Genomic DNA, 115,343 nt, shown 5'->3' with positions numbered 1-115,343 from the left:
GCCTCCCCGCCCGCCTTCCCGGCCGCCGTCCGATGACCCACTCCCCCCCGGCGACTCACGCCCTTGCAGCGGCTGCCGCCCCTGCAGTGGCTCACGTCCCTCCCAGGACCGCCTGGCCCGGTCGCTGGCCTCGGCCGAAGGGTCGCCCACCTTGACGCCGTCCGGCAGCAGCACCGAGGTGGGACGCCCGGTGGCAGCGGACAGCGAGTGGGCATAGCGCTCGATCACCGCTCGGCTCGGGGCGCCGCTGCGCAGGAAGACGGCCACGCTGTCGGCCTGATCGATGGTCGCCTGCTCAGCACGCTGGAGCACCGCGGAGCGGATCAGCACACCGCTGGGGATCGCGAAGGCGAGCACCACCAGGGTGGTCATCCCCATCACCAGGGCCAGGATCCGCCGTCTCATCCGGCGCCGGCCTCGACCGGCTCGGCCGCCTCGACCGCTCCGACTGCTTCGACTGGCCGGGGCGCACCGACCGCACCGACCGTCTCGACTGGCCGGGCCGCCCCGACCGCACCGACCGGCTGGGGCGCCGCCGGCGCCAATCGCACGCCGACTCCTCGAAGGCTGTGCAGGTAGCGGGGCTGAGCCGCCGACTCGCCGAGCTTGCGCCGCAGCCAGGACAGGTGGACGTCGACCGTGCGGTCCGAGCCACCCCAGGCCAGCTGCCAGACCTCGGCGAGCAACTCACGCTTGCTCACGACCTCCCCGGCCCGCCGGGCCAGCGCGAGCAGCAGCTCATACTCCTTGCGCGCCAGCTCGATGGGACGCCCGTCCAGGCTGACCTCGTAGCCGCGGGTGTCGATGCGCAGGCCGCCCACGGTGATCAACGGGTCCTCCTCGACCCGTCCGGCGCGGCGCAGCACCGCGCGGATCCGGGCGTTGACCTGAGCTCCGGTGAACGGCTTGATGATGTAGTCGTCAGCGCCGAGGTCCAGCAACCGAACCATCTCCGACTCGTCATCGCGGGCGGTGGCGACGATGACCGGCACCTCGCTCACCGCCCGCAGCATCGACAGCACGTCCGAACCGTCGACGTCGGGCAGGCCCAGGTCGAGCAGGACGACGTCCGGCTTCTGCTCCACGGCCGAGGACAGCGCCGGCATTCCCGAACCGACCGCCAGCACCGCGTGACCCTGCTCGCGCAGGGCACGGGTCAGCGCGGTGCGGATCGCGGCGTCGTCCTCGACCAGGAGCACCTGCGCCATCGCCGGTCCCCTTCCAGCCCCGCAACGCTTGTCCTGCTCAGTGAGCATCGCGAAGCTGTACTGCCCCCGTGACTGCGCTGTGCGGCCGCTGTGCCTGTCGTGCGGCCGCTGTGCCTGTCGTCCGGCCGCGTTACTCGTCGGAGTCCGGATCGCCCTTGCCCATGCCGTCCTCGACCTCGATCACCGCGAGTTTCTCATCGAACTTCACGGTGACCTCGGAGCCGTCTGCCTTGGTCATGTGGGCCTCGAAAGCGGCGTCACCGGCGTCGGTCTCGACCCGGTAGACCGTTCCTCCTGGCACCGCCTTCAACGCCGCGGCCTTCAGTGCCGCGCTTTGGGCTTCGGTGACCGCCTTCTCGTCTCCGCGGACCGGCGCGGAGCCGTGCCCGCGACCGCCCCGGTGGCCATCACCGTCGGCCGAGCTGTCAGGCGCCTGGCTACCGGGCGCCGTCGCAGAAGCCGACGCCGACGGCGCCGCCGAGGCGCCGGGCTCGGCGCCGGCCGTGATCGCAGTCGCTCCGATCGCGCCGACGGCGAGTCCGGCCGCGACCAGGCCGAGCTTCAGGCCCAGCGCGCCTCTGCCAACCGGCCTCTGCGCCTGGCCGGGATTGTTGTGGTCCATACGTCCTCCTCGAGATGCTCGCCTCACGGCGTGAGCAGCCGATTGGCTGCTCCATTCGAGGTTGCCCGGACGCGGGTCATGCCCACCGCAGGCCTGGATCAAGGACGAGTCAAGTTCCGCTGTGAAAACCCAGGGTGCGCCAGGCCCGGATCTGGGCTGGGGGTTTGCCTACCTCGCGGCCAGCTCATCGTCGAACGAGCAGTTCACGAGATGGCATTCAGGGCCTAGGAGGATGCCGAACCGCGCATGCACACCGGCGCGGATGTGCGCGGCGAACCGCATCACTTCCAGCGTCGTCGCGCCGCCGCGATTGCAGAGTGCGAGCGCGTGCTTGCTCGACAACGTGACCGCGCCGGAGCCGAACTCAGCGCCATACCCAGGCGGAAAGCCGGCGTGCTGGATCAGCCACCCAGCAGGAAGCTTGGTGCCCAGCGGGTCCGGGTACCGCGGGCTGGCTTCGGCCGCCTTTGGAACGTTGGCCACCACCGGGTTGATGAAGAACGACCCGACCCCCCACGTGTCGGTGTCGGCCGGGTCGACGATCGATCCGCGTTCCCGGCGCAGCTCCAGCACCGCCCTGCGCACGTCCGCCACGTCGGCGGTCTCGCCCGCCCGGATGCCCAGCCGGCTGAGGAGTGACTCGAAGGTCATCGGCACCGAGCGGTCCGAGCGCCGAAGCTCGTAGGTCACCCGCAACACGACGTAGCGGTCGGTGTGCTTGAAAGCCGACTGGCGGTGGCTGCCGAATCCGCAGCGCTCGCGCGGCCACTCCTGTGTCGCGCCGGTGCGCCGGTCATAGACGGTGACCGAGGCGAGGACGTCGGAGGTGACCGTGCCGAACGCCCCGACGTTCTGCACCGGCGTGCCCCCCACCGTGCCCGGAACGCCCGACAGCGGTTCGAGGCCGGCGAGGCCGTGCTCGACGGTGACGGCGACCAGGCGGTCCCAGTCCACGCCCGCGTCGGCCCGGACGGTGGCGCCGTCGATGTCGATGCCGTTCGAGCGGACCTGCACGGTGACGCCGTCCCACCCGCCATCGCCGACGACCAGGTTCGAGCCGCCACCCATGACGAGTAGCCGAACGCCACGCGCGTCCGCGGCGCGGACGGCCTCCACCAGCTCCTCGGTGGTCGGGGCCTCGACGAACTCGCGGGTCGGGCCACCGACGCGCATCGTCGTCAGTTCGCTGAAGTGCCGGGCCACAACATCACAGGGTACGAGACAGCGTCAGTCAGGCCGCGAGCGCCTGCGCCGGGTCGACCAGCGGCCCGCACTCGGCCGGGGAACGCCCTGCCCGGTTGTCAGACGAGGGTGGCGGTGTCGATGACGAACCGGTAGCGGACATCGGAAGCCAGGACACGCTCGTAGGCCTCGTTGATCTGGTCGGCGGAGATCACCTCGACATCGGCGCCGAGGTGATGCTCGGCGCAGAAGTCGAGCATCACCTGGGTCTCGGAGATCCCGCCGATCATCGACCCGGCGTAGGACCGTCGAGCGCTGATGAGCGAGAACACGTTGAGGCTCAACGGCTCGGGAGGAGCGCCGACGTTGACCAGGGTCCCGTCGACGGCGAGCAGGCCGAGGTAGGCGTCGACGTCGATGGGGGCGCTGACGGTGTTGACGATGAGGTCGAAGGCGCCGGCGAGCTGCTCGAAGGTGTCGGTGTCCGACGTGGCGTAGTAGTGGTCCGCGCCGAGCCGAAGGCCGTCCTCCTGCTTCTTCAGCGACTGCGAGAGCACCGTGACCTCGGCGCCGAGAGCGTGGGCGAGCTTGACCCCCATGTGGCCCAGGCCGCCGAGGCCCACGATGGCGACCTTCTTGCCCGGTCCGGCGCCCCAACGGCGCAGCGGGGAGTACGTCGTGATGCCGGCGCACAGCAGCGGCGCGGCGGCCACGGGGTCGATGCCGTCGGGGATGGAGAGGACGAAGTGGGCGTCGACCACGACGTGGGTGGAGTAGCCGCCCTGGGTGGTGGCGCCGTCGCGGTCCTCGCTTGCGTAGGTGCCGACCATGCCCTTGAGGCAGTACTGCTCGTCGCCGTTGCGGCAGTTGGCGCAGGCGCCGCACGAGTTGACCATGCAGCCGACGCCGACCCGGTCACCGGCCTGGTGGCCGGTGACCTCGGAGCCCACCTCGGTGACGACGCCGACGATCTCGTGGCCGGGCACGACCGGGAAGGGCTGCGGTCCCCAGTCGCCGTTGACGGTGTGGATGTCGGAGTGGCAGATCCCGGCGTACTGGATCTCGATGAGGACGTCGTTCGGTCCGACGTCGCGCCGCTGGATCGTGGTGGGAGCCAGCGGCTGACCGGCGGCTGGGGCTGCGTAGGCGTTGACGCGCATGTGCGATGTGCTCCTGTGTCGTGTGGTCGTTTTTCGTGTGGTCGTGTGGTCGTGTGGTCGGGTGGTCGTGTGGTCGTTTTTCGTGTGGTCGTGTGGTCGTGTGGTCGTCATGCGGGCCCGAGGTCGGGCGCTGGCGGCTTGGTCAGGCGCAGCTCAGCGCCTCGGCCCGGTTGTCCATGTCTCCAACGCTACGTGCGCTCGCGGCCCCTCGCAGTCGGCCTGGGGCGCCCTGTCAGTACACCTCTCAACCGGGACTCCTTCGGCATGCACCACGGCTACTTCCAGTCCGAGCCGTTCGGGCCGACCCTGCCTCGCCCATACCGCCAGTCGAACCGGCATGCTCCACGATTGCCGATCCAGGGGTCCCACAACGGCAATCTCGCGCCCTGTACAGCGCCCGAGAGTCTGCATCGGCGCGTGCGATGGGTGCGTCTGCGGTGGTCTGTTCCGTTCGTCACGTTCGGTCCATGCTGGCTATATGATGGCGCGGTGGCACCTCGAGACCGCCGGCACCTGACTGACCGGATGCCGGGCCGCGTCCTCACCGCTGTGGCCGGCGTACTCGTGCTGGGGGCTGTCGCGTGCGGCGGTGACAGTGCCAGGCCGCCGGCTGCGAAGACGACCGCCGCGCTGCCGGCAGGCGAGGCGTGCCGGTCGGGCGACGATGGCGGAGCGCCACGTACGTTCGACGCCGCGGTGACAGTCCTCGGCGACGGAACTCACCTCGGCCGGTACGTCGATGTCACCGTGTGCCTGGTCCCCTCGCCCCGTGGGGCGCGAGCTGTCGCGACGCTGACGGCGACGGGCGGGGCGACGCTCGACCGGTCGAGCGTCGAGTGGCCCACGGTCGCACCGGGCCGGCGGCAGGTGGCGACGATCCGGGTCGAGGTACCGCCCGGCGTTCGCTCCCGGGTGTCCGGCGCCATCCAGCTGTACGACGCGGCCGGCGAGGGGAGCGGCCGGTTCGTCGGTGCGGTAGAGCTGCTGGGCGGTCCGGACGCGGTCTTCGCCGCATCTGGACCGGGCGAGCGGCAGCTGCGGGAGCTCGCGCTGCGGCGCGAGCTGGCGGCCGGCCGGCTGACCGAGGAGGACTACCGCGACCAGCTCGCGGAGCTGACCGACGGGGACGCGGATACGCCGTTGACGCCGGTCGACTGACGAGCGGGGCTGTTCGTGCGTCCGATTTGGCCGAATCGGTTGACCGGGGTTCCCCGGATATGGTGCAATTCGGGCGCCCAAGGGTTCGGGCGTTTCTAACGGGGGTTTTATGAAGTCCACTGCTTGGCTTTCGCGCTTTGCCCTGTTCGTCGTCGTGATGGCGACCGTCGTCGAGCTGGCGCCCGCGTCGGGCGCCCAGGCGGTACCGTCCGCGGCGCCGTCGGTGGCGCCGGTCGCGGCCACCTCCACGGCGCCGAGCGGGTTGGCCGAGGATGCCGAGCCGGGTGACGAGCTCTCCGTCGCCCTCGCGCCAGCTGCCGGGGTCCGGGCGGTCGGTGACACGGTCGACGCCACGCTGACTATCACGCAGCACATCGGCGCAGCCTCCTACGAGGTGACCTCGCGTGCCTCCGGATCGGTTGCCGCCGGGACCGTCCGGCGCACCGTCGCCGCGGCCGCCGACGGAGTGGTCCAGACGCTGGCGGTGCCGTACCGCGTGCGGCGCAACGCGCGCGGCCGGCTCGACGTGCTGGTACGCGCCAAGGACGCCGACGGCCGGACGATCGCCAGCCGTCGGGAGGCGCTGTACCTCGGCGGCGACCGCGGCCGAGTGCTGCAGAGCACGAAGAGCAGCAGACACGTCCAGCTCCTCGCGCTCGAGGCGGCCGTGCAGGAGGGCCGGCTGTCCATGGCGGCCGCCGGCGCGCAGGCGCAGGAGCTGATCGTGGGCCAGCGGGAGGCGGTCCGCGTGACTGGGCTCGCCGCGGCGGCGGACGACATCACGGTGGGCGGCACGGTCTTCTACCGGGATGCCGACGGCGGCCCGCTGCACCCGATCCGCGACGCACGCGTGGAGATCCGCGACCGTGAGCCGGTCGGCTCGGTCCTCGTCGACGCGGTGCAGAGCGCCGATGACGGCTCGTTCAGCGTGAGCATCGACAACGACGACGGTGCGCTCGAGAACGGCCGCGACATCTTCATCCGCGTCCTCGCGCAGAACTCCGGCACGACGGTCGAGGACCAGGGGTTCTTCGGCGACACGACGTTCCAGATGGAGTCGACCGTCCACACCGACGCCGACGACGGCGCCGTCCTGCACGCGGCCTTCCGCGCCGACGACCCGGACTCCGACACGCACACCGCGTTCGCTGTGCACGACGCGCTCGTCACTGCGACGCGCTACGCCGCGGACCTCAACGGCGAGCGGCTGGACCACATCGAGGTCGAGTACCCGTACGGCGGCGGCTCCAACAACTACAGCGGCGGCGACCTGCACATCCGCCGCGCCTCGCCGTTCGACTGGGACGTCATCGGCCACGAGTTCGGGCACTACGTCTCGGACAAGATCAACATCGAGGACAACCCGGGCGGCTCCCACTTCATCGACGGCAACCTGTCCGAGACCGATGGCGACCTGGACAAGGACCGCGGCACGCGATTCGCCTGGGGCGAGGGCTGGCCGACGTTCTTCGGCACCGCGATGCAGGTCGAGCTTCCCGTCCCGGCCTCGCCGACCGTCGGCGACCTGCGCTACACCGCCAGCAACGGTGTCGACTACGGCATCGAGTCCGAGGCCGGCATGGCGAGCAACGGCGAGGACAACGAGGCGACGGCGACCCGCGTCCTCTGGGATCTCTACGACAGCAGCGTCAAGGGTGGCGTCTTCGAGTCGTTCGACGACGTGAGCCTGTCCGACCACGCGATCTGGGACCGGCTCGACGCGGGCGACGTCGAGACGCTCTCGGCGGCGTACCGGGCGCTCGTCGCCGGCCGGACGCCGCGCGAGCAGGCCGACTTCGGGTGCGTCGCTGCCGAGCACTCGGTCGGCCCCGCCCTCACCACCCCGTCGGAGGGCAGCTCGTTCCGCACGGACACGGCGCCGCGTGTCTCGTGGATCCCGGGCGGTGGCGGTCCGGCGTTCCGCAACAACCGGTTCGTCGTCGAGGCCTACGACGAGTCGTTCACCAACCGGCTGTTCGCCTCCGCCGAAACCGACCAGACGAGCTACCAGCTGAGCGACACCGACTGGCAGCTGGTCACCGGCGGCCTGGACCGCAGCGTCCACCTCGTCGTCCGCGGCCGGCAGATCAACGACCCGGTCACCGGGCCGTACGCGTCATGTGCCGTGCGCGTCAGCGTCGTGCGCACCGTCGACGTCAGCGCCGAGTGCCGGGCCACCGCGCTGCCGCCCAACGACGACAGCTCGACCGGCACCGTCGCGCTGCCCTTCCCGGTCAACTACTTTGGCACGACGTATACGCACACCTACGTCAACAACAACGGCAACATCACGTTCAACAGCCCGATGGGCACGTTCACGCCGTTCAGCATCAACGCGAGCACGCCGCCGATGATCGCGCCGTTCTTCGCCGACGTGGACACCCGGGCGGCCGGCTCGTCGCTGGTCACCTACTCAGTCGGCACGACGACGTTCCAGGGCCGTCGGGCGTTCTGCGTCAACTGGGTCAACGTCGGCTACTACTCCGGTCACACCGACAAGCTCAACAGCTTTCAGCTGCTGCTCGTCGACCGGGCCGACGTCGGCGTCGGCGACTTCGACATCGTGATGAACTACGACCGGATCCTGTGGGAGACCGGAGACTTCAGCGGTGGGTCGAACGGCTTCGGCGGCGTCTCCGCCGGCGCGGGCTACTCGGCCGGCACGGGCGAGGCGAGCAAGTTCTACGAGTTCCCCGGCTCGCGTGTCAACGGCGCCTTCCTCAGCCGTAACACCGTCACCGGGCTGACCAACGGGCGGCGCAACTCGATCGTCGACGGGCGCTACGTCTTCGACGTCCGCAACGGCGCGGCGCCGGCCGGCGGCCGGATCTCCGGCCGTGTCATCGACACCGCGACGCCACCCACCGCTCAGCCGGGCGCTCCGGTGCAGGTGTGCCCGGCGGCCGGCGGCCAGTGCGTCTACGTGACGCTGTCCGGCTCGGACGGCTCCTACGTCGCGTCCGGCATCCCGGCCGGGACCTACACCGTCACCGCGTTCCCGCCCGCGGGCTCGCAGCTTCGCAAGCGGTCGGTCACGGTGGAGCTCGGCGCGGGCGGCGCCAAGACCGTCGATCTGCTGCTCGAGGGCCCGGTCGGCCCGCCTGCCGGCAGCGGCATCTCGCCGTCGCGCGCCGGCGGTGACGGGATTCCGATCGTCTACTGGAACACCGCTCTGACTGTGTCGACGACCGGCTGCGCCGGTGGCTCGGCCCGCTGGTCGGTGACCGCCGGTGACGGCAGCGCCATCAGCAGCGGCGGGATGACCGAGGGCGCGGCCGGCAGCTACACGGGCACCGTCCCGCCGCTGTCACCCCGGTCCGGCCACGCCAAGGTGACGATGACCATCGACTGCCCGGGCGACCAGCCCGATCAGACGGTGTCATTCGACATCTACATCGACCCGAGCGGTTGGGTGCGCTCGCTGTCCGGCCGGCCCATCGCCGGCGCGACCGTGACGCTCTACCGAGCCGACTCGCCCAACGGCCCGTTCCAGGTCGTTTCCGACGGCAGCTTCGTGATGTCGCCCACCAACCGCGCCAACCCGTCGCTGACGGACGCCGCCGGGCACTTCGGCTGGGACGTCATGGCGGGCTACTACCAGGTGCGGGCCGAGAAGGCCGGCTGTCTGGCCGCCGACGGGTCGGCCTACGTCGAGAGCCGGGTCATGACGATCCCGCCCGCGGTGTTCGACCTCGACCTGCGGCTGGACTGCAACGAGGCGCCGACGATCACCGCCGAGAACGTGACGCTTGAGGGCAACACCATCGGCGGGTACGCCGGAGCACTCCCTGGTGTCACGGCGACCGACCCGGACGGCGACCAGCCGGTCGTGACCAACGACGCGCCTGGCGTCCTGCCGCTGGGGACCACCACGGTGCGGTGGACCGCTACCGACGCGGACGGCGAGTCGGCGGAGACGACGCAGCAGGTGACCGTAGTGGACACGACTGCGCCGGCCCTCACCTGCCCGGCCGACGTGATCGGCCTGGTCGGTCAGGCCGTCGTCGTCCCGGCGGCGCGGGCCACCGACGCGGTGGACGACGTGCCCGTGGTCAGCCACGACGTGCCCGTGGTCAGCCACGACGCGCCGTCGGCATTCGGTCCCGGGATCACGACGGTGACGCACACCGCGCGTGACGAGTCCGGCAACGTCAGCACCTGCGAGCATTCGGTCTGGCTGAAGTACACGTTCACCGGGTTCCTCAACGGGACTGTGCACCACGTCGACGACGCCATCGCCGGCCAAGCGCTGCCGTTCAAGTGGCGGCTGCAGGACTCGTCCGGCGCGTACGTGCAGAGCACCGCGACGGTGGTCAAGTACGGCTTCGATCTCACCGACGGCGTCTACCAGCTGCCGACGTACGACGCGGCGGGCGAGCACTTCGTCCTTGTCGCGAAGACTCCGCGCACGTGGGCGGGAACGTCCAAGACCTTCCGCATCGTCCTCGACGACGGCACCGAGCACACGATCCGGATCACCTTCCGGCCCTAGCCTGTGCGGCGAAGGAAGGCGGACGACTAGCCCTGTGTCAAGCCGCCTCGAGTTCGATCATGCTCGCACCGGGCCGAGCGGCCAACTACGGCGCCGACCTCCTCAGGCGTCGTCGAGGCGATGTCGTGCAGCGTGGTGTAGCTCCTGGACCTGGTGTGCCGTGGGGAAGCGGACGCAGGCGTGACGGATCGCGCCGAGCACGGGCTGAGTTCCTCTCAGGTGCCGTCCGGACAGCACTGCGGCGCCGAAGAAGGCGCCGAGCCAACAGCGGGCCCGCGCACGACGCCGTATACGGTGCCGAGCAAGTACGCCGACAGCGCCGTGGCTTTCCCCGCCACGAAACCACCGGCTCAGCGGAAGGCGCAGGAAATGACGAGCGAGACCGCAGGTCGCTTGGCCAACCCGCTGGAGCAGCTGAGCCTGCCACAGCTACGCCGGCGCTCCAGCATGAAATGGCAGACCCACCCCGAAGACGTGCTGCCGCTGTGGGTGGCCGAGATGGACGTCGTGCTGGCCGAGCCAATCGCCGACGTGCTCCGCGAGGTCATCGACCGCGGGGACACCGGCTACCCGGCCGGGACGGCGTACGCCGAGGCGCTAGCCGAGTTCGCGCAGCGGCGCTGGGGTTGGTCAGGCGTGGAGATTGCTCGCACCGCGATCGTGCCAGACGTGATGCTGGGCATCGTCGAGGTGCTCCGCCTCGTCACCGACCCCGGGGACACGGTCGTGGTGAGTGCCCCGGTGTACCCGCCGTTCTACGCCTTCGTCAGCCACGACGGCCGCCACGTCCTCGAGGCGCGCTTGGGCGTGGGCGGACGGGTCGACCTCGACACACTCGAGGAGACGTTCGCCCGGGCGCGGGCTCAGAGCCCTGGAGTCGCCTACCTGATGAGCAACCCGCACAACCCGACCGGCGTCGTGCACTCGCTCGCCGAGCTCGAAGGCATCGCCGCTTTGGCGCGGCGCCACGGGGTCCGGGTCATCTCCGACGAGATCCACGCCCCGCTGGTGCTGCCAGGCGCCACGTTCACCCCCTACCTCAGCGTCGACGGCGCCGAGAACGCCTTCGCCGTCACCTCCGCCTCGAAGGCGTGGAACCTCGCCGGCCTCAAGGCCGCCCTGGTCATCGCGGGACCGGAGTCGGCCTCTGACCTGGCTCGGATGCCCGAGGAGGTGAGCCACGGGCCCAGCCACGTGGGAATCCTCGCCCACACCGCGGCGCTGCGGCACGGGGAGCCGTGGCTGGACGCCCTGCTCGCCGGGCTGGACACCAACCGCGCGCTTCTGGGTTCCCTGCTCGCCGAGCATCTGCCGGCCGTGCGGTGGACGCCGCCGCAAGGCAGCTACCTGGCGTGGCTGGACTGCCGCGATCTCGGCGTGCAGCACCGCGACGGCGCCGGCAACGGTGGCAGCGATGCCGATGCCGACGGAGACAGCGGGAGGCCTGGGATCATCACCGAACTCGCCGGCCCGGCGCGCTTCTTCCTTGACGAGGCCCGAGTCGCGCTCAGCTCCGGGCACGTCTTCGGCGCCGGAGGCGCCGGTCACGTCCGCCTGAACTTCGCGACCTCAGGCGCCATTTTGACCGAAGCGGTGACCCGGATGGGCAGCGCGACGCCTCGGGGCTGACCACGTCGACTCCCGGCCGATGCGGCTACTTCAGGATGTTGCGGGCGATGACCATCCGGTTGATCTGGTTGGTGCCCTCATAGATCTGGGTGATCTTGGCATCGCGCATCATCCGCTCGACCGGGAAGTCCTCGGTGTAGCCGTAGCCGCCGAAGATCTGCACCGCGTCGGTGGTGACCTTCATCGCCACGTCTGAGGCGAAGGCCTTGGCTGAGGCCGAGTACCAGGTCAGCCCCGGCTCGCCCCGCTCTGCCTTCGCGGCCGCGGCGTAGATGAGCTGGCGGGCCGCCTCGGTCTGCATGACCATGTCGGCGAGCATGAACTGCAGCCCCTGGAAGTCGGCGATCGGCTTGCCGAACTGCTGCCGCTGCTTCATGTAGGCGATCGACGCGTCGATGGCGCCCTGGGCGATACCCAGCGCCTGGGCGCCGATGGTGAGCCGGGTGTGGTCCAGGGTGGCCAGCGCGGTCTTGAACCCGGTGCCCGGCTCGCCGATGATCCGGTCGGCCGGGATCGCGCAGTTGTCGAAGTGGATCTCACACGTCGGCGAGCCCTTGATGCCCATCTTGCGCTCGTGCATGCCGACCGAGAAGCCGGGGTCGTCCTTGTGCACCACGAACGCCGAGATGCCGCGGGCGCCCTGGGACGGGTCGGTCACCGCCATCACCGTGTAATAGGTGGAGACGCCGGCGTTGCTGATCCAGCACTTGGTGCCGTTGAGCACCCAGTGGTCGCCGTCCAGGAGGGCCCGGGTGCGCATCGCCGCGGCGTCGGAGCCGGCCTCGCGCTCGGACAGGGCGTAGGAGAACATCGCCTCGCCGGAGGCGACCGGCGGCAGCACCTGCTTCTTCAGGTCCTCCGACGCCGACAGCAGCAGCGGCACGGTGCCGAGCTTGTTCACCGCCGGGATCAGCGAGGACGACGCGCAGACCCGGGCGACCTCTTCGATCACGATGACCGTCGCCAGCGAGTCCGCGCCGACGCCGCCGTACTCCTCAGGGATGTGGGTGGCGTGAAAACCGGCCCGCACCAGGGCGGTCAGCACGTCGTGGGGGAACTCCGCCGTCCGGTCCACCTCGGCCGCTCGGGGCGCGATCTTGTCCTCGGCCAGCGAGCGCACCGCCTCGCGCAGCATGTTGTGCTCGTCGGTGAGCCGGTAACTGTCGAAATTCGGGTTGGACGCCATGGCGGTAAGCGTTCCCCATCGCCTAGTGGCTGCGCAACGATCTGCGCCCATTGTCACTGCCCTTTGTCGGGGACTTGTCACTGCCGTTTGTCGGGACCGCAGTCCGGGCGGGAGGGACGTTGACCGGCCTCAGCGCCGCGCGGGCCGGCCGGCGTCCGACAGCGGCAGCGGCCCAGGGCAATCAGCGGCTGTCCGGCGAGCGAAAACGGTGCTAGATCGCCGACGCGATAGCCTCGCACCCATGACTCAGCGTCCTCGCCTCTCGGTGATCGGAACCGGCTACCTCGGAGCCACCCATGCGGTGTGCATGGTCGAACTCGGCTACGACGTCATCGGCCTGGACGTAGACATCGCCAAGATCGAGGCCCTGCGGGGCGGCAAGATCCCGTTCTTCGAGCCCGGACTGCCCGAGCTGCTGGCCAAGCACATCGACTCCGGCCGGCTGCGGTTCACCACCGACTACGCTGAGGTGGCCGCATTCGCCGACGTGCACTTCATCTGCGTCGGCACACCGCAGAAGAAGGGCCAGTACGCCGCGGACCTGAGCTACGTCTCGGCCGCGTTCCGCTCGCTGGCGCCGCACCTGGACCGGCGGGTGCTGGTGGTCGGCAAGTCGACGGTGCCGGCCGGCACCGCGGTGCGGATGGCCAAGGTGCTGGCCGAGCTGGCGCCGAACAAAGAGGTAGAGCTGGCCTGGAACCCCGAGTTCCTGCGGGAGGGCTTCGCCGTCGAGGACACCCTGCGCCCGGACCGCCTCGTCTTCGGCGTGCACAGCGAGTGGGCCGAGCAGACGCTGCGCGCGGCGTTCGCGCCGGTCATCGAGGCGGGCACGCCGGTGATCGTCACCGACTTCGCCACCGCCGAGCTGGTGAAGGTGGCGGCGAACTCGTTCCTGGCCACCAAGATCAGCTTCATCAACGCGATGGCCGAGGTCTGCGAGGCCACCGGCGCCGACGTCACCCAGCTGGCTGACGCGATCGGCCACGACGCCCGGATCGGTCGGCGGTTCCTCAACGCCGGCCTGGGCTTCGGCGGCGGTTGCCTGCCCAAGGACATCCGGGCCTTCATCGCCCGGGCCGGTGAGCTCGGCGTCGACCAGGCGGTGTCGTTCCTGCGCGACGTCGACGAGATCAACCTGCGCAGGCGGGCCCGCACCGTCGAGTTGGGCCTGGACCTGCTGGACGGCTCGTACCGGGGCACCCGGGTGGCGGTGCTGGGCGCGGCGTTCAAGCCGAACTCCGACGACGTGCGCGACTCCCCCGCGCTGGACGTGGCGGCCGCGGTGGGCCGGCGGGGCGCCACCGTGCTGGTCTATGACCCCGAGGCCAACGGCAGTGCGCAGCGGCTGCACCCGGAACTCTCCTACGCGGCCTCGCTGGAGGACGCCGTCGAGCAGGCGGACCTGGTGATGCTGCTGACCGAGTGGTCGATCTTCCGGTCGATGGACCCGGACGTCATCGGCGCCCGGGTCGCGCAGCGCAACCTGGTCGACGGGCGCAACGTGCTCGATCCGAAGCAGTGGCGGGCCGCCGGCTGGGCCTACCGGGCGTTGGGCCGTCCTTAGCTTTCGACCGAGTTCACCGGCCCCAGGTCACAGGAGTTCAGTGGCGTGGCCTCAGCTGCCGCGCAGCGCCGAACGGGGCCACAGCACGCCTGGGGCAGGCAATTCGATCAACTCAGATAGCCGCCCAATCACTGAAATGCCTTTGGACGTCGCCATTCGCGCAACCGTTGTGAAGCCCAACCGAGCCAGTTATCCTGCGGATTATAAATCCGTTCAAGAGATTGCCCACATGATGCGGAGTGACCAGTGAACGCGAATAAGGCTCTATGGGAAAAAGGTGATTTCACCCGTCTCGCCGAAAGCATGAGGACCAGCGGCGAGGCCATCGTCGCCGGCCTTAAAATCACACCCGATCTCAAGGTCTTGGATCTCGGGTGCGGTGACGGGACCACTGCGATCCCGGCGGCGAGGCACGCCGCGCAGGTGGTGGGTGTCGATATCGCAGAGAACCTGGTCGCGGCCGGAGCGCGCCGAGCCGAAGAGCACGGGCTCACGAATGTGACCTTTCAGCAAGGTGACGCCTGCGACCTCAGCGGACTCGCCGATGACACATTCGACCTGGTCGTAAGCATTTTCGGCGCCATGTTCGCGCCGCGCCCGTTTGACGTCGCGAAAGAAATGGTGCGCGTGACCCGGCCTGGAGGCCGGATAGTGATGGGCAACTGGATTCCGGGTGACCCGACCCTGGTGGCGCAGATTCTCAAGATCAGCTCTGCGTACTCTCCGCCTCCGCCGGAAGGCTTTATCAGCCCGATGACGTGGGGGGTCGAGAAGAACGTCATAGAGCGATTCGGCGCCGCGGGAGTCGCTGAGAGCGACATCTCGTTCGCCAAGGACATCTACACCTTCGAGGCCGAGGGAAGCCCGTCAGATTTTCTGGCCACGTTCAGGACTTACTACGGCCCCACCATGAACGCCTACGAGGCCGCCGAAGCCAGCGGCCGGGTGGCGCAACTGCAGGACGAGCTCGAAGCGCTGTTCATCAGCCAGAACACCAGCACCACGGACACGGACACACGCATTCCCGCGACTTTCCTCCGCGTCACGGTGAACCTCTGAAGATCGCCGGCGTGAGCCCTGCCGCCTAGGCAGTGCCCCTGAACTCCTGGCTCGATGCTCGCCGCCTGTCTGTGGATAACTGAGCCGCAGAGTCAGAGAACTGTCGGACCGCTCGTCTACTGTCTGATGTATGACGGCAATGGCGACAGCAGCGGTGGGCTCGGCCGCTGTGCTGTGCGCCGACGTCACCGAGTTGATGGCGATTCCGCTGTCACCGTTGAGCGAAACCGAGTTGCTCGATCTACTGCGGTTGGCCGAGCAGGCGCGCCGTCAGCTTGAGCATCTCGATCAGCTGCTGATCGCCGAGGTCGAAGCACGCAACGTGCCGGCTCGTCACGTGCTGCGCGGCACGAGCTACTTTCTGGCCGGACTGCTCAACCTCTCGCCAGCAGAGAGCTCGCTGCGGACCAGGCGGGCCCGTGCGCTGGCGCCGCGGCTGTCCCTCACCGGCGACCTGCTGGAGCCGCTGCTGCCGGCCACGGCCGACGCCCGCGCCGCCGGAGCGATCACCGCCCAGCACGCCGACGTCATAGCGAACGCGATCGACAAGGTTCGCGGCAGCCTCAGCGCCGCCGAGGTGTCTGACGCCGAGTCCTTTCTGGTGGAGCAGGCTCAGATCTTCGACGCCAGAGTGCTGTCGGGCATCGCGCGGCGGCTGATCGACACCCTCTGCCCGGACGGCAGGCTTGCCGACGAGCGTGAGCAGCAGAGACGGCGGCGGCTGACCTGCCTGCCGAGCGGGGACGGCATGTACCGGATCAACGGTGATCTCGACAGCGAGACCGCCGCGCTCGCGCTGACGGTCCTGCACTCGCTCGCCGCGCCGAAGCCGACGGACGCGGGCGGGCCTGATGAGCGCAGCTCCGGCCAGCGGCTGCACGACGCGTTCCGGTCGGTGCTCAAGCTCGCGCTGCGAGCAGGCGAGTTGCCGACCAGCGGCGGGGTTCCGGCGACCGTGCTGATCACCATGACCGCCGAGCAGTTCGAGTCAGGCACCGGCCTGGTGACCAGCAGCTTCGACCAGTCGCTGCGTGTCGATCAAGCGCTGCGGCTCGCCGGCGAAGCCAGCATCGCCTGGGTGGTGCACAACAGCAGGGGCGGCATCCTCAACTACGGCACCACCCGACGGGTCGCCAGCGACAAGCAAACCCTCGCCCTGATCGCCCGTGACCAGGGCTGCGCCTTTCCCGGCTGCACCGACCCACCCGAGTGGACCGAGAAGCACCACATCACGCCCTGGGCGCAAGGCGGCTCGACCGACCTGGACAACCTGTGCCTGCTCTGCGACTTCCACCATGACCGGTTCGACAGGCAGGGCTGGCAGATCACCATGCTCGACGGCGTGCCCTGGTTCGTGCCACCAGCCTGGCTCGACGCCGAGCAGACGCCCCGACGCAACCACCGGTCGACAGGCGGCAGCGGGCGTCCTTGACCTCGGCCGTGTGAAAAGTGACCGCACATGCCGATGAGCGAGCCTGGGCTCGGATCTTGTCTCACGCACGCGAGCTGATGTTCCGCACGCCCCACAACGCTCCCAAGGGCGGGTAGTACGCCCTGTTCATCATCGACCGCGCGCTGGGCAAGCCCGTGCCTGCGGTCTTCGCGACCGGTCCGGTCGGCACGAACGTGGCACAAGGCTGGGACGGCAGGTACAACGAGGTCGCGGCCAAGTACCGGCGCAGCAGCTGACTGTCGCACTCGTCTTCATCGGCGCCAACGATCACCTCCACTGGGCGACCAAGCTCGCTGGATGAACGAGAGCCGGCTCGACGTGGGCCCCTTGTGGTCCTGGCGAAGCCGTCCCTAGCCTCATCGTGTGAAGGGCGACCTCGCGCACCTGGGCTCGCCGACCGGGCCGATGACCCGCGTCGAGGGCGGCTTCGGGAACCGGACGTACAGGCTGGACACCGACCAGGGGTCGTTCGCGGTGAAGGAGCTCAACCTCCTCGACCGCCGCTCGCCCTACCGCCTCGACGACGTGTTCCGGTTCGAGCAGGCAGCCTTCGCCGCCGGCATCCCGATGCCGGAGCCGGTCTTGGCCAGCCACGACACGCTCGTCCACCGCTGGGTCGAGGGCGAGAAGGTGCCGGAGGCAGCGGTGTCGACGGCCTACGCGTTCGAGCTCGGCGAGGTCCTCGCTCGCCTGCACGCGCTCGACGTGGAGTGGACCCACGTAGCCAGCCAAGACCCGACGCCGCGGGACTGGCCCGAGCTCGCCCGGAGAGCTGCCCTGACCGGACAGCCGTGGGCCGACGAGCTGGCGCGCAACGTCGAGAAGCTGCTTGCGATCGCTGGCTTCGTGGATGACTGCCCGCGACCGGGCCCGCTCGTGCTCACACACAGGGACATCCACCCGTGGAACCTGCTCGCGCGTGAGGGACGACCAGTCGTGCTCGACTGGGAGCTCTCCGGGACGCTCGATCTCGGCAGCGAGCTCGGCTCGACCGCGCTGAGCGTCTCCAAGGACCGCGGTTTCGACGCGATCGAGCCCGACACGTTCAGCGCGGTCCTCGACGGCTACGTCGCAGGGGGCGGGACGCTGCCGCCGTCGGGTCCCCACTGGTTCGTGTTCATGATCGGGGGGTGGCTGGGGCACACGCGGCGGAACGCCCTGCGCTGCCTTGCCGGTGTCGACGTCGTCGCCGGTCCCGACCTCGCGATGTCGCACGAGGTGGTGCACGACGGCGTACGGGGTCTGCCCGAGTTCTACGCCCGACTACCCCAGCTGGAGTCGCTGCTGCCGTAGGTCAAGGCGGTGCGGTGCCGTGCGGTGCGCTGCGTGGGGCAGGAGCGGAGGCGTCGCTCCGGCCTCGATGCCGGGCTGTGGCACCGTTACCGAGGCAGGGCACAGATGTGAGCGCGCGACGGGCGCGTCACGGAGAGGGGAACGGCACATGGAGCAGCACGTCATCGCCGCCGAACTGTCCGCGGCCGGCGCGCAGGAATTGCTGGCCGCGACGTCATCGGCCCATCTCGCCTACAACGCCGAGGACGGAACACCGCGTGTGATTCCCGTCGGCTTCTTCTGGACCGGTACGCAGTTCGTGATCTCGACTGCCACGACCTCGCCGAAGGTCGCCGCACTCAAGGCCCGTCCTGACGCTGCGCTGGCGATTGATGGAGGTGATACGCCCGAGCAGGCACGGGCGCTGTCAGTGCGCGGGCGGGCGAGCATCGAGATCGTCGACGGCCTGGTGCCCGAGTACCTCGCCGCGGCGCGCAAGTCGATGGGCGCCGAGGCGGCAGCCGAGTTCGAGAAAGCCTGCCGTGCGATGTACGACCAGATGGCCCGCATCGCGATCACGCCGAGCTGGGTGCGCTTCTACGACTTCGGCGCGGGTCGCATGCCTAAGTTCCTGAAGGAGCTCGCCGAACGCAACCCGACGTGACTCGGTGTACCGAACGGAGGGGAAGTGATCTGGTGTGCGGGTCACCCTGGAGTCGGTATCCGAGGATGTCAGGTGCCCCACCGAGGTATGGAACCTCACCAGGCGTGGATACCACCTCTTGAAGCGAAAGCCATTGCTCATGTCGAGTGGGGAAGATTAATACGTTTAATGAAGTAGCTTATTGTCATGTTCGTCGCCGGGAGAAGGCTGGTCAGCCGGAGCCCTCACAGCCAGTACCCGAGGAGATCTACCTCGGACTCAGGAACCAGATCCTGACGTTAGATCCGGCATCCGCAGGATTCGCCGATAAGCCGCTGTGGGGCTGCGTCATGGAGACGGGATATCCCAACGGCATCGCCACCCTCGTGTGCCTATCCGACGGGACGACAAGTCTGTACACCAGTACGGGCGGCGGCATCATCGGCGGGGGAACGCACGAACGAGTGGCACAAGAGAATGCCAAGCTTCTTACAACCTTGAGTGCCCACCTGAGCGCCATGTCGCCAAGCACTGACGACAAACTCCCCCGGGACGGCCAGACGTCCATCCGTGCCCTGACGAGTGAGGGCCAACGGCTGTTCGAGGCTTGCGAGAATGACCTCGGCGAGGGGCGAAGCGAGATGTCTCCCGTCTTCCACGCGGCTCACTCGGTCATCGGTGAGCTGCGAATGATCGACGAGGCCCGTCGCTAGTTCGACCGGACATGCCGCGTTGGGCGCGCGGGTTTGGCTGCACCGGGGTGCGTGCGGATGACCAACCGGTTGCCGTCGCGGTCTGAACGCCTGGCAGCACGGCGGTGCAACGACCTCGGAACCTGGCTAGTTGCTGATCCATCCTTCTTCAACTTGCTGAGGCAGTTCAGTGGGATTCTGAGGCCGTGGCCAAACACAGTCGTAGCTTGAAACGGCAGAGCTCAAAGCAGCGGCTTGACGCTGAACTCCGGCGCACCTGAACGGCATCACGACGAGGGGCTTCATGGCGGATGAGTGCTATCGTTACATGTAACGAATCGGAGGTGCCCTATGGCCAGCACGTCGACTCGCGCCCGGGTAAGGGCCTATCGTGCTCGATTGCGCTCCCAGGGCCTGCGTCCGGTGCAGATCTGGGTTCCTGACGTCAATGCCCCCGGTTTCGCCGAGGAGGCGCGCCGCCAGTCTCGCGCTGTCGCGAGGAGTCACGAGGCAGAAAGGGATCAAGCCTTCGTCGACTCGGTATCGGAATGGCCTGAGGATTGAGGCGGGGCGAGATCTGGACCGTGGCGGGTGGCGGTGATTACGCCAGCAAACCGCGGCCGGCCCTCATCCTCCAGGACGATCACTTCGACACCGATTCAGCGACCGTATGCCTGTTCACCTCCGACGCCACCGAGGCTCCGCTGTTCCGGTTGGAGATCGCGCCGTCGACCGCCAACGGCCTGGACGTTGCGAGCCGCCTCATGGTCGACAAGATCACCACAGTTCATCGGCGCAGACTGGGCAGCAAGATTGGTGTTCTGGACGACGCTGACCTGGTGCGAGTCAATCGCGCCATCGTCGTGTTCCTCGGAATCGCCGGCGCGTCGTAGAACGTTGGCGCAGGCGCACCCACCCCGACAACCTCACGTTGCGGTGCGACTTCACCTACGTCACCACGCGCGGCCCCAGTCGGCTCGAACGAGCGAGTGCTCAGCTGGTGATGTCCTTGCGGGCGAAGCGGGTCCAGGCGAGGGTGAAGAACACGGCGCTGTAGATGACTGCCAGCGCGCAGCCGCGGATCATGTCGTCCCAGCTGATCGCCGGGGTGAGCGCGTCCAGCCACGAGTACTGGAAGTGGGTCGGCAGCACCACCCGGTACGGGTCCAGCGCGGTGATCGAGTCCAGGATGTTGGACACCACCACCAGGAACGTCGCGCCGCCGACCGCGGCCAGCGGCGCGTCGGTCAGCACGCTCAGCAGGAAGGCCAGGCCTGCCACCACCAGCGCCTGACCGGCGGCGTACAGCGCGACGATCAGCATTCGCTGCAGGGTCTCGGCATGGGTGAAGCTGCCTCCGAACGGCGAGCGCGCCGGGTCCCAGCCGAAGAACACCCCGCCCACCACGTAAGCCCAGGCCGGCAGCAACAGGTTGACCCCGAACGAGAATGTCAGCGCCACCACCAGTTTCTGGCGCAGCAGCCGGGCCCGCGGGATCGGCATCGCCAGCAGGTAACGCAGCGAGGACCAGCTCGCCTCGCTGGCGACGGTGTCGCCGCAGAACATGGCCACGATGACCACGAGCAGAAAGCCGACCGAGGCGAACTCGGTGAAGAACGCGAAGTTGCCCGCTCCGGCGGTGGCCAGGTCGACCAGGGCCGGGCGGTCACGGTCGGGACTGCTGGGCCCGCCGATCTGAAAGGCCAGCGCCATGATGATCGGCAGCACCAGCAGCAGCAGCCCGACCAGCTGGGTGCGCCGGCGGGTGAGCTGACGGGCGAATTCGATCCGCAGCGGCATGGTGCGCCCGGTGTCGAACGGGGGCTGGCTCCGGCCCTGCTCAGCCGACAGCGGGGGCAGGTGCGCGAGCCGGAAGTGCGCGCCGCGCCTGGTCGCCGGCGTTCCGGCGGGTGTGTCGGCAGGGCTCGCGGCAGAGCTCGCGCCAACGGGTGGGGCAGCGCCGGCAGCCGCGCCGGCTCCGGTCGGATCGCTAGTCAACACGCTCACCTATCAAGTCCAGGAAGACGTCTTCCAGGGCGCGCCGGGCCGGCACCACCCGGGCCGGGACCCCGGCCGCTGTCAGCACCTCACGAGCGCGGTCGACGTCATCGACAGCCAACTGGGTAGACCCGGACCCCGCCACCTCGGCGACCGAGCCGGCCGCCACCAGCCGGCCCCGGTGCATCACCACCACATGGGTGCAGGTCTGCTCCACCTCGGCCAGCAGGTGCGAGGAGACGATGACGGTGCGCCCGGTCGCCGCGTACCGGCCCAGCACCACCCGCATCTCGGCGATCTGCGGCGGGTCCAGGCCGTTGGTCGGCTCGTCCAGCACCAGCACCTCAGGCAGGCCCAGCATCGCCTGGGCGATCGCCAGCCGCTGCTGCATGCCGTGGCTGTAGGTCTTCACCCTGCGCTCCAGCGAATCCCCGAGCCCGGCGATCTCGAGCACGGTCTCGAACTGCGCCTGCTTGACCGTCCGGCCGGACGCGGCCCAGAACAACCGCAGGTTCTCCCGGCCGCTCAGGTGGGGCAGGAAACCCGGGCCCTCGACGAAGGCGCCCAGCCTGGACAGCACCCGCGCTCCGGGCACCACCTCGTGGCCGAACACCCGGATAGAGCCCGCGGTGGGCAGGATCAGGCCCATCAGCACCCGCAGCGTGGTGGTCTTGCCGGCGCCGTTGGGGCCCAGCAAGCCCAGCACCTGACCACGCTCGACCCGGAAGCTGACCCCGTCCACCGCGCGGTAACCGTCGGCGTAGACCTTCGCCAGGTCAGACACCACGATCGGCACCTGCGCCAGAGCCGGATCGGCGTCGTGCGGCCGGCGCGAGCGCAGCCGCCACCAGCCGTAGGCCAGGCACAGCAGCACGACCAGCGCCGCGGCGATCACCCAGGCGCGGGCTCCGCCGGTGCGCACTTCGATGACCGGCAGCGACGCGACGCTGAGCGTGGCGCCCGGGGCGGCCAGGGTCTCGCCGAGCGCGACCGTGTAGGTCGCGGGCTCGGTGGGCAACTGATAAGCGAAGTCGGTGGTCGACACCTCGACCGCGAGCCGATGCCCGGCCGGCACCTCGGCGACGATCCACGGCAGCCGGACGGTGACCAGCTGCACCTGTCCCGGCCTGCCGGTCAACCGGACCGGTGACACCAACCGGGCCGGCAGGGTGTCCGAGCCGTCCGGGCCGAGGTCGTGCAACGACACGAACAGGGTGGCCTCACCGGTCCTGCCGGCCGTCACCCTCAGCCTGACCTCGGACGAGCCGATCACCAGCGCCGGCTCGACAAGCGGGTCTGAGCTGAACACCGCGCTCTGGCCGGGCAGCCGGGACAGTCCGGCGGCGCCACCGAGCCCCAGGCCGGCCGCGCCGCCGATCAGGTCGCCCAGGCCCGGAACGGTCGACACCGCCGCCGGTGAGCCACCGGCCGGCGCGCTGATCTGGCGCGGCTGGCCATTCAGCGTGACCTGGCGGCTGGTGAACCCGGGACGCCCGGGCAGTCCCGGGTAACCGGAGGCACGCAGGGTGGCAGCGACCGTCCGGCCGCTGCTGGCCGAGATGCCCGCGCCTGGTTGGGAAAGCAGGAACTCCGCGCTGGAACCGGCCCTGCCGCGCAACTTCTGATCGAAGAACCGCCGCTGGATGCCGCTGACGTCGTCGTTTGCGCCTGATGCGTCATGGCCGCCGGCTCGCCACCGGACCTGCACCTGGGCGCCGGCCGCCGCGATCTGCCGAGCGTTGGCATCGGCCTCGCTGAGCGGGAACAGCGAGTCCTGGTCGCCCTGGGTCAGCAAGGTCGGCGCCCGCATCCCGTCGAGCACTCCCGCGGGACTGGACTCGGCGAGCAGGCTGGCCAACCGCACGTCCGGCGGGCCGCCGGCGACCGCCCGCTGGTAGCTGGCGCAGAGCTCGGCGGCGAACCTGCCGCAACTGACGGAGCCGCCGCCGGGCGCAACCCCGCCGGACGCAGTCCCACCGGGCGCGGCCCCGCCGGGCGCGGCGCCACCGGGCGGGGCCCCACCGGGCGCGGCGCCGTTCGAGCCGGAGCCGCCGGCCGAGGCAGCGTTGAAGCCGCTGGAGAACAGGTAGCCGGCCCAGAGCCTCTTGAACACCCCCACCCGCTGGTCGGCGCCGGTGGCCGCCGCATTGGGAAACAGCGCCCGGGCCAGGTTGTTCCAGGTGATGTCAGCCGCCACCGCTGCGATCCGCTGATCGGTCGCCCCGAGCATCAGGGCCAGCGCGCCGCCATAGGACGAGCCTGCCACCCCCAGCACCGGCCGCTCACCTGCTCGCGCGACCTCGGGACGGGCCTGCAGGAAGTCGAGCAGCCGGGAGCCGTCGGCCACCTCGTACCGCCGCGAGTCCAGGTGGATCAAGCCACCGGAGGCGCCGAACCCCCGTGCGGTGTAGGTCAGGACCACATAACCGGCCCGCGCCAGCGTGCGCGCCTGGCCGTCCAACCCTGCCTTCGACCCGCCGAAGCCGTGCGCCAGCAGGATCGCCGGAGCCGGCGTCCGCTCGGGCAGGTAGAGCGAGCTGTCCAGCAGCACGGCGCCGCCGCCGGGCTCGGGGGTGCCGGGGATCGACTGCTCGGACACCCGCAGGGCCGGCTCGCGGTTGAGCACCGTCAGCGCCGCGATCGCCAGCAGCGCCGCGAGCACCGCGGCGGCGACCTGCTTGGCGCGCCGGGGCGCCAGCCATCGCCGGACCTGCCACCACCGGATGGAGGACCGCCGTCGACGATGCATCGCCGTCGCGGCCCGCGCAGTGCTCACCAACCGAGCGTACGTACCTGCTCGGCCAGTGCTCGGTCCTTATTGACGGCGGTCTCGGCCAGCTCCGCTTGAAAAGCCTCGATCCGGACCCGTAACCGCTCGTCGGAAGCCCCCAGCATCCGGACGGCCAGCAGGCCGGCGTTGCGAGCGCCTCCGATCGACACAGTGGCCACCGGCACCCCGGCCGGCATCTGGACGATCGACAGCAGCGAGTCCAGGCCGTCCAGGTACTTCAGCGGCACCGGCACCCCGATCACCGGCAACGGCGTCAGCGAGGCCACCATGCCGGGCAGGTGCGCGGCGCCGCCGGCCCCGGCGATGATGACCCGCAGGCCGCGGCCGGCCGCTGACCGGGCGTAGTCGAGCATCGCCTCAGGCGTCCGGTGCGCCGACACCACCCGGACCTCGAACGGCACCCCGAACTCGGTGAGCGCCTCACCGGCCGCCGCCATCACCGCGAAGTCCGAGTCGCTGCCCATGATCACCCCGACCTCGGCCGGCCGGCCGGCCGCTGACTGGTCAGGCTGGTCAGGCTGCTGAGGCTGGTCAGGCTGCTGAGGCTGGCTAGTCATGGGCATCCACCTTCGCTCGCTCCCCCAGGGACAGGTAGTCCGCCGCCGCCCGGGCCCGCTCGCGGACCAGCCGCAGGTCATCGCCCAGCGCAGTGACGTGGCCGACCTTGCGGCCAGGACGAAACCCTTTTCCATACAGGTGGATCTTGACGTCGGGCCACTTGGCCATCAGGTGGTGCACCCGCTCGTCCAGCGCCGGCTCGGTGTCGTCCGGGCCGCCGAGCACGTTGGCCATCACGACCACCGGCGCGGTCTGGGCAGTCGCCCCCAGCGGGTAGTCGAGCACCGCGCGCAGGTGCTGCTCGAACTGCGAGGTACGCGAGCCCTCGATCGTCCAGTGCCCTGAGTTGTGCGGCCGCATCGCCAGCTCGTTGACCAGCAGCGCGCCGCCGCGCTCGATGAACATCTCCACCGCCAGCACCCCGACGACGTCGAGCTCAGCGGCGATCCGCAGCGCCAGCTGCTGGGCCGTCTCGGCCTGCTCGTCGCTCAGCCGGGGCGCGGGGGCGATCACCTCGGTGCAGATCCCGTCCTGCTGGACCGTCTCCACAGGAGTCCAGGCCGCGCCCTGGCCGAACGGCGAGCGGGCCACCACCGCCGCGATCTCGAAGTCCAGGTCCACCTTGGCCTCCGCCAGCAGCGCGGTGCCCGCCGCCAGCAGCGGCTCGGCGTCGGCTATCGAGTCCAGGATCCAGACGCCCTTGCCGTCATATCCGCCCGAGATCGCCTTGACCACCACCGGCCAGCCGACCCGGTCGGTGAAGTCCACCAGCGCCTGCCGTGGATCGGCCTCGGTCGACAGGTCCCGCCAGGCCGGCCCGGCCACTCCCAGCTCCGCCATCTTGCGGCGCATCTCAGCCTTGTTCTGGGCGAATCTCAACGCCGGCGCCGAGGGCAGCACCAGCACCCCTTCGGCGGCCAACGCCTCTAGGTGCTCGCCCGGCACGTGCTCGTGGTCAAAGGTCAGCACGTCGCAGCCGGCGGCGAAGCGGCGCAGGTCCGCCAGCGACCGGTAGTCCCCGACCTGCACGTCACCGGCCACCATGGCCGCGCCGTCGTCGGCGGAGTCGGCCAGCAGCCGCAGCGACTGCCCCAGGGCGATGGCGGCCTGGTGGGTCATCCTGGCCAGCTGACCCGCGCCCACCATGCCCACGACCGGCAGTCCGGTTCGGCTATCCACAGTCGTGGAATCTAGCGCCTGTGCCGGCGGCCGCTGACCAGCGCGGCGCCCTGGGTCGCAGGCTGCGTCGGGCGCCGCCTGGGTACGGTGGCAGCCATGATCACCGCCACCCCGCGCCTGTCGGTGGAGACCGGCCGGCGTCGCAGCGAGGCTGTGGTGCTGGTGCTGCACGGCGGGCGGGAGTTGAGCACCGACCCGGTGCGGGCTCACCAGGTGGCGGTGCTGCGGATGGTCCCGTTCGCCCGCCGGATCGCCCGCCGCGGCGCCGGGCGGGTGGCGGTCGCCCGGCTGCGCTACGCCAGCCGTGGCTGGAACGCCGCCACGGGCAGCCCGGCGCCGGTCAACGACGCCGAATGGGCGCTGCGGCAGCTGACCGAGCGCTTTGCCGGCCTGCCGATCAGCGTGGTGGGGCACTCGATGGGCGGCCGGACCGCCCTGCGGATCGGCGGTCACCCACAGGTGCGGGGGGTGGTCGCCTTGGCGCCCTGGCTGCCGGCCCACGAGCCGGTCAGCCAACTCGCCGGCCGCCGGGTGCTGCTGATGCACGGCAGCGCCGACCGGATGACCTCACCCGCCGGCACGGAGGTCTACGCCGGCCGGATCGAGGCCGCCGGCGCCGCGGTGAGCCTGGTGACGGTGTACGGAGAGGGGCACGCGATGCTGCGCCGGGCCCAGGTGTGGCACGAGCTGAGCGCGCAGTTCGCGCTGAGCACCGTCCTGGAGGATTTCCAGCCGTCCGGCTGGCAGGGCAGCCCTCAGCTTGTCCGTCAGGTGGTGCAAGGCGCCGTCCGGCTCAGCTGCTGACTCCGGCCTGAGAGGAGTGACACGCCGCGGCCTGGCGCCGGCGTGAGATTCGTTGCCCCGTGCCGCCCGGCCGTACAATCGGCAGCGATGCCTTCCTCACTTATCGACCACGTCCGCGGATCGTGGCGCATCCTGGTCAAAGAGATCGCGGCTTTCGGCATGGTCGGCGCGGTGGGTTTCATCATCGATCTGCTCTTGTTCAACCTGCTCTTCGACCACGGCCAGATCACCGCCAAGTCGGTCTCGACCATCGTCGCCACCGGGGTGACCTACGTCGGCAACCGCAACCTCTCGTTCTCCCACCGGGCCCGCAGCAAGCTCGGCCGCGAAGCCGGGTTCTTCTTCCTGATCAACCTGATCGCCTTGCTGGTGGCGCTGGTCATCATCGCGATCTTCTCCTACCCGCTGCACTTCAAGCATCACGTGCTGGTGATGAACGTGGTCAACCTGTTCACCATCGGCCTCGGCACGATCTTCCGGTTCTGGGCCTACAAGCGCTTCGTGTTCCTGCACCCGGACCGGGTGGCGGCCGGCCTGCCGGACCGGGACCCCGATGACCCCCGTGACCGCGTCGACCCTGATGAGGACCCCGAGACGGTGCTGCGCGCAGGCTGAGGTGGCTAGAGCCGGCGTTCGGCTCAGGTGGGGCCGAGATAGGTCCAGCGCCCGCGCAGACGCGTGAACCGGCTGGTCTCGGTCAACCTGCCCGGCACGCCTGCCCGGAGGTAGCGCGCGGTGAAGCGCACCGTGGCGGTGGCGTCGAGCAGCCCGCCGCCGGTCTGAGCCGTGACGTGCAGGCCCACCCAGCTGAGCGAGGGATCGACGAGCGGGCCGCGGGGCAGGGTGGAGGGATGCCAGGTCGAGGCGAGGAACTCCTCCTCGCCTCGGGCGAAGGCGGTGTACCTGGCGCGCATCAGGGTGACCGCGGTCGGCGGCTGCGCCTCACCTAGGTGATACCTGCCACAGCAGGACTCGTAAGGCTCGCCGGAACCGCACGGGCAGGTGGTCACAGCTCATTGTGCCCGGCGGTGGGTCGCGCGTTGCGGCGGAACTCAGGCCGCGCCGGCGGTCGAGCCTCCAGCGCGACACTGCCCTGGTGACTGCCGCGTCGGCGGCCGTGACTGCATGATCTACATTGACATAATCGAACAATTGTTCGAGCATAGGAACGTGACCGCCGCCGGCTTCCAGGACCTTCCGGAAGCGGAGTTCGCCTCCGATCACGACCTCTGTCCCGACCCCGACCACGACCTCGAAGCCGCTCGCTTCGACGACAGCGACGGCGCCTACGCGGTAGCCGAGCCAGATCCGTTCAGCCACCCGGCAGCGCTCCCGCTGCGGCGCCCGGTGCTGCGCGCCGAGCAGCGAGCCGAGCTGCGGGCGGAGTTGGCTTCGCAGCAGGCCGGCGCCCTCAACCCCCTCACCACTCCGACGCTGCCGCCGCTTCCGGTGCCACCCGGGCTGAGGCAGTTGCTGCCGGACGGGCTGCGCCGGGGCAGCACCGTGGCGGTCACCTCGTCGGTGTCCTTGCTGCTCGCCCTGCTGGGCCCGGCCTCGGCCGCCGGCGCCTGGACGGCGATGGTGGGCATGCCGGCGATCAGCGCGGAGGCCGCCGACGAGGCCGGCATGGAGCTGGAACGGCTGGCGATCATCAGCCCCCCGATGAGGGAGGATCGCAGCGACGCAGGAGCGAGGACCGGACCGAATGGCAATTGGGAGCCGGGCTGGACCGGGTCGTCCTGGACCACCGCGGTCGGCGCCCTGCTCGACGCCGTGGACGTGGTGGTCGCCCGGCCGGGCGGCGCCGGCGGTGTCCCCGCCGACCGGGACGGTGGTGATCCCGGGGCGTTCGGACGCAACGGCGGGATCACCGATGGCGAGGCGCGCCGGCTGACCGCACGGGCTCGCAGCAAGGGCGCCATCCTGGTGCTGTTCGGCCAGCAGGCCGCGTCCTGGCCTGCCGTGGAGATCGAGCTGTCGGCCACCCACGGTCGCTGGGTCGGAATCGACCGGGGGTACGGCCGGCTCCGGCAGCGCCAGCTGCGGGTGGCGGCGATCGGCCGCGGGCGCTCGGCCCGGCCCCGCGGCGCCGACTTGTGGCTATGAGCCGGCAGGGCTGCCCGTCATGACCGCCCCACCCCGGATGGCCGCGGTCTGGTGCCCGGACTGGCCGGTCACCGTCGCCCGGGCCGGGGCCGGCCTGTCCGAGGCCGAACCGGTCGCGGTGCTCACCGCCAACCGGGTCATCGCCTGCTCCCAGGCCGCGCGCGAGCACGGCGTCAAGCGCGGCCTGCGCCGGCGGGAGGCCCAGGCGCGCTGCCCCGAACTGGTGATCCTGCCGCGCAACCTGGCCGCGGAGGCCCGTGCCTTTGAGCCCGTGCTGACCGCGATCGAGTCGGTGGCGCTCGGGGTGGAGCTCGGACGCCCGGGGCTGGCCATGATCGGGGTCCGCGGCCCCACCCGGTACTTCGGCGGTGAGGCGGGCGTCCTGCACGCCCTGGCGCGCGCCATCGCCGAGCACACCGAGAACGTGCTGATCGGAGTCGCGGACGGGGCCTTCGCCGCCGAGCAGGCCGCCCGCCGCGGCGTTCTCATCCCACCGGGCGGCTCAGCCCGGTTCCTGGCCGAGCTGCCGATCAGCACCCTGGAGGAGCCGGGCCTGGTCGACCTGCTGACCCGGCTGGGCATCCGCACCCTGGGCGCCTTCGCCGCGCTGCCCGCCGCCGACGCCCAGGCCCGGTTCGGCCCGGCGGGAGCGTGGGCGCACCGGCAGGCAGCCGGTCTGGACAGCCGGCCGATCGCCGGCCGGCTGCCGCCCACGGAGTTCGAGGTCAGCATCGACCTCGAACCGCCGCTGGACCGGGTCGACACCATCGCCTTCAGCGCCCGCGGCGCGATCGAGCGGTTCGTCTCGGAGCTGTCCGAGCACGGCCTGGCCTGCACCTGCTTCGAGCTGGTGGCCCAGACCGACCGGGGCGAGGAGACGGTGCGTCGCTGGCGCCATGCCGGGGTGCTCACCGCCGTCGACGTGACCGACCGGGTCCGCTGGCAGCTGGAGGGCTGGCTGAACCGGGCCGCCGGCGAGCTCAACGCGCCGTCCGGGCCGGTGAGCCTGCTGCGGCTGACCCCGGTCGAGACGGTTCCCACCGGCGCCAACCAGCATGCCCTCTGGGGTGGTGACGGGGCGGCGGACGAGCGCGTCCACCGGGCGCTGGCCAGGGTGCAGACCCTGCTGGGCCACGGCTCGGTGCTGACCCCGGTGCTCGGCGGTGGCCGTGGGCCGGCGCAGCGCACTCGGCTGGTGCCGTGGGGTGATGATCGCGAGCAGGCCTCGTCCGGGCCGTGGCCGGGCCGGCTGCCGTCTCCGGCGCCGTCGGTGATCATCGACCCTCCGCAGCCGGTCCGGGTGCTCGACGAGGCCGGCCGGACGGTGCTGGTCACCGACCGCGGGGCCGTCCCGGCCGCGCCGGCTCTCTACGTCGGGACCGCCGAGTGCGCCGATCCCGCAGACCGCACAGCGCCGGGCGCGCCGATCACCGCCTGGGCCGGGCCGTGGCCGGTGGACGAGCGCTGGTGGGACCCCGAGTCGGCCCGGCAGCTGGCCCGGATGCAACTGGTCGACGTCAGCGGGCGCGCCTACCTGGTGTGCTTTGACCTCGCCGCCCAGCAGTGGCTGCTGGAGGCGCTCTATGACTAGCCCGCTGGCCCAGACAGAAGGGGCCCGCTACTTCTTGGAGGTCAAGGACCGCAGGAAGAACGTCAGGTTCGCCGGCCGCTCGGCCAGCCGTCGCATGAAGTAGCCGTACCACTCGTCGCCGTAGGGAACGTAGACGCGCACCCGGTGACCGGCCGCGGCGAGCACGCGTTGCTCCTCGGGCCGGATCCCGTACAGCATCTGGAACTCGTAGCTGTCTGGCGTCCGCTTGTTCTGGACGATCAGCGAGCGGGCGGCGGCGATCATCGCCGGGTCGTGGCTGGCCACCATCGGATAACCCTTGCCGCCGAACAGCACGCCCAGGCACCGGCGGTAGGAGTCCTCGACCTCCTCGCCCTGAAAGGCCACCGACTCGGGCTCGGCGTAGGCGCCCTTGCACAGCCTGATCCGCGAGCCGGCCGTGGCCAGCTCGCGGCAGTCGGCCTCGGTCCGGCGCAGGTAGGCCTGCAACACAGCCCCGACCCACGGAAAGTCCTGCCGCAGCTTGACGACGATGTCCAGCGTCGAGTCGGTGGTGGTGTGGTCCTCCATGTCGATGGTCACCGTGGTGCCCACGTTCGCCGCCGCCTGGCAGATCCTGCGGGCGCCTTCCAGCGCGATCCGCTCACCGTCCCCAGGCAGCGCCTGGCCGATGGCCGACAGCTTCACCGACACCTCGGCGCGGGCGGCGTGGCCGGCCTCCGCCAGGCCGGCCAGCACCGACTCGTACGCCTGGACGGTGTGCTCGGCCTGCTCGGCGGAGGTGGTGTCCTCGCCGAGGAAGTCCAGGGTGGTCGACAGCCCTGCCGCCGCCAGCTCGGCGGTCGCCCGCAGCGCGTCGGCCTCGGTGGCGCCGGCCACGAACCGGTTCACCACCGGGCGGGTCAGCCTGGACTTCTCGGCCACCGACCGCAGCCGCGGCGAGCGGGCGGCGGCCAGCAACGGCTGGCGAAGCAGCGCCATCGCGGCTACTCCCCCGCCGGTTCCGGCGCCTGGGCCGGGTACTCGACGGAGGTGGGCGCGAGGAACGTCTCCTTGATGGCGCGGGGTGAGACCCAGCGCTGCAGGTTCAGGATGGAGCCGGCCTTGTCGTTGGTGCCCGAGGCCCGCGCCCCGCCGAAAGGCTGCTGGCCGACGACGGCGCCGGTGGGCTTGTCGTTGACGTAGAAGTTGCCGGCAGCGAAGCGCAGCCGTTGCTGGGCCTTGGCGATCGCCTGCCGGTCGGTGGAGATCACCGCGCCGGTCAGGGCGTACGGGGCGCTGGAGTCGACCACGTCCAGGATCGCCTCGAACGCGGCGTCGGCGTCGGCGCTGTCGTCATAGACGTAGATCGACAGGATCGGCCCGAAGTACTCGGTCGAGAACACCTCGTGGGTGGGGTCCTCTGACACCAGCAACGTCGGCCGGATGAAGAAGCCCTCGCTGTCGTCAGCCGTTCCGCCGGCGATGATCTCCAGCTTCGGGTCGTTCTTGGCGCGGTCCAGCACGCCGGCCAGCCGGTCGAAGGACCGCCGGTCGATCACCGCGCCCATGAAGTTGGCGAAGTCGGTGACATCGCCCATGGGCAGCGCGTCGACCTGGGTGGCCAGCTCGTCCTTGAGCCGCGACCACACCGAGGCCGGCAGGTAGGCCCGCGAGGCCGCCGAGCATTTCTGCCCCTGGTACTCGAACGCGCCCCTGATCAGAGCGGTGCGCAGGACGTCCAGGTCAGCGCTCGGGTGCGCCAGCACGAAGTCCTTGCCGCCGGTCTCGCCGACCAGCCGCGGGTAGGACCGGTAGCCGGCGAGGTTGTTCGCGACCTCTTTCCACAGGTGCTGGAAGGTAGGCGTAGAGCCGGTGAAGTGGATTCCGGCCAGGTCGGGATGGGGCAGCGCCACCTCTGACACCGCCAGCCCGTCACCGGTGAGCAGGTTGATGACCCCGGCGGGCAGGCCGGCCGCCTCGAGCAGCCGCATGGTGAAATGCGCCGCGAACAGCTGGGTCTCCGAGGGCTTCCAGATCACCACGTTGCCCATCAGGGCCGGCGCCGTCGGCAGGTTGCCGCCGATCGCGGTGAAGTTGAACGGCGTGATCGCGTAGACGAATCCTTCCAGCGGCCGGTGGTCCAGCCGATTCCAGACCCCGGTCGAGGAGATCGGCTGCTCGTGCTGCAACTGGGCGCCGAAGGCCACGTTGAACCGCCAGAAGTCGATCAGCTCGCAGGCGGCGTCGATCTCGGCCTGGACCGCGGTCTTGGACTGCCCGAGCATGGTGGCGGCGTTCAGGGTGGCTCGCCACGGGCCGGCCAGCAGATCCGCGGCCCGCAGGAAGATCGCGGCCCGGTCGTCATAGGACAGCGCCTGCCAGGCCGGAGCAACCGCCTTGGCCGCGGCGATCGCGTCCAGCGCGTCCTGCTCGCCGGCGTGGTTGTAGACGCCGAGCACGTGGGCGTGCTTGTGCGGCTGGACGACCTGGCCCGGACGGCCGCTGCCCATCCGGTGCTCGCCTGCGATCACGCAGCTGATCTCGATGGGTTCGGCTGCCAGCTCAGCGAGCTTGCTGGTCAGGGCGGCGCGCTCGGCGGAGCCGGGCCGGTACTGCAGCACCGGCTCGTTGCGTGGTTCGGGAATCTGAGTGACGGCATCCATGACGTTCACGGTAGGCCTTTAGAAGTCCGCGTGGCTGCTCGAAATGGATAACATCCTGGATATGAGTTCCGCTTATTCGAGCAAAGACGCCGCCGCTGCCGCGGTCGCCCTTCTGGAGCGCCACCCCACGGCGACCTCGGTCGCGATCGCCGACCCGCAGGACCCGGGCGCCGCGCTGGCAGCCGGAGACCTGGTGCTGGGCGTGGGCGTCGGCCCGGCCGGCGCCCCCGAGCTGCTGGCCAGCGCCCGCAGCGGCGCGGCGGCGGCAGTGCTGTTGCGCCGGCCGGCCACCGCCGGCGAGCAGGCCGCGCTGGAGCGGCTGGCGGCCGCCGAGCAGGTCAGCCTGAGCTGGCTGGACGCTGAGCACGGCTGGAACGAGCTGCACCGGCAGCTGCTGAGGCGGCTGGCGCCGGCCTCCATCAGGGCCGATGACGAGCTGGCCGAGCTGGCGCAGACGATCGCCACCCTGACCGGCGGCTTGGTCACCATCGAGGACACCTCGGCGCGGGTGCTGGCCTACTCACGCTCCAGCGACGAGGTCGATGAGCTGCGACGGCTGTCGATCCTGGGACGCAGCGGCCCGTCGCAGTATCTGGCGCTGCTGCGCGAGTGGGGCGTCTATGACCGGCTCGCCTCGTCGGAGGAAGTGGTCGAGATCGCCGAGCACCCCGAGTTCGGGGTGCGCCGCCGGCTGGCTGTCGGGGTGTTCGCCGGTGACCGGCAGCTGGGCGTCATCTGGCTGCAGCAGGGCAGCGGCGACTTCGAGCCGCACGCCGAGCAGGCGCTGCTGGGCGCGGCCCGGATCACCGCGGCCCAGCTGGTCTCCAGGGGCAGGCGGCCGGTGAGCTCAGGCACGGAGCTGGCCGACCTGCTGGGCGCCGGCTTAGGCGAGGGTCCTGCCGGCGGCGCCGTGCCGCCCGGCCTGCCGGCCCGGCTCGGGCGGGTAGCCCGGCAGCCGTGCGCGGTCGCGGTGGTCGAGCTCGGCGCGCAGGCCCGCGACGCCGCCACCGCCGGATCGCAGCTGGAGGACCTGGTTGCCATCCTCACCGTGCACGCCGCCGCCTACCGGCGCGCCGCGCTGGTGGAGCAGTTCCAGGGCCGGGTCTACCTGCTGCTGCCGGCGCTGGACAGCGTGACTCCCGCCACGGCGATGCTGCGTCGGGCGATGACCGCGGTGCGCCGGCACCTGGACCCGGCCGCTCGAGCGGCGATCGGCCCGAGAGTGGACTCGGCTCTGGCGGCGGCGCACTCGCGCCGGGGCGCGGAGCTGGCGCTCGGCGTCGCCGGAACCGACGCAGTGGTCGGTTTCGACACCGCCCGGCCCCAGTTGCTGATCACCGCGGTCGAGAATTGCCTTGCCGAGCAAGGGCATCTGCTCGATCCTCGAATCAGCGCCCTGATCGCCGACGATCCCGACGGCGCCTGGACGCTGCTGAACTACCTGGAAGCCGGCTCGGACGTCGGGCAGGTCGCGACCCAGATGCACCTGCATCCCACCACCATCCGGTACCGGTTGCGCCGGGCCACGCAGGCAGCCGGAATTGACCAATCAGGGGGACGGGATAGATTTGCTATGCATGTCCAACTGCGTTGCGGCTTGCGTCCGGAGTCATCCGCGGGATGATCTATGGGGCTGACGGGGGCCAGAACCACCAGTGTTGTAGCAACGGGGAGAAAGGCTCACCGCCATGACGAACGAGCCGACGCCCGAGAGACGACTTCCGGTCGCGCTCATCGCCGAGGACGACCGCGACATCCGCGAGTTGGTGAAAGCCAAGTTGAGCGCGGCCGGCTACCAGGTGCTGGCCTACAGCAACGGCCCCGAGGCGCTGGCCGCGACGCACAAGCACCGGCCCGACGTCGCCCTGCTCGATGTGATGATGCCCGGCATCTCCGGCATCGAGATCCTCACCCGGTTGCAGAAAGACCCGGGCACCCGCGCCATCCCGGTCATCCTGCTGACGGCCAAGAGCCAGGAGTTCGACATCACCTCCGGCTTCGCCGTGGGCGCGGCTGACTACATCGTCAAGCCGTTCAGCCCCAGAGACCTGGTGTCGCGCGTCAACGCAGTGCTCGGGTTGACGCCCGCGTGACCAACAGCGCCGTCCCCGCCGACTCGCATGACGCGGTCGGCACTCGACTGCGCCGGCTCGTCCTGCTCCTGCTCCTGCTGCTGATCGGGGTCGGCACGGCCGGCGTGCTCGCCGTCCAAACCGCCACCGGGCACGTCTCCGACCTTGCCAAGGGATACGGTCCGGCCGCTGATCAGCACGCCGCGGCGCTGACCCTGATGCTCGACGCCGAGACGAGCGTCCGCAGTTACCTGATCACCGGCAACAGCAGCTTCCTGCAGCCCTACCTGAGCGCCCGCAGCCGTATCCTGCCCGCCCTGGACGCCACCGCCGTCAACCTGCACAAGGTCGACGAGCACCGCCTCGACGCCGCCATCGCCGCCGAGCGGGCACTGGCCGAGCAGTGGCTGCGCACCTACGCCAACCCGATCGCCAGCAAGCCCCGCCCGTCGAACGGGTTCGAGATCTACCAGCAGCAGGGCGCCAAGCAGCTCTTCGACCGCTTCCGCAGGGCAGACACGGTGGTCAGCACGACCCTCGACGAGACCCGTCGCCGGCTGCGGGGGGAATCCCAACGACTGAGCGCCCTGGCTGTCCCCTTCCTGATCGTCACGACCGCGCTGGCCGTGCTGATCGCGGCGTTCCTGGCCTTCCGCATCGCCGCCGGGCTGACCCGCCCGCTCCGGGCGCTGCGGACGGTGGTCGGGCGGCTGGACCGCGGCGACCTCGGCGCCCGCGCCAACGAGCAGGACGGGCCGGCGGAGGTGCGGGCGCTGGCCAGGGCGGTCAACGCGGTCGGCCGCCGGGCCAGGGCCGAGGCCATCGTCGACCGGGACGCCGAGGTGTTCCGTCAACGCACCCGGCTGATCGCCTCCACCATCCGTCGCACCGGCAACGGCGCCCAGATGGCCGACCTGCTGGTGCGCGGCCTCGGCGACGCGATGGAGGCCGACCGGGTCTGGCTGCAGATCTTCGCCGACGAGCGCGTGCCCCAGCTGGCCGCGCAGTGGCAACGGCAGCCGTTGCAGCCGTTGCCCGAGGCCACGCCCGAGCAGCTGGAGACGCTCAAGGGGCTGACCGACCGGCTGTGGGAGACCGCGCACGTCATCAGCATCGACGACCACCGGACGTATGAGCCGACCATCGCCGGGCGCGGTGCGTTCGCTCTTGCCCAGTCCATCGGCGCGAGCGCTTCGCTGCTCGTGCCGGTCGGTGACAGCGCCAGCGCCTTCGGCCTGCTGTGGGTGTCCATGGCCGGGCACTCCAGGCACTGGACGCTCACCGAGACCAGCATCACCCAGCACCTGGCCGCCGACCTGGCGCACAGCCTGGTGCAGTCGCACGTGATCGAGCGGCAGAACCAGGCGGTGCAGCTGCTGCGCGAACTCGACCAGGCCAAGGCCGACTTCATCGCCACCGTCTCGCACGAGCTGCGCACGCCGCTGACCTCGATCAGCGGTTACCTGGAGATGCTGCAGGACGGCGACGCCGGGGAGCTGCCGGGCAATGCCGCCGCGATGCTGCACATCATCGACCGCAACGCGACCCGGCTGCGCAACCTCATCGAGGACCTGCTCACCCAGTCCCGCATCGACGCCGGCCGGCTGCGGCTGGAGCTGGCCACGGTGCAGCTGCGGCCGCTGCTGCAGGCGGTGCTGAGCGCGATGGCGCCGCTAGCCTCGGCCAGCGACGTCAAGCTCGAGCTCGGCGCCGTCGAAGAGGACCTCAGCGTGCAGGCCGATCCGCAACAGCTGGAACAGGTCTTCACCAACCTGATCTCCAACGCCCTGAAGTTCACCCCGGCCGGCGGCAGCGTGCTGGTCACCCTGACGCCGGCCGAAGAGGACGGCGTGGTCATCGAGGTCCGCGACACCGGCATGGGCATCCCGCCGGATGACCACCCCAACCTGTTCACCCGGTTCTTCCGGGCCTCCAATGCCGCCGAGGCCGCGCTGCCGGGCACCGGTCTCGGCCTGGCCATCGTCCAGGAGATCGTGCACCGGCACGGTGGCGCCGTCGACATCGAGTCCGAGCTGGGCGTGGGCACCACCCTCACCGTCTGGCTGCCGACGGCTCAGAGCGTTGAGCCCCACATCCCCATGATGTGAGTGTCCGGCGTTGGGCAGGTCATCGGACAGCACGCTGACCAGCCGCGCTGCCACTGCGCTGCCCATCCCCTCCTGTGAGCAGATCGCGGGAGTTTGTGCGCATAATGCGCCCTGGCAGCGGCAGGTCTAGGCATACCCTGACGAGTATGAGCACTGTCACGACCGAGAGCCCCGTCCCCCACGACGACAGCGCGCCGCCGGAGACGGCGCTGCTGCGCCGGATCCGGGACTCGGTCATCGGCGATGACCAGGTGATGCCGGGGCCCTACGGGCCGCGACGGGTGACCTACGCCGACTACACCGCCTCCGGCCGGGCCCTGGACTTCATCGAGGACTTCATCCGCGAGGAGGTGCTGCCCCGCTACGCCAACACCCACACCGAGTCCAGCGGCACCGGCCTGCAGACCACCCGGCTGCGTGAGGACGCCCGCGACATCATCCGGGACGCGGTGGGCGGTGACGAGGAGACGGTGGTGATCTTCGCCGGTTCCGGCTGCACCGCCGCCATCGACAAGATGATCGGCATCCTGGGGCTGCGGATTCCGGCCGGCCTGGAGGACCGCTACCAGCTCAGCGAGGCGATCCCGGCCGCCGAGCGCCCGGTGGTGTTCATCGGCCCGTTCGAGCACCACTCGAACGAGCTGCCGTGGCGGGAGTCGATCGCCGACGTGGTGCTGATCGAGCAGGACGCCGACGGCCACCTCGACGCCGAGGCGCTGGAACGCCAGCTGCTGGCCTACGCCGACCGGCCGTTGAAGATCGGCTCCTTCTCCGCGGCCAGCAACGTGACCGGCATCGTCACCGACACCGCCCGGATCGCGGCGTTGCTGCACGCGCACGGCGCGTTGTCATTCTGGGACTTCGCCGCAGCCGCGCCCTACATGGCCATCTCGATGCAGGCCGATCCCGACGGCGATCCGCTGGCCTACCTCGACGCCGTCTTCATCAGCCCGCACAAGTTCATCGGCGGGCCGAGCACCCCGGGCGTGCTGGTCGCCCGCCGCGAGCTGCTCACCAACCGGGTGCCGGTGGTGCCCGGCGGCGGCACGGTGGCCTACGTCAATCCGGCCGAGCACCGCTACCTCAGCGATCCCGCGCAGCGTGAGGAGGGCGGCACGCCGGCCATCGTCGAGGCGATCCGGGCCGGCCTGGTGTTCCAGCTGCAACAGGCGGTGGGCCTGCCGGTGATCCGGGCGCACGAGGAGCACTACCTGCGCCGCGCCGTCGAGGCCTGGTCCGCTGAGCCGGCCATCGAGATCCTGGGCAACCTGGACTCCGAGCGCCTGTCGATCCTGTCGTTCGTGGTGCGCAGCGGCGGGTCGGGCACCCGGCCCTACCTGCACCACAACTTCGTGGTGGCGCTGCTCAACGACCTGTTCGGCATCCAGTCCCGCGGCGGCTGCTCGTGCGCGGGGCCTTACGGCCACCGGCTGCTGGGCATCGATCTGGAGCGCTCGCACGCGTTCGAGCGCGAGATCACCGGCGGGTGCGAGGGAATCAAGCCCGGCTGGGTTCGGGTCAACTTCAACTACTTCATCTCCGAGCCGGTGTTCAACTACATCATCGAGGCGGTCCAGCGGGTGGCGCGGCATGGCTGGCGGCTGCTCGGTGACTACCACTTCGACCCGGCGACCGGGCTATGGCGCCATCGCCATGGCCCGGCCGAACCGCCGATGCGCCTGGGGCTGGTCAGCTATGACGAGCAGGGCCGGATGAGCTATCCCCGTCAGCAGGAGCGTGCGCCGGAGAGTGAGCTGCTGCGCTACCTGGACGAGGCCGACAGCCTGTTCGCCGCCGCCGAGGCGACTGCCGCGGCGACTGGTCCGAGGCAAGAGCCGGTGTCCCGGTTCGTGTCGGCGGACTTTGAGGGCCTGCGCTGGTTCGAGCTGCCGGCCGGCTGCCTGATCCCGAACTGAGCGCGGCTGACGTTGCCCGCGGCAGGCTGCTGGGACTAGGCGGCTACAGCGGGACTGGGCGGCTACAGCGGGACTGGGCGGCTACAGCGGGGACTGGGCGGCTACAGCGGTCCGCCCATGCTCTGGCTGCTGCTGGCGGCGATGCCGAACCGGAGCGCGTTGGCCTGCTCGTCGGACAGCCCCGGCTTGACGTAGCTGATGTCCCGCTCGGACTTGCGGGCCCACCAGTAGAGCGCGCCGAACGCGGCCAGCGCGATCACCAGTCCGATGACCATCAGAACCGTCGTCATCACCGCTCCCTTGTTCTGACACCAGGCTACTCCGGGAGCGGCCTCAGGGCCTGTGCGTTCACCGCCAGGGCGACACCTCCGGTTCGGCTCAGCCGGTCAGGCCGAGCGTGAACGGGTACACCGCCCCGGCGCCGGCCGCCCGCAGCAACCTGGCCACCACGGTCAGCGTCCAGCCGGTGTCGCAGAAGTCATCGACCAGCAGCACCGGCGCCCCCCGGTGCTCACCAGCCAGTTGCTCGCCGAGGCGGTCGGGCAAGCGGTAGCCGTCCCAGCAGGCCTTGAGCCGCTGGGCGCTGTTGGACCGACCGGTCGCAGAACGCCCGAGGTGCTCGACAGCGCCGAGGTCGGCCAGCCGGCCGATCCGGCTCAACTGGGCGGCGAGGTCGGCCACCAGCAGCGGCCGGCGCAGCGAGCCGACGTGCAGCACCGCCGACGGGCGGGTGTGCCAGTCCCAGCTCGCCAGCACGTCGACGCTGGCCGCGATCAGCTCCGGCGGCGCCGGGCCGTCCGGGCTGGCCTCCGACAGCACCGCCCTGATCCGGCTGCCGTATCCGAGGTCGGTGAACCGGGCCACGGCCCGCCCGGGCTCGGCGGACTCGGCTGGGGCGATCTTGCCCCGGACCTGCACCCCGAGCGAGCCCATCGCGGCCGGCCACTGCCGGCGCGGCTCCAGCACCACGCCCGGACGTCGCAGGCTGGCTTCGGCGTCGGCGACCGCGGCGGCCGGGGCGCCGGCGCTCAGCGTCAAGCCGCCGCAGTTGTCACACCGTCCGCAGTCCTCGGCGGCGGGGTCGTCGAGCTGGGTCCGCAGGTAGCGCATTCGGCAGGACGTCAGGCGCAGGTAGTCGCGCATCGCCTGCTGCTCGGCCCGGCGAACCTCGTGGAGCCTGGCGTAGCGCTCAGCGTCGTAATGCCACGGCTGGCCGGTCGCGACCCAGCCGCCCTTGACCCGCCGCACGGCGCCGTCGACGTCGAGCACCTTCAGCATCGTCTCCAGCCGGGCCCGGGACAGCTCGATCCGGGTCTCCAGCGCGGCGGTGCTCATCGGGCCCGGGCTGTCGCCGAGCACCTCCAGCGCCTGGCGGACCTGCCCCGGCCCCGGAAAGCCGACCGAGGTGAAGTAATCCCAGATGGCCTGATCCTCCGGGCCCGGCAGCAGGATCACCGGCGCCCGGTCCAGCCGCCGGCCGGCCCGCCCGACCTGCTGGTAATAGGCGATCACGGAGTTCGGCGCGCCGAAGTGGATCACGAAGCCCAGATCCGGCTTGTCGAAGCCCATGCCGAGGGCAGAGGTGGCCACCAGCGCCTTGACCCGGTTGTTGATCAGATCGTCCTCGGCGGCCAGCCGTTCGGCCTGCTCGGTCTGCCCCGAGTAGGCCGCCACCGAGTGACCGCGCTCGCGCAGGTAGCCGGCGACCTCGTGCGCCCCGGCCACCGTGAGGGTGTAGATGATGCCCGAGCCGGCGAGCGTGCCGAGCTGGTCGGCCAGCCAGGCCAGCCGGTGCGCGCTGGAGGCCAGCGACAGCACCCCCAGCTGCAAGGACTCCCGGTCCAGGCTGCCGCGCAGCACCAGCACCTCATCCGTTCGCGGGCCAGGCGCCGACGGGTCGGGCGGGCTGCCGAGTCCGGGCGCCGACGGGTCGGGCGGGCTGCCGAGTCCGGACGACGACGGGTCGGGCGGGCTGCCGAGTCCGAGCACCTCGGTCACGTCGGCCACCACCCGGCTGTTGGCCGTCGCCGTGGTGGCCAGCACCGGGATGCCGTCCGGCAGCTGCGGCAGCAGGGTGCGCAGCCGTCGGAAGTCCGGCCGGAAGTCATGTCCCCAGTCACTGATGCAATGGGCTTCGTCGACCACCAGCAGGCCGCAGGTCTCGGCCAGCCGGGGCAGCACCTGGTCGCGGAAGTCGGGGTTGTTCAACCGCTCCGGAGATAGCAGCAACACGTCGAGCTCGCCCCGGCGCACCTGCGCGTAGGTGGCCGCCCAGTCCTCGAGGTTGGTCGAGTTGATGGTCGCGGCGCGGATGCCGGCGTGCTCGGCGGCGGCGATCTGGTTGCGCATCAGGGCCAGCAGCGGCGAGATGATCACGGTCGGGCCTGCCCCGCGAGCGCGCAGCAGGGCGGTCGCGACGAAGTACACAGCAGACTTGCCCCACCCGGTTCGCTGGACGACCAGGGCCCGGCGCCGGTCCACCACCAAGGCCTCGATCGCCCGCCATTGATCCTCGCGCAGCTCGGCAGCCGGGCCGGCCAGCGCCCGCAGCCGCGCCTGGGCCTGCTCGCGCAACTGCGCGCGATCCTCACCCTGCCGCGCCACCGGCGCCGAGACGGTCATGATGGATGTCTAGCAGCCAGATGCGACGATGCTCGAATGAGGCACACCCAGAACCGGCTCACCGAGCTTCTCGAGCTGCGTCGCAGCACCCTGTTCGACGTCGACTCCGAGCAGCGCCTGCTGGTGGGCAATGACGACAGCGGCTCGACCCAGCTCTATGAGCTGGCCCCCGACGGCGGCTGGACCCAGCTCACCGACCTGGGCGAGCCGTGCAGCGGCCGTTACCTGCCCGGCGAGCGGGCGGTCGTGGTGTCGGCCGACACCGGCGGCACCGAGCGCACCCAGCTGTCGCTGCTGCGCCTGGATCAGGCCGGCCCGGGCGCGACGGTCGCCGACCTGCAGCCGGTGGCCCACGACCCGGACTTCATCCACGACCTGCTCGACGTCCAGCCCGGCCGGGTGGTCTATGCCACCAACCGCCGCAACGGCGTGGACTTCGACATCGTCTGGCACACCCTGGCCACCGGTCAGGAGCAGGTGCTGTGGGACGGCGGCGGCTGGTTCTCCGAGGCCCGGCTGTCACCGGACGGCCGCTGGCTGGCGCTGTCCCGGCTGACCACGGTGGCGGCCTCCTCCCAGCTGCTGCTGATCGAGACCGGGGGCGGGCGGGTCGACGCCGCGCAGGCCGAGGAGATCACCGACCCTGCCGTGCCCGGGGACTGGTCCAACCTTCGCTGGCTGCCCGACTCGACCGGGCTGCTGGCCTCCTCCGACGCCGGCGAGGAATTCGTCTCACTGCGCCACTTCGAGCTGGCCGGCCGGCGCTGGTCGACGGTGGCGCAGGCGCCGGACGGCGACGTGTTCGGCTGGCCGTCTCCCGATGGCCGGTCGGTCGCGGTGGTGAGCACCCACGACGGCGCCGACGAGCTGGCCGTCTCGGACTGGGACGTCGCCGGGCTGGCCGCCGGCCGGCCGGTCCGCTTTCCGCATCCCGGGGTGCTGACCTTCCGGTCCGTCCCGGTCTGGGCGCCGGACTCCAGCATGCTCGGCCTGACGTTCGGCTCGCCGGTGCAGCCGCCCGAGGTCTACACCTGGCAGGCCAGCGCTGGACACGACGGCGCCGAACGGCGCACCACCAGCAACCCCGCGACCGCCACCGAAGGGCTGGCGCAGCCCAGCTCGGCGCGGGCGCCGGCGCCCGACGGCGAGCAGATCCCGGTGCTGGTGCTGGCCCCGCCCGAGCCGGACGGCTCGGCGGTGCTGGTCGTCCACGGCGGTCCGGAGGCCGCGTCGGTGCGCAACTGGAACCCGGTCGTCGCCGCCCTGACGCTGGCCGGGCACACCGTGGTGCTGCCCAACGTCCGGGGCTCCTCAGGCTACGGCCGGCGCTGGCTGTCCCTCGATGACGTCGAGAAGCGGCTGGACTCGGTGGCCGACCTGGTGGCGGTGCGCGACTGGCTGCCGACGGTGGGCGTGGACCCCGACCGGGTGGCCCTGTACGGCGGTTCCTACGGCGGTTACATGGTGCTGGCCGGCCTGGCGTTCTATCCGGGGCTGTGGGCGGCCGGGGTCGACATCGTCGGCATCTCCTCGCTGGTCACCTTCCTGCAGAACACCTCGGCCTACCGGCGGGCTTACCGGGAACGGGAATACGGCCGGCTGGCCGAGGACCGGGCGGTGCTCGAGGCAGCCTCGCCGCTGCTGATCATCGACCGGGTGCGCGCGCCGCTGCTGGTGATCCACGGGGCCAACGACCCGCGCGTGCCGCTGTCAGAGGCCGAGCAGGTGGTCGCCGCGGTGCGCGCCAACGGCGTGGAATGCCAGCTGCTGGTCTACCCGGACGAGGGCCACGGCCTGGCCAAGCGCGCCAACCAGCTCGACGCCTACCCGCAGGCGCTGGACTTCCTGGCCCGGCACCTGAGCTGAAGTGGCCTCTGCTCCGGGGCTGAAGTGGCTCAGCCGCTGACCGGACGAGCCTGGTCGGTGGCGATCTTGACCGCCAGCACGCCGAGCACCGTGCCCATCAGGTAGCGCTGGGCGCGCAGCCAGCCGGGCCGGTGGGCGAAGAACGAGGCGAGCGCGCCGGCGGCCAGCAGGATCAGCAGGTTGCCGATCAGCGCCACCGCGATCTGCACCCCGCCGAGCACGAAGCCCTGCACCAGCACCGGCCCGGCCTCCGGATGCACGAACTGCGGGATCAGTGACAGGTACAGCACCGCGATCTTGGGATTGAGCAGGTTGGTCATCATGCCCATGGTGAACAGCCGCCGGTCCGAGTCCGGCGCCATCGCGGTCGGGGCGAAGACGGCCGTGCCACCCGGGCGCAGCACGTTGAAGGCCAGCCAGCCCAGATAGCAGGCGCCGGCGATCCGCAGGGCGAGGTAGAGCTCCGGCACGGCTGTGAAGATCGCCGACAGCCCTAGATTGGTGGCGGTCAGGTAGACCAGAAAGCCGACCGCCACCCCGCCGAGTGAGATCACCCCGGCCCGCCGGCCCTGGGTGATGCTGCGCGAGACCAGGTACATCATGTTCGGCCCGGGGGTCAGCACCAGGGCCAGCGCCACTAGGAACACGCCGACCACGGCTGATTGGGTGACCACCGGGCCGATGCTATGCAGGGCCTGCGCCGCCCGCCAACCTCCTGGACCCTGACCAGCCGTTTCGCCTGCCTAGCTCATATCGTTTTCACGTCACCTTGAAGATGTAGCGGAAGGGAATAGCGAAGGAGACTTGAGTGGACCATAAAGGATCCCTGCCTTCAGGTTTCTGTCCCTTGCTTACGATCAAACTGCAGTCCGCGAGTTGATTTTTGGACGGACGCCATTCTATATCGATGTGTTGGTCACCACTGGTGAGAGCCGTCCATTTGGCGGTCTTGTGTATCTGATTACTGCCGGATAATTTACTTATAGCGATGAGCGAATGCTCCTGCCGGAGCTGGGAAAACCTAGCCGCCGTCACCTTCTTCTTAGGTATGGCCTGAAAGAATTGCCCTCTGTAGCCCGCCTCGTGTAGAACTAATGAATTCAACGCCAGTTGCACAATAGCCGGAATAATCAACCCTCCGGCCACCTCCACATCGTGGACGGACGAGGCCAGTAGGTTGTCCTCCGAGTCTAGGTGTAAAGCATAAACCAAACTTCGTAGCTGGTTCTTTGGCACTGCTTTACGCACCCAGGAGATTTCAGGGGGCGAGTGCTTCTCAAACTCGTTAGACAAAAGTTTTACGCTGTTCTTGACGAAACCCGGTAGGTCATCCGCGACTTTCGTGCCAACTTGCGACGCGAAAGCCGCCGCTGATGTAGCTGCCAGCCAATTGAACAAGGGCATGCCTGCGGGCACCGTGGCGGCAGCTCCACATCCAGATACGCTTCCTAGCAGGGGTGCCACGACCAAAACGCCCCCCGCCTGAAGGACTCTCCGGCGGCCAATCTCTAAGCGTAAGAGTGATTCTGTGGACATCAGCTTCTTCCGGATAGCGCAGACTTAGACCCGATGAACATTCCATCACTAAGGCGTGAGGTCAAGGCCCCCGCATCTCAATTAAGGAAGGTCCCCCTCAGACGCGTACAGTCGGTTAGGGAAAATGTGACGCTGAGTCATCGAAGGCGCAAGCGATAAGTAGCGTACCCCTGCACGTCAGCGCCTAGGTGCCCGCACCTAAGCTGTCCCAGCATACGAAGCTGGCAACGAACCAGTACGCGCTACATAGAAGTCATATTTTCTCCAGATGGATGCGAGGGCCAAACCCAGCAACGTGGGACACGATAGCGCCACAGCTTAAAGCCGTGGCTGCGATGTGGCCGTGCCACAGCATCGCTTCCACGGGTGCTTGCTAGTTGGCGCAGAGTCGCATTGGGTTAGTTCCCACGCGCAGGCATCAGCACCCACCACGCGTAACCCTAGATGAGGATTGTCGGTCATATCCTCTGCCGCCCCTGACAAGTGGGGCGTAAACGCCTAGGCCAGCTAACTCTTGCCAGAACGAGAAGTCTCCACCTCGGCAGGCACCACCTCCACATCACGCACGCACATCACGCACGCCGGGGGCGGTGCTGCATCGGCTCTGGGTTATCGCCGTAGGCCGTATAGAGGGAAGGTGTCGATGAGTTGCCGCACTCGAGGCGGTAGATGACACCGGCAGTACCGCCAAGGCACCAAATCTGGGCATAAGGGGCACATCAAAGGGCTCCCTCGGGAGCTGTTTAGCGCTATTCGAACATACGTTCAGTACACTCCGTCTATGGGCTTTAACAATCCGGTGGTGCCGTGGCACGAGCTGGAACGGCGGCTGTCCGGACGACCCGAGCCTCGCGCCAGCCAGGACGGCGGCCCAGAGCCCAGCCAGGACGGCGGCTCAGACGGCGGCCCAGGCGCCAGTCAGGAGCCTGCGCCAGCCAGCGCCCCCGCAACGCCGGTCGAGTCCCAGCGCAGGGGCCACGGCGACGACCGCGAGCCCGACGGCGGCGACTCGCCGGCCTGGAGCCGTAAGCGCCCGGCCTACGAAGCGCCGGCGATCCCGCTGGCCGGCTCCGACCCCGTTCCCTACGCCGAGCTGCACGCGCACTCCTCCTTCTCCTTTCTGGACGGCTCCTGCGATCCCGAGCAGCTGGTCGAGGAGGCGGTCGCCCTCGGCCTGCAGGCGTTGGCGTTGACCGATCACGACGGCATGTACGGCGTCGCGCGATTCGCCGAGGCCGCCGACGCCCACGGGCTGCCGACGGTGTTCGGGGCCGAGCTCAACACCGGGATCGAGCTGCCCCGCACCCGCACCGAGCGCTCGGTCGCCGCCCGGTCCAACATCCCGGACCCGCCTGGCACCCACCTGCTGGTGCTGGCCCGCAACCCCAGCGGCTACGCCAGCCTGTGCCGGGCGATCAGCCAGGCCAACCTGCGCGGCGGCGCCAAGGGCCGGCCGGTCTATGACCTCAATGAGTTGACCGAGCTGTCGAACGACAACTGGCTGATCCTCACCGGCTGCCGCAAGGGCAGCGTCCGGCAGGCGTTGGAAGGCAGCGGAGCACCCGAGGGCCTTGAGTACGGCACGTTCGCGCTGGACCCGGCCAGGCGCGCGCTGGCTGAGCTCGTCGACCGGTTCGGCCGCGACAACGTGGCCGTCGAGCTCACCCACGCTCTGGAACCGCTGGCCGACGAGCGCTACGCCGCCCTTGCCGAGCTGGCCGGTGAGCAGCGGCTGCCGCTGGTCGCCAGCACCGCCGCGCACTACGCCGCGCCCGCCAACCGGCCGCTGGCCACCGCGATGGCCGCGGTCCGGGCCCGGACCAGCCTGGACGCCCTGGACGGCTGGCTGCCGGGCTGGGCAGGCCAGCACCTGCGGTCCGGCGCCGAGGTCGCGGCCCGGTTCCGGCGCTATCCGCAGGCCGTGGCGACGGCAGCCCGGCTCGGCGCGGAGCTGGCCTTTCCGCTGCGGCTGGTGGCGCCCAAGCTGCCGCCGTTCCCGGTGCCCGACGGCGTCGCCGACGAGATGGGCTACCTGCGGCAGCTGACCTATGACGGCGCCCGCACCCGGTACGGCCCGCCGAGCCCGGCCACCGACCGCGCCTACCGCCAGCTCGAGCACGAGCTGGCGGTCATCGACGAGCTCGGCTTCGCCGGCTACTTCCTGGTGGTCTGGGAGCTGACCCAGTTCTGCGCCGAGCGGCAGATCCTCTGCCAGGGACGCGGCTCTGCCGCCAACTCCGCGGTCTGCTTCGCCCTCGGCATCACCGCCGTGGACTCGGTCGGGCACAACCTGCTGTTCGAGCGCTTCCTGGCCCCCGACCGCGACGGCCCGCCCGACATCGACATCGACATCGAGTCCGACCGGCGCGAGGAGGTCATCCAGCACGTCTACTCCCGGCACGGCCGCCAGCACGCCGCCCAGGTCGCCAACGTCATCACCTACCGGCCGCGCTCGGCGGTCCGCGACATCGCCCGGGCGCTGGGCTACGCCCCCGGCCAGCAGGACGCCTGGAGCAAGCAGATGGAGCGCGGCTACCACCCGGGCGCCCAGCCCGAACAGCCCGAGCAGCCCGCCCGTCCGGGGCAGCCGGCCGGCACAGAGCGCCCGGCTGACAGGGCTGGTGAGGCGGTGCCCGAGCAGGTGCTGGCCCTGGCCGCGCAACTGCAGAACGCCCCGCGGCACCTGGGAATCCACTCCGGCGGCATGGTGATCTGCGATCGCCCGGTGATCGAGGTGTGCCCGGTCGAGTGGGGCCGGATGCCAGGCCGGACCGTGCTGCAGTGGGACAAGGACGACTGCGCGGCCACCGGCCTGGTGAAGTTCGACCTGCTCGGCCTGGGCATGCTGTCGGCGCTGAAGTACTGCTTCGAGTTCGTCGAGAGCCATCACGGCCACAAGTACGGCCTGCACGAGATCCCGCCCGAGGACCCCAGGGTCTATGACATGTTGTGCGCCGCCGACACCGTCGGGGTGTTCCAGGTCGAGTCCCGGGCCCAGATGGCGACGCTGCCCCGGCTCAAGCCCCGCACCTTCTATGACCTGGTCATCGAGATCGCCCTGATCCGGCCGGGCCCGATCCAGGGCGACTCGGTGCATCCCTACCTGCGCCGCAGGAACGGCCTGGAGCCGATCAGCTACCCGCACCCCCGCCTGCAGCCGGCGCTGGAGCGCACCCTGGGAATCCCGCTGTTCCAGGAGCAGCTGATGCGGCTGGCGATCGACGGGGCCGGCTGCACCCCGGCCGAAGCCGACCAGGTCCGCCGGGCGATGGGCTCCAAGCGCAGCGAGGAGAAGATGGCGCGGCTGCGTGACCGGCTCTATGAGGGCATGCGGGCCAACGGCATCACCGGCGAGGTCGCCGACGAGATCTACCAGAAGATGAAGGCCTTCGCCGCCTTCGGCTTCGCCGAAAGCCACTCGATCAGCTTCGCCTTTCTGGTCTACGCCTCGTCCTGGCTGAAGCTGTACTACCCGGCCGCGTTCTGCGCGGCGCTGCTCAACGCCCAGCCGATGGGCTTCTACTCGCCCCAGTCGCTGGTGCACGACGCCAAGCGGCACGGGGTCGCCGTCCGCGGCCCGGACATCAACGCCTCGCTGGCGCCGGCCTGCCTCCAGGACGCCGAACCGGGTGAGTCCGGTTACGCCGGACCCGGCCCCGGGCAACCGGCGGTGCGGCTGGGGCTGTCCAGCGTCCGGGCGATCAGCGACGAGCTGGCCGGGCGGATCGTGGCCGAGCGCGAGCACGGCGGCTACACCAGCATCACCGAGCTGTCCCGCCGGGTCGGGCTCAACACCACCCAGCTCGAGGCGCTGGCCACCGCCGGCGCCTTCGAGTCCCTGGGGATCAGCCGCCGCCAAGCGCTCTGGGCGGCCGGCGCGGCTGCCGACTACCGGCCCGGTCAGCTCGAGCTGACCTCGCCCAGCGAGCAGCGCATTCCGCGGCTGCCGCCGATGACCGAGCCGGAACAGCTGATGGCTGACCTGTGGGCCACCGGCATCACCCGCGACCGCTACCCCACCGCCGTGATCAGGGACCGGCTGGACTCCCTCGGCGTGATCGCCTCGAACCAGCTACGCCGGTCCCCGGACCGGACCAGGGTCGTCGTCGGCGGCATCGTCACCCATCGGCAACGGCCGGCCACCGCCCGCGGCGTGATCTTCCTCAACCTCGAGGACGAGTTCGGGATGATCAACGTGGTCTGCGACCCGGTGGTCTGGCAACGCCATCACAAGGTCGCCGTCTCCTCCGGCGGCCTGCTCATCCGCGGCATGCTGCAGCGGGCCGACGGCGTGTTGAACGTGCTGGCCGAACGGATCGAGCCGCTCCACCTGGGCATGCGCACCACCTCACGCGATTTCCGCTGACCTCTCAGATCTGCGGGGAATCCCCCGATAGGAAAACCAGGTGGTCCTACCGCACCCGTCGATAAACCCCCCGGTCCTCGGGTGGGGTAGGTCCCACCACCTGTTTCGGAGGAGCCATGGACCCCGCACTGCGAACCATCGTCACCGCACTGCGCGGGCGTGGCATGGACGACGGCGTGCTCGACCGCGCCATCGAGACCGCCAAGGTCAGCGGCCGCCCACTGCGCGCGGTGCTGGTCGACGACCAGATCGTCACCGACCTCCAGCTCGCCCTGGCCACCGCCGACGCCTACGGTGTCGAGGCGGTGGAGCTGTCGGCCTTCCCGGTGGACCCGCTGGCGATGGCCAGGGTCCCGCTGACCCTGGCCCGCCGGCACAACATGTTCCCGATCGCGGTCACCGACACCACGATCACGGTGGCCGTCGGCGATCCCGGTGACGTGCTCGCCCTGGACGACATCCGGGCTGCCACCGGCCTGATGGTGCGGCCCATGGTGGTCACCAAGGAAGACCTCAACCGGTTGCTGGACCGCTACACCCGCGAAAGCACCGATCTGGACGAGGCGGCCGCCCAGGCCGAGGCCGAGGACGGGGCGAGCAACTCCGACGGGCTGAACTCCGTCAACGAGGACGCCCCGGTCGTTCGCTACGTCAACTCGCTGCTTGAACGCGCCATCAGCTCCCGCGCCTCGGACATCCACCTGGAGCCGAGCGAGTTCGACCTCAAGATCAGGCTGCGCATCGACGGCGTGCTGCACGAGGTCGACGCCGTTCCCAGAGGCATCCAGGCCGCGCTGATCTCGCGCCTGAAGATCCTGTCAGGCCTGGACATCACCGAGCGCCGGGTGCCGCAGAACGGCCGGATCACCCGGGACCTGGGCGGGCGCAGCGTCGACCTGCGGGCGGCCACCCTGCCCACGGTGTGGGGCGAGAAGGTCGTGCTGCGGGTGCTGGACACCGGCGGCATCGACCTGGAGCTGCGCAAGCTCGGCTTCACCGACTACAACTACCAGCGGTTCTCCAACAGCTTCCGCAAGCCGCACGGCATGGTGCTGGTCACCGGCCCGACCGGCTCGGGCAAGTCCACCACCCTGTACGCCACGCTGGGCGAGATCGCCCGCCCGGAAGTCAACGTGATCACCGTCGAGGACCCGGTCGAGTACCGGATGGACGGCATCAACCAGGTGCAGGTGAACCCCAAGGCCGGGCTGACCTTCGCGGCCATCCTGCCGGCGATCCTGCGATCGGACCCCGACGTGGTGCTGATCGGCGAGATCCGGGACCGGGCGACCGCCCAGCTGGCCGTAGAGGCGGCCCTCACCGGCCACCTGGTGCTCTCGACCCTGCACACCAACGACGCTCCCAGCGCCCTGCCGCGGCTGATCGAGATGGGCGTCGAGCCCTTCCTGGTCGGCTCGTCGCTGGACGCGGTGCTGGCCCAGCGGCTGTGCCGCCGGTTGTGCGAGTGGTGCAAGCAGAGCTACGCCCCGGCTCACAAGGACCTCGCCGCCGTGCACTGGAACTACGAGGAGTTCGGGGAGCCGGGCAACCTGTGGCAGGCCGTCGGCTGCCGGTCCTGCGCCCAGACCGGCTACCGCGGCCGGCTGGCCCTCAACGAGGTGATGCCGGTCTCCGAGCAGATCGAGCGGATGGCCGTCGAGCACGCTTCGGCCAGCGAGATCAAGAAGGTCGCCATCGCCGAAGGCATGGTGACCCTGCGCGATGACGGCCTGCGCAAGGCCCTCGATGGCCTCACCACGCTGGAAGAAATGCTTCGGGTCACCGTATGACCACCATCGACTCCACCACTACCAAGGGATCTTCATGAATCCGCTGATCGCTCTCGAGGCGCCATTCGCCATGCACGAGGCGAAGCTCGAGCTGGACGAATTGCTCACCATGCTCGTGGAGTTGGGCGGCTCGGACCTGCACATCACCGCCGGCATCGCGCCGTGCATGCGGATCAACGGGACCCTGGCGCCGTTGGCGGGGCGGAACAAACTCGCTCCGGTGGACACCGAGACGCTGATCCGTTCGGTCATCAGCGAGCACCTGTGGGAGCGCTTCGACAAGACCCAGGAACTCGACACCGCCTACGCGATCCCGGGAGTGAGCCGGTTCCGGGTCAACGTCTACCGCCAGCGTGGCGCGGTGGGTGCGGCGTTCCGAGCCATTCCGCACAAGATCCGCAGCCTTGACGAGCTCGGCCTGCCCCGCTCGGTGGAAGGCTTCGCGCACCTGACCCGGGGCCTGGTGCTGGTCACCGGCCCGACCGGCTCGGGTAAGTCCACCACGCTCGCCGCGCTGCTCGATGTGGCCAACCAGACCCGGTCCTCGCACATCGTCACCATCGAAGACCCGATCGAGTACCTGCACTCGCACTCACGAAGCGTGGTCAACCAGCGCGAGGTCGGCTCGGACACCGCCGACTTCGCCATCGCGCTCAAGCATGTGCTGCGCCAGGACCCTGACATCATCCTGGTCGGCGAGCTTCGAGACCTGGAGACCACCTCGGTGGCGGTCACCGCCGCCGAGACCGGGCACCTGGTGCTGGCCACCCTGCACACCCAGTCCGCGGCCCAGACCGTCGACCGGCTGATCGACATCTACCCGCCGCACCAGCAGACCCAGATCCGGGCTCAGCTGGCCAACTGCCTGCAGGGTGTCGTGACCCAGGCGCTGGCGCCGCGCAAGGACGGCATGGGCCGGTCGATCGTGTGCGAGATCATGGTCGCCACCGCGGCGATCCGGAACCTGATCCGGGAAGGCAAGGTCCACCAGATCCCGTCGTTCCTGCAGTCCTCGGCCGACGCCGGCATGCTCAGCTTTGACCAGCACCTGGCACAGCGCTTCGCCGAGCAGCTGGTGAGCAAGGCGACCGCGCTGGAGCTCGCGCACGACCCGAACGAGTTCAAGCGGCTGGCGAGGCTCTAGCCATGGGCGCCAAGACATACGCCTACGAGGCGCTGGACCGGGCCGGCGCGCTGCAGAAGGGCAAGATCGAGTCGGCCTCGGCCCAGGCCGCCGCGAACTCCCTCGCCGACCAGAAGCTGATGCCGCTGTCGGTGGAGCTCACCGGCCAGGGCCTGCAGAAGGAGCTCAAGATCCCCGGCCTGGGCGGCCGGACCAGCCTGAAGGACCTGGCGATCCTGTCGCGGCAGTTCGCCTCGATGACCTCCTCAGGCCTGACCCTGCTGCGTTCGCTGGCGATCCTGGAGGAGCAGACCTCCAAGCCGAAGCTGCGGTTGGCCCTCAGTCAGATCCGCGCCGACGTCCAAGGCGGCTCCACGCTGTCCAAGTCGATGGCGCTGCACCCGGACCACTTTCCGCTGCTGATGGTCAACATGGTCAAGGCCGGTGAGACCGGCGGCTTCCTCGACGACGCGCTGACCCGCATCGCGAAGATGTACGAGGACGACTCGAACCTGCGGGCCAAGATCAAGGCCGCGATGACCTATCCGGTCATCGTGCTGCTGTTCTCGCTGCTGCTGGGCAGTGGCGTCATCGTCTTCATCGTCCCGGTGTTCGAGAAGATGTTCGCCCAGCTCGGCGGCAAGCTGCCGCTGCCGACCAAGATCATGGTGGTGCTGTCGCACAACGCCTACTGGGCGATTCCGGTGACCGTCGTCGCCGTGGTGGTCGCGCTGAAGTCCTACCGCCGGGCGATGCAGAAGAACCACGCCTTCCGGCTGCGGATGGACCGGCTCAAGCTGCGACTGCCGGTGTTCGGAACGCTGTTCACCAAGCTGGCCATCAGCCGCTGGGCGCGCAACCTGGGAACCCTGCTCGCGGTCGGCGTGCCGATCATCCAGGCCCTCGAGGTGGTCGGCGGCACCGCCGGAAACGCCGTGGTCTCCGAGGCGATGGACGACGTCCGGGCCGCGGTCCGGGTGGGCCAGCAGATGTCGGGGCCGCTGGGCAAGCACCCGCTGTTTCCCAACATGGTGGTGCAGATGATGGAAGTCGGTGAGGAGACCGGTCAGATCACCGAGATGCTGGACAAGGTCGCCGACTTCTACGACCACGAGGTCGAGACGGCCACCGAGTCGCTGACCTCGGCGATGGAGCCGCTGCTGGTGGTGCTGCTCGGCGCGGTGATCGGCACGATGGTCATCTGCCTCTACCTGCCGATGTTCTCGATCTACCAGCACATCCAGGCCGGCTGACGAGCCCCGAGCTCGCGCTCTGCGCTTTATCCGCCTGGACCGGCCCTGGCCACTACCTGCCCCATGGTCGTCACTGAAAGTTATCTGATCGATACCGTCCGTGACGAAATAGTTCCTTCGGAAGCTAAGCCGGCCTCAGATCATGCCGATTTAACTTTTGAGAAAAAACTTAGCGGCTGCGGCGCCTCGCCGATGCCCACTCCGAACGAGCCAGGAGGCTCTTATGCTCAACAAGCTGCACCAGCTCCGTGAGGAGCGCGCCAAGGGTGACAAGGGCTTCACCCTGATCGAACTGCTGGTCGTGGTCGTGATCATCGGCATTCTGATCGCCATCGCGATCCCGATGTACCTGAACTACCAGAAGGGCGCGAAGAACAAGTCGGCCGCCTCCGACACCCGCAACGCCATCGCCGTGGTCGAGCAGTGCTACTCCGACGGTGGAAACACCTACCCGGCCGCCGCGGTCACCGTGACCGGCAGCGGAACCATCACCTGCGGCAGCGGCGCCGCCGCGGCCACCGGCACCATCAACGTCTCGCCGGGCAACTCCCTGGTCCTGACTCCGGCCTCCGGCTCGTACACGATCGCCACCACGGCCGGCAGCCCGGGCGACAAGACCTACACCTACAGCAGCAGCACCGGTCAGACCGCCACCAGCTAGCACGTCGCTGTCGGCAGCTGGGCGGGTGGTCACGACCGCCCGCCCAGCTCTCATTTCCCCAGCCAGTCCACCCTGTCCGCCGATACCGAGAAGGTGCAGGCATGAACCCACCGATGACCACCCGGTCCTTCGCTGGGCATGTCGGCGTCCTCTTCCGGATGCTGCGCGAGGACAAGCAGGCCAGCGCCAGCAAGGAGGACCGTCCTCCGACCAGCGCCGACGACGACGGGTTCACCATGGCCGAGGTGGTCGTCTCACTCGCGCTGTTCACGGTGGTGTCCTTCGCGGTCATGCTGGCGATGGTCACCCTGGTGAAGCTGACCGGCGTCACCCAGAACCGGGTCGCCGCCTCGAACCTGGCGCGGCAGGAGATCGAGAAGCTGCGCGGCCAGAACAGCACTGCCAGCCAGCTGGACGCCTCCGCCTCGACCGTCGCGCTCAAAGGAACCAGCTTCACCATCACCCCGATCATGACCCCGGCCGCCACCGCGCTCTGCGCGCCCGGCGCCGCCCGCAACGTGACGGTCAAGGTGAGCTGGAACGACAGCTCCAACCGCACCGTCCGCTACGACACGGTGTTGTCGTGCTGAGCCGGACCCGACGTGCGGCGCGCGCCCGGCTGGCCCACGACGAGCGGGGCATCACCCTTGCCGAGTTGATGGTCAGCATGATCCTGACGACCATCCTGGGCACCATGGCGGTGATGTTCTTCGTCGGCGCCAGCCATGCCGGTTACAAGACCGTGCTGACCAATCAGAACTCCGGTGACGCCCGGCTGACCCTGGACAGCTGGACCTCGATGTTGCGGATGGCCGGCTGGCTGGACCCGAGCATCAAAGCCGACCGGTTCGAGGAGATCACCAGCACCAAGATCGTCTTCTACGCCAACCTCGGCAACCGCTCGACTGCCGTCAGCGGCGCCTTCACCGCACCTGCCGCGACCACCAAGGTCGCGCTGATGTTGCGGGTCAGCAACCCGGCGACCGGCGTGGGCCAGCTCATCGAGGTCGTCTTCAAGCCGGACAACACCACGGTGCACTCGGTGCGCCAGCTCGGCTTCAACGCCAAGGCCACCGCCGGCCAGCCGATCTTCCAGCCGTACTCGCGGATCGGCAGCGCGATCGACCTGACCCAGCTGGGCTGCCTGCGCGGCTCGACCCCCACTGCCGGGTTGTGCCTGCAGAGCGGGCAACCCAATTCCGGCATGCTCGACCCCAGCATCGGCGCCGGCTCGCTGGCCGTGACCTCGGGAAACCATCGCGGCAACCCGGCGCTCAACGTCGACAAGGCCCTGAACCAGATCGGCAGCATCGCCATCGCCTTCACCGCCGTGGACCCCTCCAACACCAGCAGCATGGCCTTCACCTCGCTGGCCTCGGTGAGCTCGGGGTACCCATCATGAGAGACCGGGGGCCGGCCGCCATGAGAAGACCACCGAGCCGGAAGGGCCCGTGGGCCGCCACCCGGCGTGGGTTGCTGGCCAGGCTGGGCCGCGAGGACGCCGGCCAGAGCCTGGTGCTGGTGATGATGATCAGCATCATGGCGATGCTGATGCTCGCCACCGCGACCACCGCGCTGACCGGTCAGATCAAGCCTGCCAGGGCCAGCGTCGACGCCGGCGAGGCGACCGCGGCGGCACAGGCCGGAATCGAGAACTTCCTCAGCTGGGTCAACACCAACTGCCCGCCGACGGACGGTTTCGAGTGCGCCCTGCTGGCCACCGGAATCACCAACAAGGCCGGCATCACCAATCCGCGGATGCAGCAAGGCGTTCCGATCACCGGCGGCGACGGGGTCACCAGCGTCGAGTCCTACTGGTGGACGGTCACCTTCGCCACCTCTGGCCTGGCCCGGGTCAAGTCGGTCGGCCAGGTGCCCACCGGCAAGCCCAGCCCCAAGTACCTCACCAAGACCCTGGTCGCCGACGTCGACGCGATGCCCAGCTTCAACAACTTCCAGTACTACACCAAGTACGAGACCTACTCCGCGGAGTTCATCAACAGCTTCTACAAGGCCCGTTCGGTGCAGGTGACCTCGGCGGCGAACCTCACCGGCACCTCGATCAGCGGCAAGAGCAAGCCCGGCAGCCTGCAGTGGGGTGGCACCTGCACCTACGTCAACGCCAGCACCACCCCGCTGTGCGACTCCAGCCACAGCACCAACATCTGCGACGACCTGTACTACCCCAACGGCGCCGGGCCGGGCCGGGGCACGCACACCGGGTGGAACAACGCCAGCCGGCGGCCCTCCACCGCCATCCAGGCGGCCATGGGAACCGATTCCAGCTTCGCCTACTTCACCGAGAACGGCTCCTACACTCCCGCCTCCGGCTCGCCGACCTCGGTGACCCACAACGACACCTGCGACTCCTCGATGGAACCGAACATGGTGATGAACGGCCCGGTCTACAGCCAGGACGCCTACCTCATCGACCGTGGCAAGGACACCGGAAACTCCAGGAACAGCAAGCCGAACTTCGACGGCGCCGCCTACACGGTGTGGACCGGCACGGTCAACGGCAGCCAGCAACCGGCGGGCCCCAACGGCGGTTACATGAGGGCCTACCCGGAAACCAACGGCGAGGCCACCCTCACCGAGAACTACCCGACCGCCGGCTCCGGCAACAGGGTGTTCCCGATCTACCAGTCCAACGCCCTGGAACTGCCCGAGGACGCCACCGAGGCGCTGCCGATGGCCCAATGCGTCTACACCGGTCCCACCCGGATCGCGATCCTCGGCAACACCGCCCGGATCACCAGCCCGCTGACACCGGCCGGCTCCTCGGCCTGCTACCGCAGCACCGGCACCTTCGCCAACGTCAACACCGTCGACAGCGAGGGTCAGAGCACCACCGACCCCTCGGGCGGGGTCATCAACGCGGTGGTCCCGCTGTCGCGGACGCTGATCTACGTCAAGAACCCCGACCCGTCCGTCAAGCCGACCCAGGCGACGGTGGCCAGCCCGGTCTTCAACACCACCACCGCGCTCACCATGCCGCCCGCCGCTGTCAGCAACACCCTGGCGGGCACCTGGACGGACGAGGCCTCCTACGTCGCCACCGCGGCCTGCCCGGCGGCAGGCCCGGCCAGGCGCCGCAACCTCGACTGCGAGACCGGCACGGGCACGCCCAAGAACGACGTCTTCGCCGCCATCAAGACCGCGACGGACGCCGAGCTGGCCACCGCCAGCCCCACCACGGCCACCCTCACCAGCGCGATCACCGACAAGCTGAGCGCCGCGTCGCGGACGGTCGGCACCACCGTGAACTCGCGCTGGTACACCGTCACCGTCACCGCCGCCGCGCCGAGCGTGACCACGACGACCCCCGAGACGGTCACCGGCGGCTTTCTGCAAACGCAGACGGGCAAGGGATACAACACCACGACCCAGCGCTGGACCGTCGAGCTCGACCGGGTCGTCTGCACGTCGCTGTCCACGAAGGGCGCCTGCGTCACCACCGCCACGCCGATCGTGCAGGGCGTGCTGAGCAAGACCGCCAGCGCGGCCGCGGGCTCTCCGGTCAACACCACCCAGAACTTCCCGTGGCGCGGAAAGCAGCCGGGCGACACCGGCTACGACGCGAGCAAGACCTACACCGACCCGGCCAACGACGTCACCCCCTACTACCACGGCTACGGCGACGTCTACGTCGAGGGCAGGACCACCGGCAACGTCTCGATCGTCGCCGAGCACGACATCGTCATCACCAACGACCTGACCTACAACAACCCCACGGTCACCAGCACCAGCGACGGCCTGGCCCTGATCGCCAACCACAACGTGCGGATCTACCGGCCGATGACCTGCGCCGCCGACGGCGCCCTCAACGCCACCACCGCCGGGTACTGCCCCAACGACCTCAGCGGGGTCTACACCGACAACCTGAGCTGGCCGGTCGCGAACAACTACCCGTCCCACATGTACGTGCCCAGCAGCGCCCCGTCCATGACCAACGGAGGCGCCGGATTGATCTACGCGACCGTGTTCACGCTGCGCGGCTCGTTCATCGCCGACAACTTCTACCGCGGCGAGATCGGTCACGGCGTCAACATCTACGGCGGGCTGTACCAGTACCACCGGGGCGCGACCAGCATGCCGTACCAGGGCCGGCCGTACCAGGGCTCGGGAACCAAGATGCCGGGCATCTCGGTCACCTACAACTTCGACAACATGCGAGCCGGTCAGGCGGTGAACGGCGGCCTGCGGGTGCCCTACATCCCCCCGCCGGACGGGCGACTGACCAGCAACACCTGGAATGTCATCAGCATCTCGACGGCGTCCTGAGATGCTCAGGCCGATAGTCGCCGCCGAGGCGGCCCGCGCCCGCCGACGGGAAGGTCTGCGCCATGTGGTTCCTGCTCGTCGTGGTGGCGGTGTTCGGCCTGGCGATCGGGTCGTTTCTCAACGTCGTGATCTACCGGGTGCCCAACGGCCAATCGCTGATCACGCCGGCCTCGCGCTGCCCGAGCTGCAACACCCCGATTCGCCACCGGCACAATGTGCCGGTCCTGGGCTGGCTGGCGCTACGGGGCCGCTGCGCCGACTGCGCGGCGCCGATCAGCGTCCGGTACCCGCTCATCGAATCGGTCACCGCCGTGGCGTTCACGCTGGTGACCTGGCGGCTGCACTCCATCGACAGGCTGCCGGGCCTGCCGGCCTGGCTCTACTTCACCGCGATCGCGATAGCGCTGGCGGCGATAGACATCGACTGTCACCGGCTGCCGAACGCCATCGTGCTCCCGTCCTATCCGGTGCTGGCCCTGCTGCTGGCCGGGCCGGCGCTGTGGCAGCAGGACTATTCGGCGCTGCTGCGGACGGCGGTCGGGTCCGCGGCGCTGTTCGGCGGTTACTTCGCGCTGGCTCTGGCCTATCCCAAGGGGATGGGCTTCGGCGACGTCAAGTTGGCCGGCCTGATCGGCGGCATGCTCGGCTGGCTGAGCTACTCGGCCCTGCTGGTCGGGGCGTTCACCGCGTTCCTGCTCGGCGGAGTGGCGGGCGTCGCGGTGATCGCGAGCAGGCGTGGCAGCGGCAAGACGCCGTTGCCGTTCGGCCCCTTCATGCTCACGGCCGCGGCGGTGGCGTTGTGCCTGGCCCAGCCGTTGATCGACGGCTACCTCGACCTCACCGGGCTCTGAGCCCATCCCCTCTCTCACCCTGCGCTGCCATTCTCCTGGAGAAGCGATGAAGCACCGTCAGATCTGCAACCCCAAAATCGGAATCGTCAACCCCGACGGTCACGCCATCGGCCTGGACATCGGCGCGACCTCGGTGCGCGCGGCGATCCTGTCGCACGGCACCACCGACGGCCGCCCCTCGGTGAGCGTGCACGGCTGCGGCCACGTCGACCTGCCGCCCGGCGCGGTCGTCAACGGCGTGGTCTGCGATCAGAACGCGGTGACAGTCGCGCTGCGGCAGTTGTGGTCGAAGAACCACTTCGAGTGCCGCAACGTGATCCTGGGCATCACCAACCAGCAGACCGTGGTCCGCGACCTCCCCATGCCCAAGCTGCCCCATGACCAGCTGATGAAAGCGCTGCCCTACCAGGCTCGTGAAGTGGTGCCGCTGCCGCTGGACCAGGCCCTGATCGACTGGCTGCCCCTGGGCGAGCCCGATCAGGCCACCGGCATGGTGCCGGGGTTGCTGATCGCCACCCCTCGCTCTCCGGTGCTGGCCGCCGTTCAGGCGATCGAGAGCGCCGGCCTGCAGGTCGCCCGGGTGGATCTCTCCTCCTTCGCCGCGCTGCGCGCCATCGCCGATGAGAATCACGGCGTCGAGGCGGTCATCGACATCGGCGCTCACATGACGAACATCATCATCCACCGGCACGGGGTGCCCAAGGTGGTTCGCGCGGTCGCTCGTGGCGGCCAGGAGCTCACCGACCGGATCGTGGACCGGGTGGGCTTGGAACCGGACCAGGCCGAGACCGCCAAGCGGGTGCAGGGGCTTCAGTCCACCAACCGCAACTTCACCGACGCGCTGGCCGAGGGGATCCGTCCCCTGCTGGCCGAGATCCGCGGCTCGGTCCACTACTTCGGAACCACCGAGGGCAGCGCGCCGGTCGAGCGGCTGGCGCTCACCGGCGGCGGGTCGGCCCTGCCCGGCCTGGCTGAGCTGCTGGGCGAGCACCTGTCCCTGCCGGCCAACGTGATCGCTCCGATGCAGCACGTGCGCAACCGGCTGGCGTCGAAAGAGCTTCAGAACGAGGACGCGGAGCTGTCAGCCACCGCGGTGTCGGTAGGACTGGCGATGGGAGCAGCGGCATGACCACCATGCAGCCACGTGAGCTATGGAGCACGATGCCGGGTTGGGGCATCGTCGCCAACCTGATCCCGCCCGAGGTGCTGCAGGCCCGGCGAGTGCGTGCCATCCGCAAGATGGTGGCCTACCTGCTGTGCGCGCTGGTGCTGCTCGCCGGCATCGGTTACGGCTACGCCTTCTACCGCAGCCAGCAGGCCGCCGAGACCCTGGCTGCCGAGCAGAGCCGGACGTCGCAGCTGCTGGCCCAGCAGAAGCGCTACGCCGATGTCACGCTGCTGCAAGGCACCGTGGCCGGCGTGCGCACCGAGCTGTCCCAGCTGCTCGAGAGCGACGTCGACATGTCGGCTCTGGTCAACTCGGTCCTCAAGCAACTCCCCCCGGGCGCCACCGTGAGCCAGCTCGCGGTGACCATGTCACCGCCGGCAGGCCAGCAGGCGAAGGTCAACCCCGCCTCGGGCACCGCGTCCCTGGACACCTCCGGACGCCCTCACATCGGCCTGATCACCGTCACCGGCCAGGCGCAGCGAGTGCCCGACGTGTCGACGCTGGTCGACCGGCTCGGCAGCCTTCCGGGCTTCCTGGACCCGTATCCGACGTCCAACACGACCAATGACAAGGGCGCCTTGTTCACGATCCAGTTCACCATCAACGACAGCCTGTTCTCCCACCGTTACGACCTCACTCCCAAGACCGGAGGCAACTGATGAACGCGGCCAAAGGCGATCGGGTGTGGCAGGCCGGCGGCGCGGCGGCGGCTGTGGTGATCTCAGCCGTGGCCTGGTTCATGGTGGTCAGCCCGGAGCTGTCCAACGCCGCCTCGCTGGACGAGCAGACCCTCGCGGCGCAGACCCAGAACCTCACCCTGCACTCCAAGATCCACCGGCTGCAGGCTGACAACTCCAACATGGACGCCCTCGTCGCCTCGTTGCGCCAGGCTCGCACCGCCCTTCCGGTGGACAGCAGCCTGGCCGCGTTCACCCGCCAGCTCAGCGGCTACGCCGGCCAGCACCATGTGAGCATCAGTGGGATCACCGCAGGCGAGCCGATGGCCCTGACCTCGACGGCGCCGGCCGCACCGGCCGCGGCCGGGTCCTCGCACGCCGCCCCCGCGGCCGGCTCAGCGCCCGTGACACCGCCGGCGGCCGGCGCCGTTCCTGCGGCCGGGGGGACGTACGCCCTGCCGCTCACCGTCGTCGTCAAGGGGGCGGCAGCCGACGATCTGCGCTTCCTGGCGGCCGTTCAGGGTCCGGGCAAGCGGGCCGCCCTGGTCTCTGGAGCGCAGCTGACCGGCGACACCACCAAGGGTGGCGCCGCCATGCAGCTGACCATCCAGCTGCAGCTGTTCGTCGCGCCACAGCCGCCGAGCGCGGTCGACGCCCTGCTGCAGCGGTTGTCCGACACGCCGAAGTGACACGGCGGTCCCCCAGCCTGGCCCAGCGGGCCGGCCGCTGAGGGACCGAGCACACGCAAGAAGGGCTCGGCGAGGGTTGTCCCTCGCCGAGCCCTTCTGCTGTCTAGCCAGTCTTACTGGATGGAGCTGGGCCTTACTGGTCTCACTGGATGGAGCTGGGCCCTACTTGGCGTTGACCGTGAGCGTCGGGCTGGTGGAACCCAGGTGGTTGGCAGTGTCGGTCGGGGTGAACTGCGCCCGCACCTGTGACTGCCCCTTCGCCACCGCAGCGGTGAACGAAGCCTGACCATTCGCGCCCACCGGCGCCTGACCGACGAGCACACCCTTGACGTAGAAGGCGACAGCGCCGACGGCAGGCTTGCCGTTGTTCAGCGTGACGGTGGCCGTCATCCGCACCTCGAACTTGCTCTTCACCTTCGCCACGGTCGCGGTGAGGCCGGTGGTCGAGACCGCCTTGTCCACCGTGAACTGCACGACCGCGGAGGTCGAGCCGGTCACCTGCTCCGTCGACGGCACGAACGTGGCGGCGATCTGGTAGGTCCCCGCCGCGGTCGTCGCCGGCATCTGGTAGCTGGCCTGTCCCGAGCTCACCGGAACAGTCGCCAGCACCGTGCCACCGGTCGTCTCGAAGCGCACCGAGCCACTGGGCGTCCCGCCGTCGCTCTGGGCGACGGTCGCCGTGAGCGTGGCCGGGGTGCTGGCGCCGTAGGTCTGCGACGGCGCCGAGGTAGCGAGCGTGGTCGTGGTGCTCATGAGCTGGCGCACCGTGATCGGCACCGTGGTCGTGGTGCCGGTCTGAGCCCCGGTCACCGTCAGGTTCTGCTGCCCGGCCGGCACGCCGGCGGGAAGGGTGAAGCTGACGGTGGCGGCGCCGTACTCATCGGTGATCGCCGTTCCGATCGTGTTGTCCACCGCGAACGACCCGAGCGCGGTGCCGCCGAGGCTCACGTTCACCGCGGTGTCCTTGCGGTCAGCAGCGGTGCTGAAGGCCAGCGACGAGAGGTTGAAGCTGACCTGCTCACCCGGCAGGTAGGACGCCGGGGCGCCGGCCGGGAACATCACGCCGACAGAACGCTGCGTGTAGTCCGGCGCGACGGGGGTGTGGTCGTCCATGTACTCGACCATGGCCTGCAGGTCGGTCTGCCCGGTGTCCTTCTTGTTGACACCCTGGGCGAACACCCCGAAGTTGTCACCACCGGCGGCCAGGAACGAGTTCACCGTGACGGAGTAGCTGGCCGTCGGGTCGATCGCGCTGCCGCCGAGCCACATGCCGGTGATCCGGCTGCCGGCCGCCGCCCGCGGGTCGTAGGTGTAGGTGAAGCCCTCGGAGATGCCGAGCCGCAGGAACGGCCGGGCCGCGCCCGCCGGCTGCCACTGCTGCTCGAGCGCCGTCTTGAGCTGGGCGCCCGTCAGCTTGAGGTTGACCAGAGTGTTGGCGAACGGCTGCACATTGGCCGCCTGCCGGTAGGTCAGGGTGTTGGGATAGGTCGAGCTGCTGCCGACCATGTCTGCCCGCAGTCCGCCGGGGTTCATGAAGGCGATCTGCGCGGAGCCGGTGGTCGCGCCCTCGGTGGCAGTCTGCTGCACCTCGGCGACCAGGTTGCCCAGCGTCGACTCACCGCCCCGGTTCTCAGCGCCGCTGGAGAGCTTGGCGCGGTTGAACGGACCGGTGATCTCACCCAGCGGCTGGGCGCCGAGCACAGCGGCGTCGGCCACTGCCTTGTCGACGATCGCCTTGGTCGGCGCGTCGGTCGGGTAGGCCGGCGACTTCACCAGCGGCAGGATGTTCTGCTGGAGCCCGGTGACCTCACCGGTTCCGGAGTCCACCGTGAACAGCAGCTGGTTAAGGTTGTAGCCGTACTGACCGGCCGAGACGACCGGCCGGGTGGTGACCTCGCGACCCGCGCTGACCCAGCCCGGAACCGTGACCGAGTGGTTGTAGGCCAGGTGGGTGTGACCGGACACGATCGCGTCGACGTTGTCGTTCACGCCGGTGACGATCTTGCCGAAGTCGGTGGCCGGGTCGGTGGCCGCGGACAGCGCGGTCGACTCGGCGCCTTCGTGCACGAGGAGCACGACGATCTCGGCGCCGGCTGCCTTGAGCTCGTTGGCGTGCCGGTTGGCCGCCACGACGGGTGACTCGATCTCCAGCCCGGCGATTCCGGCGGGAGAGACCAGCTCGTTGAGGTGGTCGGTGACCGCGCCGACGAAGCCGACCTGGACACCGCCGAAGTCCTGGATCCAGGTCTCGGGCAGCGCCGCGGAGTGGTCATCGGCGTGGCGCACGTTCGCGCCCAGGTACTCCCACGCAGCGCCGCCGTAGGGGTTGGTCTCGGCGTTGTAAGGCGCCATCACGCGGTTGATCAGGTCGTCATAGCCCTGGTCGAACTCGTGGTTGCCCACCGCCGACACTTCCAGGCCCGCCTCGTTGAGCGCGTCGATCGTGGGCTTGTCGTGGGAGATGAACGACTCGAAGGTCGACGCGCCGATCAGGTCACCGGCGGCGGCGAACACCGTCTCCGGGTACTGGGCGCGCAACTGCTTCACCGCGCCGGCCAGCACAGCCGCCCCCGCCTCGACGCCCGAGGCCTGGATGCGCCCGTGGAAGTCGTTGATGCCAAGCACCTGCACGGTCTCGGTGGTCGAGCCCGCGAGCAGGCCCACGACCACCGGGTCGTGGTCGGAGGAACGGTAGGCGTCAGGCGAGTGGAAATCGGTGCCGTGGTAGTTCCAGCGGCTGTACTCCAGCGCCAGCGACTCACCGGAGTTGATGTTCCAGATGTCGGCCCCGGTGGAGCGCTGCAAGGCGTTGGCGTTGACCAGGATGTGGTCGAGCGAGCCGGACAGCCCGGAGAAGGAGTAGGAGTACTCGCCGTGGGCGTAGTGCTGCTCGACGTCGGTGTAGCCGGCGGCGCTCAGGACGTCGAGCGGGTCCTCCTTGCCGTAGGCGTTGAAGTCACCGGCGAGCACCACGGCCTTGGTCGCGGTGGCCGGGAGAACCGTGGGGATCCAGTCACGCAGTGCGGTGGCCTGGCGGACTCGCGACTCGTTGGACGCGCCCTGCCCGTCACCGGTGTCGGCGTCACCGGGCCACGGACCGGCCGAGCCCTTGGACTTGAAGTGGTTGACGACGAACAGGAACTTCTCGCCGCCGGCCTTGGGTGCGAAGACCTGCGCCACCGGCTCGCGGGCGTTGTCGAACGCGCCGCCGGACGAGCTGGCGGAGCCGAGGGCACGCGCGGCGCCGACCCGGTTGACCGCTGCCGGCTTGTAGATGATGGCGTTGGTGATGACGTCCATCTCGGCCACCGGCGGCAGCTCCGTCGAGGACGGGTTGGCGGCCCAGGTGCCTGCGCCGGCATCGGCGTTCAGCGCGGCCACCAGGGTGTTGGTCGCCTCGTCGGGGGTCTCACCCAGGCGAGCCGAGTTCTCGATCTCCATCAGGCCGATCACGTCGGCGTCCAGGGCGTTGATGGCCTTGACGATCTTGATCTGCTGACGCGCGAGGTCCTCGGCGTCCCAGGCGCCGCGCTGCTCGCAGCCGCCGTTGACCGTGGCGCCGTTGCCGTCACGGTCCTTGAACGAGGTGCAGCTGGCGTCGTCGGTGCCGAGGGTGGTGAAGTAGTTCAGCACGTTGAACGAGGCGACCTTGAGGTCGGCGTTGCCGATCAGGGCCTCGTCCGGCGCGGCGGTGCGGGTGTTGGCGAAGGTGGCCGGGGAGTTGGCGTTGGCCGGGCCGGTGACCGTGGTGGTGGGCTGGAACTTCCACGCGCTGTTACGCCAGTCGACGATCACGTCGCTGGTGAACGTGACGGGCGCGCCCACCCGGACCGGAGCGGACTGCGAGACGTAGGGCGGGGTCAGCGCCCCGTTGACCAGCACGCCGCCACTGGTGGCCAGGTAGTTGACGCTGGAGCCGTCGTCCAGGGTGATCGCCCGAGCCGCGTTGTCCGCCTCGGTGGCGCTGGAAGCGGCCGGACCAGGTTCTTCGACCTCGGTCCGCTGAATCAGCGGCTTGGAGCCTGAGGCCAGGCCGACCTCTCCGTACTGGTTGGTGGTGAAGGTGTTGGTGACGGTGTAGGCGCCGGTCGGGCGGTACAGCATGCCCTCCAGCGACTCGCGCGCGGCGTTGGTGGCAGGCCAGCTCGAGGTGGTCGCGGCGGTCACGCCCGCGGGCGGGTCGGCCAGGTCGACGACGTCAGCGGCGGCCACGTTGATCTCGGTCATGCCGAAGAACTCGACGACTCCACCGGTGACCTGGACGTAGTTGCCGATCTGCACGGCCGCGGGCAAGGCGCCAGTGGACTGGAAGACGAAGACGCCGTCGGAGGTGGTGTCAGTGGCCGGGTCAACCGGTCCGCCGGTGCCCGGCGTCTGGATGTAGTAGCCCTTGAACCCGCCGGTCGGGTAGGCCGCCGTGACGATGCCCTTGGTGGTGACGGTGGCGCCGACGAGCGGTGACTCCGCGCCCGCGCCCTGGATCTCGGCGATGGTCTTCTCGGTCGCGGTCGGAGGCGGCGGGGTGACGGTGGTGCAAGCAGTGCCGCAGGCCACCGGGCTCGGCGCGCTCGCGGTGAAGTCCGCGGCGTTGTTGGCGGTGTTGTCGTGAGCGGCGTTGCGCGAGACGGAGTTGGTGTTGCTCGGCGCGGGCGTCGGGCCGGCGCCGGCGAAGTCGTTGGCGGTGGTTCCGAAGCCGACGAAGTCGACGACGGCGGCGTTGCCGTCGCAGTCGGCGCCGCAGGTCAGCGCGCCGGTGGTGTTGACGAGCGCGACCTTGCCGGCCGTGCCACTCATCGCGATGGTTCCGGTGACGTCGGAGGCGACGTCGGTGGTGCCACCGGCGCCCTGGGCCTCGCGCACGACGTAATGGCCGCCGGGCGGCAGGGTGCCGGTCAACGCGGTGGTCGCCCAGGAGGTGCCGGTGGCGGAGGCGTACTGGACCGACCAGCCGGCGAGGTTCACGGCCGAGCCGCTCTTGTTGTAGAGCTCGATGAAGTCCTGCTTGTAGGTCGCGCCGGCGTTGCCGCCGCCGCCGTAGACCTCGTTGATCACAACGGGTGCCCCGCTGCTGGCCCCGGCCCAGGCCGAAGTCGGCACGGCCAGCCAGCTGCCGGCCACCAGCGCCGTGCTGGCAATTCCACTTATCAAAGCTTTACCGCGTGCGCGCATGCACAATCTCCGTGTCAGGACAGGGGAGGACGGCACCCGCGATGAGTGGGTGCCGAGAAATGTCGGATACGGCGACGGTAATCGAACAGCGAGGCTCCGTATAGCCCTGAAACCCGCAAGAAATCCGCAAGTTTTTGGGCACGACTGCCCTAACACGACGGTCTATGTGGGTTTTACCGGTGTGTTGCCCGCGTTTATCACAGAGAGTTCGCACGCTAATTGCGGACAGTGATGACCGCGTCCTATGAATTGTGTCACAAACGCTTACAGGACGGCCGTTCAGAAATAGTTGAAAGCTCAATCGAGTTCTGTCAGCATCAGTCTTCAGAGCATCATTGACCCAGCTCACCAGGAGGTCGCCATGTCCGTCTTTCGGCTCAACCACGCCGTTCTCTACGTCCGCGACGTCGCCGCCAGCGTGGCGTTCTATCACGACGTCTTCGGCTTCGAGCGAATCGGGGGCGGGGGTCCCCCCGGCGCGGCGTTCCTGCGGGCGCCGGGCTCGTCCAACGACCACGACCTCGGCCTGTTCGAGATCGGCGGGCAAGCCGGCGCCTCGGGCGCCGGGCGCAGCACCGTCGGGCTGTACCACCTGGCCTGGGAGGTCGACACCCTCGGGGACCTGGAAGAACTCGCCGGCAAGCTGACCGCCCTCGGCGCCCTGGTCGGCGCCTCGAACCACGGCACCACCAAGTCGCTGTACGGCCGCGACCCCGACGGCCTGGAGTTCGAGGTCGTCTGGCTGATCCCCGCCGACCTGCTGACCGAGGCTGATCAGACAGCCTCGATGCGGTCGCTGGACCTCGCGGCCGAGATCGCCCGGTTCGGCCCGAACACGCGGGGCGGCTTCGGCGTCTCCCGCGCTGCTGTCACCGCTGCTGGCTAAGCTGCCGCACCGCCGCTCGCGCTCGCTGGTCAGCCCTTCCCCACGGTTGGCATCAGTCGGATAACTACCCGGCCGACTGGGCCACCGGCACGCTCGGCGAGGGTGTCTCATGACATCGCGAGGCCGGCCCGCGAGAAGGGCAGACCAGCGAGAAAGGCGAGCTCATCAGCAGCTTAGGCATCGGCCGACTGGCCCTGCTCCTGCGAGCCCTGTGGTGGCGCCGGGGCCTGTCGGCGGCGACCCTGCTGGTGGCCGTGATCACCATCGGCGCCGGCTCGCTGGGCCCGCTCTACGCCCGCGCCGCCGACGAGTCGACGCTGCGTGACCGGCTGACCTCCTCCGCCAGCGACGCCGCGCTGCACTTCAGCTTCACCCGCGACATCCAGACCGAGGCCGACCTGGACGCGGCGGCCGCCCTGGGCCCGGAGCCGGGCAGCGTCAAGGCCTATCCCCGCACGCTGGTCTCGGCGGTGCTGCCGGCCAGGGCCTCGACGCCGGCGCAGGTGGCGATCGGCGACGTGGGACCCCACACCCGGATGATTTGGCGGGCCGATGCCTGCGCGCACCTGACGCTGACCCGAGGCCGGTGCCCCGCCAGAGCCGGCGAGGCGCTGGCCAGCGAACGCACCCTGCAGGGCGACTACGGCTGGCGACTAGGCGCCCGGTTGACGCTGTCGAACCTGCCGCAGACCGTGACCGTCACCGGATTCGGCGACCCGGCCCAGCAGATCGCCGCGGTCACCGTGGTGGGCGCCTACCGGCTCGCCAGGGTCGCCGATCCGTTCTGGCAGGGCCACAGTTACTTCGACGCCCACCCCGGCCCAGGTGAGTCCCCCGACACCGTCGACGCGCTGTTCGTCGACCGCGCCGAGCTGCCGCCGCTGTTTCCCGCCCGGGTGCAAGTGCAGGTCGACTACCCGATCGAGGCCACCGAGGTCCGGCTGTCTGGCACCGCGGCGCTGGCAGCCGACGTGTCCAGGCTGAGACAGCTGCGCTCGGACCCCGGCGTCGGCGACCACTTCAGCACCGACGTCCTGGCGGTGCTGGCCGCGGCCAAAGCCGAGCAGCGGCTGATCGACGTGTCCACCCTGCTGGTGTCACTGCAGTTGGCGGTGCTGGCCTGGCTGGTGCTGTTCCAGGTGATCGCCGACGCGGTCGAGGCCAAGGGCTCGGAGATCGCGCTGGCCAAGCTGCGCGGCCTGGGACCGGCGGCCACGATCCGGTTCGGACTGGCTGAGCCGATGCTGCTGGTCGCGCTGGCCACGCCGTTGGGGCTGCTCGGCGGCTGGCTGTCGGTGCGGCTGTTCGCGGCCACCGAGTTGGTCCCGGGGACCCCGGTCGACCTCACCCGGGCCACCGCGGTGGCGGTCGCGGCGTCCCTGGCCGGCAGCCTGGCCGCGGCGGCCGCCGCCAGCCGCAAAACCCTGCGGCGGTCGGTGTTGGAGCAGTGGCGGCGGACCCCGGGCCATCAGCCCAGCAGGCTGATGCTGGCGCTGGACCTCGTGCTGGCCGCCGCCGCGGTGTTCGGGTTGGTGCTGCTGCGCCGAGCCGGCCGGGACGGCAGCCCGCAGCCGACCACGTTGCTAGCGCCGGCGCTGCTGGTCTTCGCCGTGGCCCTGCTGGGCATCCGGCTGCTGCCGCTGGCGCTGCGCCCGCTGCTGCCGATGACCCGTGGCTCCGGGCGGATCGGGCTGTTCCTGGCGGCCCGGCAGGTGGTGCGCCGGCCGGCCGGGCTGCGGCTGGCCGCGCTGCTGGCGGTCGCCGTCGGGCTGGCCATCTTCGCGATCGCCGGCGAGGGGGTGGCCAGCCAGAACCGCGAGCTGCGAGCCCGGGTCGAGGTCGGCGCGAGCGCGCTGGCGCCGGTGCAGTACGAGCCGCTGCGTGACCCGGTCGCCGCCACCCGCAAGGCCGACCCGGACGGCCGGTGGGCGATGGCCACCGCCTCCTGGCTGCCCGACGGCGGCGGCTCGGTCACCGGCCGGGTGCTGGCCGTCGACGCCGGCAGGCTGGCCGCGGTGGCCTACTCCGGCGGCGCCACGCCGGCGCCGGCCGAGGCGGCCAAGGCGCTGCTGCCTGCGGACCTGCCGGCGCCCCTGCAGGTCCGGGCCACCCGGCTGCGGGTGCGCGTCGAGGCCGTCGAGCTCAGTCCCGGCGCCCGGCCGCACGTGCTGCTCACCCTGCGGGCGCCCAACAAGCCGGCCATCAACGTCCGGGCCGGCACGCTGGCCCCCGGCGAGCACCAGTACACCGCGACGGTCGGGTGCGCCGGCGGCTGCACCCTGACCGACATCACCTGGGACCGGCCGATCAGCACCTTCGGCAAGCTGACCGGCGTCGTGCGGGTCAGCCAGCTGGAGTTCTTCTCCGACGGCCGGTGGCAGCCGCTGGACAGCGGGCTCGCCACCGCCGGCGACTGGCGGCCCAAGGCCAGCCCCCTGGGGAACTCCGAGGACAGCCTCAGCGTCACCGAAGGCGGCCTGCAGGACGTCTACAGCAGCCAGACCGGCGGCTCGGCCGGCATCACCCACGCCGACAGCCCCCGGCCGCTGCCGGTGCTCGCCTCCCCTGCCGGCTTGGTGCCCGAGGCGGCGAGCCTGCCCGAGCTGCGGATGACCGATCTGACCGGCTCCGCGGCGCCGTTTCAGGTGGTGGGCAGCCCGGCGGTGCTGCCCTCGGTGCTCGACGCCGGGGTGCTGGTCGATGTGACGGGACTGCGGGCCCAGCTGCCGGCCTTCGACAGCGAGGCCAGCTGGTCGATCTGGCTGGGACCGGCCGCGCCGGCCGACGCGATCGACCGGCTGCGAGCCGCCGGACTGGTGGTGGAGCCCGGCGCCACCAAGGCCGGCCGGCTCAGCGAACTGGGCCGGCAGGGCCCGGCGTTGGCGTTGCGGCTGCTGGTGGTCTGCGCCATCGCGGGCTCGATCCTGGCCATCGGTGGCACCGCCATCGCGATCGCCTCGACCGGCCGGCGCCGGACCTTCGAGCTGGCCTCACTGCGCGCCGTCGGGATCAGCCGGCGGACCCTGCTGGGCGCCTGCGTCCTCGAGCAGTTCCTGCTGCTGGGGGCTGCCCTGCTGCTGGGGGTGCCGGCCGGCTACCTGGCCGCCCGCTGGGCGATGCCCTCGGTCCCCCAGTTCGCCGACCAGACCCCGGTGGCGCTGAGCTACCAGCCGGCTCTGACGGGCGTCCTGCTGTTCGCGCTGGCCTTCCTGCTGCTGCTGAGCGTCACCGCGGTGCTGGCCGGCCGGGCGCTGCTGCTGGCCGCCGCGCCGGCCAGGTTGCGGGAGGCCGAATGAGCGCGCGCATGCTGCAGACCGGCCTGGCCATCTACTGCGAGCACCTGAGCCATCACTACGAGATGGACGGCCAGCAGGTCACCGCTCTGGACAACGTCGAGTTCAGCGTGGCGGCCGGTGAGTCGGTCGCGCTGCTCGGGCCGTCGGGGTCGGGCAAGTCGACCCTGCTGAGCCTGCTCGCCGGGCTGCTGCGGCCCACCTCCGGCCAGATCTACCTGGGCGCTGACGACATCACCGTGATGAGCGAGCCGGAGCTGCTGCGCCTGCGCGGTCAGCGGATCGGCGTGGTGGTGCAGAACCCCTCGCGCAACCTGCTGCCCTACGGCACTTCCGAGCAGAACATCTCCTTCGCCCAGCGCGCCCTGCGCGGTTACCGGCGGGTCGACCTGCAGGCGCCGGCGGAGTTGCTGGCCGGGCTGGGGCTGTCCGAGCTCAGCGGGCAGCGGGTCTCGCGCCTGTCCGGCGGCGAGCAGCAGCGGCTGTCGGTCGCGGTGGCGATGGCCGGTTCGCCGGGGCTGCTGCTGGCCGACGAGCCGACCTCGCAGCTGGACACCGCCAACCGCGACAAGGTCGGGCAGCTGCTGACGCGGATCACCGCGAACTTCGGCACCACCGTCGTGGTGGTGACCCACGATCCGGCCGTGGCCGCCGCGCTCGGGCGCAGCGTCACCATCACCGAGGGCCGGGCCGATGACCGCGATCAGCAGCGCGAGCAGTTCGCCCGGGTGGACGCTCAGGGCGCGGTGCAGCTGCCGCCGGACGTGCTGGCCATGTTGCCGCCCGGTTCCCAGCTGCGGGTGGTGCGCAAGCCTGCCGGCGTGGAGTTCACAGCGGTCAGCCCCGAATCCGAGCGCCCCGGCGGTCCCCGGTGACCGCCCGGCATGCGGCCGCCGAGCCCGCGGGCGGCCAGTTGCCCCCGACGCTGGTAGCGGACCGGGTGGGTTACCGGCGGGCCGGGCGGGCGGTGCTGTCCGACGTGTCGGTCAGCGCCTATCCCTTCCAAGTGCTGGCGATCACCGGGCCGTCCGGCAGCGGCAAGTCGAGCCTGCTCGCACTGCTGGCCGGGCTGGAACCACCTGACAGCGGAACGGTGTCCAGGGCCGGAGCGCAGGTCGCCGGCACGGTGCCCGAGGGTTATGGCCTGGTGCTGCAGGGCTACGGCCTGGTCAGCGTGCTCAGCGCCGCCGAGAACGTCGAGATCGTGTTGCAGGGCCAGGCGGGCAAGGGTCTGGACCGCAACGACATCCTCGACCGCGCCGAGGACGCCCTGGCCGTGCTCGGCCTGGACGACGTCGCCGACCACCTCGTCGAGCAGCTGTCCGGCGGCCAGCAGCAACGGGTCGCGATCGCCCGGGCGCTGGTGATCGAACCCAGCGTGCTGCTGGCCGACGAGCTCACCGCCGAACTCGACCACCTGTCCAGGGAACGGGTGCTGGATCGAGTTTTCGCTTTGGCCGCCGCTGGTTCGACCGTGGTCATCTGCACCCATGACCCCGAGGTGGCGGCCCGCTGCCACCGCCAGATCGAGCTGACCAACGGCCGGCTCACCAGCAGCCGGCCATGAAACGGCCTGGGCGTCAGGTGGGACGCGCGGCCCTGGCGGCGTTCGGCGTGCTGGCAGTTGCGGCCTGTAACTACGTTTCCATCGGAATCGCGACCGCATCGCGAGCATTGAGATCACCACCTTCGACGCCCATAACAAGGTGCTCCGCGCCGCAACCGGCACCTCGATCGACCTACCGGACGTCATGAGGACCCGAAACGACCCTTGCGCCTGCTTCATCGTCAAGATCGCCTATGACAACACCGGCGAGCGATTCGTGGTCACCACGCAGTAGAACCGGATGAGCAGGACCGCACCCCTCCTCAACCCAGCAATTCGGCCAGCAGGTCAGGAATCTGGTTGAGCATCGACAGGTGGCCTTCGGTCGCGAACAGGTGCGCCTGCGCGCCTGGCACCTTGGCGGCCAGCCACTGGCCGTGCTCGAACGGCACCATGCGGTCCTGCCGGCCCTGCCAGACGTCGACCGGCACGCTGATCCGTCCGAGGTCGAATCCCCAGTCCTTGACGAAGGCAAGGTCATCGTCGCGCCAACCCGCGATGCCGGTGAGGACCGCCCGGCGCAGGGCACCGGCCATCTCATCGACGAACTCACCGGTCAACGCTGCCCGGTCCACCGGCGACAGCAGGCCGGCCATCGCCTCGGTGACGCCCTCGCCCGTCACCGTCGCCAACTCGGCGGCGAAGGACTCGAGCAACGGGCTGAGCTCGCCGGCGCCGGCCAGGGTCGCGCCGAACTCCCGCACGTTGTCCTGGCCCATGCCGGCGAAGAAGTCGATGCCGCGCGCGGGATAGGGCGCCACCCCGGCCAGCACCGCGACCGCCCGGCACCGCTCGGGCAGCAAGGCCCCGGCCGCCAGCGCGTGCGGGCCGCCGCCGGACCAGCCGAGGGTCACGAACTGCTCGACGCCCAAGGCGTCCAGCACTGTCTCGATGTCGGCGACGGCGTCTGCGACGCTCCGTCCCGGACGCGGCGTGGACTGCCCGTAGCCGGGTCGGGAGTAGCTGACGGTGCGCAATCCCAACTCGGCGGCGGGCCCGGTGACGCACCCAAAGAGCACCGCCGCATTCGGGGTGCCCGGCTGGAACAGCAGCACCGGGCCGCCCGCCGGGCCGCTGATAAGGTACTCCAGCGTCGCGCCGTCAGCGGTGGTCACGGTCGAGAAGGTCGCCACTGCTCGATCCTAGGACGGCCATTCTCGATCCTAGGACGCCACTGGCTGAGGGCTCGCGATAGGACGGGGCCCAGTGGCGGTGCGCCTGAAGGGCCGCGGGCGATAGCGTCCTGTGCCATGGGTCCCGTGCTGGTGCTGCTGCCGAGCCCGTTGCTGCCGGCGTCGGTGTGGCATCCGGTCGCGCGGCGGTTGGCCGAGGCGGGCTGGCAGGTCGCCGAGGTGGTCGACTCGCAGGCGCTTACCAAGCAGCCAAGCACTGCTGAGCAGGTGCGCGCCTGGTTTCTGAGCGCCGTTCCGGCAGATCGGGACGTGATCCTGCTCCCGCACAGCAACGCCGGCCTGTACGTGCCCAGCCTGGTCGCCGAACGCCGGGTCGCGGGCTACGTCTTCGTCGACGCCGCCTTGCCCCCGGCAGCCGGAGACGTCCGGCTCGCTCCGGAGGAGTTCTACGGCTTTCTGGCGGACAAGGCTGATTCCGACGGGATGCTGGCACCGTGGACGCAGTGGTGGGATGAGGACATCTCCGGGCTCTTTCCCAGCCCGGAGGCGCGGGAGCAGGTGGAGCGTGAGCAGCGTCGCATGCCGCTGGCGTACTTCGCCGGCACGCTGCCCGTGCCACCGGGCTGGGACGAGCGGCCGGGCGCCTACCTCGGCTTCTCCCAGACCTACGCCGCCGAGCGCGCGGCGGCGGTGGCACGCGGCTGGCCGACGGCGGTGCTGGACGGGCAGCATCTGCACCAGCTCGTCGCGCCCGATCAGGTCGCGGCCGAGATCCAGGCGCTGCTGGCGCAGATCGGGGCGCTGACACCGTGACCGAGCTGATCGTGGTGGCCGGGCCGCCCGGCGCCGGCAAGTCGACGGTGGCCGCCGTCCTGGCCGACGGTTTCGACACCAGCGCGCTGGTGGCCGGCGACGCCTTCTTCGCCTTCATCCGCCAGGGCTATGTCATGCCCTGGCTGGACGAGGCCGCCCAGCAGAACGACGTGGTCCTCGCGGCAGCGGCCGCGGCCACCGGGCAGCTGGTCAGCGGCGGGTACCCCGTCGTCTATGACGGGGTGATCGGCACCTGGACCCTGCCGGCCTTCCTGGCCGCGACCGGGCTCGGCCAGCTGCACTACGCCGTCCTGCTGCCCTCGGCGCAGTGCTGCGAAACACGCGTTCAGAGCCGCGTCGGGCATGGGTTCAGCGACCTGGCGGCGACCCGACAGGTGCACCGGATGTTCGCCGAGGCGCAGATCCCCGCCCGTCACCTGATCACTGACGAGGCGGCGGATCCGGCGGGCGTCGCCGCGCAGATCCGCGCCAGGATGGCCGACGGCACTCTGGTTTATCGGTTGGAGGATTGAGGTTCATGAGTCAGCGTCAACCTGCCGGTCAGCGGCAGATGGTGTCTTCGGGCGCGAGGTGGGAGTCGGCAGTCGGCTATTCGCGCGCCGTCCGGGTCGGCTCCTGGGTGTCGGTGGCCGGCACCACCGCCGCTCGGCCCGAGGGCGGCGCGGTCGGCGGCGAGGACATCGCCGAGCAGGCCCGGGAGGCGATCCGCCGGATCTCGGCGGCGCTGGAGCAGGTCGGCGCGAGCCTGGAAGACGTGGTGCGGACCCGGATGTTCCTCACCGACATCAGCCGCTGGGAGGAGGTCGGGCGGGCGCACGGCGAGTTCTTCGCCGACATCCGCCCAGCCTCGTCCATGCTCGAGGTCAGCGCCCTCATCGAGCCCGAGCTGCTGGTCGAGATCGAAGCGGACGCCGTGATCGGCTAGGAGGCTGACCCGCTGACCCGCTGACCCGCTGACCGGCTGACCGGCTGACCGGCTAGAAGGCGTAGCGGATGTTCAGCCAGGGCGCCTCGGCGGTGATCAGCTCCCGCAGCTGCCGCACCCCGTCGGCCTTGATGTTGTTGCGGTAGCGGACGTTCCAGCCACCGCTCTGAGACCGCTTCAGCTGCTGCAGCTCAGGCCGCCACAGGACGTCCTCGGCCTTGGGGTGCCAGCCCAGGTTGACCTCGTGCAGTCGCTGGTTGTGCGTCATCAGGATGATCTCAGCCGCGGCCTGGGCCTTGAACGCCTCGCCGGCGCCGTCGTTGATCTGGCCTAGCAGCTCTGCCCAGTCCGCCAGCCAGCCGTCGCGCAGCACCACCGGCGAGAAGTTCAGGTGCACCTCGTAGCCGGCCGCGACGAAGTCGTCGATAGCGGCGATCCGGTCCGCGATCGGGCTGGTGCGAATGTCCAGCAGCCGCGAGTCGGCTTCGGGCATCAGGGAGAACCGGACTCGAGTGCGTCCCTGCGGGTCGAGTCCGAGCAGGTCGCGGTTGACGTGCTTGGTGGCGAACGAGGCCTTGGCGCTCGGCTGGTCACGGAATGCGGCGATCAGGTCGGCGACATTGTCACTGACCAGCGCGTCGACCGAGCAGTCGCTGTTCTCGCCGATGTCATACACCCAGGCAGCCGGGTCGCACTGGTTCGGCTCGGTCTTGGGTCCCTGCCGGGCGATGTGCCGGGCGAGGTAGCCGATGATCTTGTCGATGTTGGTGAACACCGTGATGGGATTGGCGTAACCCTTGCGGCGCGGCACGTAGCAGTAGGAGCACGCCATCGCGCAGCCGTTGGCCAGTGACGGGGCGATCCAGTCCGCGGACCGGCCGTTCGGCCGGGCGGCCAGCGACTTCTTGACGCCGAGCACCAGGTCCTCGGTCTTGACCCGCACCCACCGGTCGATATTGCCGGCGTTGCCGTGCAGCTCCTCGATGTTCCAGTGTGAGTCGACCTCGATGATGTCAGCGCCGGGGAATCGGTCGAGGACCTGGCGCCCCCGCGGGCTGGCCAGCGCCTCGGGCTCGGCCCAGATGCGCCGCACCTGCAGCAACTGCCGGGGGGTGGGTGCGACGGCGGTGTTCGGTGCGACGGCGGTGTTCGGTGCGACGGCGGTCATGCTCCCTTCCTACCCGTCGGCTCTGACAAGGCGATTGACCGCTGAGCGGCGAATGACCCGCTATTTCCGGTGCAAACGGCTTCGCTCAGGCGATCAGCGCGGCCAGGGTGTCCGCTATCACAGCAGGCGCCAACCGGCAGCTCGCCCGTCCGACGTTGAGCTCGCAGCGGACCACCTTCGGGTCACCGGTCGGCGTCGCCGCAGGCCACGCCCAGATTCCAGCGTCCTCGGCCAGCCGCCGCGCGTTCTCGGCGAATCGGCCGGCCGGCACGTCGAACAGCAGGTGCATCATCGGTGTCTGCGGCGGATCGGGCACCACTCGCACCCCGGCGAGGCCGGCCACTTCGGCGGCGATCGCCCGGGCGTGCCAGAGCCGGGCCGGCATCTCGGCCAGCCGTTCGGGCAGCAGCGCCAGCGCCGACGCGGCGGCCGGCCATAGACCGGCCAGGGTGCCGCCAAGGCGTTGACGCCACTCGCGAACCTGCGCGACGTCAGCGTCCGAGCCGGCCACGCAGCAGCCCGGCAACGCCCCGATCCCCTTGTAGAACGAGACATACACCGTGTCGAACAGCGCCGCGATCTCGGCCGGCTCCCGGTCATAGCCTGCCGAGGCCTCCCACAGCCGGGCGCCGTCGAGGTGAACGGCGGCGCCCCGCTCGCGAGCCCAGCTCAGCTGCGCGACCAGCTCGTGCCAGTCCGGAAGCTGGCCGCCCAGATCACGTTGCGGCAACTCCAGCAACAGCGCGGCGACCGGTTCGGCCACCGCCTGGAGGTCAGCCACCGTCAGCAGCCGGTCCCACGTCCCGACCGGACGGCCGGTCAGCCCGTGCAGCCTGGAATGGGCCTGGCCTTCGTAGTTGTCGAGGTGGCACGCCGGATGCCACAGCACGGTGCAGCTGGCTCGCCGGTCGGCGTGCACCCGCAGCGTCGCGCCCTGAGCCATCGTGCCGCTGGGCAGGAACACCGCCGCCGGCTTGCCGAGCAGGCCGGCCACGTGCCGCTCCAGGTCGGTCACGACGCCGCCGTCGCCGTAGTGGTCGGGCGTCACGTCCGGGCTGATTGTGGCCAGCAACTCCGCGGGCCGCAGCGCCCCGTCACCGCTGAGGAACTCAGAGCACGCCGCTCGCCGGGCTCGGGTCTCAGCATCCACCCCGCCAGTCTGCCTCGGCCGGTCGCAGACCGGTGGGGCACGACCCGACCACCGCTGCCCGATGTCGACGATCGGCTAGCCTTGAGGCCATGAGCCAGCCAAGCGAGCCGACGGTCACCCGCTGGGCGGAGCTGGCCGGCCGCGCGTCCGGCGCCGACTACGCCGCCCGGTTCGCCCGGCTGGCTGCCGCCGGAAAGGACGTGCACGGCGAGGCCTCCTTCTGCGCCGAACTGGTCCCCGCCCCTGCCCTGGTGCTCGACGCCGGCTGCGGCACCGGCCGGGTCGCGATCAGGCTCGCCGAACTGGGCTACCGCGTCGTCGGGGTCGATGTGGACTCCTCGATGCTGGCCGAGGCCCGGCGAGTGGCGCCCGACCTGCGCTGGGTGAGCGCCGACCTCGCCGCGCTGCCCGGCCTGGACCGTCTTCTGCCACCAGCTCCCGCCGGCTCAGCGGGGGCCGGGCCGACCGATCCCGGACCTGCCAGCATGGACGCCGGCTTCGACCTGGTGGTCGCGGCCGGCAATGTCATCCCGCTACTGGCCCCGGGCACCCTGGACGCCACCGTCCGGCGGTTGGCCGCGGTGCTGGCGCCCGGCGGGCTGCTGGTCGCCGGTTTCGGCCTGGACTCCGCGCACCTGCCGACCGGCTGCCCGGTGACGCCGGCCGCGGACTACCTGACGGCCTGCGCCGGCGCCGGCCTGAGCGAGGTCGCCCAGCACGGCGGCTGGGACGACGTCGGCGAGCCGACCGGCTACCTGGTCAGCGTGCACTCCCGAGCCCGCTAGCTGAACGAGCCCAGCTGAGCAAGCCCGAGCTAGCTGACCGGACGCAGCACCTCGCGCCCGCCCAGGTAGGGGCGCAGCGCTTCGGGCACGGTGACCGAGCCGTCGGGCAGCTGGTTGTTCTCCAGCATCGCAGCGATATGCCGGTCGCAGAACCCGGTGGCCGAGATGGTGTACGGATGGACCATCTTGCCGTCGATGCGGGCCCGGATGCCGGCCCGGCGGGTCTGGTAGTCGCTGAGGTTGGTGTTCGACGTCAGCTCGCGGTACTTGCCGGTCGAGGGGAACCACGCCTCGACGTCGTACTTGAAGAAGCCGGGCGCGGCCACGTCGGCGGAGCTGCAGATGATCGTCTGGCTGGGCACGTTCAGCGCGTCGATGAACGCGACCTCGTTGTCCAGCATCTGCAGGTGCAGCGCCTCGACCTCGTCGGGCGCGCAGTAGAGGAACTGCTCCAGCTTGTAGAACTGATGCACCCGGATCATGCCCCGGACGTCGCGGCCGTGGCTGCCGGCCTCGGTGCGAAAGCACATCGAGTCGCCCAGGTACTTGACCGGCAACTCCGGCAGCACCTCATCGGCGTGCATGCCCAGCAGCGCCTGCTCAGAGGTGCCGATCAGGGACAGCTCGGAGTCGCTGACGCCGAAGTTGTCGGATTGGGCGAACGGCAGGTATCCCGAGGCGTAGAAGGAGAATCTCTTCGCCAGCACCGGCGGTGACACCAGCTCGAAGCCCTGGCCCTCCACCATGTCGAGGTAGAGCTGCAGCATCGCCAGCCGCAGCCGGACCCCGTCGCCCTTCAAGTTGTAGAAACGCGAGCCGGACAGCTTCGCGGCCCGCTCGACGTCCAGGATGCCCAGGGCGAGGGCGATCTCGTCGTGCGGGCGGTACGGCCCGCCGTCGACCGGCGGGTTGGCCGCCCGGACGATGACGGCCTGGGACTCGTCACCGGCCGGCACCCGGTCATCGAGGTAGTTGGGCAGCCAGGACGCCTTGCTGGTCAGCTCCTCGCGAGCCTGCCGCAGCCGGGTCTCAAGCTCGGTCTGCTGGTCGCGCAGCGTCCGGGCCTCGGTGCGCAGCGCCTCGTCCTTGGCCGCTCGCCGGGTCAGCTCCTTGCTCTGCACGCGCAGCTGCTCGTACTCCTGGGTCAGCTGGGTGACCGCCTGCTGGGCCTTCAGAACGCCCTCGACGTCGACCGACTCGGCTCCGCGCTTGACCAGCGAGCGGCGGTACTCGTCCGGGTCGGCGGCCAGCTTCTTCAGGTCGATCATCGCGGTGGTCATCTCCAGGTCGCGGGGGGCGGGTCCTGGTCAGCCTATCGCCGCGGCCGGCGGCGCCGACCGGCGGCTGAACTCATCGACCCGGTCGGCGAGCCACTCCACGATCTCCTGTCCGGCCAGCACCCCGGCCGCCCGGGTCCGTCGCACCCCCGGCGCGGACCAGCCGCTGCTGAACAGCTCGCCGTGCGCCGGGTGGATGCCCCGGTCGGCGTAGCACAGCAACTCCCGGTCCAGCAGCGAGTCCCCCGCCGCCAGCACCAGCTCGGCGCCGACCCGGTCGGCCACCTCGCTGACCGCCGCGGTCTTGGTGAGCCCGCGTGGCACCCAGTACACCTTGCGGCCCTGCGCCGAGACCGTCCAACCCCGGTCGGCGGCCCAGCCGGCGGCCTCGACGACGAAGCCGTCCGGCGCTCCCGCCTCGCCCAGCACTATGTAGCAGAACAGGCCGCCGGCCTCGCGCACCCGCGACGTCCAGGCCGGCGCGCAATGGTGTCTGACGTAGGTCATGACATCAGACAGGCTGGTCGACTCCGCCACCGCGGCAGCCACCCGGCGTTGCCAGGCCCGGTCCGGCTCGCCGTCCACCAGCAGCACGCCGCCGTTCGCGGCGACGGCGTACCGGGGCGGCGGGCCGGGCAGTTCGATCCTGGCCAGCTGCTCGGGCAGCCGGGTGGTCACCGGCGTCAGCACGGCCCGGCTGGCCAGCGCCGCGGTCAGCCGGGCCGCGGCACTGGTCATGAAGCCGACCTGCTCGCCGTCGCGGGTCTCCACGCAGGTCAGCTCCGGCAGGACGTCGCGGGTGAGAGCCAGCGCGGCGCGGGAGTACACCAGGGTGCGGTCCAGGTCGGTGGCTATCAGGACGCTCATCAGCCGGCGCCGGCCGCCGCGTCGAGCCGGGCGGCGCCCTCGGCCGCGCCCCGGCTGAACCGGGGATGGATCAGCCCGACGCAGCTGAAGGCCAAGCCGTCGACGGACTCGACCGGCACCCCGCGCTGGCGCGCCAGCAGCAGGACGTGATGCAACTTCTCGGCCTCACCGGTGCGGATCAGCACCTTCCAGGGCACCCGGCGCAGCAGCACCCGGGTGGTCTCGCCCACGCCCGGCTTGACGAGGTTCACATCGTTCACGCCGTACCGCTCGCTGAGCTCCTGAACGCTCTGCCAACCGGCCCAGGTCGGGCGCCGGTCGGAGTTCCGCAGCACCGGCCAGTCCCGCGCCACCGACTCGGCCACCGCCGCGAACCGCGCCGCGACCGCCTCGATGAAGTCGAGCGAGACGTCGACGCCGGCGAGCTCGGCGTAGAACTTCGCGCCGTGGAACTGGCCGGGAGAGATCAGCTCGGCGTTGAGCACGGTGCGCGAGACCAGCCCTGACACGGTGGCGTTCAGGCAGGCCGACGGGATCAGGTAATCCTCGCGGGTGCCGTAGATCGGCGCGCAGCCGCCCGGGTCGGCGAGCACCGCCAGCTCGGCCGAGAAGCCGCCGCCGGCCGGCCACCAGGCCTGGTTCACCCCGTCCACCGCCGCCGCCAGCTCGCGGCTGATGGCGCCCTTGCCGGTCCAGCCGTCGATGAACATCACGTCGGCCGGATCGTGGTGACGGGCCAGGTAGGCCAGCGCGAGTTCGTCGATTCCCCTGCCGCGCACGATGGAAACGCTGTAATGGGGCAGCTCGGCGCCATGGGCGAAGCGAGCCCACCGACGCATCAGCACGCCCACCGGCGTGCCTGCCCGGGCCAGCGATGCCAGCACGACGCCTGGCCCGCGCCGGTCCAGCACCAGCTCGGTGACGACTCCGACGGCGTGCGCCAGCCGGTCCGCCGACTCGGCCAGGGTGTCGGCGAACAGCTGCCGGTACTCCGCGCTCGGCTGGTACTCGTGCGGCAGTGACTCGGCATAGTGCGCGCCGCCGGACTGGATGGCCTCCTCGCGTTCCTCGGTCGGAGCTTCCAGCGCGGCGCCGGACAGGTCGGTGAGCAGCCAGGCCACGTCAGCGGGCGGGTAGCTGCCGAAGTCCGGACCGGTCAGCGGCGCAGGCAGGGGACGGTAGGCCGGCAGCCGGAGGACCTGCAGGTGGTCGGTGACCGAGGCCAGCTGGCCCACCAGCCCGTTCGGGCCGTGATGGGCGGCCAGATCGGTGTCGGTGACCAGCACGATGTCGCTGAACCGCTGGCCGGCGACGTTGTAGGCATAGCGGGGCCCGGGGCCGTCGGCCGGATCGTCCCAGTCGTCCGTGCTGGGAAAGGCGAGCCGGTCACGGATGGCGTAGCCGGGATCATCCACGGCGACCACCGGCGAGCGGGTGGTGCTGGAGTACCGGACGGTGGCCCAGCCCTCGAGCTCACCGGCCAGCGCGGCGGCGATCCGCAGCGGCGCGTACATCAGCTCTTCGCTGCCGAGCACCAGGATCCGCCTTGCGCCTTCGGGAGAAAGCTCAGGTGCGGGCTGGCTCGCGGCGTCAGGCCGGTCGGCCTCGTGGCGCTCGCGCAACCGGTCGGCCAGCAGCCGGGCCAGCCGCGCGCTGGCCTGCTCGAAGGCCGGTTGCGAGCCGGCCGGAAAGCCATGCCGGCCGCTCTCGGGCAGTGCCGCCGGCCAGCCGGTGAGGACCGGGCTCAGCAGCGCCCTGCCTTGCGAGCAGGGCTGGGCCACCGGCTGCTCAGCCGCCAGCCGCTGTCCCACGGCCAGCGCGTCCTCGGCCACCCGCAGCGTGCCCGAGGCCAGCGCGACCACGTCGATCTGAACGCCGAGCGCCTGCGCGGCGCCGCGGAGGCGGGCGTGATCGGCCGCCGATCGCAGGTCCACCAGCGTGGCGATCAGGTAGCGCTGCCGCGGCCACTCCCGGTGCAGGGCGTGGATGGTGTTGAGCACCGTCTGGCCGGTCGACAGCTCATCGTCGACCAGCACCAGCGGCCCGGACCCGGCCAGCAGGCGAGGGTCGGCCGGCAGCAGCAGGTGCCGGGTGGCGTGGCTGTGCTCCTCGTCGAAGCCGGCCACCGGCTGGCAGCCCGGCACCTGACGCCGGGTGGACTGCAGGTAGTCCACGCGCAGCGACTCGGCCACGCAGTGCCCCAGCGCGGTGGCGGTCTCGGCATAGCCGAGCACCAGCCCGCCGGGAACCGGCGCAGCCCCGGCGCGATGCCGGTCGCACAGCTCGATCAGGCGCCGGGAGTCCTCGGCCGGCTCAGCGGCCCCGAGCGCCGACCGCAGCAGCGAGCCACCGGCGGCTGCGACGCCGCTACGCCGCCCGGCCAGCCGGTCGGCGACCATCGCCCCGAGCAACCGCCCGGCGCCGTGCACCAGCCGCGGATCGGCCGGCAGGTGCTTGCCCAGCACCGTCGAAACCAGCAGGTGAGCCCGTCGCGGGTTGTGCCGCAAGGCCATGCCCACCAGGTCCTGCGCCCGCAGCGGCGAGGCCGGCTCTTCCCCGGCCGGCGGCGCGGGGGAGATGCTGACGCCGAGGGCGTCGGCGACCCACCGCCCCGACCACGGCGCGATGCTGGCTGGGACGCCGGCTTTCCAGCCGGCGGTCACTGATGCAGCCCCGCGCCGAGCAGGTCGACGAAGGAGGTCTCGGCGTTGGCGACCCCGAACACGGCCGCGCGCAACAGAGTGCGCCGCGCCCACGCCGAGTGCGGTTTCGACTCGTTCATCTTGTTGCCGTACACCGAGGACGCCACCCCGCCGCCGGACCGGGTGCCCAGCACGTCGCGGGCGTCGCAGTACTCCTCATGGGTCACCACCGACAGCGCGTGCACCGCGGCCACGTGGCTGGGGTGGATGACGGTCTTTCCGGTCAGGCCGTTCGCCTTGTCCAGCGCGACCTCGCGAATCAGGCCGTCGAGGTCACGGGCGATCAGCTCGGTCCGCAGCGCCCGCTCGGAATGCTCGATGAACGGCGCCTCGCGCAGTTGCGGTTTGAACATCCGCTCGGTCCCGGAGAAGTACTCCCAGACCGCGCCGGTCACGATGAAACCGGTCTCGTCCGCGCGGCCGAGGATGTTGACCACATCGGCGATGACGTCGGCCACCACCCGGACGTCATAGATGGTCAGGTCCCGGGAGCGGCGCAGGCCGAAGGCGGAGCTGAGGTCGGTCGCGCCGATCCGGACGGCCACGACCTGGTCACGGTGCTTGTTCAGCAGCTGGCGCACCTCCAGCAGCACCTCGGTCCGGGACTCGGCGTAGATCACCGAAGGCGCCTCCAGGACGGGCATCGCCAGCAGCCGGTGACCTGTCCCGGCGCTGGCCGCGCTCATCGCGTCCAGAAACCGCGAGCCGTTCTCTTCGGTGAACTTGGGCAGCACGAAGCCGGTCAGGATCGGTGACAGCTCGCCAAGGCCGGCGACGATCATCGGGATCTGCTCGGCCGAACGCACCCGGATGAACACCAGCGGGCGTTGCGCCCCCGACTCGGCGTAGGCCCGCAGCTGGGTGATCACATTCTGCTCGGCCGCGGGCACCGCCTCGTCCGGGATCGAGTCCTCCAGGCAGATCACCGCGCTGAGCACGCCGTGGCTGACGCGCTTGGCCAGATCGGCCACCAGCGTCGGGCGGGTGGCCGGGATGTAGAGGGTGGCGCCCAGCGCCGTGCCCAGCACGCTCAGGTCGTCGGTGGCGCAGAACGGCTGCGGAGGCTGAAAGAACAGCCGCTGCAGGGCGGCCTCGGACAGAAAGTCGAAATGGCGCATGTCAGCCTCCTCAAGCCACCGGAGTGCGATCGTCGAGCCAGCTGATCAGGTCGAAACCGTAAGCCTGGACCGCGTTGCGGATCGAGCCGGCGAAGTTCTCCATCTCGGCGCGCACCACGAACTCGCCTCGGACGTTGTAGATCGAGAGCAGCACCGTGACGCCTGCGGAGGCCGGCCGATCCAGCGGGAGCTCCACCCGCGCGCCGCCGGCCGTCCTCAGCACCAGGGTGCCGCCCCAGTTCAGCTGGCCGCCGGACTCGGAGAAGCCGTAGACGACCAGCCGTTCGAGCAGCCGGTTCTGCCGCAGGTCGAGGAGCAGCCGTTCATACTGCTCGGCCTTGGCCAGGATCACCGGACGTCGGGAGCCGCGTGGAGCGGTGGAACTGGCGCCGACCCGCGACACGATCGAGCTGTGACCGTCGGCCAGCTGGTAGGCGGCGCCGATCCGCAGATCCCCGACCGCCGAGGAACAGGCGGCTTCGACGGTCAGCACGCCGATGCCGCTCTGCAAGCGATTCAAGGTGATCGTCGGCGCCTTGGGAGTCAGCAGCGTCCGCTCTCCGGAATGGGCCCGGGGCAATGCGCGAGCAGCCCGCCGCGGGCCGCCGGACCGGCCGGCGGCAGGCGCCGAGGCGCCGGGCGCAGGAGGGCTGGGCGCAGGCCGGGACAGGTCCAGGCTCGACGAGCCGACAACAGGCGCAGGCGCGGACCGGCTGGGCGCAGGCTGAGACAGGTCCAAACTCGACGAGCCGGCGGCCGGCGCAGGCGCAGGGCGGCCGGGCGCAGGCCGAGACAGGTCCAAACTCGACGAGCCGGCAGCCGGCGCAGGCGCAGGGCGGCCGGGCGCAGGCCGGGACCGATGCCGCAGGAACGGCAGGTCGGCACGTGCCGGCGCCTGATCAGGGGCGTGGACATCGATGCTCACAGCGTGATCCCGTAGTCCTTGGCAAGGCCGGCGATCCCGGTGGAGTAACCCTCTCCGATGACCTTGAACTTCCAGTCGCCGTGATGGCGGTACACCTCGCCCAGCGACATCGCGGTCTCGCCGTCGAGTGAGTTGGCCAGGTTCTCAGAACGAACCAGCTCGGCGTTGTCGGCCAGGTTCAGCACCCGCAGCACGCACTCGCGCAACCGCCCCAGGCTGCGCCGCAGCCCCATGCCCTCGTTGAGGTACATCACCACGACTATCCGGCTGACCTCCGGCGGCACCGCGTCCAGCTGGATCTCGATCTGCTCGGCGTCTGGCCCCATCGCCTGCTCCAGCTGGGTGACCGTCATCGACGGCTCGGTGAGCTGGTTGAAGAACACGAAGTGCTCGTCCGAGAGCGCCTTGCTGTGCTCATCGCACAGGATGGTGGCCACCACCAGGTTGTCGGTCAACGCCGTCTCGGGCCCGGCGTCCCAGCGCACCCCGAGAACCAGCCCGGTCAGGCTGGGTATCTCGCGGGTCAGGGCGACGTTGGAGCCGCGCTTCATGATCGCCATCTACAGCCCACCCATCACAGGTCGGCCATCGCGGGTCCGGCTCATAGATCCAGGTCCGATCCGGAGAACTTGGTGCGCAAGAAGCTGCCCTGGCTCAGCAGCGCGTCGGCGTCCTGCGCCTGGGCGGCGGTGAGCACGCTGGTGGCCGCGTCCAGCAGCGCCTCCAGCTGCTCCTGCAACGACTGGACAGGGGTGCGCCCGGACGGCCGGGCCACCGTCAACTGGGTGTCGTCCAGGGCCAGGAAGCTGCGCAGCGTGGTCGGCAGGTAGTCCTGCAGGATGCCCTGGACCGAGATCACCGCGTAGATGTCCAGCGGACGGATCTCGGAGGTGTCGATGACCTCACGCAGCACGTCGGTCACCCGGCGGGCGGTCACCACCGCCTCCCCCGGCAGCTTGCCGGAATTCTGGTTGATGAACCGGTTGAGCTGCGCCAGCCCGCTGCGCAGCGTCGCCGGATCATCACCGTCGGGCTCAGGCCGGCTGGCCCCCGGCTGCGGCGCCGGCGCCGGGGCTGCGGCTGCGGGTGGCAGCAGCTTCCGGAACCAGGTCATGATCGTCCATCTCGTCGCAAGGAGAAGGGTCACCCGTTAGTGACCGCCGCGTGCTCTCAGCCGCTCAGCTCACCCTGCCGGGTGCGCTCGAGATAGGGCTTGGCACGCTCGATCTGGCCCTGCAAAGCATCCACGGTCGCCGCCATCGAGTCGGCGGCCTGAGCCCGGAAGGTGTCGAGGGCGTCCATGGTCGCGAACACGTTGTCGAACGCGGCCTGCAGCTTGGCGACCTCGATGGTCGAGGAGGCCGCCTGCTGATTGATCTGACCGCCCTGGATCCGCAGCTGCTCGGAGGTCCGCTCGATCAGGTCGGAGGTGGTCGCGTTCAGCGCGCTGATCTGCTCCAGCACCAGCTTCTGCCGCGACAGCGCCTGCGAGACGATGATCGCGGTCCGCAGCGCGGCGATGGTGGTGGTCTGGGCCCGGTCGACGCCCTTGATCAGCTCGATGTTGTTCTTGCGCACCAGGTCCAGCGCCATGTAGCCCTGCACCGCCACGGCCATCTGGGTCATGATGTCCTGGCGGCGCTGGCGGATCGGAAAGAGCGCGTCGGCCTTCAGGGCATCGGCCTGCTTGGTCTGGCCGGCCGCCTGCAACTGGGCGATCTTCTCCTCGACGGCCGCGTCGAGGGCGCCGGCGAGCTCGTTGTACTCACTGAGCTTGCCCATGGTGGCCCACATGTTGGCCTTCTCGGTGTCGATGCTGGCGTTGTCCTTGCGCAGCTCGTCCTGGCCTGACTCCAGCGCCTTGATGATCGCGTTGAGCTGCGTCTGCGCCGACTCGTACTTCTGGAAGTACCGCTGCACCTTGTCCCCGCCGGGCAGGAACTTCAGCACCTTCTTGACCCCGGTCAGGTCGGCCCGGTTCGGGTCGAGCTCGGTGACGGTCTGGCGCAGCTCGCCCAAGGTGCTGGCCACCCTGGACTGGGCGTCGGCGCCGCCGCGGCCCTTGCTCGCGTTCAGGGCGGCCGCCGGTCGGTCCAGCATCCGGTTCGAGACGCTGGCCGAGGCGCGCATGTCCTGCTCGCCCATCGAGGTGATCGCGTTGACCTTCTCGGTGAACGACGGCGAGTTGGCGTCCAGGGCGGCCAGCTCTTGGGCGAAGGACTGGGCCCGGGAGCGCAGCTCCAGCTGGCGGGCGTGGTCCAGCGGCACCGCCCCGACTGCCTGCTCCTTCTCCACCACGACCACCGGCGGCGGTGGGGCCAGCACCAGCGCGTTGCCTGCCGGCACGGCAGGGCCGGCCGCGGCGGCAGCGCTCGAACCGAGGTCGAGGTCAGACATCGTGGGCTCCTTCGGATTAAGGGGTGCGAACTGAGGCTACTTGCGGCCCGGCGCCCAGTTCATGCCCCAGCCGTAGGCGCGGTCCAGAGCGCTCTGGCTGCCGTCGATGTAGTTGACCTCGCGCCGGACGGAGATCTCGCCGTTCTTGCTCTCCAGCAGCGCGATGCCGCAGATCCTGGCGCCGTCGCGGGTCTCATCGAGCTTGACCTCGACCTGCGGGCCGTTGGCCGGGAACAGCGTCACCACGCCCTCAGCCGCCGCCCAGTTCGCCGCGCCCTGGTAGATCAGCGCGAACACCATCACCCGCTTGATCTGGCTGGCGTAGCTGAGGTTGATGAACAGGTTCTCGCCCTCGGTGTTGGTTCCGGAGCGGTCATCGCCGTCCAGCCGGATGACCGGCTCGTTGACTCCCTTGGGGCTGGCTGCGAACGCCTTGCCCAGCGCCTGGACCACTCCCTTGGTGCCGTCGGTGAACTCGTACAGGCACCCGAGGTCAAGGTCGAGGGTCGGAGCGGACCGCTTGAACAGCCCGCCGCCACCGGAGCCGGCCGGACGGGCGTTCCAGTTCAGGTTCACCCGCAGCATGCCGCTCGAGGAGCCCTGCTTGGTCAGCGACACCGACGGCGCCGACTTGGTCAGGGTCACCTTGGACAGCGACACCGCAGCGCCGCCTGACTGCGCCGGGGCCCCGCCGGACTGCTGCGCCGGGGTGGCCGCGGGACGTTTGGTGTAGTCGATTCCCATGATGATCTGCTTTCTGTGGGCTGCGGGGAGCTCAGACGGCGGCAGTTGCCGAGTCGAGGTCTTGAGAAGAGCCGGCGCCGGGTGTGTTTTCGCTGTTACGCCGGTTGAGACGCACAGAGGACACCAGGGCCGCGGCGATGAACCCGACCCCGATCAGGCCGGTGACCACCTCGGGGATGTGGTACTTGATGGTGAGCAGCAACAGCACCGCCAGGGAGCCGATCGCCCACAGCGCCCCGTGCTCGAGGTAGACGTACTCGTCCAGGGTGCCCTTGCGCACGAGGTAGACCGTCAGCGACCTGATGTACATGGCGCCGACGCCCAGGCCGATGGCGATGATGATCGGGTCGGAGGTGATGGCGAAGGCGCCGATCACACCGTCGAAGCTGAACGAGGCGTCCAGCACTTCCAGGTACAGGAACGAGAAGAAGGCGGCCTTGCCGGTCTTGAGCGCCAGCTCGCCGTTGGCCTTGGCGGCGCTCCGGGGCGGCACCTCAGTCGAGGGAGCGGGCAGCAGCTCCGAGCCTGACTCGTCCTCCGGGTCGACGTGCGGCACCTCGTGCTCTTCGAGCAGGCCGCTGAGCCCGTTCACCAGGATGTAGGTGACCATGCCCAGCACGCCGGACATCAGCACGGTGGCCGTCTTGTCCTCGGGCGCGAGCTGGGTGGCCGCCAGCAGCAGCAGCACACTGGCCACCACGACCCCGAGCATGTCGAGCTTGCCCATCCGGCCGAGCGGGCGCTCCAGCCAGCTCAGCCAGGTGATGTCGCGCTGTTCGAAGATGAAGTCGAGGAACAGCATCAGCAGGAACATGCCACCGAAGGCCGCGATCGCCGGGTGCGCCTCGTTCAGCAGGTAGGCGTAGCTGCCCGGCTCGTCCGCTGGGCCCTTCTCCAGGGCAAGGGAGACGGCCTCGGTCGGCGACAGGTGCGCGGTGATCCCCACGATGAGCAGCGGGAACACCAGCCGCATGCCGAACACGGCGATCAGGACGCCGAGGGTCAGGAACAGCTTCTGCCAGAACGGGCTCATCCTTTCCAGCACGGTGGCGTTCACGACGGCGTTGTCGAAGGAGACCGAGACCTCCAAGACGATCAGGATGGCAGCGATCGCCAGTCCGGCCGGCCCGCCGTACCACAGCGCCAGCAGGAGGCCGATCACGGTGACCCCGAAGGACCAGCCGAAAATTCTCAACACCATGAAAGCTTCGCTATCTGTGAGCAACCGTGGCTTCAGCGGCCAGAGTTGGGAGTGTGATGTGCCCGCCCGCGCCGGATCAGCCGACGTTGACGCCGTAGTCTCGTGCGATTCCGGCCAGCCCAGAGGAATAACCCTGGCCGACCGCCCGGAATTTCCAGTCCCCGGCATGGCGGTACAGCTCGCCGAAGATCATCGCGGTCTCACTGGATGCGTCCTCGGACAGGTCATAGCGCGCCAGTTCCACGCCGTCAGCCTGGTTGATCACCCGGATGAAGGCGTTGCGCACCTGGCCGAAGTTCTGCCGTCGGCTGTCGGCCTCATAGATCGAGACCGGGAACACGATCCGGTCCACCTCGGTCGGCACCTGGTTCAGGTCGACCTTGAGCTGCTCGTCGTCGCCTTCGCCCTCACCGGTCAGGTTGTCGCCGGTGTGCTCGACCGAGCCGTCCGGGCTGACGAGGTTGTTGAAGAACACGAAGTGGGAGTCGGACAGGATCCGGCCCGAGGGCGTCAGCATGAGCGCGCTGGCGTCGAGGTCGAAAGCCTGCCCGCTCGTGGTGCGCTCGTCCCAGCCGAGGCCGATCACCACGGCGGACAGGCCTGGCGCCTGCTTGGTCAGCGAGACGTTGCCGCCCTTGGTGAGGCTGACTCCCATCCGACTTCCTCCGCGTTCTCCTCCTGCGCACGCTTGCGCGCCGCACCGCGCCTGGGTCAGACGTTGACGCCGTAATCGCGTGCGATGCCGGCCAGACCCGAGGTGTAACCCTGGCCCACCGCCCGGAACTTCCACTCCGCGCCGCTGCGGTACAGCTCGCCGAAGACCATCGCGGTCTCGGTCGAGGCGTCCTCGGACAGGTCGTAGCGCGCGAGCTCACTGCCGTCGGCCTGGTTCACCACTCGGATGAAGGCGTTGCGGACCTGGCCGAAGGACTGGCCGCCGGTCTCAGCGTTGTAGATCGAGACCGGAAACACGATCTTGTCGATCTCGGCGGGTGCGCCGGCGAGGTTGACCTTGACCTGCTCGTCATCGCCCTCGCCCTCACCGGTCAGGTTGTCGCCGGTGTGCTCGACCGCGCCCTCGGGGCTGGCGAGGTTGTTGAAGAAGATGAAGTGCTTGTCGGAGAGGACCTTGCCGTCGGCGCCGCAGGCGATCGCGCTGGCATCGAGGTCGAAGTCCTGGCCGTCGGTAGTGCGGGCGTCCCAGCCCAGGCCGACCGTGACCGCGGTCAGACCGGGGGCTGCCTTGGTGAGCGAGACGTTGCCGCCTTTGGTGAGGCTGACTCCCACGTGAAACTCCAGGTGACTAGAGGAAGGCCGCATGGCCCTCGTCGCGGATCATCGCCGCCCGGTGTGGGCGACGTTGTTCATGCTAGGCGAGACGATTAAGGCCGCTGACAAGTTCCGTCCGGGTGTGCTTCTGTGACGCGACGCGCGTGCGGCGGCCGTGAAAAACGGTTCGTCGACAGGCCTCGCGGCCGGATCAGCTGGTGCTGCCGGAGAACAGCCCGCCCATTCCGGCCCCGGTCTTGCGGTCACCTGCGCCCATGTTCTTGGCCAGCGCCTTGGCCAGCCCGTCGATGGTCAGTGACTGCAGGATCACCGAGCCGTTGCCGCTCAGGGTCGCCAGGGTCATTCCCTCACCGCCGAACATCGCGTTCATCACACCGGCCCGGTTCAGCGAGCCCACCCGCTCGATGCCGTAGGTGATCCGGTCATCCCAGGCGACCACGCACCCGGTGTCCACCTTGAGCCGGCCGCCGTAATCGGCCGGGTTGATGTCGATGAAGTTGCCGGCGCCGGCGATGATCAGGCTGCCCTGGCCGGTGAACTTCTCGAGCACGAAGCCCTCGCCGCCGGCGAGCCCCTGCCGCAGACCCGAGAACGCGATGTCGAAGTGGACCCCGGCCTCGGCGGCGACGAAGGCGTCCTTCTCAGCGAACCAGGTGGTCCGGCCGTCCAGCTCGAGCACCCGCATCTCGCCGGGCAGCACCCCGGCCAGTGCGAGCAGGCCGTCCCCGCCCGCGGTGTTGAAGTGGCAGAACGCGAACGACTCACCCGCCAGCACCCGCTTGCCGACGTCCATCGCCCCGCGCAGCATGCCGCCCAGGCCACCGGCGCCCGCGGGCTGACCGGCGCTGGCCGGCGCGCTCAACTTGGTCTCCATCGTCACGTCGGCCGAGCTGAACAGGAACTTGCCCGCCTCGCTGTAGACGGTCTGTCCAGGCCGAAGCTGGACGAGCGCCATCTGCATGACGTTGCCGCTGATCTGGATGTCGAGGCTCATCGGTTCCTCCTTGGGAAAGTCGTGCTCAGGCAACGCGAGGGATGAAAAATCACCGTACCGACCTTGCCCGGCGCCGTGAGGCAGGCGTATCAGCCCACCAGTCTCTGGCGTGCTCTGACGGCGACCTGCGGGTGGGGTGCGACCCTGACCGCCTGATCGGCTCGGGGCGGGGATATCAGGGCCGACCCCGACGCCGCGACGCCTCATCGGGGGCGATGCTTATCCCTGACGCCGCACCGAGCGGCGCGCGGCCCACCGGCCGACGTGCAGAGGAGAACACATCTCATGGGGTCCATCCAAGAGCGTTTCCGCAGCCAGGGGCTCACCCGTCCGAGCCAGGGACGGATCCTCGGCGGAGTGTGCGCCGGGCTCGGCCAGCGATTCGGCCTCGCCCCCTGGCCTGCCCGGCTGCTGTTCCTGATCGTGCTGCTCGTGGCGCCGGGCAGCCAGCTGATCGTCTACCCGGTGCTCTGGATCCTGATGCCGCCGGCCCAGCAGGGACCGGCCGGTCCGGCCCGGACGGACTTCGGGCCGCCTGCCTGAGCACCTGTCTGCCGACGGCGTCTGTCTGCCGACGGCGTCTGTCTGCCGACAGCGCCTGTCTGCCGACAGCGCCTGTCCCAACAGCGCCTGTCCCGACAGACAGAACAGCCCGATCCCTCGGAGGACTGGGACTTGTCGGCGTTGACCTTCGACCCGATCGGAGAGACGCTAGGACTGCCGGTCACCAGGGGTCAGTCCCCCGTCCGAACAGCCGATCGTGTGCGTGGCCGCAGCCGTTTCTGGTGTGGAACAAGCCAGTCGGCGCTAGTCGGAGGACGGCGCTCATGCACGCGAGAATCCCAGTGGCCCTGTCAGCCGTCGGCGTGGTGCTCAGCATCTCGATCATGGGACAACCGGCCGCGAACTCCTCACCGAGCGGCTCCAAGGGCGGGCCGGCTCATCGGCTGGCCTCCTCGCCGGAGCTGTCGGTGACCAGCAGGCTGGCCGACCGCCGCGAGGTCGCAGCCGGAACCCGGGCGTACTCGATCGGCTTTGAAGACGGCCGGTTCTACGCCAATGGCTGGCACATCACCGGAGAGATGGGCGGGGTCTGGACGCCGCCGTTGAAGCTGCTCGACGGGGTGTGGTTCGGACTGGACGGCCAGTGGGTCGGGCCGGCGACAAAGTTCTCCAGCGGCTGGGGCTACACCCGCTTCCAGCTTCCCGACACCGCCGGCCTGAAGCTCCAGCGCACCGACTTCGTGCCCGACGGCGCCCGGGGCGCCCTGTTCGGGCTCACCGTCACCAACCCTGGGGCGGCTCGCACCGCGAAGCTGTCGATCGACGCGCATTCGGAGCTGATGGGCCAATACCCGTGGGGGTTCGAGGGCGTCACGCCGAACGCCAGCGCCAACCTGCCCGACAAGGGCCGCTATGACGGCAAGAACCTGGTGTTCACCGACGACGGCGCGCTGCCCGGCGCCCCGGTCCACCACTACGCGGCGCTGGTCGGCACCGGGCTCAAGGCGGACACCGGCCAGATCGGCAGCCAGTTCTGGGGCGCGCAGCCAGGGCATCGCTGCACCGGCGCCGAGCCAGGCGCGCCCGCGGAGCCGAAGCCGTCCCAGTGTGACGACGGCCCGTTCGGGCGTGGCGTCGGCGGCCGGCTGACCTACACGCTGAGCCTGCCGGCCGGCGGCTCGAAGACCGTATGGCTGGCCGCGGCCGGTTCGGACACCGGGCTGAAGTCGGCCCGTTCCGAGCTGTCCCGGGCGCTGCGCGACCCGGCCCGTCAGCTGGCCGCGAAGATCGCCTCCCGGCAGCGGCTGGCGGCCCGCACCACGCTGTCGCTGCCCGGGGACCGGCTGGTGCAGAACTCCATCGAGTGGGGCAAGCAGAACATCGCCGACCTCACCCAGACCGCGAGGGACCTGCAGATCCGCTGGACCAACCAGGGCAAGCAATTCCCCGCGCCGGCCGGCACGGTGCCCTCGGCGACCTGGATCGGGGCCGGCTATCCGGACTACCCGTGGATCTTCGGCACCGACGCCGAGTACACCGCGTTCGCCGCGGTGTCGGTCGGCCAGTTCGAGGCGATCGAGGCGCACCTGCGGGCGCTGCGCGAGGTCTCGGACCTGCTGAACAACCGCTCCGGCGTCGTGACCCACGAGGTGGTCTCCGATGGCTCGGTGTGGTTCGGCAAGGACTCGCGGACCACGAATCCGGACGGCACGGTGAGCTATGACTTCAACACCGACGAGACCGTCAAGTTCCCCAGCACCGTCGCGCTCATCTGGCGTTGGACCGGCAACGACCGGTTCCGCGACGAGATGTATGACTTCAGCGTGCGCAACCTGCGCTACGTGGTGAAGAACCTCGACGTCGACCACGACGGCTTTCCAGAGGGGCTGGGCAACGTCGAACGCACCGGCATGGGCACGGAGAAGCTCGACAACACCGTGTACTTCCTGCGCGGCCTGTACGACCTCGCCGACATGGCGCAGGCCAAGCACGACAAGGCCACCTATGCCTGGACGACGAGGCTCGCGCGGGCGGTGCAGCAGCGGTTCGACACGGCATGGTGGTACCAGGCCGCGGCGCAGTACGCCGACTCGCTGACCGATCCGGGCGATGTCCAGTCCTTCCAGAAGCACTGGATCGGCCAGACCCCGATGGAGGTCGAATTGCGGGTCAACGGCCGCACGGCGCCTGGGCTGGCGCCGTTCGCCCATGGCAACGCCGCGTTGGCCGGGCGTGAGAATGACTGCTTCAGCGGTGTTGAGCCGTTCAACCAGGGCCTGTTCCACACCGGCTGCGGCGGCGGCCCGGCCGGTCTGGGCGAGCGGATCGCCTATGGCCTGACGACGTCGATCCAGTCGGTGGGCGAAGGCAACTACGGGCGGCTGGGGCCTGACCAGCAGCTGCGCTACATGCACGCCCTGGCCGAGCCGATGTTCGCCGAGCCCGCCACCGGCGGCACGCCGGACGAGCAGCCCGGCGCGATGCCGGAGATCTTCCCGTCACCGGACCAGGGCGCCAACATCGACCGCTGCTGGACGTGCCGGTCGATGTTTATGCAGGCATGGGGCAATTACGGCACCGCCTGGGCGGTGGTGCACCAGTGGCTGGGGGTGCGTCCGGACCTCGGGCACGCGCGGGTCGAGATCGTCGCCCAGGTGCCGCAGGGCCACCCGACGGTGGCCGGAAAGGACATCCGGCTCGGCCGCGGCTCGGTTGACGTGTCCGCCAGCCACACCGGCAACGTGTACCGGACCAGGATCTCGGTCAGCCACGGCGTGGACGCCGACCGGGTGGTGATCGGGCACACCCTGCCGCGCGGCGCGCATCCGGAGCACGTGTACCTGGACGGACGGCCGGTGCGCGACTACCGGGTCGTTCAGACCAACCGGGGAGCGGAGGTCACGGTGTCCACCCGCGAGGGCCGCCACACGCTCACCGTCACGACCTGACGATCCGCCGACTCCTCGGCCGCAGCGGTCATTGCACCTGCGAATTGTCGCGAAAGGCCCGCGCCTGCCAGGTACCCGCTCAGTGTCGCGCTGCCGCGACGATTTGAACGGCTGGGCGTCCGGGTCGCCTGGCCCAGTCAGCGGTGACCCGTCAGCGGTGAGGGAGTGAGATGGCAGCCGTAGATGCCGTGATCGTGGGTGGCGGGTGCGTCGGCGCGAGCGTCGCCTACCACCTCGCCGAGGCCGGGTACGCCGACATCGTGCTGCTCGAGGCGGACACCCTGGCCAGCGGATCGACCAGCAAGGCAGCGGGCGGCATCCGGCTGCAACACGGCGACGCGCTCAACGTGCGGCTGGCGCAGCGCTCACTGGCCGAGCTGATGGATTTCGAGCAGCTGACCGGCGCTGAGATCTCCTTCCGCCAGGTGGGCTACCTGTTCTTGCTCAGCTCCCCGTCCGACCTGGCGATGTTCGGCCAGTCGGTCGCCCTGCAGCAGTCACTCGGCGTCCCGGTGCGGACCCTGAGCCCGGAGCAGGCCGGCGAGCTGGTGCCGCAGCTGAGAACTGAGGACCTCCTCGGTGCGACGTTCTGCCCGTCGGACGGCTACGCCACTCCCGAGGCCGTGGTGCAGGGCTACGCCGCCGCGGCTCGCCGTCGCGGGGTGGTCATCCGGCAGGGCGAGCGGGTCAGGCGGATAGTCACCGAGCACGGGCGGGTGCAGGCGGTGGAGACCGAGCGCGGTGAGCGGATCGCGACCTCGACCGTCATCTGCACGGCCGGGACGGGCTCGCGCGCGATCGCCGCCACGGCCGAGGTCGACCTGCCGGTCAGCCCCGAACGGCGGCGGCTCTTCTTCACCTCGCACAGCGGCGGCATCGCCGACGACGTTCCGCTGACTATCGATTTCGCCACCGGGTTCTACTTTCACCGCGAGGGCCCGGGACTGGTCTTCGGCGGTCGGGAAGTGACGGCCGAGGATCTGATGACGCCGGCGACGCACCGGCTGCCGGTGATCGTCGACGCGCCGCTCACCTCCACCTGGCACGGCGACTACGACATGAGCCCGGACCACAACGCCATGGTCGGACGCTCAGCGCACCTGGAGGGCTTCTACTACGCCACCGGCTTCTCCGGCCATGGCTTCCAACTCTCGCCGGCGGTGGGAGAGCACCTCGCCGAGCTGGTCACCGGTCGGCAGCCCTCGATCGACCTGACTCCGTTTCGGGTGGAACGGTTCGCCGAGGTCGGTGGCAGCCGGGTGGAGCCGATCGTCGTCTGAGCTGCCCCGAGACTCACTCACCGAAGATCACACGGAAGGCGTCATGGGAGCACCACGAGCTGAACTGACGGGAAAGGTCGCGATCGTCACCGGCGCCGCGCGGGGCATCGGCTACGCGATCGCCAGCCGATTCGCCGCCGAAGGCGCGCACGTCGCGCTGTCCGACATCGATGTCGACGGCGCCGGGAGTGCCGCCGAATCCATCGTCAATCAAGGCGGAAACGCGATCGGCGTCGGAGGCGACGCCGGCGTCGCAGCGGACGTCGACCGGCTGATCCAGACGACCCTGGACCGGTTCGCCCGCGTCGACATCCTGGTCAACAACGCTGGCGACGTCACCACGCTGCGCCACTTTCTCGACAGCGACCAGGACTGGTGGGACCGGCTGGTGCGGACCAACCTCACGAGCCACTACCTGTGCACCCGCGGCGTCGCCGGCCTGATGGCGGCCGCAGGTGGCGGCTGCGTGATCAACGTGTCCAGCGGGGGCGCCAATCGCTCGCATCGCGGCATGGTCGCCTACGACGCCACCAAGGGCGCCATCGAGGCGATGACGCGCAGCCTGGCGTTGGACCTGGCGCCGTACGGCATCCGGGTCAACGCGCTGGTGCCGGGCCTGATCGCGACCAACCCCGCGCACCTGGCGCCCCCGGCGCGCACGCTGCGCGATGAGACGGTGCCGCTGGGACGCGGTGGGACGCCGGAGGACCTCGCCGGACCGGCGGTGTTCCTCGCCTCCGACGACGCCGCCTACGTCACCGGCGCGTGCCTGGTGGTCGACGGCGGGGTGCTGGTGCAGCAGCGCTCACCGCAGGTCGAGGTGTTCGGGCTGGACAAGTTCCCGCGCATCCCCGGCAGCCGGTTCAGCTGAGCGGTCCTGCCCGGTCCTGCCCGTCCTGAGCCGTCCTGAGCCGTCCTAGCCGTATCTGATAAGGCGCTCGGCGTGGGCGCGTTCCTCGGGGCTGACCTCAGCGGCCTCGCTCCCCCGCAGCTGCCAGCGTGCGGTTGCCCCGTCCGGGCCGCTCAGCTCACCGCTGCGCAGCGCCTGCTCGATCAGGCGGCGGACCTCGGGCTCCTGGTCGGGCTCGGCCGCGAAGAGAGTCCGCACCCGCACCGTCTCACCGTCGCGCTCGGCGCCGGTGTGGTGGGGTGCCAGCGGGCAGGGTGGCTCGTGCTCCCAGTGCCCGCACAGCGCGACGGTGATGGCCGCCCCGACGGCGGCCGGGTCATCGCCGGTGGGCATGCTCAACTCGGCGGTGTGGGCGAAGGCCTGGCGCATCCCGCGAGTGTGGCGGGGCCGCGGCCGGCAGGCAACCAAGCAGTCGGCGACCAGGCAGTCGGCGACTATCCGCCGGGCCGCACGACGAGTTGGTTGAGAGGCGGCAACGACATGTTCAAGCCGCCGAGGCCCCCGGTCTCGCGGTTGAGGACCACGAGCGTCCCCTGGGCGGTGAGGGTGAACACCCAGCTGCTGTCCGGTGACCAGACTATGCCTGCGCCCCCGTACTCGTCGCTGGTGAACACCTTGAGGACCCGTTGGCTTCCCGAGGCGAGGTCTAGCAGATGCAGTGCGATGTCTCCGTTGAAGTCGACGATCATCACGGCCGCTGTTGCCCCGTCAGGCGAGATCGATCCACGCGGGCTGCGAACCGATAGCGGAGGGTTCACGGTCCGCCGTGAGCGGTCGGCCCGGCCGATCAGCACCGTCTGGCAGCGGTACCGGTCGTCGCATTCGGTCACCAACCACCCGGTCGGGCCGACCGCCGCCAGTGAACCGGTGCTGATTCGGCGCAGGCCGTTGGACTGAGCGGCGTACACCCCGCTGGCGCCAGGGAACAGCAGTCCCCCCGCGCCGTCGGCAACCGCGTCATAAGCCGAGAGTTCCGGCGGTATCGGGAGGGACCCAGCAAGCTTGCCGCCATCCAAGGTGGCCAGCGTCATCACCGGGTGGGGGCTGTCACCGGACTCCATCCACATCTGGTTGGCAGCCGGTCCCGGAAACACCAAGCCGTCCCGCTTGAGCGCGGGCAACTCGCGGAACGGCTTGCCGTCCGGCACGAGGAAGCTCGGGGTCCTGTCGAACGGCTGGATGCGTACCCGGTCCGTGCCTGCCAGCAGAGTCGCCGCCCCATTGTCAGGAAAGCTGGGGATGGCGGTGCGAGTGATCCGGCCGGCGGCCAACTCGATGCGGACCAGAACCGCGTCGCCGTAGCCGATCAGCTCCCAGCCGGTGGTGGCGCCGAGCAGCGGCCGGTCCAGCTGAGTGACCGACACCGCGGGCAGCGCGGTCGTCGGGGCGGTGGACGTCTCGGGTGCGGTCTGGGTCGACGTTGGTGTCTGGGTGGGCGTTGGTGGCGGTGCCGATGTCGTCGGCGCGGTGCTCAGCCGCGCTGCCGACTGGACGCCCCGTTCACGGTTCAGCACCGTGAGCACGAGTGCGACGGCAGTCAGGACGACCACCACCGTGAACCACCTGGGCCACGGGCGTCGCGGCGGGGTGGCCTGACCGGGCGCGTCAGAGCCGACATCGAGCCAGTCGATGTCGTCGGAGAACGCGTCCTCTCGGCCCACGCCTCATTCTGAACGCATGCGCGGGGAATCACGATGCGTTTCGGACATTCAGCTGATAACGAAACGGTGCGGCGATCACCGCAGCAGCTGCCGGGCCGGCCGCAGGACGAGTTGGCTCAGCGGCGGCAACGGCACCCCCAGGGCGCTGACTGCCCCGGTCTTCCGGTTGATCACCGAGAGCGTGTCATCGGCGGTGACGGCGAACAACGAGTCGCTGTCCGGCGAGAAGGCCAACGCTTGCTCATAGGACTGATTGAGCGAGATGTGGACCGGCCGTCGGCTTCCGGTGACCAGGTCGAGCAGGTGCAGCCCGATGGCGCCGTGGGTGGTCGAGGTCAGCATGGCCGCGCTCGCCCCGTCGGGTGAGATCACCCCACGCTGGTCCATGCGCGCCACCTCGTCGTTCACCGTCCGGCGGGAGCCGTCGGCCCGCCCGATCAGCACCGTCTGACAGCGATGCAGCTCATCGCATTCGGTCACCAGCCACCCGGTCGGGCCGACCGCCAGCAACGAGCCGGCGCTGATCCGGCGCAGGCCGTCGGGCCGAGCGTTGTACACCCCGCCGACGCCGGGAAACAGCAGGTAGCCCGCCCCGTCGGCGATCGCGTCGAACGGAAAGCTCTCCTCGGGAATCGGCAGGGACCCTGACAGCCTGCGGCCGTCCAGGCCGGCCAGAGCCATCGCCGGCTGCTGGTCGCCGCTGGGCCGTACCCACATCTGGCCGGGCGCGGGTCCCGGGAACACTGGGCCGTCGTACTCCAGCGCCGACAGCTCTCGAGCCGGCTTTCCGTCGGGCACGAGGTAGCCAGGCACCCGGTCCGACGGCCGGATGAGCACCTGGTCCTCGCCCGCCAGCAGATACACCGGCCCGCCGCTGAGAAGGCCGGGGACGGTCGTGCGAGTGATCCGACCGGCAGCTGGCTCGATGCGGACCAGGGCCTGGTCGCCGCGGGCGATCAGCTCCCAATCGCCGGTCGCGCCGAGCAACGGCCGGCCCAGCCGGGTCACCGACACCGCCGGCCCGGCAGGCTGCGACGGCGACGCGGTGGGTGTGCGAGACGCAGCTTGGGTGGGGGACGGCGTCGGCGGCGGCGCCGCGCTCACCACTGCTGCCGGCGGGGCGCCTCGTTCGCGGTTCAGCGCGGCGACCCCGAGGGCGACGAGAACAGCGGCCACCGCGACCGTGAACCACCTGGGCCATGGCCGCCGGGGCGGGCGCGTCTCGGGCGCGCCCTCAGGGCTGACATCGAGCCAGTCGATGTCATCGGAGTACGCGTCCGGGTGCGCGTCGTCTCGGCCCACGCCTCATTCTGGACCTTGCGGGACCAGATCACGGTGTGAATCGACCTCCACCTGATGACACGCTCATAGGACTCTGCGTGCCGGCAATACTCACGCGACGGCTAGCGTTCTCACGTGGGCACCGAAGCCGATAGGGAGACGGCCTTCTCCAGTTGGCGCGCCAGCCTGCAACGGCTGACCGACTCACCTGAGTCATCCCGGCTGTGGCGTGAACGCCGCTACCATTTCGCTCACCGCCTGGGAGAGGCCCTCGTCGGCGCAGTAGGGGAACGCCCGCCCATCACAGGAGCCGCGCTATACGGTGTCTGGCTCGATTGGGGTTTGCTCTATGTCGGGCAGACCGTCGAGGCCGAGCGCCGGCTGCGCGACCTTGCGATAGGCGAGAGTCATCACTTGGCCAACACCTTTCCGCCAGAGATATGGCATCGGGTGGTGGTGATCGCCTGGCCGCAGCTCGCCGAAGCTGTTGCCGTCTCCCAGGAGCTGGGTGTCAAGACAGTTGGCCTGGCGTTGGAGCACCACCTTCAAACCTGGGCCACGCCGCTCGCGAACGCCGCTCGCCGTACGTCCGAAGGTGGATGGCGGGCCGTGGATCGCACGCGCAGTGCTTCCCTCGGTGCCCGCTCCGCGGGAGCTGTGGAACCGTTGTTCGCCGTCGTCCGCTCCTTGTGGGACGCCGCTGCAGACTGGGACGCGATGTTGCCAGCACTTCCAGAAGCGGTTCGGTGTGTACGTCCGGGTCTCCTACTCGATGATCCCCGACCTGCCTGAACGCCTCGATCTGCGTCTTGAGTGCCGAACTACAGCTGTCCCGTCCCTAGCCCTCTTCTGGCAGCACCGTCCAGATGCGTTGGAGCGGGATTTCGGCCTGCAAGTCTGCTGGGAGCCGATCGTAAACCTGCTGCAGCTTCTCGATGACTGCGTCAGAGTCCCAGAGCCGGATTTCGAAGAATAAGCGGCGTGCTTCCTGTCGAGCTGATTTCGTGAAGCCACCCCAGCTGACGAGCAGGCCGCGGGTCGCCCCGAAGTTGCTCATCACCCCCTTAAGCTCCCGTAGCGTCGGAGCATCACAGACCTGAGCGCCGGACTTCACCTGAACGGCCAGGGTAGCTCCGTCGAAGCCCATGCCGCCTTCGCCGGCCAGGACATCCACACCACCGTCCGGCCCAGCCGGTGACACCTCGCAGAAAAATCCCTCAGCCCTTAGCAGTTCTCCGACAAGTCGGGCGAAGTCGTGTCCTCGAAAGCGTTCCGCCAGTCGTCGCCGAATCTGGTCCCGGCCGATCTCAAGTAGATCTATGGCAGCGTCTGAGGCTTCTTCCGGCTCGGTCACCACTGTGGGCTCGCCTGCAGCGCTGCCGCCGTCCCACGGACGCGCCTGGTGTGGTGCGTCAAGGAGGGCTCTGATCCGCGCCTCGGCGTTATTGCGTTTGATTCGACACACAGTGAGGAACGCGCCGAGGGAGTACAGCAGATCCTGATCGATGAGTTCGCGCGGAATGCCCTCAGAGATCCAACTCACTGCTCGCTGATGACGTATGGCGGCATCGGCCTCCGACACGTGTCGGTATTCACCAGTGACACGTCCAAACGCGATTGCAGGCGAAGACTTCAATGGCAACGCAACCAAATCCCCGACCCGCATCCGATGCCGAAAAGCATCAATCTGACCAGCCCAGTTGGCTAACGTGGACGGCTTGGCGTCCTTATACGTGGCGTCGGCCAGCGCCCGAACCTCGGCTGATGATCTGACACGCGAAAGATCGCCGAGCTCAGGCCACCCGATTCCGACGAAGCCCGAAGCCAGAGCTTCACTTTCACCCTCGCCGTGACGACCAGCCCGGACCATCCATAGAGTCATAATCGACACCTTGCCGTATTCGGGAGATCCAGGCGCATCATCCTAAAGATCGTGACAGAGGCTTTCAGTCCCCATAACGCCGCCCTCTGGTGGCGCGTCGCAAATCAGCGAACACTCAGGGTGCCTACATGGAGAAGAGTGGAAATACATCACTAAGCCAAACCATGACAATTCTCACGGCGCAGGCCATGTCAGCCGGCGGCGCTGGCCTTGCGAGCTAACGTTGTCTGGCAATGCCTGGGAGGGCCACGGGTCCAGCAAGCGGCCGACGTGACCCGCCCGCCTCGAAGGAGATCTCCATGTCCACCTCTAGCTCCGGAACTCGTCGCGACCGGGACAACGACCTCGAACCACGCCGTCGTCTGAGCACCGAGACCAAGGCCTCGACCAAGACCACCGAATTGATCGTCTACGTCCTGGCCGTCCTCGCGGTGATCATCACCGCCTACGCCGTGGGCGATGACAACGGCGGCGCCGACCCGTTCGGCGCCTTGGACGCGATCCGGTACATCACGTACCTGACCATCGGCTACATGGTCGCCCGCGGTCTGGCCAAGAGCGGCAGCCGCGACTACTACGACGACTGATCAGGCCCCTGGCAAGGCACAGGCCGGCCGAGCGGCCGGCTCACGTCAGAACGACCCGTTCCCCTCGTGGGAACGGGTCGTTCTGCTTGACGGTGGAGGCGCCGGCAAACGCGCCTGTCGGAAGGCTTGCTTACCCTCGGCAGGGGCGAACGTCGCGGAGGGGTCACCGAGCTCATCCGCACCGCACCGAGAGGGGGTCGACGTGAGAACGATATGGGGCCAGCGGAGGGCTGATGCCCGTGGCAGTGGAACCCGCTTGACGCGCTGGCTCATGGCCCACGAGCGATGACCATGTCGCGTCTGGAGGAGATCACCCCGGACAACTTCGACGCCGCGATCAGCCTGAAGGTGCGTCCGGACCAGGAGCACTTGGTCGCGCCAGTCGTGCGGTCCCTCGCAGAAGCGTATGTGCATCCCGACACAGCCTGGCCACGCCTCATCGTTGACGGCGACCGGCCCGTGGGCTTTGTCATGGCCTTCTTCGACATCGACTTCGCAGGCGACGGTAAGGGCCTGGACCTACGCTCGGGCCTGTGGCGCCTCAACATCGCAGCCGCTGCGCAAGGCCGTGGATACGGGCGCTTCGCGGTTGAATCCGTGGCTGCCGAGATTCGTCGTCGCGGCGGCACTCGCGTGACGACCACCTGGCATCCGGGCGCGGTCGGCCCGGAGGGCTTCTACCTCGGGCTGGGTTTCCGGCCTACCGGAGAGATGAGCGGAGGTCAGACGGTCGGCGAACGGGCGTTGACCTGAGCATCCGATGTCGCGCTCACGTCAGAACGACCCGTCCCCTCGTGGGAACGGGTCGTCCTGCCTGACGGTGGAGGTGCCGGGAATCGAACCCGGGTCCTTCGTCGCTTTGATGGGTATTCTCCGGGCGCAGTGTGCCTGGTCTCTACTCGGCCCCACCGATCACGCACACGAGTCGGTGTGACAGGCCCAGTCGCTGTGAGTTGTCCCGCGCTCCCCCGCGACCGGGGAGTTCGGTGAGTCACCTAGCTGATGCCAGGATCCGGGCCGGTGACGAACCCGGGCTGACAGACTCATTCCGCTACTTAGGCAGCGAGAACGAAGTCAGCGCGATTGGAATCGGCGCTTATTTTGTTTTGCATCGCTTTTTTAACGAGGTCAGCAATGCGGTCCTCGGCCCGCTTCCCCTCATCTCGACGGCCGAAGTCGAGACCATTCACCCCCTTCTGGGCGCCAGCGCCCCTCATGCGCCAGACGCGGTGAGCGCCCGGCACTGTCCATCATGCCACGCTGAGCGGCTCGTCAGAGTGGATTACTGCCCTGTCGGCGCACTTGCCCCAGAACTCACCTGGACCAGCACGCCACCCTGTAGAACTACAACGTGGCCGACACCCATCGTGAGATCGAGACCAAGTTCGACGTGGCCCCAGACTTCACGCTCGGGGACCTGGCCGAGTTCGCCCGCCCGGGGACCAGCGTGCAGAGCCGCGTCGTGAACCTGTCCAGCGCCTACTTCGACACCGCCGAGCACAACCTGCTGCGCTCCCGGCTGACCCTTCGCCGGCGCACCGGTGACAGCGACACCGGCTGGCATCTCAAAGTCCCCGGAGCAGGCTTTCGCACCGAGCTGCACTGGCCGCTGGCCGGCAACGACGAGGCGCCGGAAGAGTTGCGCAGCCTGATCTGGCCGTTCGTCGCCGCCGCGGAGCTGCTGCCGACCGTCATCCTCAACACCACCAGGACCTCGCATCGGGTCACCGCCCCGGACGGCCGGTTGGTGTTCGAGCTGGCCGACGACGAGGTGCGGGCAGTCTCTGAAGGCGCGCAGGTGGCGGCGCCTCGCTGGCGTGAGCTCGAGGTGGAGCTCGGCCCGGCCGGCAGCACCGCCGACCTGGAGCGGGCGACGGAGTTGTTGCTGGCCCGCGGCGCCTTCGCTTCGCGGTCGGCCTCGAAGCTGCAACGAGCGCTGGGGCGCCCCGACGACCCGGACACCGACAGCGCCGGCGCGGTCTTGACCAGCTATCTGCGCGCCCAGTGCGACTCGATCACCGCCGGCCACTTCGCCATCTCGGACAAGCCGTTCGAGGCCAGTGCGAGCAGCCAGCCGCACGAGGCCATTCATCAGACCCGGGTCGCTACCCGGCGGTTGCGGGCCGCGTTGCGGATCTTCGCGCCGCTGTTCGACGCCGAGCTGGCCGCTCGGCTGCAGGAGGAGCTGACCTGGTTCGCCGCCGAGCTGGGCGAGGTCCGCGACCGCGAGGTGCTGCGCAGCCGGCTGGCCCGGGCGGTCGAGGACCTGCCGGCCTATCTGGTGGTCGGTCCGGTCGCCCAGCGCATCGACGAGGTGCTGCTCACCGAGCTGCGCCACCATGCCGACGCGCTGCTGGCCACCATGCGCGACGAGCGCTACCAGGTGCTGGTTCAGGATCTCGCCCTCTGGCGCGAGCGGCCGCCCTTCACTCCGCAGGCCGACAGCCCGCCCGAGGCGCTGGCCCAGTACGTCGCCGCGGCCGAGGACAAGCTCGCCAAGCGAATGAGACGCGCCACCGGCAACCACACCCCCGCCGAGCAGCTGCACCAGGCCCGCAAAGCCGGCAAGCGCGCCCGCTACGCCGCCGAGGCGGCCGCTCCTGCGCTGGGAAAGAGCGCCAGCAAGATCGCCAAGCGGGCAGCCAAGCTGCAGACGCTGCTGGGCGAGCACCAGGACGCGATCGTGGCCACCGAGCTGCTGCGCCGGATCGCCGACCAGGTCGCCGACGAGGGCGAGAACGCCTTCACCTACGGCATCCTGGTGGCCGACCAGCGTCGCATCGCGGCGTCCTCGGCGCAGGCCGCCCGGGCCAGCACCGTCCGCTGACCGCCGCCAGTCCCAGCCGGCCGCCGCCCAGCCGGCTACCGGGCCGGGTCCAGCCTGCTACCGGGCCGGGTCCAGCCGGCCGTAGTGGGCGATCACCCTGTCGAGCTGGAATCCCAATGAGGCGTACAGGGCGCCAGCGCCCGACTCGTTCTGCGAGTCGATGGCCAGGCAGGCCTTGGCATAGCCCTGCTCGGCCATCGCCCGCACCGAGGCCGCCAGACAGGCCCGTGCCAGGCCGGCGCCCCTGGCCTGCTGCCGGGTGCCCACCAGGTGGACCCACGCCTCTCCCGGCACCCACTGGCAGACCAGGATGTAGGCCTGCACGACGCCGTCCGGGCCAAGGCTGACGAACGAGCAGTCCGGCCGGAAGGTCTGGGAGCCGGTCAGGGCGGCCCAGGCCTCGGCGTCGATCGGAATGGAGCCCCAGTGGGTGCTGAAGGCGTCGTTGTGGGCCAGCCGCACGGCCTCGGCGAGATCGGCTGAGTATCGCCGCAGCGGCAGCCGCGGCGGCGGCGTTGGCGGCAGCGGCGCGCCGGAGATCGGCCGCGTCATCTCGTGGTAGTAGCGCAGGATCCGGTAGCCGCGGCGCTCCAGCATCGGACGCGCCGAAGAGCCCTCGACACCCCCGGGGACCCGCATCATCACCGGCGCGCCCGGGTGGCGCTGGGCGGCCAGCTCCAGCGCCCGGGCCTCCATCCGGTCCATGATCTCGACGCCCAGGCCCTGTCCTCGACATTCCGGCCGGACCCCGCCGTAGATCTCGGCCCGCGCCTGACCCTCGAACAGCCCGGAGCTGATCCGCAGCTGGCCGAACCCGGCCAGCACGCCGTCCTGCCACACTCCCAGGGTGTCCAGCCGCGGATCGACGCCCGGCTCTTCCAGCTCCTCGGTCAGCGCCGCCGCGTCGTAGAACTCATCCGTGCTGTCAGCCACGGCCAGCACATTGGTCAACTCGACCCATTCGGCCACCGACTCAGCGCTCAACGGCCGCCAGCTCACTGCCATCGCCCGTGATCACTCCTCAGCTCTGGTAGCCCATCAACGCCGCGCCGTTGTGCCACAGCACCTGCCGCAGCCAATCATCGCCGAAGCCCCACTCCAGCAGCGACTGAATTTGCCGGGCGTAGCTGTACGGGATGTTCGGAAAGTCGGCGCCCAGCACGATCCGCTCGCCCAGGTCGCGGTAGCCGGCCAGCGCCTGGGCCGGCACCGGGGCGACCCGGTCCAGGTAGGGGGTGCCGACCATGGTGGTGTCCAGCCAGACGTTGCGGTAGCCGCGGGCCAGCGCCAGGTGCTCGACGTACTCGGGCGCCCCGGCGTGGGCGAGCACCGCCGTCAGCTCCGGGTGCCGGCGCAGCACCTGCCCGATCGGGCCCGGCCCGGTGTGCGCGCCGGGCAGCGGGCCCGAGCCGCAGTGCACGACCACGGGCACGCCGGCGTCGCTGAGCAGGCCCCAGGCCTCGTCCAGCGCCGCCTCGCTCGGGTCGAACCCGCCGACCTGGACGTGCACCTTGAACACCCGCGCGCCGGCCTCCAGCGCCTGCCGGACGTAGCCGGTGACGCCGGGCTCGGGGAAGAAGGTGGCGCTGTGCACAGCCTCCGGATGGCTGGCGGCGAATGCGGCGCACCAGTCGTTCAGCCAGAGGGCCATGCCGGGCTTGTGCGGGTAGCACAGCGTCGGAAACCGTGACACCCCCAACTCGCGCAGGGTGGCGATCCGCTCGTCCTCGCTGGTGCGGTAGTGGATCGGCCACGCCATGCCGTAGTGCTGCTCGGCCCTGTCGAAGTACCCCCACACCTTGGCCATCATCGCCGCCGGCAAGAAGTGCACGTGGATGTCGGCCAGTCCGGGCAGCCCCAGCGACTGCCAGACGCCGGGCACCTGCGCGTCGGTCAGCCCTGCGGCGACCTCGCCAGCGCTGCTCGCCGGGCGGCCGGCGGCCATCAGTCGGTGCGGCCCTTGGCGCGCCGGCCCAGCACCCGGCTGATCTCACGGTCGGCGTCGCGCTTGGCCATGTCCTGGCGCTTGTCGTAGGTCTTCTTGCCCTTGGCCAGGGCGAGCTCGACCTTCACCTTGCCCTCGACGAAGTACAGCGAGAGCGGCACCAGGGTCAGCCCCGACTCCTTGATCTTGCCGATCAGCCGCAGGATCTCGCCCTTGTGCAGCAACAGCTTGCGGACCCGGCGCGGGGTGTGGTTGGTCCAGGACCCGAAGGCGTACTCGGGGATGTGCACGTTGTGCAGGTACACCTCGCCGTTGTCGATGGTGGCGAAAGCGTCGATCAACGAGGCCCGGCCCAACCGCAGCGACTTGACCTCGGTGCCCATCAGCACGACGCCGCACTCGAAGGTGTCCACGATGAGAAAGTCGTGCCGGGCCTTCTTGTTCTGCGCGATCATCTTGCGGACCGGGCGGTTGGAGGACGGTGCGGTTGCGGCGGCCATGAGAGAAAGCTACAGCCGGACGTAAAGCCGCAAGGTCAGCCAGGCAGTCAGCGCGGCCAGGATGACGCCGGAGATCAGGCCGACCCCGCCGGCCAGGATGATGTCGTTGGCCGAGATCGGCTGCAAAATCCGAGACTTCACCTGGTCACCGAGCAAGCCGTCCAAGAAGACCACCTTGGCCACCCAGTTGCCCACCATCGCCAGGATCGCGCCGACCACCGCCGCCAGCATCGCCTCGATCACGAACGGCAGCTGGGTCATCCACCGCGACGCCCCTACCAGGCGCATGATGCCGGTCTCGTTGCGGCGCTGCTGGGCCGCGGTCTGGATGGTGTTGGCCATCTGCAGCAACGCGCAGATCAGCACCACGAAGAACATCACGAACGAGCCCACCCGGCCGGTGTCGAACAGCCGCAGCATGGTCTTGAGGCTGACGTCCTGGTTCTGGATCTGCTCGACTCCGGCGGCGTTGGCGTACCGGGCCGCAACCGGCAGGTAGTCGGCTTTCAGATCGCGCAACTTGACCGTGAACGACGACGGGATCGCCCCCGGACCGGCCTCGTCGACCACCTTCTCGCCGAGGCGCTGCTTGGCGATCTGGGTGGCCTGGGTCTCGTTGAGGTACTGGACGTCGGTGATCTGCGGGTCGGCCTTCAGCTTCGCCTGCAGCGCCTGCAGCTCGGCGGGGCTCACCTTGTGCTTGCAGTTCGATCCCGGGCTCTGCTTCGAGGTCTCGGTGCAGAGGTAGATCGAGACGTTGATCTTGTCCTTGTACGCCGCCTGGGTCTTGGCGATCTCCTTGTTGATCAGCAGCGCCCCGCCCAGGAAGAACAGCGCGATCGCGGTGGAGAGCACGAGCGCGATGGTCATGCTGGCATTGCGCCGCAGCCCGGTCGCGACTCCGGACATGAGATAGCTAGCGCGCATGGGGCTCACACTCCGATCGGTGTTGCTGAGCAGGCGGGCGGGTGTCGCGCGGTCTGGGTGTGACGGTCAACCGACTCAGCGGCCGATTCCGTAGACGCCGCGGTTCTGGTCGCGGACGATGTGGCCAAGTTCGAGTTCGATCACCCGGCGCCGCATGGCGTCGACGATGTTGTTGTCATGGGTGGCCATCACCACCGTGGTGCCCTTGCGGTTGATCCGCTCCAGCAGGCCCATGATGCCCTGGCTGGTGTCGGGGTCGAGGTTTCCGGTCGGCTCGTCGGCCAGCAGCACCAGCGGCCGGTTGACGAACGCCCGGGCGATCGCGACCCGCTGCTGCTCGCCGCCGGACAGCTCGTTGGGGTAGCGGTGCGACTTGCCCTGCAGGCCGACCATCTCCAGCACCTCGGGGACCGAGCGGGTGATCGCGCGCTGGGACTTGTTGATCACCTCCAGGGCGAAGGCGACGTTCTCGAACACGGTCTTCTTCTCCAGCAGCCGGAAGTCCTGAAAGACGCAGCCGATCCCGCGGCGCAGCTCCGGGACCTTGCGGGCTGGCAATTTGGCGATGTCCTTGCCGTTGACGATGACGCTGCCCTTGGTGGGCACGTCCTCGCGCAGCAGCAGCCGCAGCACCGAGGACTTGCCCGAGCCCGAGGCTCCGATCAGGAAGACGAACTCGCCCTTGTCGATGTCGAGGGAAACCCCGTCCAGAGCCGGACGGGTGCTGGCGGGATAGATCTTGGTGACGTTCTGGAGCGCGATCACGGGAGACGATCCTACCTTGGCGGTCCTGCCCGCCCGGTTTGGCGCGATTGCGGGCGGGTTGGCCGGCAGACCCCCGACAGGAGCCCGCACAGACGCCCGACAGGGGGCGGACAGGAGCCGGACGGACGCCCGACAGCGCCGATTGCAGGCCGATAACTCTTGCTCCGATGATCACAACATTCCCGGCGGCCCGGTGCATTCTACGGTTATGAGGCTTCGAGGGGCGCTCGGGACGGCACTCGCGCTCTGCCTGGCCGCCACCGGGTGCGCCAGCGCGCGCACCGCTGAGCCCGGCGCGGCCCAGAGCTCGCCCGTGGCCCAGGACACCGATGCCAAGGACCTCGTCGTCCCGGATTACGAGGCCCAAGCCAAGGCCAACCGCACGCGCGCCGAGGGTGACGCGCGCCTGCTGCTCGCGCTGGCCAAGGTCCCGCCGGGTTCTGTCGAACTCGCCTTGGCTCCCGCGGCGTTGTCCGCCCCGGCGCTGGGCTCGACTGTGTCCGACCAGAACGTCGACCTGGCCACGTACTGGCGGGTGCCGCTGTCGTTCCCGGCGGCCGAGGCCTATCTCAAGCAACATCCGCCGGCCGGCTTGCGGGAGTTCGGCAGCAGCTCCGGAGGCTCCCTGGCGGCCAAGTCCCATGGTTGGGGCTGGAGCGGCGGCGGCAGCGGTTCGCCCGACGGCCAACTGCACATCGGGCTGGCCTCGGTCGGCGACGGCTCGGCGGCCAGCGCGGCGAGCTACCTGCGGGTCGACGCCTTCACCCACTGGGTGGATCCGCGTCCGATCCGAGATAAGGCCGCCGGCGCCCGGATGCGGATCGAGGCCGGTGACCGCTGTCCTGCCAAGAAGCAGGGCATGGTCGGCGTCCGCAACGACGGCAGGGACCTCGATCACGCCTTGGCGCCGGCCGACGAGCCGAGCGCCGGACTGCTGTGCGCCTACGGCGGCCTCAACGACACCCCGCCTCTGGCCTTGTCGCTCGAGCGCGTGCTGGCAGCGGCCGACGCCGCCCGGGTCGCCGAGGCCGCGCACCGGGTGACGCTCAGCCACTACGACGCCATGCGCTCCTGTGCGATGCATGACGGCTCGGTGACCGTGCTGGTGCTCCAGTACCCCAACCGCCCAGCCGTGAACCTGTGGCTTCCCTCAGCCAGCTGCCACGGGACGTCGAACGGTCACATCGTCGCGACGGACCTGCTCAGCCTGGGCGCGCTGCGCGATGTCGTCACCGCGCTGAGCAGGTGACGAGCCCAGCGGTTGGCGAGCTCAGCGGCTGACGAGCCGAGCGGCTAGCGGTCAGCGGTCAGCAAAGGAGTCGAGTGCTTCGACCGAGGCCGCCCGCTTGCTGACACTGCCCTGGTGCCCGGCGTCGGCCAGCGCGATCAGCCGCGCGTCCGGCCAGGCCTGCGCCAGCTCCCAGGCGGTGTCCAGCGGGGCGCTCAAGTCGAGCCGGCCATGGATCAGCACGCCGGGAATGCCGGCGAGGCGGCCGGCGTCCCGGATCAGTTGCCCCTCCTCCAGCCAGGCGTCATGGGCGACGTAGTGGGCGCAGATCCGGACGAAGGCCAGCAGCGCGTCACCGGGCCGGTCGCTGTAGGCGTTGGGCTTGGCGCCCGGCTCCAGCGAGACGATCGCGTCCTCCCAGGCGCACCAGTCCCGCGCGGCCTTCTCCCGGACGGCGGGGTCCGAACTCTCCATCAGCCACGCGTAGCCCACGGCGAGGTTGCCGTCCCGGTACTCCGGCGCGACGCCGGACTCGAACCGCTCGAACTCCTCGGGAAAGAACCGGGCCACGCCGCGGTAGAGCCAGTCGGCCTCCCAGCGCCGACTGGTGGTGATCGCCGACAGCACGATCTCGCTCACCCGGTGCGGATAGCGCTCGGCGTAGGCCAGGGCCAGCGTCGAGCCCCACGAGCCGCCGCTCAGCAGCCAGCGCTCGATGCCGAGGTGCTCGCGCAGCGCCTCCATGTCGGCGACCAGATGCCAGGTCGTGTTGACACTCATGTCGGCGGCCGGATCGCTGGCGTGCGGGGTGCTGCGGCCGCTGCCGCGCTGATCGAACAGCACCACCCGGTAGCGGGCCGGGTCGTGACCGCGAGCCATCCCCGGCGTGCATCCAGACCCCGGCCCGCCGTGCACCATCACCGCCGGCTTGCCGTCAGGCTTGCCGTAGGTCTGCCAGAAGATCTGGTTGCCGTCGCCGACGTCGAGCATGCCCTCGTCGGTCGCCTCGGTCTGCGGATACAGCTCAGTCATCGGCTGCTACGCCGATCGACGCCAGCGGATGCCGGCCTCGATGAAGTCGTCGATGTCGCCGTCGAGCACCGCGGAGGGGTTGCCCACCTCGTGCTCGGTGCGCAGGTCCTTGACCATCTGGTACGGGTGCAGGACATAGGAGCGCATCTGGTTGCCCCAGCTGTTGCCGGCGTCCTTCAAATCGTCCATCGCGGCCTTCTCCTGCTCGCGGCGGCGCTCGAGCAGCTTGGCCTGCAGCACCGCCATCGCCGAGGCGCGGTTCTGGATCTGGCTGCGCTCGTTCTGGCAGCTGACCACGATGCCGGTCGGCAGGTGGGTCAGCCGGACCGCCGAGTCGGTGGTGTTGACGCCCTGGCCGCCCGGGCCGGAGGAGCGGTAGACGTCGACCCGCAGCTCGTCGTCGGGGATCTCGACGTGGTCGGAGGACTCCACCACCGGCAGCACCTCGACCCCGGCGAAGCTGGTCTGGCGCCGGCCCTGGTTGTCGAACGGGCTGATCCGCACCAGCCGGTGGGTGCCCTGCTCGACCGACAGCGTTCCGTAGGCGTAGGGCGCCCTGACCTGGAAGGTGGCCGACTTGATGCCGGCCTCTTCGGCGTAGGAGGTGTCATAGACCTCGGTGGCGTAGTTGTGCCGCTCGGCCCAGCGCAGGTACATCCGCATCAGCATCTCGGCGAAGTCGGCGGCGTCGACGCCGCCGGCCTCGGACCGGATCGTCACCAGCGCCTCGCGGGCGTCGTACTTGCCCGACAGCAGCGTCTGCACCTCGAGCTCGCCGATGGCCTTGGTGAGCTTGACCAGCTCGGCCTCGACCTCGGCGCGCGAGTCCGGGTCGTTCTCGGCCTCGGCCATCTCCCAGAGCAGCTCGGCGTCATCGACCCGGCTGCGCAGCTCCTCGACCCGGCGGACCTGCCCCTGGGTGTGGCTGAGCTTGGAGGTCACCTTCTGGGCGTTCTCCGGGTCGTTCCACAGTTCGGGGTCCGAGGCCTGCCGTTCGAGCTCGGCGACCTGGGCGCGCAACTTCGGCACGTCGAGTACCGATTCGATGCTGGTCAGGGTTGCCGAGAGCTCTTTCAGCTCGGCGGGTACGTCGGTCACAGCAGCCCAGCCTACTGGGCCGCCCGAAACCCGTGCCGGTTCTGCCCGGCGGCGGCCGAAAAGGGCTCTGGCCGGGTGACTGCGAGGCGGCTATTATCGAACACACGTTCGAGCGACAGCAGCTTGCAGTCACCGTCTGGGGGTGGGTCATGCACAGCTCAGACCTACCGGCCTATGCAACGGTGCGGTTCTGCCCTGCCGGGCACTGGCAGCCTGGGCCGGGCATGCCGCCGCTGGACCATTCCCCGCCCACGGCGACCTTTCGCCTGCGGCACGACGCCCGCAAGCTCGAGTTGAACGGTCAGCTGACCGAATGGCCGGCCGAGCAGCTGTTCATCCGTCGCTGCGTCACCGTGGTGCGCACCGAAGACCCCGACACCGGGCGAGCCGTGTCCATCCTGTGCGGCCAGGAGTGGGTGGAGTCGACCGAAGGCTCGACGGACTACTGAGCCGGGTGGGGCGGCAGTTCTGATGGAGCGGCAGAGCTGAGGGGCCGTTGGACCGGTCAGCTCAGGCTGGTCGGATCGAGGTCGGCAGGCAACGGCTGGAACTGGGGCAACTCCCCGGTCTCGGCGACCTCAAGGGCGACAAGATGGAGTTTTCGATGCGTGTGCTGACTGGTGATGCGCAGGGCGTCGAAGGCCTGTTGCTTGGTGACCAACTTGGTCGCCATCAAAATTCCGATGGCGATGCCGATGTCGCGGTTGCTCTCCAGCGCGGCGCGCAGGTGCTGGTTCTGCTCGCGTTCAGCTGCCTTGGCCAGCGCGATCGCGCAGTGCGTCGCCAGGTCGTCGAGAGCGGTCAATTCGAGTTCGGCGAACGCCGCGGGCTCTCGCGAATAGAGGTTTAAGGCGCCGATGGTGTCGGAGTCCTCGAGAAAGAGCCGGTGCGACATCATGCTCGTCACCGGGGTCTTGGCCGCGGCCTCGCGGCCGAAGGCAGGCCAACGAGGGTCGGCGCCGAGGTCATCGGAGCGGAACACGTGGTGCTGTTCCAGCGCCTGCAGGCACGGTCCTTCGTTGGTCCGGTACTGGATCGCGTCGACCTGGAGCGGTAGCTCACCTGTCGAGGCGACCGTCTCATAACGCTGGCTGCCACGCTTCATCGTGATCGCCGCGTCCTGAGCGCCAGGCAAGGTGGCGGCCGCGTGCTCGACGATGGCTTGCAAGGTGGCTGCCAGCGACGGTTGGGTGGCGAGTTCGCGGGCGAGTGCGGCGAAGCTCGCAGAGCGGGTGATCGGCATGTGGGGTCCGTCCAGCGTTCAATGCTCGAAGTGAGCGTGAGACCCAGCTGTCGGAGTCGTAAGCGCTGTCAGCTTAGCGGGCGACGTAGCTAGCGTCTAGGCGCCACCGATGAGTGGCAGTAGCGGCCGGTTGACTGTCGTAGCCAATTCAGCGCTGTGCGCTCTCCGGGCAGTCAGGGCTGTCAGGGCTGTCAGGGCTGTCAGGGCTGTCAGGGCTGTCAGGGCTGTCAGGGCTGTCAGGGCTGTCAGGGCTGTCAGGGCTGTCAGGGCTGTCAGGGCTGTCAGGGCTGTCAGGGCTGTCAGGGCTG

At 69.9% G+C, this 115,343-nt stretch carries 97 protein-coding genes and 1 other RNA gene (1 of these 98 running past the window's edge); 51 read left to right on the top strand and 47 right to left on the bottom strand.

All coding sequences use genetic code 11. From position 1 onward, the window contains the following. The 5 genes from VGB75_13360 to VGB75_13340 form a co-directional block, all read right to left on the bottom strand. Nucleotides 1-405, bottom strand: partial view of a HAMP domain-containing sensor histidine kinase gene (locus tag VGB75_13360; GenBank protein ID HEY0168023.1) — the 5' portion only. The gene continues 993 nt to the left of window position 1, outside the view; 405 of the gene's 1,398 nt are visible here — the first part of the coding sequence; it begins with the start codon at nt 403-405; the stop codon falls past the left edge of the window. Further along, on the bottom strand, nt 402-1,208 hold the full coding sequence (locus tag VGB75_13355; protein ID HEY0168022.1) for a response regulator transcription factor: 807 nt from the start codon (nt 1,206-1,208) through the stop codon (nt 402-404). The genes VGB75_13360 and VGB75_13355 overlap by 4 nt, the downstream gene beginning before the upstream one ends. A 130-nt stretch (nt 1,209-1,338) precedes the next feature. Continuing rightward, the gene (locus tag VGB75_13350) at nt 1,339-1,830 is read right to left on the bottom strand and encodes a hypothetical protein (GenBank protein HEY0168021.1); all 492 of its coding nucleotides are present in this window, start codon (nt 1,828-1,830) and stop codon (nt 1,339-1,341) included. Between the two features lie 168 nt (nt 1,831-1,998). Further along, entirely contained in the window at nt 1,999-3,033 is a 1,035-nt protein-coding gene (locus tag VGB75_13345; GenBank protein HEY0168020.1) for a UDP-N-acetylmuramate dehydrogenase, read from the bottom strand. A 98-nt stretch (nt 3,034-3,131) separates the two neighbouring features. After that, a complete protein-coding gene (locus VGB75_13340) occupies nt 3,132-4,172 on the bottom strand; it encodes an NAD(P)-dependent alcohol dehydrogenase (protein ID HEY0168019.1) in 1,041 nt (346 codons plus the stop codon). Nucleotides 4,173-4,661: 489 nt separating this feature from the next. Between VGB75_13340 and VGB75_13335 the strand changes: the two genes are divergently transcribed. From VGB75_13335 to VGB75_13325, 3 genes are all read left to right on the top strand, one after another. Then, nucleotides 4,662-5,330 (top strand): hypothetical protein, encoded by a 669-nt coding sequence (locus tag VGB75_13335; GenBank protein ID HEY0168018.1) that lies wholly within the window; start codon nt 4,662-4,664, stop codon nt 5,328-5,330. A gap of 109 nt (nt 5,331-5,439) precedes the next feature. Beyond that, complete coding sequence (locus VGB75_13330) at nt 5,440-9,822, top strand: nidogen-like domain-containing protein (protein HEY0168017.1); 4,383 nt, start codon at nt 5,440-5,442, stop codon at nt 9,820-9,822. 369 nt (nt 9,823-10,191) lie between these two features. Further along, nucleotides 10,192-11,451: a MalY/PatB family protein gene (locus VGB75_13325; protein HEY0168016.1), complete on the top strand. Its 1,260-nt coding sequence runs from the start codon at nt 10,192-10,194 to the stop codon at nt 11,449-11,451. Nucleotides 11,452-11,476: 25 nt separating this feature from the next. Here the strand turns inward: VGB75_13325 and VGB75_13320 are convergent, their stop codons facing one another. Further along, entirely contained in the window at nt 11,477-12,637 is a 1,161-nt protein-coding gene (locus tag VGB75_13320; GenBank protein ID HEY0168015.1) for an acyl-CoA dehydrogenase, read from the bottom strand. Between the two features lie 241 nt (nt 12,638-12,878). Here VGB75_13320 and VGB75_13315 point away from each other — a divergent pair, with 241 nt between their 5' ends. The 7 genes from VGB75_13315 (at nt 12,879) to VGB75_13285 (ending at nt 20,213) form a co-directional block, all read left to right on the top strand. Then, nucleotides 12,879-14,201 carry a UDP-glucose/GDP-mannose dehydrogenase family protein gene (locus tag VGB75_13315; protein HEY0168014.1) on the top strand — a complete coding sequence of 441 codons (1,323 nt, stop codon included), beginning with the start codon at nt 12,879-12,881 and terminating at the stop codon, nt 14,199-14,201. A 246-nt stretch (nt 14,202-14,447) separates the two neighbouring features. Beyond that, nucleotides 14,448-15,260, top strand: a complete 813-nt coding sequence (locus tag VGB75_13310) for a class I SAM-dependent methyltransferase (protein ID HEY0168013.1) — start codon at nt 14,448-14,450, stop codon at nt 15,258-15,260. A gap of 130 nt (nt 15,261-15,390) precedes the next feature. Next, complete coding sequence (locus VGB75_13305; protein HEY0168012.1) at nt 15,391-16,692, top strand: DUF222 domain-containing protein; 1,302 nt, start codon at nt 15,391-15,393, stop codon at nt 16,690-16,692. A 384-nt stretch (nt 16,693-17,076) separates the two neighbouring features. Beyond that, the gene (locus VGB75_13300) at nt 17,077-18,006 is read left to right on the top strand and encodes an aminoglycoside phosphotransferase family protein (protein ID HEY0168011.1); all 930 of its coding nucleotides are present in this window, start codon (nt 17,077-17,079) and stop codon (nt 18,004-18,006) included. A gap of 148 nt (nt 18,007-18,154) precedes the next feature. Continuing rightward, the gene (locus tag VGB75_13295; GenBank protein HEY0168010.1) at nt 18,155-18,649 is read left to right on the top strand and encodes a pyridoxamine 5'-phosphate oxidase family protein; all 495 of its coding nucleotides are present in this window, start codon (nt 18,155-18,157) and stop codon (nt 18,647-18,649) included. Between the two features lie 146 nt (nt 18,650-18,795). Continuing rightward, nucleotides 18,796-19,341 carry a hypothetical protein gene (locus VGB75_13290; protein ID HEY0168009.1) on the top strand — a complete coding sequence of 182 codons (546 nt, stop codon included), beginning with the start codon at nt 18,796-18,798 and terminating at the stop codon, nt 19,339-19,341. Nucleotides 19,342-19,880: 539 nt separating this feature from the next. After that, nucleotides 19,881-20,213 carry a type II toxin-antitoxin system PemK/MazF family toxin gene (locus VGB75_13285; GenBank protein HEY0168008.1) on the top strand — a complete coding sequence of 111 codons (333 nt, stop codon included), beginning with the start codon at nt 19,881-19,883 and terminating at the stop codon, nt 20,211-20,213. Between the two features lie 100 nt (nt 20,214-20,313). On the opposite strand, the gene VGB75_13280 is transcribed toward VGB75_13285, so the two are convergent. The 4 genes from VGB75_13280 to VGB75_13265 are packed head-to-tail and all read right to left on the bottom strand — an operon-like array spanning nt 20,314 to nt 25,846. After that, nucleotides 20,314-21,327, bottom strand: coding sequence for an ABC transporter permease (locus VGB75_13280; GenBank protein HEY0168007.1), 1,014 nt, complete (start codon nt 21,325-21,327; stop codon nt 20,314-20,316). Next, nucleotides 21,311-24,094, bottom strand: a complete 2,784-nt coding sequence (locus VGB75_13275; protein HEY0168006.1) for an alpha/beta fold hydrolase — start codon at nt 24,092-24,094, stop codon at nt 21,311-21,313. Before VGB75_13275 ends, VGB75_13280 begins: the two co-directional genes overlap by 17 nt. Further along, nucleotides 24,091-24,666, bottom strand: coding sequence for a 5-(carboxyamino)imidazole ribonucleotide mutase (purE, locus tag VGB75_13270; GenBank protein ID HEY0168005.1), 576 nt, complete (start codon nt 24,664-24,666; stop codon nt 24,091-24,093). Before purE ends, VGB75_13275 begins: the two co-directional genes overlap by 4 nt. Further along, nucleotides 24,659-25,846, bottom strand: a complete 1,188-nt coding sequence (locus tag VGB75_13265) for a 5-(carboxyamino)imidazole ribonucleotide synthase (GenBank protein HEY0168004.1) — start codon at nt 25,844-25,846, stop codon at nt 24,659-24,661. The genes purE and VGB75_13265 overlap by 8 nt, the downstream gene beginning before the upstream one ends. 96 nt (nt 25,847-25,942) lie before the next feature. Between VGB75_13265 and VGB75_13260 the strand changes: the two genes are divergently transcribed. Then, nucleotides 25,943-26,650, top strand: a complete 708-nt coding sequence (locus VGB75_13260; GenBank protein HEY0168003.1) for an alpha/beta hydrolase — start codon at nt 25,943-25,945, stop codon at nt 26,648-26,650. 87 nt (nt 26,651-26,737) lie between these two features. Continuing rightward, on the top strand, nt 26,738-27,265 hold the full coding sequence (locus tag VGB75_13255) for a GtrA family protein (protein ID HEY0168002.1): 528 nt from the start codon (nt 26,738-26,740) through the stop codon (nt 27,263-27,265). Between the two features lie 23 nt (nt 27,266-27,288). On the opposite strand, the gene VGB75_13250 is transcribed toward VGB75_13255, so the two are convergent. Next, complete coding sequence (locus tag VGB75_13250) at nt 27,289-27,660, bottom strand: YchJ family metal-binding protein (GenBank protein HEY0168001.1); 372 nt, start codon at nt 27,658-27,660, stop codon at nt 27,289-27,291. Nucleotides 27,661-27,820: 160 nt separating this feature from the next. On the opposite strand from VGB75_13250, the gene VGB75_13245 reads away from it, so the two are divergent. Continuing rightward, nucleotides 27,821-28,756 carry a hypothetical protein gene (locus tag VGB75_13245; protein ID HEY0168000.1) on the top strand — a complete coding sequence of 312 codons (936 nt, stop codon included), beginning with the start codon at nt 27,821-27,823 and terminating at the stop codon, nt 28,754-28,756. A 19-nt stretch (nt 28,757-28,775) separates the two neighbouring features. Continuing rightward, nucleotides 28,776-30,347, top strand: coding sequence for a DNA polymerase Y family protein (locus tag VGB75_13240; GenBank protein ID HEY0167999.1), 1,572 nt, complete (start codon nt 28,776-28,778; stop codon nt 30,345-30,347). A 27-nt stretch (nt 30,348-30,374) separates the two neighbouring features. Here VGB75_13240 and VGB75_13235 read toward each other — a convergent pair whose 3' ends face one another. Together VGB75_13235 and pruA are read right to left on the bottom strand one after the other, a co-directional pair. Beyond that, nucleotides 30,375-31,307, bottom strand: a complete 933-nt coding sequence (locus tag VGB75_13235) for a proline dehydrogenase family protein (GenBank protein HEY0167998.1) — start codon at nt 31,305-31,307, stop codon at nt 30,375-30,377. 5 nt (nt 31,308-31,312) lie between these two features. Beyond that, nucleotides 31,313-32,971, bottom strand: a complete 1,659-nt coding sequence (pruA, locus tag VGB75_13230; protein ID HEY0167997.1) for an L-glutamate gamma-semialdehyde dehydrogenase — start codon at nt 32,969-32,971, stop codon at nt 31,313-31,315. A gap of 61 nt (nt 32,972-33,032) precedes the next feature. Here pruA and VGB75_13225 point away from each other — a divergent pair, with 61 nt between their 5' ends. The 4 genes from VGB75_13225 to VGB75_13210 all read left to right on the top strand — a co-directional run bounded on the left by VGB75_13225 (nt 33,033) and on the right by VGB75_13210 (nt 39,067). Then, on the top strand, nt 33,033-34,595 hold the full coding sequence (locus VGB75_13225) for a helix-turn-helix domain-containing protein (GenBank protein ID HEY0167996.1): 1,563 nt from the start codon (nt 33,033-33,035) through the stop codon (nt 34,593-34,595). Nucleotides 34,596-34,659: 64 nt separating this feature from the next. Next, complete coding sequence (locus VGB75_13220; protein ID HEY0167995.1) at nt 34,660-35,064, top strand: response regulator; 405 nt, start codon at nt 34,660-34,662, stop codon at nt 35,062-35,064. After that, nucleotides 35,061-37,151: an ATP-binding protein gene (locus VGB75_13215; protein ID HEY0167994.1), complete on the top strand. Its 2,091-nt coding sequence runs from the start codon at nt 35,061-35,063 to the stop codon at nt 37,149-37,151. Before VGB75_13220 ends, VGB75_13215 begins: the two co-directional genes overlap by 4 nt. Nucleotides 37,152-37,297: 146 nt before the next feature. Continuing rightward, nucleotides 37,298-39,067 (top strand): aminotransferase class V-fold PLP-dependent enzyme, encoded by a 1,770-nt coding sequence (locus tag VGB75_13210; GenBank protein HEY0167993.1) that lies wholly within the window; start codon nt 37,298-37,300, stop codon nt 39,065-39,067. A gap of 101 nt (nt 39,068-39,168) precedes the next feature. Here the strand turns inward: VGB75_13210 and VGB75_13205 are convergent, their stop codons facing one another. Further along, complete coding sequence (locus tag VGB75_13205; protein ID HEY0167992.1) at nt 39,169-39,357, bottom strand: hypothetical protein; 189 nt, start codon at nt 39,355-39,357, stop codon at nt 39,169-39,171. 88 nt (nt 39,358-39,445) lie between these two features. Then, nucleotides 39,446-41,689 carry a DEAD/DEAH box helicase gene (locus VGB75_13200; GenBank protein ID HEY0167991.1) on the bottom strand — a complete coding sequence of 748 codons (2,244 nt, stop codon included), beginning with the start codon at nt 41,687-41,689 and terminating at the stop codon, nt 39,446-39,448. A 36-nt stretch (nt 41,690-41,725) separates the two neighbouring features. Between VGB75_13200 and VGB75_13195 the strand changes: the two genes are divergently transcribed. Further along, nucleotides 41,726-43,555 (top strand): alpha/beta fold hydrolase, encoded by a 1,830-nt coding sequence (locus tag VGB75_13195; GenBank protein HEY0167990.1) that lies wholly within the window; start codon nt 41,726-41,728, stop codon nt 43,553-43,555. A 29-nt stretch (nt 43,556-43,584) separates the two neighbouring features. Here VGB75_13195 and VGB75_13190 read toward each other — a convergent pair whose 3' ends face one another. Continuing rightward, nucleotides 43,585-44,229: a LysE family translocator gene (locus VGB75_13190; GenBank protein ID HEY0167989.1), complete on the bottom strand. Its 645-nt coding sequence runs from the start codon at nt 44,227-44,229 to the stop codon at nt 43,585-43,587. Between the two features lie 85 nt (nt 44,230-44,314). Next, on the bottom strand, nt 44,315-44,959 hold the full coding sequence (locus VGB75_13185) for a hypothetical protein (protein ID HEY0167988.1): 645 nt from the start codon (nt 44,957-44,959) through the stop codon (nt 44,315-44,317). A 913-nt stretch (nt 44,960-45,872) separates the two neighbouring features. Here VGB75_13185 and VGB75_13180 point away from each other — a divergent pair. The 12 genes from VGB75_13180 (at nt 45,873) to VGB75_13125 (ending at nt 61,953) form a co-directional block, all read left to right on the top strand. Beyond that, nucleotides 45,873-49,457, top strand: coding sequence for an error-prone DNA polymerase (locus tag VGB75_13180; GenBank protein HEY0167987.1), 3,585 nt, complete (start codon nt 45,873-45,875; stop codon nt 49,455-49,457). 116 nt (nt 49,458-49,573) lie between these two features. After that, a complete protein-coding gene (locus tag VGB75_13175) occupies nt 49,574-51,247 on the top strand; it encodes a GspE/PulE family protein (GenBank protein HEY0167986.1) in 1,674 nt (557 codons plus the stop codon). Between the two features lie 34 nt (nt 51,248-51,281). Next, nucleotides 51,282-52,391 (top strand): type IV pilus twitching motility protein PilT, encoded by a 1,110-nt coding sequence (locus tag VGB75_13170; GenBank protein ID HEY0167985.1) that lies wholly within the window; start codon nt 51,282-51,284, stop codon nt 52,389-52,391. A gap of 2 nt (nt 52,392-52,393) precedes the next feature. Then, on the top strand, nt 52,394-53,623 hold the full coding sequence (locus VGB75_13165) for a type II secretion system F family protein (protein HEY0167984.1): 1,230 nt from the start codon (nt 52,394-52,396) through the stop codon (nt 53,621-53,623). 223 nt (nt 53,624-53,846) lie between these two features. Continuing rightward, a complete protein-coding gene (locus tag VGB75_13160; GenBank protein ID HEY0167983.1) occupies nt 53,847-54,284 on the top strand; it encodes a prepilin-type N-terminal cleavage/methylation domain-containing protein in 438 nt (145 codons plus the stop codon). 101 nt (nt 54,285-54,385) lie between these two features. Continuing rightward, nucleotides 54,386-54,874, top strand: a complete 489-nt coding sequence (locus VGB75_13155) for a hypothetical protein (protein ID HEY0167982.1) — start codon at nt 54,386-54,388, stop codon at nt 54,872-54,874. Then, entirely contained in the window at nt 54,868-55,686 is an 819-nt protein-coding gene (locus tag VGB75_13150; protein HEY0167981.1) for a prepilin-type N-terminal cleavage/methylation domain-containing protein, read from the top strand. The genes VGB75_13155 and VGB75_13150 overlap by 7 nt, the downstream gene beginning before the upstream one ends. Before the next feature lie 20 nt (nt 55,687-55,706). Then, nucleotides 55,707-58,568: a hypothetical protein gene (locus tag VGB75_13145; GenBank protein ID HEY0167980.1), complete on the top strand. Its 2,862-nt coding sequence runs from the start codon at nt 55,707-55,709 to the stop codon at nt 58,566-58,568. Nucleotides 58,569-58,630: 62 nt separating this feature from the next. After that, nucleotides 58,631-59,419: a prepilin peptidase gene (locus VGB75_13140; GenBank protein HEY0167979.1), complete on the top strand. Its 789-nt coding sequence runs from the start codon at nt 58,631-58,633 to the stop codon at nt 59,417-59,419. A 46-nt stretch (nt 59,420-59,465) separates the two neighbouring features. Then, nucleotides 59,466-60,548, top strand: a complete 1,083-nt coding sequence (pilM, locus tag VGB75_13135) for a type IV pilus assembly protein PilM (protein ID HEY0167978.1) — start codon at nt 59,466-59,468, stop codon at nt 60,546-60,548. After that, entirely contained in the window at nt 60,545-61,246 is a 702-nt protein-coding gene (locus tag VGB75_13130) for a PilN domain-containing protein (protein HEY0167977.1), read from the top strand. The genes pilM and VGB75_13130 overlap by 4 nt, the downstream gene beginning before the upstream one ends. After that, the gene (locus tag VGB75_13125) at nt 61,246-61,953 is read left to right on the top strand and encodes a hypothetical protein (protein ID HEY0167976.1); all 708 of its coding nucleotides are present in this window, start codon (nt 61,246-61,248) and stop codon (nt 61,951-61,953) included. The genes VGB75_13130 and VGB75_13125 overlap by 1 nt, the downstream gene beginning before the upstream one ends. 162 nt (nt 61,954-62,115) lie before the next feature. Here the strand turns inward: VGB75_13125 and VGB75_13120 are convergent, their stop codons facing one another. Further along, nucleotides 62,116-67,071, bottom strand: a complete 4,956-nt coding sequence (locus VGB75_13120) for an ExeM/NucH family extracellular endonuclease (GenBank protein ID HEY0167975.1) — start codon at nt 67,069-67,071, stop codon at nt 62,116-62,118. 412 nt (nt 67,072-67,483) lie between these two features. Between VGB75_13120 and VGB75_13115 the strand changes: the two genes are divergently transcribed. The 5 genes from VGB75_13115 (at nt 67,484) to VGB75_13095 (ending at nt 73,142) form a co-directional block, all read left to right on the top strand. Continuing rightward, nucleotides 67,484-68,008: a VOC family protein gene (locus VGB75_13115; protein HEY0167974.1), complete on the top strand. Its 525-nt coding sequence runs from the start codon at nt 67,484-67,486 to the stop codon at nt 68,006-68,008. 248 nt (nt 68,009-68,256) lie between these two features. Further along, nucleotides 68,257-71,304, top strand: coding sequence for an FtsX-like permease family protein (locus VGB75_13110; GenBank protein ID HEY0167973.1), 3,048 nt, complete (start codon nt 68,257-68,259; stop codon nt 71,302-71,304). Next, nucleotides 71,301-72,176, top strand: a complete 876-nt coding sequence (locus VGB75_13105) for an ATP-binding cassette domain-containing protein (protein ID HEY0167972.1) — start codon at nt 71,301-71,303, stop codon at nt 72,174-72,176. Before VGB75_13110 ends, VGB75_13105 begins: the two co-directional genes overlap by 4 nt. Then, nucleotides 72,173-72,868 (top strand): ATP-binding cassette domain-containing protein, encoded by a 696-nt coding sequence (locus VGB75_13100; GenBank protein HEY0167971.1) that lies wholly within the window; start codon nt 72,173-72,175, stop codon nt 72,866-72,868. The genes VGB75_13105 and VGB75_13100 overlap by 4 nt, the downstream gene beginning before the upstream one ends. A gap of 139 nt (nt 72,869-73,007) precedes the next feature. Next, complete coding sequence (locus VGB75_13095) at nt 73,008-73,142, top strand: hypothetical protein (protein HEY0167970.1); 135 nt, start codon at nt 73,008-73,010, stop codon at nt 73,140-73,142. A 28-nt stretch (nt 73,143-73,170) separates the two neighbouring features. On the opposite strand, the gene VGB75_13090 is transcribed toward VGB75_13095, so the two are convergent. Continuing rightward, complete coding sequence (locus VGB75_13090) at nt 73,171-74,040, bottom strand: alpha/beta hydrolase (protein HEY0167969.1); 870 nt, start codon at nt 74,038-74,040, stop codon at nt 73,171-73,173. A 117-nt stretch (nt 74,041-74,157) separates the two neighbouring features. Here VGB75_13090 and VGB75_13085 point away from each other — a divergent pair, with 117 nt between their 5' ends. The 3 genes from VGB75_13085 to VGB75_13075 are packed head-to-tail and all read left to right on the top strand — an operon-like array spanning nt 74,158 to nt 75,799. Continuing rightward, complete coding sequence (locus VGB75_13085) at nt 74,158-74,853, top strand: hypothetical protein (GenBank protein HEY0167968.1); 696 nt, start codon at nt 74,158-74,160, stop codon at nt 74,851-74,853. After that, entirely contained in the window at nt 74,850-75,386 is a 537-nt protein-coding gene (locus VGB75_13080) for an AAA family ATPase (protein HEY0167967.1), read from the top strand. The genes VGB75_13085 and VGB75_13080 overlap by 4 nt, the downstream gene beginning before the upstream one ends. A gap of 5 nt (nt 75,387-75,391) precedes the next feature. After that, entirely contained in the window at nt 75,392-75,799 is a 408-nt protein-coding gene (locus tag VGB75_13075) for a RidA family protein (protein ID HEY0167966.1), read from the top strand. A 52-nt stretch (nt 75,800-75,851) separates the two neighbouring features. Here VGB75_13075 and VGB75_13070 read toward each other — a convergent pair whose 3' ends face one another. Both VGB75_13070 and VGB75_13065 read right to left on the bottom strand, forming a co-directional pair. Then, the gene (locus tag VGB75_13070; protein ID HEY0167965.1) at nt 75,852-76,967 is read right to left on the bottom strand and encodes a spore photoproduct lyase family protein; all 1,116 of its coding nucleotides are present in this window, start codon (nt 76,965-76,967) and stop codon (nt 75,852-75,854) included. An 85-nt stretch (nt 76,968-77,052) separates the two neighbouring features. Next, nucleotides 77,053-78,117, bottom strand: coding sequence for a beta-eliminating lyase-related protein (locus tag VGB75_13065; protein ID HEY0167964.1), 1,065 nt, complete (start codon nt 78,115-78,117; stop codon nt 77,053-77,055). An 89-nt stretch (nt 78,118-78,206) separates the two neighbouring features. On the opposite strand from VGB75_13065, the gene VGB75_13060 reads away from it, so the two are divergent. Further along, complete coding sequence (locus VGB75_13060; GenBank protein ID HEY0167963.1) at nt 78,207-78,902, top strand: class I SAM-dependent methyltransferase; 696 nt, start codon at nt 78,207-78,209, stop codon at nt 78,900-78,902. 29 nt (nt 78,903-78,931) lie between these two features. On the opposite strand, the gene serS is transcribed toward VGB75_13060, so the two are convergent. From serS to VGB75_12995, 13 genes are all read right to left on the bottom strand, one after another. Further along, nucleotides 78,932-80,182 (bottom strand): serine--tRNA ligase, encoded by a 1,251-nt coding sequence (serS, locus tag VGB75_13055; protein ID HEY0167962.1) that lies wholly within the window; start codon nt 80,180-80,182, stop codon nt 78,932-78,934. A 27-nt stretch (nt 80,183-80,209) separates the two neighbouring features. Beyond that, nucleotides 80,210-81,046 carry an HAD family hydrolase gene (locus VGB75_13050; GenBank protein ID HEY0167961.1) on the bottom strand — a complete coding sequence of 279 codons (837 nt, stop codon included), beginning with the start codon at nt 81,044-81,046 and terminating at the stop codon, nt 80,210-80,212. Further along, the gene (locus tag VGB75_13045; GenBank protein ID HEY0167960.1) at nt 81,046-83,709 is read right to left on the bottom strand and encodes a phosphoribosyltransferase; all 2,664 of its coding nucleotides are present in this window, start codon (nt 83,707-83,709) and stop codon (nt 81,046-81,048) included. The genes VGB75_13050 and VGB75_13045 overlap by 1 nt, the downstream gene beginning before the upstream one ends. Next, nucleotides 83,706-84,866 (bottom strand): HpcH/HpaI aldolase/citrate lyase family protein, encoded by a 1,161-nt coding sequence (locus VGB75_13040; protein ID HEY0167959.1) that lies wholly within the window; start codon nt 84,864-84,866, stop codon nt 83,706-83,708. The genes VGB75_13045 and VGB75_13040 overlap by 4 nt, the downstream gene beginning before the upstream one ends. A 10-nt stretch (nt 84,867-84,876) precedes the next feature. Next, a complete protein-coding gene (locus VGB75_13035) occupies nt 84,877-85,446 on the bottom strand; it encodes a hypothetical protein (GenBank protein HEY0167958.1) in 570 nt (189 codons plus the stop codon). Nucleotides 85,447-85,787: 341 nt separating this feature from the next. Then, entirely contained in the window at nt 85,788-86,351 is a 564-nt protein-coding gene (locus VGB75_13030; GenBank protein ID HEY0167957.1) for a TerD family protein, read from the bottom strand. Nucleotides 86,352-86,392: 41 nt separating this feature from the next. Continuing rightward, nucleotides 86,393-86,905, bottom strand: coding sequence for a hypothetical protein (locus tag VGB75_13025; protein ID HEY0167956.1), 513 nt, complete (start codon nt 86,903-86,905; stop codon nt 86,393-86,395). Nucleotides 86,906-86,961: 56 nt separating this feature from the next. After that, nucleotides 86,962-88,188 carry a toxic anion resistance protein gene (locus VGB75_13020; protein HEY0167955.1) on the bottom strand — a complete coding sequence of 409 codons (1,227 nt, stop codon included), beginning with the start codon at nt 88,186-88,188 and terminating at the stop codon, nt 86,962-86,964. 36 nt (nt 88,189-88,224) lie between these two features. Beyond that, complete coding sequence (locus VGB75_13015; protein ID HEY0167954.1) at nt 88,225-88,932, bottom strand: hypothetical protein; 708 nt, start codon at nt 88,930-88,932, stop codon at nt 88,225-88,227. A 31-nt stretch (nt 88,933-88,963) separates the two neighbouring features. Further along, a complete protein-coding gene (locus tag VGB75_13010) occupies nt 88,964-90,133 on the bottom strand; it encodes a DUF475 domain-containing protein (protein HEY0167953.1) in 1,170 nt (389 codons plus the stop codon). Nucleotides 90,134-90,209: 76 nt separating this feature from the next. After that, a complete protein-coding gene (locus VGB75_13005; GenBank protein HEY0167952.1) occupies nt 90,210-90,788 on the bottom strand; it encodes a TerD family protein in 579 nt (192 codons plus the stop codon). 56 nt (nt 90,789-90,844) lie between these two features. Further along, entirely contained in the window at nt 90,845-91,420 is a 576-nt protein-coding gene (locus VGB75_13000) for a TerD family protein (GenBank protein ID HEY0167951.1), read from the bottom strand. 193 nt (nt 91,421-91,613) lie between these two features. Further along, nucleotides 91,614-92,417, bottom strand: a complete 804-nt coding sequence (locus VGB75_12995; protein HEY0167950.1) for an AIM24 family protein — start codon at nt 92,415-92,417, stop codon at nt 91,614-91,616. Nucleotides 92,418-92,702: 285 nt separating this feature from the next. Here VGB75_12995 and VGB75_12990 point away from each other — a divergent pair, with 285 nt between their 5' ends. The 4 genes from VGB75_12990 (at nt 92,703) to VGB75_12975 (ending at nt 98,020) form a co-directional block, all read left to right on the top strand. Continuing rightward, nucleotides 92,703-92,960, top strand: a complete 258-nt coding sequence (locus tag VGB75_12990) for a PspC domain-containing protein (GenBank protein ID HEY0167949.1) — start codon at nt 92,703-92,705, stop codon at nt 92,958-92,960. Between the two features lie 284 nt (nt 92,961-93,244). Next, nucleotides 93,245-95,869: a hypothetical protein gene (locus VGB75_12985; GenBank protein HEY0167948.1), complete on the top strand. Its 2,625-nt coding sequence runs from the start codon at nt 93,245-93,247 to the stop codon at nt 95,867-95,869. Between the two features lie 170 nt (nt 95,870-96,039). After that, on the top strand, nt 96,040-97,149 hold the full coding sequence (locus VGB75_12980; GenBank protein HEY0167947.1) for an FAD-binding oxidoreductase: 1,110 nt from the start codon (nt 96,040-96,042) through the stop codon (nt 97,147-97,149). A 43-nt stretch (nt 97,150-97,192) separates the two neighbouring features. Beyond that, nucleotides 97,193-98,020, top strand: coding sequence for an SDR family oxidoreductase (locus VGB75_12975; protein HEY0167946.1), 828 nt, complete (start codon nt 97,193-97,195; stop codon nt 98,018-98,020). Between the two features lie 45 nt (nt 98,021-98,065). On the opposite strand, the gene VGB75_12970 is transcribed toward VGB75_12975, so the two are convergent. From VGB75_12970 to VGB75_12960, 3 genes are all read right to left on the bottom strand, one after another. Next, nucleotides 98,066-98,428: a hypothetical protein gene (locus VGB75_12970; protein ID HEY0167945.1), complete on the bottom strand. Its 363-nt coding sequence runs from the start codon at nt 98,426-98,428 to the stop codon at nt 98,066-98,068. A gap of 65 nt (nt 98,429-98,493) precedes the next feature. Further along, nucleotides 98,494-99,720: a hypothetical protein gene (locus tag VGB75_12965; protein ID HEY0167944.1), complete on the bottom strand. Its 1,227-nt coding sequence runs from the start codon at nt 99,718-99,720 to the stop codon at nt 98,494-98,496. 75 nt (nt 99,721-99,795) lie between these two features. Continuing rightward, entirely contained in the window at nt 99,796-101,022 is a 1,227-nt protein-coding gene (locus VGB75_12960; protein ID HEY0167943.1) for a hypothetical protein, read from the bottom strand. A 114-nt stretch (nt 101,023-101,136) separates the two neighbouring features. On the opposite strand from VGB75_12960, the gene VGB75_12955 reads away from it, so the two are divergent. Next, nucleotides 101,137-101,793: a hypothetical protein gene (locus VGB75_12955; protein ID HEY0167942.1), complete on the top strand. Its 657-nt coding sequence runs from the start codon at nt 101,137-101,139 to the stop codon at nt 101,791-101,793. A gap of 46 nt (nt 101,794-101,839) precedes the next feature. On the opposite strand, the gene VGB75_12950 is transcribed toward VGB75_12955, so the two are convergent. After that, a complete protein-coding gene (locus VGB75_12950) occupies nt 101,840-102,883 on the bottom strand; it encodes a restriction endonuclease (protein HEY0167941.1) in 1,044 nt (347 codons plus the stop codon). A 299-nt stretch (nt 102,884-103,182) separates the two neighbouring features. Between VGB75_12950 and VGB75_12945 the strand changes: the two genes are divergently transcribed. Then, nucleotides 103,183-103,470 (top strand): hypothetical protein, encoded by a 288-nt coding sequence (locus VGB75_12945; GenBank protein ID HEY0167940.1) that lies wholly within the window; start codon nt 103,183-103,185, stop codon nt 103,468-103,470. Nucleotides 103,471-103,755: 285 nt separating this feature from the next. Then, a complete protein-coding gene (locus tag VGB75_12940) occupies nt 103,756-104,223 on the top strand; it encodes a GNAT family N-acetyltransferase (GenBank protein HEY0167939.1) in 468 nt (155 codons plus the stop codon). A gap of 65 nt (nt 104,224-104,288) precedes the next feature. On the opposite strand, the gene ssrA is transcribed toward VGB75_12940, so the two are convergent. Next, nucleotides 104,289-104,664: a transfer-messenger RNA gene (gene ssrA, locus VGB75_12935) on the bottom strand. 157 nt (nt 104,665-104,821) lie between these two features. Between ssrA and VGB75_12930 the strand changes: the two genes are divergently transcribed. Beyond that, nucleotides 104,822-106,297, top strand: coding sequence for a CYTH and CHAD domain-containing protein (locus VGB75_12930; GenBank protein HEY0167938.1), 1,476 nt, complete (start codon nt 104,822-104,824; stop codon nt 106,295-106,297). A gap of 57 nt (nt 106,298-106,354) precedes the next feature. On the opposite strand, the gene VGB75_12925 is transcribed toward VGB75_12930, so the two are convergent. The 5 genes from VGB75_12925 to ftsE all read right to left on the bottom strand — a co-directional run bounded on the left by VGB75_12925 (nt 106,355) and on the right by ftsE (nt 110,434). Next, nucleotides 106,355-107,302 (bottom strand): GNAT family N-acetyltransferase, encoded by a 948-nt coding sequence (locus tag VGB75_12925; GenBank protein HEY0167937.1) that lies wholly within the window; start codon nt 107,300-107,302, stop codon nt 106,355-106,357. Nucleotides 107,303-107,318: 16 nt separating this feature from the next. Next, the gene (locus VGB75_12920) at nt 107,319-108,242 is read right to left on the bottom strand and encodes an amidohydrolase family protein (protein HEY0167936.1); all 924 of its coding nucleotides are present in this window, start codon (nt 108,240-108,242) and stop codon (nt 107,319-107,321) included. After that, nucleotides 108,242-108,742: an SsrA-binding protein SmpB gene (gene smpB / locus VGB75_12915; protein ID HEY0167935.1), complete on the bottom strand. Its 501-nt coding sequence runs from the start codon at nt 108,740-108,742 to the stop codon at nt 108,242-108,244. The genes VGB75_12920 and smpB overlap by 1 nt, the downstream gene beginning before the upstream one ends. 9 nt (nt 108,743-108,751) lie before the next feature. Beyond that, the gene (ftsX, locus tag VGB75_12910; GenBank protein HEY0167934.1) at nt 108,752-109,651 is read right to left on the bottom strand and encodes a permease-like cell division protein FtsX; all 900 of its coding nucleotides are present in this window, start codon (nt 109,649-109,651) and stop codon (nt 108,752-108,754) included. A 93-nt stretch (nt 109,652-109,744) separates the two neighbouring features. Further along, nucleotides 109,745-110,434, bottom strand: coding sequence for a cell division ATP-binding protein FtsE (ftsE, locus tag VGB75_12905; protein ID HEY0167933.1), 690 nt, complete (start codon nt 110,432-110,434; stop codon nt 109,745-109,747). A 208-nt stretch (nt 110,435-110,642) separates the two neighbouring features. Between ftsE and VGB75_12900 the strand changes: the two genes are divergently transcribed. Next, a complete protein-coding gene (locus VGB75_12900; protein HEY0167932.1) occupies nt 110,643-111,683 on the top strand; it encodes a hypothetical protein in 1,041 nt (346 codons plus the stop codon). 51 nt (nt 111,684-111,734) lie between these two features. Here the strand turns inward: VGB75_12900 and pip are convergent, their stop codons facing one another. Together pip and prfB are read right to left on the bottom strand one after the other, a co-directional pair. Then, nucleotides 111,735-112,694, bottom strand: a complete 960-nt coding sequence (pip, locus tag VGB75_12895; protein ID HEY0167931.1) for a prolyl aminopeptidase — start codon at nt 112,692-112,694, stop codon at nt 111,735-111,737. Between the two features lie 6 nt (nt 112,695-112,700). Then, nucleotides 112,701-113,792, bottom strand: a complete 1,092-nt coding sequence (prfB, locus tag VGB75_12890; GenBank protein HEY0167930.1) for a peptide chain release factor 2 — start codon at nt 113,790-113,792, stop codon at nt 112,701-112,703. 149 nt (nt 113,793-113,941) lie between these two features. Here prfB and VGB75_12885 point away from each other — a divergent pair, with 149 nt between their 5' ends. Continuing rightward, a complete protein-coding gene (locus VGB75_12885; GenBank protein ID HEY0167929.1) occupies nt 113,942-114,241 on the top strand; it encodes a hypothetical protein in 300 nt (99 codons plus the stop codon). Nucleotides 114,242-114,297: 56 nt separating this feature from the next. On the opposite strand, the gene VGB75_12880 is transcribed toward VGB75_12885, so the two are convergent. Further along, nucleotides 114,298-115,035 carry a GAF and ANTAR domain-containing protein gene (locus tag VGB75_12880; GenBank protein HEY0167928.1) on the bottom strand — a complete coding sequence of 246 codons (738 nt, stop codon included), beginning with the start codon at nt 115,033-115,035 and terminating at the stop codon, nt 114,298-114,300. A gap of 109 nt (nt 115,036-115,144) precedes the next feature. Between VGB75_12880 and VGB75_12875 the strand changes: the two genes are divergently transcribed. Next, nucleotides 115,145-115,343, top strand: a 199-nt coding sequence (locus VGB75_12875) for a hypothetical protein (GenBank protein HEY0167927.1), incomplete at its 3' end; no start/stop codon positions are given.

The sequence above is a fragment of the Jatrophihabitans sp. genome (genome assembly GCA_036399055.1).
Lineage (GTDB): Bacteria > Actinomycetota > Actinomycetes > Mycobacteriales > Jatrophihabitantaceae > Jatrophihabitans_A.
This window is presented reverse-complemented; position numbering and strand designations above follow the sequence as displayed.

What these genes read in the sequence shown, in the direction of transcription:
- VGB75_13355 (HEY0168022.1), bottom strand. Translation starts at nt 1,208, where the DNA reads ATGGCGCAGGTGCTCCTGGTCGAGGACGACGCCGCGATCCGCACCGCG.
- VGB75_13350 (HEY0168021.1), bottom strand. Translation starts at nt 1,830, where the DNA reads ATGGACCACAACAATCCCGGCCAGGCGCAGAGGCCGGTTGGCAGAGGC.
- VGB75_13340 (HEY0168019.1), bottom strand. Translation starts at nt 4,172, where the DNA reads ATGCGCGTCAACGCCTACGCAGCCCCAGCCGCCGGTCAGCCGCTGGCT.
- VGB75_13330 (HEY0168017.1), top strand. Translation starts at nt 5,440, where the DNA reads ATGAAGTCCACTGCTTGGCTTTCGCGCTTTGCCCTGTTCGTCGTCGTG.
- VGB75_13325 (HEY0168016.1), top strand. Translation starts at nt 10,192, where the DNA reads ATGACGAGCGAGACCGCAGGTCGCTTGGCCAACCCGCTGGAGCAGCTG.
- VGB75_13320 (HEY0168015.1), bottom strand. Translation starts at nt 12,637, where the DNA reads ATGGCGTCCAACCCGAATTTCGACAGTTACCGGCTCACCGACGAGCAC.
- VGB75_13315 (HEY0168014.1), top strand. Translation starts at nt 12,879, where the DNA reads ATGACTCAGCGTCCTCGCCTCTCGGTGATCGGAACCGGCTACCTCGGA.
- VGB75_13305 (HEY0168012.1), top strand. Translation starts at nt 15,391, where the DNA reads ATGACGGCAATGGCGACAGCAGCGGTGGGCTCGGCCGCTGTGCTGTGC.
- VGB75_13295 (HEY0168010.1), top strand. Translation starts at nt 18,155, where the DNA reads ATGGAGCAGCACGTCATCGCCGCCGAACTGTCCGCGGCCGGCGCGCAG.
- purE (HEY0168005.1), bottom strand. Translation starts at nt 24,666, where the DNA reads ATGACTAGCCAGCCTCAGCAGCCTGACCAGCCTCAGCAGCCTGACCAG.
- VGB75_13260 (HEY0168003.1), top strand. Translation starts at nt 25,943, where the DNA reads ATGATCACCGCCACCCCGCGCCTGTCGGTGGAGACCGGCCGGCGTCGC.
- VGB75_13255 (HEY0168002.1), top strand. Translation starts at nt 26,738, where the DNA reads ATGCCTTCCTCACTTATCGACCACGTCCGCGGATCGTGGCGCATCCTG.
- VGB75_13240 (HEY0167999.1), top strand. Translation starts at nt 28,776, where the DNA reads ATGACCGCCCCACCCCGGATGGCCGCGGTCTGGTGCCCGGACTGGCCG.
- VGB75_13235 (HEY0167998.1), bottom strand. Translation starts at nt 31,307, where the DNA reads ATGGCGCTGCTTCGCCAGCCGTTGCTGGCCGCCGCCCGCTCGCCGCGG.
- pruA (HEY0167997.1), bottom strand. Translation starts at nt 32,971, where the DNA reads ATGGATGCCGTCACTCAGATTCCCGAACCACGCAACGAGCCGGTGCTG.
- VGB75_13225 (HEY0167996.1), top strand. Translation starts at nt 33,033, where the DNA reads ATGAGTTCCGCTTATTCGAGCAAAGACGCCGCCGCTGCCGCGGTCGCC.
- VGB75_13220 (HEY0167995.1), top strand. Translation starts at nt 34,660, where the DNA reads ATGACGAACGAGCCGACGCCCGAGAGACGACTTCCGGTCGCGCTCATC.
- VGB75_13210 (HEY0167993.1), top strand. Translation starts at nt 37,298, where the DNA reads ATGAGCACTGTCACGACCGAGAGCCCCGTCCCCCACGACGACAGCGCG.
- VGB75_13205 (HEY0167992.1), bottom strand. Translation starts at nt 39,357, where the DNA reads ATGACGACGGTTCTGATGGTCATCGGACTGGTGATCGCGCTGGCCGCG.
- VGB75_13200 (HEY0167991.1), bottom strand. Translation starts at nt 41,689, where the DNA reads ATGACCGTCTCGGCGCCGGTGGCGCGGCAGGGTGAGGATCGCGCGCAG.
- VGB75_13195 (HEY0167990.1), top strand. Translation starts at nt 41,726, where the DNA reads ATGAGGCACACCCAGAACCGGCTCACCGAGCTTCTCGAGCTGCGTCGC.
- VGB75_13185 (HEY0167988.1), bottom strand. Translation starts at nt 44,959, where the DNA reads ATGCCCTTGTTCAATTGGCTGGCAGCTACATCAGCGGCGGCTTTCGCG.
- VGB75_13180 (HEY0167987.1), top strand. Translation starts at nt 45,873, where the DNA reads ATGGGCTTTAACAATCCGGTGGTGCCGTGGCACGAGCTGGAACGGCGG.
- VGB75_13175 (HEY0167986.1), top strand. Translation starts at nt 49,574, where the DNA reads ATGGACCCCGCACTGCGAACCATCGTCACCGCACTGCGCGGGCGTGGC.
- VGB75_13170 (HEY0167985.1), top strand. Translation starts at nt 51,282, where the DNA reads ATGAATCCGCTGATCGCTCTCGAGGCGCCATTCGCCATGCACGAGGCG.
- VGB75_13165 (HEY0167984.1), top strand. Translation starts at nt 52,394, where the DNA reads ATGGGCGCCAAGACATACGCCTACGAGGCGCTGGACCGGGCCGGCGCG.
- VGB75_13160 (HEY0167983.1), top strand. Translation starts at nt 53,847, where the DNA reads ATGCTCAACAAGCTGCACCAGCTCCGTGAGGAGCGCGCCAAGGGTGAC.
- VGB75_13155 (HEY0167982.1), top strand. Translation starts at nt 54,386, where the DNA reads ATGAACCCACCGATGACCACCCGGTCCTTCGCTGGGCATGTCGGCGTC.
- VGB75_13145 (HEY0167980.1), top strand. Translation starts at nt 55,707, where the DNA reads ATGAGAAGACCACCGAGCCGGAAGGGCCCGTGGGCCGCCACCCGGCGT.
- VGB75_13140 (HEY0167979.1), top strand. Translation starts at nt 58,631, where the DNA reads ATGTGGTTCCTGCTCGTCGTGGTGGCGGTGTTCGGCCTGGCGATCGGG.
- pilM (HEY0167978.1), top strand. Translation starts at nt 59,466, where the DNA reads ATGAAGCACCGTCAGATCTGCAACCCCAAAATCGGAATCGTCAACCCC.
- VGB75_13130 (HEY0167977.1), top strand. Translation starts at nt 60,545, where the DNA reads ATGACCACCATGCAGCCACGTGAGCTATGGAGCACGATGCCGGGTTGG.
- VGB75_13125 (HEY0167976.1), top strand. Translation starts at nt 61,246, where the DNA reads ATGAACGCGGCCAAAGGCGATCGGGTGTGGCAGGCCGGCGGCGCGGCG.
- VGB75_13115 (HEY0167974.1), top strand. Translation starts at nt 67,484, where the DNA reads ATGTCCGTCTTTCGGCTCAACCACGCCGTTCTCTACGTCCGCGACGTC.
- VGB75_13105 (HEY0167972.1), top strand. Translation starts at nt 71,301, where the DNA reads ATGAGCGCGCGCATGCTGCAGACCGGCCTGGCCATCTACTGCGAGCAC.
- VGB75_13085 (HEY0167968.1), top strand. Translation starts at nt 74,158, where the DNA reads ATGGGTCCCGTGCTGGTGCTGCTGCCGAGCCCGTTGCTGCCGGCGTCG.
- VGB75_13075 (HEY0167966.1), top strand. Translation starts at nt 75,392, where the DNA reads ATGAGTCAGCGTCAACCTGCCGGTCAGCGGCAGATGGTGTCTTCGGGC.
- VGB75_13070 (HEY0167965.1), bottom strand. Translation starts at nt 76,967, where the DNA reads ATGACCGCCGTCGCACCGAACACCGCCGTCGCACCGAACACCGCCGTC.
- VGB75_13060 (HEY0167963.1), top strand. Translation starts at nt 78,207, where the DNA reads ATGAGCCAGCCAAGCGAGCCGACGGTCACCCGCTGGGCGGAGCTGGCC.
- serS (HEY0167962.1), bottom strand. Translation starts at nt 80,182, where the DNA reads ATGACCACCGCGATGATCGACCTGAAGAAGCTGGCCGCCGACCCGGAC.
- VGB75_13050 (HEY0167961.1), bottom strand. Translation starts at nt 81,046, where the DNA reads ATGAGCGTCCTGATAGCCACCGACCTGGACCGCACCCTGGTGTACTCC.
- VGB75_13040 (HEY0167959.1), bottom strand. Translation starts at nt 84,866, where the DNA reads ATGCGCCATTTCGACTTTCTGTCCGAGGCCGCCCTGCAGCGGCTGTTC.
- VGB75_13030 (HEY0167957.1), bottom strand. Translation starts at nt 86,351, where the DNA reads ATGGCGATCATGAAGCGCGGCTCCAACGTCGCCCTGACCCGCGAGATA.
- VGB75_13025 (HEY0167956.1), bottom strand. Translation starts at nt 86,905, where the DNA reads ATGACCTGGTTCCGGAAGCTGCTGCCACCCGCAGCCGCAGCCCCGGCG.
- VGB75_13020 (HEY0167955.1), bottom strand. Translation starts at nt 88,188, where the DNA reads ATGTCTGACCTCGACCTCGGTTCGAGCGCTGCCGCCGCGGCCGGCCCT.
- VGB75_13015 (HEY0167954.1), bottom strand. Translation starts at nt 88,932, where the DNA reads ATGGGAATCGACTACACCAAACGTCCCGCGGCCACCCCGGCGCAGCAG.
- VGB75_13010 (HEY0167953.1), bottom strand. Translation starts at nt 90,133, where the DNA reads ATGGTGTTGAGAATTTTCGGCTGGTCCTTCGGGGTCACCGTGATCGGC.
- VGB75_13005 (HEY0167952.1), bottom strand. Translation starts at nt 90,788, where the DNA reads ATGGGAGTCAGCCTCACCAAGGGCGGCAACGTCTCGCTGACCAAGCAG.
- VGB75_12995 (HEY0167950.1), bottom strand. Translation starts at nt 92,417, where the DNA reads ATGAGCCTCGACATCCAGATCAGCGGCAACGTCATGCAGATGGCGCTC.
- VGB75_12990 (HEY0167949.1), top strand. Translation starts at nt 92,703, where the DNA reads ATGGGGTCCATCCAAGAGCGTTTCCGCAGCCAGGGGCTCACCCGTCCG.
- VGB75_12985 (HEY0167948.1), top strand. Translation starts at nt 93,245, where the DNA reads ATGCACGCGAGAATCCCAGTGGCCCTGTCAGCCGTCGGCGTGGTGCTC.
- VGB75_12980 (HEY0167947.1), top strand. Translation starts at nt 96,040, where the DNA reads ATGGCAGCCGTAGATGCCGTGATCGTGGGTGGCGGGTGCGTCGGCGCG.
- VGB75_12975 (HEY0167946.1), top strand. Translation starts at nt 97,193, where the DNA reads ATGGGAGCACCACGAGCTGAACTGACGGGAAAGGTCGCGATCGTCACC.
- VGB75_12970 (HEY0167945.1), bottom strand. Translation starts at nt 98,428, where the DNA reads ATGCGCCAGGCCTTCGCCCACACCGCCGAGTTGAGCATGCCCACCGGC.
- VGB75_12950 (HEY0167941.1), bottom strand. Translation starts at nt 102,883, where the DNA reads ATGACTCTATGGATGGTCCGGGCTGGTCGTCACGGCGAGGGTGAAAGT.
- VGB75_12945 (HEY0167940.1), top strand. Translation starts at nt 103,183, where the DNA reads ATGTCCACCTCTAGCTCCGGAACTCGTCGCGACCGGGACAACGACCTC.
- VGB75_12940 (HEY0167939.1), top strand. Translation starts at nt 103,756, where the DNA reads ATGACCATGTCGCGTCTGGAGGAGATCACCCCGGACAACTTCGACGCC.
- VGB75_12925 (HEY0167937.1), bottom strand. Translation starts at nt 107,302, where the DNA reads ATGGCAGTGAGCTGGCGGCCGTTGAGCGCTGAGTCGGTGGCCGAATGG.
- VGB75_12920 (HEY0167936.1), bottom strand. Translation starts at nt 108,242, where the DNA reads ATGGCCGCCGGCCGCCCGGCGAGCAGCGCTGGCGAGGTCGCCGCAGGG.
- smpB (HEY0167935.1), bottom strand. Translation starts at nt 108,742, where the DNA reads ATGGCCGCCGCAACCGCACCGTCCTCCAACCGCCCGGTCCGCAAGATG.
- ftsX (HEY0167934.1), bottom strand. Translation starts at nt 109,651, where the DNA reads ATGTCCGGAGTCGCGACCGGGCTGCGGCGCAATGCCAGCATGACCATC.
- VGB75_12900 (HEY0167932.1), top strand. Translation starts at nt 110,643, where the DNA reads ATGAGGCTTCGAGGGGCGCTCGGGACGGCACTCGCGCTCTGCCTGGCC.
- pip (HEY0167931.1), bottom strand. Translation starts at nt 112,694, where the DNA reads ATGACTGAGCTGTATCCGCAGACCGAGGCGACCGACGAGGGCATGCTC.
- VGB75_12885 (HEY0167929.1), top strand. Translation starts at nt 113,942, where the DNA reads ATGCACAGCTCAGACCTACCGGCCTATGCAACGGTGCGGTTCTGCCCT.
- VGB75_12880 (HEY0167928.1), bottom strand. Translation starts at nt 115,035, where the DNA reads ATGCCGATCACCCGCTCTGCGAGCTTCGCCGCACTCGCCCGCGAACTC.